This is a genomic window from Bradyrhizobium tropiciagri, from assembly GCF_018130545.1.
Classification (GTDB): Bacteria; Pseudomonadota; Alphaproteobacteria; order Rhizobiales; family Xanthobacteraceae; genus Bradyrhizobium; species Bradyrhizobium tropiciagri_A.
Window position 1 is genome coordinate 1 of record NZ_JAFCKF010000015.1, and the last position, 103,103, is coordinate 103,103.

General features: G+C 64.7%; 99 protein-coding genes and 1 pseudogene. 39 read left to right on the forward strand and 61 right to left on the reverse strand.

Annotated elements, in window-relative coordinates:
- Positions 1-563: 563 nt before the first annotated feature.
- The 24 genes from JQ616_RS38215 to JQ616_RS38330 form a co-directional block, all read right to left on the reverse strand.
- Positions 564-1,292 (reverse strand): thermonuclease family protein, encoded by a 729-nt coding sequence (locus JQ616_RS38215; protein WP_212023347.1) that lies wholly within the window; start codon positions 1,290-1,292, stop codon positions 564-566.
- 477 nt (positions 1,293-1,769) lie between these two features.
- The gene (locus tag JQ616_RS38220; protein WP_349630110.1) at positions 1,770-2,102 is read right to left on the reverse strand and encodes a hypothetical protein; all 333 of its coding nucleotides are present in this window, start codon (positions 2,100-2,102) and stop codon (positions 1,770-1,772) included.
- A 187-nt stretch (positions 2,103-2,289) separates the two neighbouring features.
- Positions 2,290-3,273, reverse strand: a complete 984-nt coding sequence (dhaK, locus tag JQ616_RS38225; protein ID WP_212023349.1) for a dihydroxyacetone kinase subunit DhaK — start codon at positions 3,271-3,273, stop codon at positions 2,290-2,292.
- Positions 3,274-3,305: 32 nt separating this feature from the next.
- Positions 3,306-3,728 (reverse strand): hypothetical protein, encoded by a 423-nt coding sequence (locus JQ616_RS38230; RefSeq protein WP_212023350.1) that lies wholly within the window; start codon positions 3,726-3,728, stop codon positions 3,306-3,308.
- Positions 3,721-5,340 carry a phosphoenolpyruvate--protein phosphotransferase gene (gene ptsP / locus JQ616_RS38235; protein WP_212023351.1) on the reverse strand — a complete coding sequence of 540 codons (1,620 nt, stop codon included), beginning with the start codon at positions 5,338-5,340 and terminating at the stop codon, positions 3,721-3,723. The genes JQ616_RS38230 and ptsP overlap by 8 nt, the downstream gene beginning before the upstream one ends.
- 1 nt (position 5,341) lies before the next feature.
- Positions 5,342-5,644, reverse strand: a complete 303-nt coding sequence (locus JQ616_RS38240) for an HPr family phosphocarrier protein (protein WP_371821719.1) — start codon at positions 5,642-5,644, stop codon at positions 5,342-5,344.
- Positions 5,645-5,675: 31 nt separating this feature from the next.
- Positions 5,676-6,068, reverse strand: coding sequence for a dihydroxyacetone kinase phosphoryl donor subunit DhaM (gene dhaM / locus JQ616_RS38245; RefSeq protein ID WP_146989240.1), 393 nt, complete (start codon positions 6,066-6,068; stop codon positions 5,676-5,678).
- Positions 6,065-6,688, reverse strand: a complete 624-nt coding sequence (gene dhaL / locus JQ616_RS38250) for a dihydroxyacetone kinase subunit DhaL (protein ID WP_212023352.1) — start codon at positions 6,686-6,688, stop codon at positions 6,065-6,067. The genes dhaM and dhaL overlap by 4 nt, the downstream gene beginning before the upstream one ends.
- Before the next feature lie 21 nt (positions 6,689-6,709).
- Positions 6,710-7,735, reverse strand: a complete 1,026-nt coding sequence (locus JQ616_RS38255) for an ABC transporter ATP-binding protein (protein WP_212023353.1) — start codon at positions 7,733-7,735, stop codon at positions 6,710-6,712.
- Complete coding sequence (locus JQ616_RS38260) at positions 7,728-8,825, reverse strand: ABC transporter ATP-binding protein (protein ID WP_212023354.1); 1,098 nt, start codon at positions 8,823-8,825, stop codon at positions 7,728-7,730. Before JQ616_RS38260 ends, JQ616_RS38255 begins: the two co-directional genes overlap by 8 nt.
- Positions 8,826-8,828: 3 nt before the next feature.
- Positions 8,829-8,957 carry a hypothetical protein gene (locus tag JQ616_RS40010; RefSeq protein WP_371817950.1) on the reverse strand — a complete coding sequence of 43 codons (129 nt, stop codon included), beginning with the start codon at positions 8,955-8,957 and terminating at the stop codon, positions 8,829-8,831.
- Between the two features lie 68 nt (positions 8,958-9,025).
- On the reverse strand, positions 9,026-9,988 hold the full coding sequence (locus JQ616_RS38270) for a carbohydrate ABC transporter permease (RefSeq protein ID WP_212023356.1): 963 nt from the start codon (positions 9,986-9,988) through the stop codon (positions 9,026-9,028).
- Positions 9,985-10,959 carry a carbohydrate ABC transporter permease gene (locus tag JQ616_RS38275; RefSeq protein ID WP_212023357.1) on the reverse strand — a complete coding sequence of 325 codons (975 nt, stop codon included), beginning with the start codon at positions 10,957-10,959 and terminating at the stop codon, positions 9,985-9,987. Before JQ616_RS38275 ends, JQ616_RS38270 begins: the two co-directional genes overlap by 4 nt.
- Before the next feature lie 68 nt (positions 10,960-11,027).
- Positions 11,028-12,386 carry an ABC transporter substrate-binding protein gene (locus JQ616_RS38280; protein WP_212023358.1) on the reverse strand — a complete coding sequence of 453 codons (1,359 nt, stop codon included), beginning with the start codon at positions 12,384-12,386 and terminating at the stop codon, positions 11,028-11,030.
- Between the two features lie 468 nt (positions 12,387-12,854).
- Positions 12,855-14,363, reverse strand: coding sequence for a glycerol-3-phosphate dehydrogenase (locus JQ616_RS38285; protein ID WP_212023359.1), 1,509 nt, complete (start codon positions 14,361-14,363; stop codon positions 12,855-12,857).
- Positions 14,360-15,088: a class II aldolase/adducin family protein gene (locus JQ616_RS38290; protein ID WP_212023360.1), complete on the reverse strand. Its 729-nt coding sequence runs from the start codon at positions 15,086-15,088 to the stop codon at positions 14,360-14,362. The genes JQ616_RS38285 and JQ616_RS38290 overlap by 4 nt, the downstream gene beginning before the upstream one ends.
- A gap of 17 nt (positions 15,089-15,105) precedes the next feature.
- Positions 15,106-16,146, reverse strand: coding sequence for a 2-hydroxyacid dehydrogenase (locus JQ616_RS38295; protein WP_212023361.1), 1,041 nt, complete (start codon positions 16,144-16,146; stop codon positions 15,106-15,108).
- Complete coding sequence (locus tag JQ616_RS38300; protein WP_212023362.1) at positions 16,139-17,716, reverse strand: FGGY-family carbohydrate kinase; 1,578 nt, start codon at positions 17,714-17,716, stop codon at positions 16,139-16,141. Before JQ616_RS38300 ends, JQ616_RS38295 begins: the two co-directional genes overlap by 8 nt.
- A 2-nt stretch (positions 17,717-17,718) precedes the next feature.
- Positions 17,719-18,828, reverse strand: a complete 1,110-nt coding sequence (locus JQ616_RS38305; protein WP_212023438.1) for an ABC transporter ATP-binding protein — start codon at positions 18,826-18,828, stop codon at positions 17,719-17,721.
- Positions 18,829-18,846: 18 nt separating this feature from the next.
- The gene (locus JQ616_RS38310; protein ID WP_212023363.1) at positions 18,847-19,944 is read right to left on the reverse strand and encodes an ABC transporter ATP-binding protein; all 1,098 of its coding nucleotides are present in this window, start codon (positions 19,942-19,944) and stop codon (positions 18,847-18,849) included.
- Between the two features lie 4 nt (positions 19,945-19,948).
- Positions 19,949-20,806, reverse strand: a complete 858-nt coding sequence (locus JQ616_RS38315; RefSeq protein WP_212023364.1) for a carbohydrate ABC transporter permease — start codon at positions 20,804-20,806, stop codon at positions 19,949-19,951.
- A gap of 14 nt (positions 20,807-20,820) precedes the next feature.
- On the reverse strand, positions 20,821-21,750 hold the full coding sequence (locus JQ616_RS38320; protein WP_212023365.1) for a carbohydrate ABC transporter permease: 930 nt from the start codon (positions 21,748-21,750) through the stop codon (positions 20,821-20,823).
- A 117-nt stretch (positions 21,751-21,867) separates the two neighbouring features.
- Complete coding sequence (locus JQ616_RS38325; protein WP_212023366.1) at positions 21,868-23,307, reverse strand: extracellular solute-binding protein; 1,440 nt, start codon at positions 23,305-23,307, stop codon at positions 21,868-21,870.
- Positions 23,308-23,335: 28 nt separating this feature from the next.
- Complete coding sequence (locus tag JQ616_RS38330) at positions 23,336-24,352, reverse strand: sugar-binding transcriptional regulator (protein WP_212023367.1); 1,017 nt, start codon at positions 24,350-24,352, stop codon at positions 23,336-23,338.
- A 134-nt stretch (positions 24,353-24,486) separates the two neighbouring features.
- On the opposite strand from JQ616_RS38330, the gene JQ616_RS38335 reads away from it, so the two are divergent.
- The 6 genes from JQ616_RS38335 to JQ616_RS38360 all read left to right on the forward strand — a co-directional run bounded on the left by JQ616_RS38335 (position 24,487) and on the right by JQ616_RS38360 (position 31,516).
- Positions 24,487-25,767, forward strand: a complete 1,281-nt coding sequence (locus JQ616_RS38335) for an FGGY-family carbohydrate kinase (protein ID WP_212023368.1) — start codon at positions 24,487-24,489, stop codon at positions 25,765-25,767.
- Positions 25,764-26,633 carry a TIGR01459 family HAD-type hydrolase gene (locus JQ616_RS38340; protein WP_212023369.1) on the forward strand — a complete coding sequence of 290 codons (870 nt, stop codon included), beginning with the start codon at positions 25,764-25,766 and terminating at the stop codon, positions 26,631-26,633. Before JQ616_RS38335 ends, JQ616_RS38340 begins: the two co-directional genes overlap by 4 nt.
- Positions 26,634-26,642: 9 nt before the next feature.
- Positions 26,643-27,671, forward strand: coding sequence for a class II aldolase/adducin family protein (locus JQ616_RS38345; RefSeq protein ID WP_212023370.1), 1,029 nt, complete (start codon positions 26,643-26,645; stop codon positions 27,669-27,671).
- Positions 27,672-27,893: 222 nt separating this feature from the next.
- Positions 27,894-29,351, forward strand: a complete 1,458-nt coding sequence (locus tag JQ616_RS38350; RefSeq protein WP_212023371.1) for an SLC13 family permease — start codon at positions 27,894-27,896, stop codon at positions 29,349-29,351.
- A gap of 31 nt (positions 29,352-29,382) precedes the next feature.
- Positions 29,383-30,660 (forward strand): CaiB/BaiF CoA transferase family protein, encoded by a 1,278-nt coding sequence (locus JQ616_RS38355; protein ID WP_212023372.1) that lies wholly within the window; start codon positions 29,383-29,385, stop codon positions 30,658-30,660.
- A 22-nt stretch (positions 30,661-30,682) separates the two neighbouring features.
- Positions 30,683-31,516 carry a citryl-CoA lyase gene (locus tag JQ616_RS38360; protein WP_212023373.1) on the forward strand — a complete coding sequence of 278 codons (834 nt, stop codon included), beginning with the start codon at positions 30,683-30,685 and terminating at the stop codon, positions 31,514-31,516.
- Between the two features lie 16 nt (positions 31,517-31,532).
- On the opposite strand, the gene JQ616_RS38365 is transcribed toward JQ616_RS38360, so the two are convergent.
- The gene (locus tag JQ616_RS38365) at positions 31,533-32,528 is read right to left on the reverse strand and encodes a LysR family transcriptional regulator (RefSeq protein WP_212023374.1); all 996 of its coding nucleotides are present in this window, start codon (positions 32,526-32,528) and stop codon (positions 31,533-31,535) included.
- 129 nt (positions 32,529-32,657) lie between these two features.
- Here JQ616_RS38365 and JQ616_RS38370 point away from each other — a divergent pair, with 129 nt between their 5' ends.
- On the forward strand, positions 32,658-33,965 hold the full coding sequence (locus JQ616_RS38370; protein WP_212023375.1) for an MFS transporter: 1,308 nt from the start codon (positions 32,658-32,660) through the stop codon (positions 33,963-33,965).
- A 45-nt stretch (positions 33,966-34,010) separates the two neighbouring features.
- Here the strand turns inward: JQ616_RS38370 and ilvA are convergent, their stop codons facing one another.
- The 5 genes from ilvA to JQ616_RS38395 all read right to left on the reverse strand — a co-directional run bounded on the left by ilvA (position 34,011) and on the right by JQ616_RS38395 (position 40,987).
- A complete protein-coding gene (ilvA, locus tag JQ616_RS38375) occupies positions 34,011-35,558 on the reverse strand; it encodes a threonine ammonia-lyase, biosynthetic (protein ID WP_212023376.1) in 1,548 nt (515 codons plus the stop codon).
- A 365-nt stretch (positions 35,559-35,923) separates the two neighbouring features.
- Complete coding sequence (locus tag JQ616_RS38380; protein WP_212023377.1) at positions 35,924-37,114, reverse strand: M24 family metallopeptidase; 1,191 nt, start codon at positions 37,112-37,114, stop codon at positions 35,924-35,926.
- 19 nt (positions 37,115-37,133) lie between these two features.
- A complete protein-coding gene (locus JQ616_RS38385) occupies positions 37,134-38,546 on the reverse strand; it encodes an MFS transporter (RefSeq protein ID WP_212023378.1) in 1,413 nt (470 codons plus the stop codon).
- Between the two features lie 18 nt (positions 38,547-38,564).
- On the reverse strand, positions 38,565-39,356 hold the full coding sequence (locus tag JQ616_RS38390; protein WP_212023379.1) for an alpha/beta fold hydrolase: 792 nt from the start codon (positions 39,354-39,356) through the stop codon (positions 38,565-38,567).
- An 11-nt stretch (positions 39,357-39,367) separates the two neighbouring features.
- Positions 39,368-40,987 (reverse strand): FAD-dependent monooxygenase, encoded by a 1,620-nt coding sequence (locus tag JQ616_RS38395; RefSeq protein ID WP_212023380.1) that lies wholly within the window; start codon positions 40,985-40,987, stop codon positions 39,368-39,370.
- Between the two features lie 106 nt (positions 40,988-41,093).
- On the opposite strand from JQ616_RS38395, the gene JQ616_RS38400 reads away from it, so the two are divergent.
- The 8 genes from JQ616_RS38400 to JQ616_RS38435 all read left to right on the forward strand — a co-directional run bounded on the left by JQ616_RS38400 (position 41,094) and on the right by JQ616_RS38435 (position 47,955).
- Positions 41,094-41,990, forward strand: a complete 897-nt coding sequence (locus JQ616_RS38400) for a LysR family transcriptional regulator (RefSeq protein ID WP_212023381.1) — start codon at positions 41,094-41,096, stop codon at positions 41,988-41,990.
- 199 nt (positions 41,991-42,189) lie between these two features.
- Positions 42,190-43,563 carry an aromatic ring-hydroxylating oxygenase subunit alpha gene (locus JQ616_RS38405; RefSeq protein ID WP_212023382.1) on the forward strand — a complete coding sequence of 458 codons (1,374 nt, stop codon included), beginning with the start codon at positions 42,190-42,192 and terminating at the stop codon, positions 43,561-43,563.
- Positions 43,563-44,075 (forward strand): aromatic-ring-hydroxylating dioxygenase subunit beta, encoded by a 513-nt coding sequence (locus JQ616_RS38410; protein WP_212023383.1) that lies wholly within the window; start codon positions 43,563-43,565, stop codon positions 44,073-44,075. The genes JQ616_RS38405 and JQ616_RS38410 overlap by 1 nt, the downstream gene beginning before the upstream one ends.
- Positions 44,076-44,082: 7 nt before the next feature.
- Positions 44,083-44,406: a non-heme iron oxygenase ferredoxin subunit gene (locus JQ616_RS38415; protein ID WP_212023384.1), complete on the forward strand. Its 324-nt coding sequence runs from the start codon at positions 44,083-44,085 to the stop codon at positions 44,404-44,406.
- Between the two features lie 37 nt (positions 44,407-44,443).
- On the forward strand, positions 44,444-45,757 hold the full coding sequence (locus JQ616_RS38420) for an MFS transporter (RefSeq protein WP_212023385.1): 1,314 nt from the start codon (positions 44,444-44,446) through the stop codon (positions 45,755-45,757).
- Positions 45,754-46,347, forward strand: a complete 594-nt coding sequence (locus JQ616_RS38425; RefSeq protein ID WP_212023386.1) for a MarR family winged helix-turn-helix transcriptional regulator — start codon at positions 45,754-45,756, stop codon at positions 46,345-46,347. Before JQ616_RS38420 ends, JQ616_RS38425 begins: the two co-directional genes overlap by 4 nt.
- 147 nt (positions 46,348-46,494) lie before the next feature.
- The gene (locus JQ616_RS38430) at positions 46,495-46,776 is read left to right on the forward strand and encodes a hypothetical protein (RefSeq protein WP_212023387.1); all 282 of its coding nucleotides are present in this window, start codon (positions 46,495-46,497) and stop codon (positions 46,774-46,776) included.
- Positions 46,777-47,001: 225 nt separating this feature from the next.
- Positions 47,002-47,955 (forward strand): helix-turn-helix domain-containing protein, encoded by a 954-nt coding sequence (locus tag JQ616_RS38435; RefSeq protein WP_212023439.1) that lies wholly within the window; start codon positions 47,002-47,004, stop codon positions 47,953-47,955.
- A gap of 23 nt (positions 47,956-47,978) precedes the next feature.
- Here the strand turns inward: JQ616_RS38435 and JQ616_RS38440 are convergent, their stop codons facing one another.
- The gene (locus JQ616_RS38440; RefSeq protein ID WP_212023388.1) at positions 47,979-48,845 is read right to left on the reverse strand and encodes a DUF2066 domain-containing protein; all 867 of its coding nucleotides are present in this window, start codon (positions 48,843-48,845) and stop codon (positions 47,979-47,981) included.
- 217 nt (positions 48,846-49,062) lie between these two features.
- Between JQ616_RS38440 and JQ616_RS38445 the strand changes: the two genes are divergently transcribed.
- Positions 49,063-50,076, forward strand: a complete 1,014-nt coding sequence (locus JQ616_RS38445; RefSeq protein WP_212023389.1) for a zinc-dependent alcohol dehydrogenase family protein — start codon at positions 49,063-49,065, stop codon at positions 50,074-50,076.
- Between the two features lie 18 nt (positions 50,077-50,094).
- On the opposite strand, the gene JQ616_RS38450 is transcribed toward JQ616_RS38445, so the two are convergent.
- On the reverse strand, positions 50,095-50,868 hold the full coding sequence (locus JQ616_RS38450) for an enoyl-CoA hydratase-related protein (protein ID WP_212023390.1): 774 nt from the start codon (positions 50,866-50,868) through the stop codon (positions 50,095-50,097).
- A 123-nt stretch (positions 50,869-50,991) separates the two neighbouring features.
- Between JQ616_RS38450 and JQ616_RS38455 the strand changes: the two genes are divergently transcribed.
- From JQ616_RS38455 to JQ616_RS38475, 5 genes are all read left to right on the forward strand, one after another.
- Positions 50,992-52,581: a gamma-glutamyltransferase gene (locus JQ616_RS38455; RefSeq protein WP_212023391.1), complete on the forward strand. Its 1,590-nt coding sequence runs from the start codon at positions 50,992-50,994 to the stop codon at positions 52,579-52,581.
- Between the two features lie 45 nt (positions 52,582-52,626).
- Positions 52,627-53,481 carry an enoyl-CoA hydratase-related protein gene (locus tag JQ616_RS38460; RefSeq protein ID WP_212023392.1) on the forward strand — a complete coding sequence of 285 codons (855 nt, stop codon included), beginning with the start codon at positions 52,627-52,629 and terminating at the stop codon, positions 53,479-53,481.
- A gap of 262 nt (positions 53,482-53,743) precedes the next feature.
- Positions 53,744-54,073: an NIPSNAP family protein gene (locus JQ616_RS38465; protein ID WP_212023393.1), complete on the forward strand. Its 330-nt coding sequence runs from the start codon at positions 53,744-53,746 to the stop codon at positions 54,071-54,073.
- The gene (locus tag JQ616_RS38470; protein ID WP_212023394.1) at positions 54,070-54,471 is read left to right on the forward strand and encodes a PaaI family thioesterase; all 402 of its coding nucleotides are present in this window, start codon (positions 54,070-54,072) and stop codon (positions 54,469-54,471) included. The genes JQ616_RS38465 and JQ616_RS38470 overlap by 4 nt, the downstream gene beginning before the upstream one ends.
- A 4-nt stretch (positions 54,472-54,475) precedes the next feature.
- Entirely contained in the window at positions 54,476-55,465 is a 990-nt protein-coding gene (locus tag JQ616_RS38475; protein WP_212023395.1) for an alpha/beta hydrolase family protein, read from the forward strand.
- A gap of 109 nt (positions 55,466-55,574) precedes the next feature.
- Here the strand turns inward: JQ616_RS38475 and JQ616_RS38480 are convergent, their stop codons facing one another.
- The 3 genes from JQ616_RS38480 to JQ616_RS38490 all read right to left on the reverse strand — a co-directional run bounded on the left by JQ616_RS38480 (position 55,575) and on the right by JQ616_RS38490 (position 57,516).
- Positions 55,575-56,600 (reverse strand): glutathione S-transferase family protein, encoded by a 1,026-nt coding sequence (locus JQ616_RS38480; protein WP_212023396.1) that lies wholly within the window; start codon positions 56,598-56,600, stop codon positions 55,575-55,577.
- On the reverse strand, positions 56,545-57,039 hold the full coding sequence (locus JQ616_RS38485; protein WP_212023397.1) for a cupin domain-containing protein: 495 nt from the start codon (positions 57,037-57,039) through the stop codon (positions 56,545-56,547). The genes JQ616_RS38480 and JQ616_RS38485 overlap by 56 nt, the downstream gene beginning before the upstream one ends.
- Positions 57,040-57,120: 81 nt before the next feature.
- The gene (locus tag JQ616_RS38490) at positions 57,121-57,516 is read right to left on the reverse strand and encodes a putative quinol monooxygenase (RefSeq protein WP_212023398.1); all 396 of its coding nucleotides are present in this window, start codon (positions 57,514-57,516) and stop codon (positions 57,121-57,123) included.
- A 364-nt stretch (positions 57,517-57,880) separates the two neighbouring features.
- Here JQ616_RS38490 and JQ616_RS38495 point away from each other — a divergent pair, with 364 nt between their 5' ends.
- The gene (locus tag JQ616_RS38495; RefSeq protein WP_249137857.1) at positions 57,881-58,291 is read left to right on the forward strand and encodes a MarR family winged helix-turn-helix transcriptional regulator; all 411 of its coding nucleotides are present in this window, start codon (positions 57,881-57,883) and stop codon (positions 58,289-58,291) included.
- A gap of 21 nt (positions 58,292-58,312) precedes the next feature.
- Here the strand turns inward: JQ616_RS38495 and JQ616_RS38500 are convergent, their stop codons facing one another.
- The 4 genes from JQ616_RS38500 to JQ616_RS38515 all read right to left on the reverse strand — a co-directional run bounded on the left by JQ616_RS38500 (position 58,313) and on the right by JQ616_RS38515 (position 61,919).
- Positions 58,313-59,605 carry an NAD(P)/FAD-dependent oxidoreductase gene (locus JQ616_RS38500; RefSeq protein ID WP_212023400.1) on the reverse strand — a complete coding sequence of 431 codons (1,293 nt, stop codon included), beginning with the start codon at positions 59,603-59,605 and terminating at the stop codon, positions 58,313-58,315.
- A gap of 14 nt (positions 59,606-59,619) precedes the next feature.
- Positions 59,620-60,351: an amino acid ABC transporter ATP-binding protein gene (locus tag JQ616_RS38505; protein WP_212023401.1), complete on the reverse strand. Its 732-nt coding sequence runs from the start codon at positions 60,349-60,351 to the stop codon at positions 59,620-59,622.
- On the reverse strand, positions 60,348-61,001 hold the full coding sequence (locus JQ616_RS38510) for an amino acid ABC transporter permease (RefSeq protein WP_050401103.1): 654 nt from the start codon (positions 60,999-61,001) through the stop codon (positions 60,348-60,350). The genes JQ616_RS38505 and JQ616_RS38510 overlap by 4 nt, the downstream gene beginning before the upstream one ends.
- Positions 61,002-61,151: 150 nt before the next feature.
- The gene (locus JQ616_RS38515) at positions 61,152-61,919 is read right to left on the reverse strand and encodes an ABC transporter substrate-binding protein (protein WP_212023402.1); all 768 of its coding nucleotides are present in this window, start codon (positions 61,917-61,919) and stop codon (positions 61,152-61,154) included.
- A gap of 176 nt (positions 61,920-62,095) precedes the next feature.
- On the opposite strand from JQ616_RS38515, the gene JQ616_RS38520 reads away from it, so the two are divergent.
- Positions 62,096-62,821, forward strand: a complete 726-nt coding sequence (locus JQ616_RS38520) for a cupin domain-containing protein (RefSeq protein ID WP_212023403.1) — start codon at positions 62,096-62,098, stop codon at positions 62,819-62,821.
- A gap of 199 nt (positions 62,822-63,020) precedes the next feature.
- Here the strand turns inward: JQ616_RS38520 and JQ616_RS38525 are convergent, their stop codons facing one another.
- From JQ616_RS38525 to JQ616_RS38535, 3 genes are read right to left on the reverse strand one after another with little or no spacing between them, the layout of a single operon-like run.
- Positions 63,021-65,288, reverse strand: a complete 2,268-nt coding sequence (locus JQ616_RS38525) for a xanthine dehydrogenase family protein molybdopterin-binding subunit (protein ID WP_212023404.1) — start codon at positions 65,286-65,288, stop codon at positions 63,021-63,023.
- A gap of 3 nt (positions 65,289-65,291) precedes the next feature.
- Complete coding sequence (locus tag JQ616_RS38530; RefSeq protein ID WP_212023405.1) at positions 65,292-66,338, reverse strand: FAD binding domain-containing protein; 1,047 nt, start codon at positions 66,336-66,338, stop codon at positions 65,292-65,294.
- Positions 66,335-66,832 (reverse strand): (2Fe-2S)-binding protein, encoded by a 498-nt coding sequence (locus JQ616_RS38535; protein ID WP_212023406.1) that lies wholly within the window; start codon positions 66,830-66,832, stop codon positions 66,335-66,337. The genes JQ616_RS38530 and JQ616_RS38535 overlap by 4 nt, the downstream gene beginning before the upstream one ends.
- Positions 66,833-66,984: 152 nt before the next feature.
- On the opposite strand from JQ616_RS38535, the gene JQ616_RS38540 reads away from it, so the two are divergent.
- Positions 66,985-67,632, forward strand: coding sequence for a TetR/AcrR family transcriptional regulator (locus JQ616_RS38540; protein WP_212023407.1), 648 nt, complete (start codon positions 66,985-66,987; stop codon positions 67,630-67,632).
- Positions 67,633-68,853: 1,221 nt separating this feature from the next.
- On the forward strand, positions 68,854-71,988 hold the full coding sequence (locus tag JQ616_RS38545) for a multidrug efflux RND transporter permease subunit (RefSeq protein ID WP_212023408.1): 3,135 nt from the start codon (positions 68,854-68,856) through the stop codon (positions 71,986-71,988).
- Positions 71,989-72,002: 14 nt separating this feature from the next.
- On the opposite strand, the gene JQ616_RS38550 is transcribed toward JQ616_RS38545, so the two are convergent.
- The 3 genes from JQ616_RS38550 to JQ616_RS38560 all read right to left on the reverse strand — a co-directional run bounded on the left by JQ616_RS38550 (position 72,003) and on the right by JQ616_RS38560 (position 75,173).
- Positions 72,003-72,449 (reverse strand): GNAT family N-acetyltransferase, encoded by a 447-nt coding sequence (locus JQ616_RS38550; protein WP_212023409.1) that lies wholly within the window; start codon positions 72,447-72,449, stop codon positions 72,003-72,005.
- Between the two features lie 23 nt (positions 72,450-72,472).
- Entirely contained in the window at positions 72,473-73,738 is a 1,266-nt protein-coding gene (locus JQ616_RS38555) for a D-amino acid dehydrogenase (protein WP_212023410.1), read from the reverse strand.
- Positions 73,739-73,844: 106 nt separating this feature from the next.
- Positions 73,845-75,173, reverse strand: coding sequence for an aspartate aminotransferase family protein (locus JQ616_RS38560; protein ID WP_212023411.1), 1,329 nt, complete (start codon positions 75,171-75,173; stop codon positions 73,845-73,847).
- 160 nt (positions 75,174-75,333) lie between these two features.
- On the opposite strand from JQ616_RS38560, the gene JQ616_RS38565 reads away from it, so the two are divergent.
- The 4 genes from JQ616_RS38565 to JQ616_RS38580 all read left to right on the forward strand — a co-directional run bounded on the left by JQ616_RS38565 (position 75,334) and on the right by JQ616_RS38580 (position 78,890).
- Complete coding sequence (locus JQ616_RS38565) at positions 75,334-75,882, forward strand: cupin domain-containing protein (protein WP_018273259.1); 549 nt, start codon at positions 75,334-75,336, stop codon at positions 75,880-75,882.
- Between the two features lie 67 nt (positions 75,883-75,949).
- Complete coding sequence (locus tag JQ616_RS38570) at positions 75,950-77,476, forward strand: lysozyme inhibitor LprI family protein (RefSeq protein WP_212023412.1); 1,527 nt, start codon at positions 75,950-75,952, stop codon at positions 77,474-77,476.
- Positions 77,477-77,559: 83 nt separating this feature from the next.
- On the forward strand, positions 77,560-78,402 hold the full coding sequence (locus tag JQ616_RS38575; protein ID WP_212023413.1) for a caspase family protein: 843 nt from the start codon (positions 77,560-77,562) through the stop codon (positions 78,400-78,402).
- A gap of 83 nt (positions 78,403-78,485) precedes the next feature.
- On the forward strand, positions 78,486-78,890 hold the full coding sequence (locus tag JQ616_RS38580) for a DUF4864 domain-containing protein (RefSeq protein ID WP_212023414.1): 405 nt from the start codon (positions 78,486-78,488) through the stop codon (positions 78,888-78,890).
- A 16-nt stretch (positions 78,891-78,906) separates the two neighbouring features.
- Here the strand turns inward: JQ616_RS38580 and JQ616_RS38585 are convergent, their stop codons facing one another.
- From JQ616_RS38585 to JQ616_RS38595, 3 genes are all read right to left on the reverse strand, one after another.
- Positions 78,907-80,049, reverse strand: coding sequence for a dienelactone hydrolase (locus JQ616_RS38585; protein WP_212023415.1), 1,143 nt, complete (start codon positions 80,047-80,049; stop codon positions 78,907-78,909).
- A 459-nt stretch (positions 80,050-80,508) separates the two neighbouring features.
- Positions 80,509-80,982, reverse strand: coding sequence for a MarR family winged helix-turn-helix transcriptional regulator (locus JQ616_RS38590; RefSeq protein WP_212023416.1), 474 nt, complete (start codon positions 80,980-80,982; stop codon positions 80,509-80,511).
- A 540-nt stretch (positions 80,983-81,522) separates the two neighbouring features.
- The gene (locus JQ616_RS38595) at positions 81,523-83,082 is read right to left on the reverse strand and encodes a porin (protein ID WP_212023417.1); all 1,560 of its coding nucleotides are present in this window, start codon (positions 83,080-83,082) and stop codon (positions 81,523-81,525) included.
- Positions 83,083-83,395: 313 nt separating this feature from the next.
- Between JQ616_RS38595 and JQ616_RS38600 the strand changes: the two genes are divergently transcribed.
- A complete protein-coding gene (locus JQ616_RS38600) occupies positions 83,396-83,887 on the forward strand; it encodes a MarR family winged helix-turn-helix transcriptional regulator (protein ID WP_212023418.1) in 492 nt (163 codons plus the stop codon).
- 78 nt (positions 83,888-83,965) lie between these two features.
- Here the strand turns inward: JQ616_RS38600 and JQ616_RS38605 are convergent, their stop codons facing one another.
- Both JQ616_RS38605 and JQ616_RS38610 read right to left on the reverse strand, forming a co-directional pair.
- A complete protein-coding gene (locus tag JQ616_RS38605; RefSeq protein ID WP_433996042.1) occupies positions 83,966-85,123 on the reverse strand; it encodes an MFS transporter in 1,158 nt (385 codons plus the stop codon).
- Between the two features lie 185 nt (positions 85,124-85,308).
- Complete coding sequence (locus tag JQ616_RS38610; RefSeq protein ID WP_212023420.1) at positions 85,309-85,752, reverse strand: hypothetical protein; 444 nt, start codon at positions 85,750-85,752, stop codon at positions 85,309-85,311.
- Positions 85,753-86,023: 271 nt separating this feature from the next.
- Here JQ616_RS38610 and JQ616_RS38615 point away from each other — a divergent pair, with 271 nt between their 5' ends.
- The 4 genes from JQ616_RS38615 (at position 86,024) to JQ616_RS38630 (ending at position 89,590) form a co-directional block, all read left to right on the forward strand.
- Positions 86,024-86,233: a hypothetical protein gene (locus JQ616_RS38615; protein ID WP_212023421.1), complete on the forward strand. Its 210-nt coding sequence runs from the start codon at positions 86,024-86,026 to the stop codon at positions 86,231-86,233.
- Positions 86,234-86,338: 105 nt separating this feature from the next.
- Positions 86,339-86,635 (forward strand): hypothetical protein, encoded by a 297-nt coding sequence (locus JQ616_RS38620; RefSeq protein WP_212023422.1) that lies wholly within the window; start codon positions 86,339-86,341, stop codon positions 86,633-86,635.
- A gap of 302 nt (positions 86,636-86,937) precedes the next feature.
- On the forward strand, positions 86,938-89,070 hold the full coding sequence (gene flhA / locus JQ616_RS38625) for a flagellar biosynthesis protein FlhA (RefSeq protein WP_212023423.1): 2,133 nt from the start codon (positions 86,938-86,940) through the stop codon (positions 89,068-89,070).
- A 319-nt stretch (positions 89,071-89,389) separates the two neighbouring features.
- Positions 89,390-89,590 (forward strand): hypothetical protein, encoded by a 201-nt coding sequence (locus tag JQ616_RS38630; RefSeq protein WP_212023424.1) that lies wholly within the window; start codon positions 89,390-89,392, stop codon positions 89,588-89,590.
- Between the two features lie 343 nt (positions 89,591-89,933).
- On the opposite strand, the gene JQ616_RS38635 is transcribed toward JQ616_RS38630, so the two are convergent.
- The 4 genes from JQ616_RS38635 to fliI form a co-directional block, all read right to left on the reverse strand.
- Complete coding sequence (locus JQ616_RS38635; protein WP_212023425.1) at positions 89,934-90,905, reverse strand: anti-sigma factor; 972 nt, start codon at positions 90,903-90,905, stop codon at positions 89,934-89,936.
- Between the two features lie 3 nt (positions 90,906-90,908).
- Positions 90,909-91,454, reverse strand: a complete 546-nt coding sequence (locus JQ616_RS38640; protein WP_212023426.1) for a sigma-70 family RNA polymerase sigma factor — start codon at positions 91,452-91,454, stop codon at positions 90,909-90,911.
- Between the two features lie 200 nt (positions 91,455-91,654).
- Positions 91,655-92,074 (reverse strand): flagellar export protein FliJ, encoded by a 420-nt coding sequence (gene fliJ / locus JQ616_RS38645; RefSeq protein WP_212023427.1) that lies wholly within the window; start codon positions 92,072-92,074, stop codon positions 91,655-91,657.
- Positions 92,075-92,179: 105 nt separating this feature from the next.
- The gene (gene fliI / locus JQ616_RS38650) at positions 92,180-93,505 is read right to left on the reverse strand and encodes a flagellar protein export ATPase FliI (protein WP_212023428.1); all 1,326 of its coding nucleotides are present in this window, start codon (positions 93,503-93,505) and stop codon (positions 92,180-92,182) included.
- Between the two features lie 367 nt (positions 93,506-93,872).
- Between fliI and ctrA the strand changes: the two genes are divergently transcribed.
- The gene (ctrA, locus tag JQ616_RS38655; protein ID WP_016848562.1) at positions 93,873-94,574 is read left to right on the forward strand and encodes a response regulator transcription factor CtrA; all 702 of its coding nucleotides are present in this window, start codon (positions 93,873-93,875) and stop codon (positions 94,572-94,574) included.
- A gap of 63 nt (positions 94,575-94,637) precedes the next feature.
- Here the strand turns inward: ctrA and JQ616_RS38660 are convergent, their stop codons facing one another.
- The 3 genes from JQ616_RS38660 to JQ616_RS38670 are packed head-to-tail and all read right to left on the reverse strand — an operon-like array spanning position 94,638 to position 97,687.
- Positions 94,638-96,212 carry a S53 family peptidase gene (locus JQ616_RS38660; protein WP_212023429.1) on the reverse strand — a complete coding sequence of 525 codons (1,575 nt, stop codon included), beginning with the start codon at positions 96,210-96,212 and terminating at the stop codon, positions 94,638-94,640.
- 10 nt (positions 96,213-96,222) lie between these two features.
- Entirely contained in the window at positions 96,223-97,410 is a 1,188-nt protein-coding gene (locus JQ616_RS38665; RefSeq protein ID WP_212023430.1) for a hypothetical protein, read from the reverse strand.
- 19 nt (positions 97,411-97,429) lie between these two features.
- On the reverse strand, positions 97,430-97,687 hold the full coding sequence (locus JQ616_RS38670; protein WP_212023431.1) for a hypothetical protein: 258 nt from the start codon (positions 97,685-97,687) through the stop codon (positions 97,430-97,432).
- Positions 97,688-97,898: 211 nt separating this feature from the next.
- Here JQ616_RS38670 and JQ616_RS38675 point away from each other — a divergent pair, with 211 nt between their 5' ends.
- From JQ616_RS38675 to JQ616_RS38690, 4 genes are all read left to right on the forward strand, one after another.
- On the forward strand, positions 97,899-98,303 hold the full coding sequence (locus JQ616_RS38675) for a DUF350 domain-containing protein (RefSeq protein ID WP_074132099.1): 405 nt from the start codon (positions 97,899-97,901) through the stop codon (positions 98,301-98,303).
- Between the two features lie 16 nt (positions 98,304-98,319).
- Positions 98,320-98,763: a hypothetical protein gene (locus tag JQ616_RS38680; protein WP_212023433.1), complete on the forward strand. Its 444-nt coding sequence runs from the start codon at positions 98,320-98,322 to the stop codon at positions 98,761-98,763.
- Positions 98,764-98,895: 132 nt separating this feature from the next.
- The gene (locus tag JQ616_RS38685; RefSeq protein ID WP_212023434.1) at positions 98,896-99,114 is read left to right on the forward strand and encodes a hypothetical protein; all 219 of its coding nucleotides are present in this window, start codon (positions 98,896-98,898) and stop codon (positions 99,112-99,114) included.
- 38 nt (positions 99,115-99,152) lie between these two features.
- Positions 99,153-100,310 carry a glutathionylspermidine synthase family protein gene (locus JQ616_RS38690; RefSeq protein ID WP_212023435.1) on the forward strand — a complete coding sequence of 386 codons (1,158 nt, stop codon included), beginning with the start codon at positions 99,153-99,155 and terminating at the stop codon, positions 100,308-100,310.
- A gap of 158 nt (positions 100,311-100,468) precedes the next feature.
- Here the strand turns inward: JQ616_RS38690 and JQ616_RS38695 are convergent, their stop codons facing one another.
- From JQ616_RS38695 to JQ616_RS39590, 4 genes and pseudogenes are all read right to left on the reverse strand, one after another.
- Entirely contained in the window at positions 100,469-101,341 is an 873-nt protein-coding gene (locus JQ616_RS38695) for a CheR family methyltransferase (protein WP_212023436.1), read from the reverse strand.
- Positions 101,338-102,504: a protein-glutamate methylesterase/protein-glutamine glutaminase gene (locus tag JQ616_RS38700; protein WP_212023437.1), complete on the reverse strand. Its 1,167-nt coding sequence runs from the start codon at positions 102,502-102,504 to the stop codon at positions 101,338-101,340. The genes JQ616_RS38695 and JQ616_RS38700 overlap by 4 nt, the downstream gene beginning before the upstream one ends.
- Positions 102,505-102,579: 75 nt before the next feature.
- A complete protein-coding gene (locus JQ616_RS38705) occupies positions 102,580-102,945 on the reverse strand; it encodes a response regulator (protein ID WP_018273268.1) in 366 nt (121 codons plus the stop codon).
- Positions 102,946-103,008: 63 nt separating this feature from the next.
- Positions 103,009-103,103: pseudogene (locus JQ616_RS39590) on the reverse strand (chemotaxis protein CheW); the annotation flags it as partial.

Here is a 103,103-nt window from a genome sequence, read left to right on the forward strand (position 1 = left end):
CCGTTGGCGGCGCGACTGGTGATGTAGTTGTGCCAGTAGCTGTCCAGCGTCGTGCCGGAGAAGCTTTCCTGATAGACGAGATTGCTTGACGTGAATCCTGCTGGCGCGGCAAGTGCCATTCCATGTTCCTTCCAAAGATTGAACGAAGAATTTCACCGTCGCGAACTGCGCGACCCATTCCAACATCGCGAACTGCGCGATCATTCCCCTGCCGCGAAACGCGCGGCATACTGGACGCCCGGCGCACGTGATGGCGCGGACTCATTTCAACGCAGTGGAGATTTGGAGGTACGCCTCCCCGACTGCTAGCTAGCTTTGCTAGTGAGGGAGTATGGCGAAAAAAATAAGGTAGCATGGCGACAATTAGACGAGGTGCGGAAGCAGCCGTGCCGCCCTACTCAGCGCAGGTCAGCAACGGGCCACAAGCTGACATTTCGAGTAGAACTCGACCGCCGCGGTCCCGTTTGTTCTGCCAAGCGGTAGCTGAATTTATGGTAGCGGATGAAGCCGAGCCAAAAAGACCGTCAACCGAATATGTCGGGTGCTCCCCAAAGCCACATCATCTATCGGCAAGTCAGCGCCTTACGAAATCCCTCCGCCAATGCATCCTGCTCAGAGCAAAACCAGCGTTGAGCCCGCTTCAAGCGCTGATAGCTTCCGCAACGTGGCAGGTGATAGATGCCTTCATAGCCCACCGCCCGCAGCGCCAGCTTGGCCTTGATCGGGCATCCCGGCGGCATGGGAGTGTCGACGCGGAATAGCTTGTCACGTATTCGGTTTTCATGGCCAGCGTGACAACCGCCGCCGACGAGCCGCGCTCCATTGCGATTCCATCCCCGCAGCTCGCGCGGTTCTGCGAAACATCCTTTCCACAGTCCGCGCGAGTTCTCGCGTGCGTCAGCTTCATCTGCAGAGTATCGGCCCTTTGCCGAAGGCTCGAACTTGATCGCCCACCCTTCACGAACCAGCCACTCATTGAGCGTTGTGGCTTCGTTTTCGATCGAACAAACTGCGATCCGCCTGTGCTTGTAGATCGGATCAGGCCCCTTGTCCTCGCAGCGAACGGCGCGACTTCCGATATGCGCGCTCAATCGATCGCGCACCGCAACCCCGCACGACCAGACGTCACCGGTTTGGTCGAGGCACATCTGGTCGATTTCGGGCGCATCGATACCTTCCAACCGATAGATCGTACCATCCAGTTGGAGCGTATCGCCATTAGTCACAACAATTTCGGCCGCCAGGCTTGGCCCGGCGATCGCCCACAACAACGTCGCAATGAGAGCACGCATGTCAATTCCTCATCAGCGTAAAATTCGAAGATCACTATATTCGCGTCCGATCTTTGGGATCGGGCGCCGCGACCAGCTGGCCTGGGATCGAACTGCTAAGAAAGTATGGGTAGGAGTGTCCGCCACGGTAAACCGGACGGATATATAGCTCGGATCGTCAGCTTTGGGGCGATCGCCGGAAGAGAAAGAGGAACCCAAAGCACTGACGCACAATGTCGACGGCCCGCCCGCTCCATCATTACCCTCGCAGGCGTGGCCCCCGAGGCTACGGCCACGTCCCATGACGCCGGGTGAGGCGCGCCTGCCGCGTTTCGGAATAATAGAATAATGCCGCTGAGTTGCCCGACATGTCAAGTCGCCGTGTCGAATGCCGGCACGCCGCCGGCCACTTTGCATGGGGTTGTTTTCGATATTTTGGCGGTGCGCCCCTGCGGAGGCAGGCCATATGCGATAGCCCTGGCCCGCCGCGGGCCGGGCTCACCCCTGCAGCCGCAACGAGATCTCGGTGCTGGCGAAGGTCCTGTCCGGCGTCAGCACCACCATGTCGACGACGGTCATCGAGCCGGGCTGGCTGTAGACATATTTGACGTGCCAAAGCGGCCCGATATCGGGTGTGATGACAAAATCGCCGGATTCGAGCGCCCTGGCGATCGTCCTGACCGCCTCGCTATTCTTGATCGGGAGCGAAAACACCGCGTCCATCAGCGCAGCAAGGCTGACGCCCTCGGCGAGGAAGGCGCGCGCAACATTGTCCCCGTGCGCCTGTCGAAGGGCCGACACGATCTCGGCGACAGCTTCCGGGTTCCTCACACGACGCGCCTTTGAGCAGAGTTCGCCGTCCCCTCGACTCACCGGGGCCGGCTCCAGGCATCTTATAATGCAGGAGACTGCCCGTTGGTAAGGCTTCTGAAGCGCGATTGGTTGCAACCATGACGCTTCGTTGACACGCCTTCAACAGACCGCCGTCACGGTCAGGATGCAGTTTCGAGAGGCGCGATCACCATTTCAACGCTGCCGTGCGGACCGGGTCGTCCCACAACGCGGCCGTCTCGGCATCGAGCAGGCTCACGGTGAGCGAGCAGCCGGCCATGTCCAGCGAGGTGACGTAGCTGCCGACCAGCGAGCGGGCGATGCGCAGGCCGCGCTGCTCGAGCATGCGGCGCGCCGCGTTGTACATCAGATAGAGCTCGATCGTCGGCGTGCCGCCAAAGCCGTTGACCAGCAGCAGGGCCTCGGAGCCGGTGGGAGCCGCGAGATCATCGGCGATGGCGGTGGTCATTTCCGATGCGATGGCGTCGGCGGCTTCGAGCTTGACGCGGCGGCGACCCGGCTCGCCGTGGATGCCGACGCCCATCTCCATCTCGTCCTCGCCGAGCGCAAACGTCGGTGTGCCCGCGGCAGGCACCGTGCAGCTGGTCAGCGCCACGCCCATCGAACGGGTCCGCGCATTGACGCGCTCGCCGAGCGCCACGCAGGTCTTGAGATCGGCGCCTTTCTCGGCGGCCGCGCCGACGATCTTCTCGACGACCAGCGTGCCGGCGACGCCGCGGCGGCCGATACTGTAGGTCGACTTCTCGACCGCGACATCGTCGTCGGTGACGATGGTGGCGGTACGGCCCTCGGCGATCTCGGCCGCCATCTCGAAATTCATGCGGTCGCCGGCATAGTTCTTGACGATGAACAGGACGCCGGCATCACCGGCAACCGCTTGCGCGGCCTCGACGATCTGGTCCGGCGTCGGCGAGGTGAACACCTGTCCGGGACAGGCGGCATCCAGCATGCCGTGGCCGACGAAGCCGGCATGCAGCGGCTCATGCCCGCTGCCACCACCGGAGACCAGCGCGACCTTCCTGCGGTTCAGCTCGCGGCGGCGAACGAATTTGCGCTCGGCGCCCAGCGCGACCAGATCGGCATGCGCGGCCGCAAAGCCGTCGAGGCTCTCTGCGAGAACGTTGTCGACCGCATTGATGAACTTCTTCATGGTGTCCTCCCCGCTTCGTTCGGCGTTTTCGCCTATTTTTCCCGCATGATGCCAATCAGGCGCCGCGTGAATTCCTGCAGCAGCGTGTCAAGCTCGGCATTGCGCTTGGCACTGCCGAGATCCGGCAGATGCAGCGTCAGCGTCCGCTCGTGCGATCCCTCGCTCAACCGGCCGACGCGGCGCGGATGCGCGCGGGCATAGGCGCGCAAGAACGCGGTCTTGGCCTGCGGCGGAAAGTGGCAGACATCGAAGATCGTGTTGAGATGCTGCACCGGGATCGGCACCGGATAGGCCGGATTGCTGATCTGGCTGACGAAGCTGCGGTTCTTGCCCATGGCGTGGGCCAGCCGCAGCCGCATGCCGGAGGGGCGGCTCTCCAGCACTTCCTTGAAGATGCGCTTGTAGACCGCAACCGCGCCGGCTTCGGGCGCTTCATCGGCCGCCGTGTCAGCCAACACTGCCTCCACTGCTCAGCCGGTCGATGGTCTGCTTGATCTGCGCCAGGGCCGACGCATTCACCGACAATTCGCGCAGTCCGCTGTTCAGAAGCGCGGGAAGACAGCGCGGATCACCGGCCATGTCGCCGCACAGGCTGACGCTGATGCCGGCGCGGCGGCCGTGCTCCGCGGTCCGCGCGATCAGTTCGAGCACTGCGGGATGCAGAGGATCCATCAGGGGGGCGAGAGCTCCGTTGGAACGATCGCAGGCCAGTACATATTGCGCGAGATCGTTCGAGCCGATCGAGAAGAAGGCGGCCTTGAAGCTCGAGACCGCCAGGGCCGCCGCCGGGACTTCGACCATGATTCCCAGCTCGGGAAGCATTGCGGCAATGCCGTCCGCCTGCAAGCGCTGCACGATGTCGGCGAACAGCTTCCGCCCCGCCTCGAGCTCATCCGCCGACGTCACCATCGGGAACATGACCTTGAGATTGCCGCGCACCGCGGCGCGGGCCAGCGCGCGGAGCTGGACGGCGAAGATCTCCGGCCGCGCCAGGCACAGCCGCAAGCCGCGCACGCCGAGGAACGGATTGGCCTCACCATCCTGGGTGAAGCCTGGCACCGGCTTGTCGCCGCCGGCATCGAAAGTGCGGATCGTCACCGGTCGCTGTCCGGCCCAGCGCAACACCGAATCATAGGCCTGGAATTGGGTTTCCTCATCCGGCAGCTCGCTCCGCCCGGCGAGCAGGAACTCCGTCCGCATTAGGCCGATGCCGTCGGCATATTGGGCATCCGCATGATCGAGATCGTCGACACGCTGGATATTGATCAGAAGCTTGATGTGCTCGCCGCGCCACGAGGCGGTCGGCCGCCGCAGGATCGCGCGCGCGGATGCCCGGCTCTTGCGATGGCTCTCGCGCCGCTTCTCGAAGATCCGCACCTGCTCGGCGCTGGGATCGAGCTCCAGCGTCGCGCCTTCGCCGTCGAGCAGCGCCGTGGTGCCGGCATCGGGAATCGTGCCGAGTTGCACCACCATCGGAATTCCGCGCGCGCGCGCCAGCATCGCGACGTGGCTGGTCGGACTGCCGTGCAGCAGCGCCAGGCCTCCGCCGCCGGACCAGTCGATCTCCAGGAAGCGCGACGGCGGCAGGTCGTCGGCACAGACCACGCCGCCGCTCGGGATCTTGAGCGGCTCGCCCGCGTCGCCGCGCAGGATGTGGACCACGCGGTCGCGCAAATCCGCAAGGTCCGACGAGCGGGCCTGCAGATACTCATCCTCCGCCGCATTGTACTCCGCGATCTGCCCGTCGAGCGTCGAACGCCAGGCGACGTCGGCCGGACGCCCATCGCCGATCGACGCGAAGATCGCCTCGATCAGATCCTCATCCTCCAGCAACGCGACCTGGAATTCGAGGATCTGCGTGGCTTCGCCGCCGGCGCTGGCGGCAAGATCGGCAATCTGCCCGCTCGCGAGATCGATCGCCTTGCGCAAAGCGAGCGCCTCCTCGACCAGCGTGCCGGCGACCCGCTCGCCGCCCGCGCCCGCATCGACGCGGACCAGCGGACCATGAGCAAAGCCGATCGAGGCGGTCCTGCCGCGGTAAGCCAGTCCTGCAGCGCCGCCTTGCATGCTAGCCCGCTCCATCCGGAAAATCGCTGGCGACCAGATCGACCAGGGCTGCGACAGCCGCCTCGGCGTCGCTGCCCGACGCCTTGATCTCGATCGTGCTGCCGTGCGCGGCGCGCATCGCCATGATCTTGGCCACGCTCTTGGCATTGATCCATTCGGGCGCACCCGCGACCCGCACCGAGATCTGGGCCTGGAACTTCTTGGCGAGCTTGGTCAGCTTGACCGCCGGGCGCGCATGCATGCCCACCGCGTGCACCAGCCGCACATTGCCGGTGAAGATCTGTCCGTCCGCTTTATCAAGCATGCTCATCATCCATCGTCACTTCGCCAACATCTCAGTCGGCAGAGAGTTCTTCGGCCACGGCCTTGACCTGGGCCAGCGTACTGCCGCCCGCCGCCTCGGTCGCCGCCATCACGGCGCCCTCGACGATCGGTGCATTGCAGACGACAACGAGATCCCGCCGCGCTGGCTCCAGCATCTCCACCGCCATTTCGCTGTTGGTCTCGGCACCGCCGAGATCGACCAGCACCGCAACACCCTTGGGAGACCAGGCGGCATTGATGGCGTCGATGATCAGCGGCACGCTGGTGCCCAGTCCGCCGTCGGGATTGCCGCCGCAGAAAGCCACCTTGACCTCGCTGCCGACCATCTGCCGCACCATGTCGGCGGTTCCCTTGGCGATGTCGCTGGAATGCGAAACGATCACGATTCCCACGGTGTCGGTCATGCCCGTGCCTCCAGGCCCGCGCACACCGCCTGTACCAGCACGCAGCTCGACCGCGCGCCGGGATCGACATGCCCGACACTGCGCGCGCCGAGGAACGACGCGCGTCCCTTGGTGGCCTGCATCGGCGCCGTCCGTTCCACCGCCTCGATAGCGGTGCTGCGCACCCGCGCGATCAGATCCGGCTGGCCGGCCGCCGTCTTCAACGTCTCGAGCACGGGAACCAGTACATCCAGCATGGTCTTCTCGCCGACTTGCGAGCGGCCGCGCGCGCTTACCGCGTTCACGGCGCTGCCGAACACATCAGCGAGATCCTCGGGCAGATGCTTGTCGTGCGAGAGCGCTTCGCCCGCGGCCAGAAAAAAGCTGCCATAGAGCGGCCCGGAGGCGCCGCCGACCGTCATCACCAGGGTCTTGCCGATCATCTTGAACGCTTCGTCGAGCGGCTGCGCCGAAATGGCATCGAGCATGCCGAGCACGGCTTCGCAACCGCGCTTCATGTTGGTTCCGTGGTCGCCGTCGCCGATCGCCTGATCGAGGCTCGTCAGCTCCGGCGCGCTGGCGATGACCTGCTCCGCGGCCGCCTTGACCAACGATTTGAATGTCTCTGATGGCACCGACATCTCTTCGATCCTCTCGCCCCTCTAATGAACCGCCGCGGCAAGTCGTTGCCCCGCACGGTCGAAACACAGCGGATGCACCAGATGCAAGTCGACCTCCTGGCCGGCCTGCAGCGGCTGATGCGGGTCCGCCAGCGTCACCAGCGTCTCGCCCTTATAGTCCAGATGAATATGATTCTGCTCGCCGAGGTGCTCGACCCGGTGCACCCGGCCGACCATCTGCCCGCCATTGCGCGCGGCGAGCTGAAGATGCTCGGTGCGGATGCCGACCGTCTCGGTTCCCGGCGGCATCGCGACATCGGCCAGCAGCCGCGCCGGCAGGAAGTTGATCTGCGGCGTGCCGAGCCGCGAAGCGACGTAGCTGCTGGACGGGCTTTCGTAGATCTCCCGCGGCGTGCCGAGCTGAAGCAGCTGGCCGTCCTTGATCACGCCGATGCGCGAAGCCATCGTCATCGCCTCGACCTGGTCGTGGGTGACATAGAGGATGGTCGCGCCGAGCTCGATCTGGATCCGCTTGAGCTCGAGCCGAAGCTCGCTGCGGAGTTTTGCGTCCAGCGAGGACAGCGGCTCGTCCATCAGATAGATCGAGGGATCGCGGACCAAGGCCCGGCCGATCGCCACGCGCTGCATCTCGCCGCCGGACAGCCGGGTGGCGCGGTTGTTCAGCTTGCTTGCGATATGCAGCAGCTCCGCGGTCTGTTCGACCCGCTTGCGGATGATCGGCTCCGCCACCCGCCGCGCCGGCGAGCGCAACGGAAACGCCAGATTGTCGTAGACCGTGAGATGCGGATACAGTGAGTATTGCTGGAACACGAAGGCGATGTCGCGCGAGCCCGGCGGATCCTGCGTCACGTCGCGGCCGTCGATCATGACGGAGCCCGCATCGGGCGTCTCCAAGCCGGTGATCAGCCGCAGCGTCGTGGTCTTGCCGGCGCCGCTCGGTCCGAGCAGGACCATGAACTCGCCGTCGTTTACCGTCAGCGAGAGGTCGCGAACAGCTTCCACCGCGCCGAAGCGCTTGGTGACGTTGCGCAGGGTGACGTCAGCCATGGCGCGGGCCCTCCTCGCTGGCAGTCCGGATCGCAAGGCCGCTGCCGATGTCGAACAGCGCCAGCCGCGCTGCGTTGAATTCGAGGCCGATGGTCTCGCCGATCCGCACCGACGCACTGGACGGCAGCCGCGCCGCGACCCGCCCATAGGCCGTATCGACCGTGACGATCTGGGTGGTGCCGAGGTATTCCGCGCCGAACACCTCGCCGCGCACGGCGCCGGCGTCGGCGAAGCGGATATGCTCCGGACGAACGCCGAGCGCCAGCGGCGCGTTGGCTCGGTCTTCGCGAATCTCCGGCACCGCGAGGCTGGTGTCGTGGAAGGAGACCGCGCGATCGCCGGAGCGCAGGCCGCCCTCGAAGCGCAGGAAGTTCATGGGCGGCGAGCCGATGAAGTCGGCAACGAACATGCTCGCAGGCCGGTCGTAGACCTCCTGCGGCGTGCCGATCTGCTCGACCCGCCCCTTGTTCATGACGGCGATCTGGTCGGCCATCGACATCGCCTCGAGCTGGTCGTGCGTGACATAGACCGTGGTCGCCTTGATGCGATCGTGCAGGTCGCGCAACTCGCCGCACATCAGATGGCGGAATTCGGCATCGAGCGCGCCCAGCGGCTCGTCCATCAGGAACGCCTTCGGCCGCCGCACCATCGCGCGCCCGAGCGCGACACGCTGCCGGTCGCCGCCCGAGAGCTTCGAGGTCTTGCTCGACAGCAGATGTTCGATCCGCAGCATCCGCGCGGTCTCCTGCACCCGCTCGCGAATCTCGCGCCTCGCCATGCCCTGGCACTTCAGCGGAAAGCCGATGTTCTCCCCCACATTCATGTGCGGATAGAGCGCGAACAGCTGGAACACGAAGGCGATGTCGCGGGCGGCGGCGCGGTGGAACGTGACGTCCTCGCCGTCGAGCAGGATCTTGCCTTCGGTCGGCAGTTCGAGGCCGGCGATCATGCGCAGGGTCGTGGTCTTGCCGCAGCCGGAGGGCCCGAGCATCGCGAAGAACGTGCCGTCGTCGATCGTGAAGGTCGAGCCTTCCACCGCGGTGAACTGATCGAACGACTTGCGCAGGTTTTCGATGCGGATCTGTGCCATGGCCTATTCCGGAAAATGGCTGACGATGACGAAGCCGACCGTGCCGGCAAGGATCGTCACGAAGGAGTAGCTGTAGAGATCGATCGACCAGGGCTGCACCAGCATGATGATGCCGCCTCCGATCAGGGTCATCGCAACGGCCTCCCACGGCCCGCGACGGAACCAGCGCGCTACGCTACCTTTGGCAACCACAGAGCCGCTCATTTGCGCACCGCTCCGAAGGTGATGCCGCGCAGCAGATGCTTGCGCAACAGCACGGTGAACATGACGATCGGGACGACGAACAGCGTGGTCGCGGCGGCAACCGCCGGCCAATCCTGTCCGCCCTCGCCGATGATGAAGGGGATGAACGGCGGCATGGTCTGTGCCTCGCCGCTCGTGAGCAGCACCGCGAAGGCGTATTCGTTCCACGAGAAGATCAGGCAGAAGATCGCGGTTGCAGCGATACCCGTGACGGCCTGCGGCAGCACCACCTTGCGCAGCGCCTGCAGCCGGGTATAGCCGTCGACCAGCGCCGCCTCCTCATACTCGCGCGGAATCTCGTCGATGAAGCCCTTGAGCAGCCAGACCGCGAGCGAGACGTTCACCGCGGTGTAGAGCAGGATCATGCCGAGCCGCGTGTCGGTCAGATTGAGCTGCCGGTACATCAGATAGATCGGGATCGCCACCGCGACCGGCGGCATCATGCGCGTCGAGAGGATGAAGAACAGCAGATCATCGGCCAGAGGTATGCGGAAGCGGGAGAACGCATAGGCCGCGAGCGTGCCGAGGAAGACCGCAAGGAAGGTCGAGCCGAAGCCGATGATCAGCGAGTTGACGAAGCGCGGCACGACCTTGGACGGCCCGGCGATCACCATGTCCCGCTTGCGCACCAGCTGGTCGTACCAGGTTTGCGGCGGCGGCAGCTTGGCGATGAAGTCCGGCGTCTGGCGCGTGCGCACGGTGAACAGGTTGACATAGCCTTCGAGGGTCGGCTCGAAGATCACCTTGGGCGGATAGGCGATGGCATCGCTCTGCGACTTGAAGGCGGTGGCGACGATCCACAGCAGCGGCAGGATCGTGATCACGGCATAGAGGATGACGAGGCCGCCGGCGAACGCCTTCGTGCGCGGCGAGGCTTCGACGATGGAATGCGCGGTGGATTTGGTGGCGGCAGCGGTCATCGTTGCTTCACCTTGTTGAGCGTCTTGACGTAGATGTTGGCGGCGCCGAATACGGTCACGAACAGGATGATGGCGAGCGCCGAGGAATAGCCGGTGCGCCACTTCTCGAATGCGGCGCGCTTCAGCGAGATCGAGACCAGCTCGGTGGTCGAGCCCGGCCCGCCCGAGGTGAGGAGGTTGACCATGTCGAACATCTTGAAATTCTCGATGGCACGGAACAGCACCGCGAGCATCAGGAACGGCACCGTCATCGGCAGCGTGATCGACCAGAACTGCCGCCACGCCGAGGCGCGATCGACTTCAGCCGCCTCATAGATGTAATCGGGGATCGAGCGCAGGCCGGCAAGGCAGATCAGCATGACGTAAGGCGCCCACATCCAGGTATCGACCAGCACGATGGTCCATGGCGCCAGCGACACCTGCCCGGTCATGCTGAACGAGCTCGGCGGCACGCCGGTGAACAGGCTGATCAGATAGTTGAACGGCCCGATCTGCGGCTGCAGCAGCAGGGTCCAGAAATTGCCGACCACCGCCGGCGACAGCATCATCGGCAGCAGGATGATCGTGGTCCAGAAGCTGTGACCGCGAAACTGGCGGTTGATCAATAGCGCGAGGCCGAAGCCGACGACCACCTGCAACGCCACCGACGAGATCACGAACTGCGCCGTGGTCTGCAGCCGGAACCAGACGTCCTCGTCGGTGAGGATGTCCCTGAAATTGTCGAGGCCAACGAACCGCAGCGGCAGATAGGACATGCTGAGGTTGAGGTTGGTGAAGGATAGCCGGATCATCCAGATCAGCGGAAAGATGTTGATCGCAAGCAGCAGCGCGATCGTCGGGGCGACGAACAGCCAGGCAATGGTCCGGTCCGACAGACCGTGGCCGCGCCGGGCGGTGCGGGATGTACCAGGCTTGCTCACGCCTGGGATCGTAGCATGATCGGGTTGCAGGATCGTCGTCATCGTGTCCATCGGCTGGCTGGGTCGGCTTCCCCGAGATCAACTCGGGGAAGCCAGTTCAGGTGGAGTGTAGGAGCCTGCTATTGCGAGGCGACTTCCTTGCCCTGTTCCTTGAAGACCTTGGTCCAGTCCTTGACCAGGAGATCGAGCGCCTGCTGCGACGTGCCCTTGTCGGCAACGACGTAGTCATGCACCCGCTTCTGCATGTCGAGCAGCAGTTGCGCGTAGGACGGCTCGGCCCAGAAGTCCTTGACGATCCCCATCGACTCCAGGAATTGCGGCGCGAATGCCGCGCTCTTCGGGAAGTCGGGCGCATCGACCACGGCCTTGAGGGCGGAGTAACCGCCGATCTGCCACCATTTCTGCTGCACGGCGGGCTGCGCAAACCACTTGATGTAGGCGAGCGCGTCGTCCTTGTGGTCGGAGGTTGCCACCACCGAGATGCCCTGGCCGCCGAGTTGCGTGAAATGCCCCTTCGGACCGGCCGGATTGACGAAGAAGCCGATCTTGTCGCCGCCGACATTCGGATCCTTGTAGAGGCCGGGGAAGAAGGCGAACCAGTTCATCTGCATCGCGACCTGGCCGGACTTGAAGGCATCAAGCCCTTCCTGCATGTAGGCATTGGTCATACCCGGCGCCGTGCAGCACTTGTAGAGCTCCTTGTAGAACTCGAGCCCCTTGGCCGCGTCGGCGGAGTTGACGATGCCCTGCATCTGGTACGGCTTCTTCGGATTGTCGTAAGCGAAGCCGTAATTGTAGAGCACGTTGGTCACGCCCATCGTGATGCCTTCCGAGCCGCGCTCGGTGAAGATGTAGGCGCCATAGACCTTCTTGCCGTCGATCTCGCGACCCTGGAAGAACTCGCCGATCTGCTTCAGCTCGTCATAGGTCTTCGGCGGCGCCAGGTCGCGGCCGTACTTGGCCTTGAATGCGGATTGGATCTCGGGCCGCGCAAACCAGTCCTTGCGGTAGGTCCAGCCCACCGCATCGGCCATCGCCGGCAGCGCCCAGTAGTTCGGTGTGTTCTTCGGCCACTGCGAGTAGCCGACGACGGTCGCCGGGACGAAATCGTCCATCGAGATGTGTTCTTTGTCGAAGAAGTCGTTGAGCTTCACGTACCACTTGTTCTCGGCGGCGCCGCCGATCCACTGGCTGTCGCCGATGATCAGGTCGCAGAGCTTGCCGTGCGAGTTGAGCTCGTTGAGGAAGCGATCGGCGTAGCTCGTCCAGGGGACGAACTCGTACTTCATCTCGATGCCGGATTGCTTGGTGAAGTCCTTGCCCAATTCGACCAGCGCATTGGCCGGATCCCATGCCGCCCAGCACAGCGTGAGCTGCTTGCCCTGCGCAGCGGCTTGCCCGCCGCCGAGCCCCCCGAGTGCCGCGGCCGCAGCAACCACGGACGCCGCCGTACTGCGTAACCATCCCAGTCTTCGCATATCCATTTCCTCCCTATCGTTGAAGCACCTAACCCGCTCGGCGCATCCCTGCGGGATCGACGCCGAGGACTTTGCAAACGAGTTGATGAGCGATGATGGAGGGCGAGACGAAGCGCACCCAGACGTTCGGTCCGGATGGCTGGGCTCCTCCCACACATCTGCTCGATGCGCGATGTTTATCGTTTTTGTAATACTAAACGTATTACTAAATTCGCGAGGCCGTCAAGCCGGTTTTGCGAGCTCGACGAAAAGTCGATCGGCACCCGCACCGAAAGCGAACCGATTGCAGTGCAACAAAGGAGTTTTAGACTACCTGGATTCGCGCTCGCGATGCGCGACGCCTTCGGACAGCGACGGGCGAACAACGAGGCGCTGTGCGAAGTTCTGTTTAATAAACTATTTTACTGAACGTTCAGTGCGCGAGAGCTCGGTGGCCGACGCGTCACGGCGTACCAGGTTTGCGCTCGCCTAGAGGTAGCTTGCGAACGCGAGCCGCTGCGCCGGCGTCAGATGCAAGCCATGCTTGGTGCGCCGATCCAGGAAATCGGCAGGGCTTTTCGCCCACTCCTGCTCGCGCAGATACACCGCTTCGCGTTCATAGAAGTCACCGCCGAAATGGCGGCCGAGATCGGCGGAGCTGCGAGCTGAACCCAACAGCTCTCTCGCGCGCGTACCGTAGAGACGGGCATAGTGCTGAATGAGCGTTCGCGGCAGATCGGGATAGGCGCGCGCCAACCCCTTCGCGAAATCATCGAAGCTGCCGCCGATGTCGCCGCCCGGCAGCGGCCGAATCGCGGTCCAGGCCGGTGACAGTTTCGGAAACCACGGCGCGAGGCGCTGCATCGCCTGCTCCGCCAGCCGGCGGTAGGTCGTGATCTTGCCGCCGAAGATCGAGAGCAGCGGCGGCGCTCCTTCGGTGCCGTTAACCTCGAACACATAGTCGCGCGTCACGGCCGACGGATTGTCGGCATTGTCGTCGTAGAGCGGCCGGACACCGGAGAAGGCATGCACGATATCGCTCGCCTGCGGCGGCGTCCGGAAATAGCGACGTAGCACCTGCAGCAGATAATCCGTCTCGTCCGCGCCGATCGCGACGTCCTCGGCGCGGCCTTGATAGGGAATGTCCGTCGTGCCGATCAGCGCGAGATCATCCTCATAGGGGTTGACGAAGATCACCCGGCGATCGCTGTTCTGCAGCAGGTAGGCCTGCGGCCCGTCCCAGAATTTCGGCACCACGATGTGGCTGCCCTTGACCAGCCGCACACTCTGTGCGGAGTTCAGCCCGGCCACGCCCTGGATGACATCCTGAACCCATGGACCAGCAGCGTTGACCAGCGCGCGCGACCGCACGACCTGAGTCGTGCCGTCATCGCCCTGCATCTCGAGCAGCCAGGTCTCGCCATCCCGTCTCGCGCGCACGGCGCGGGTGCGTGGCAGAATGCGAGCACCGTTCCGCGCGGCGTCGATCAGATTGAGGATCACCAGCCTGCTATCATCGACCCAGCAATCCGAATATTCGAAGCCTCGCCGGAACTCCTGATGCAGCGGCGCGCCCTCCGGCGCCCGCGATAGATCCAGGCTGCGGCTTGCCGGCAGCTGCTTGCGGCCGCCGAGATGGTCGTAGAGCAACAGCCCGGTGCGGATCAGCCAGGCCGGCCGCTGCTCCGGCGAATGCGGCAGCACGAAACGCATCGGCCAGATGATGTGGGGCGCGGAGGCGAGCAGCACCTCGCGCTCGATCAGCGCCTCGCGCACCAGGCGGAATTCGTAATATTCGAGATAGCGCAAGCCGCCATGGATCAGCTTGCCCGAACGCGACGAGGTGCCTTCGGCGAAATCACCCTTCTCGCAGAGCAGCACCTGCAAACCGCGGCCGGCGGCGTCGCGGGCGATGCCGGCACCGTTGATGCCGCCACCAATGACCGCGATATCGACCAGCCCGTGATCTGTGCCCGCGACCGGCGCAGTGCCCGTCATCGCTTGCTGCTACGCCGTTTCTCGGCGCGGCGCGGCGCCGCCTTTGCCGTCGCGCGCGCCTTGCCCGGCTTCGGCGCCTGCAGGCCATAGGTGGAGAAGCCCTTCGCGGTGTCGGCGATCTCCTCGTCGGTCAGGATGACGCGCGAGTCCAGCGCGAGCGAGAGGTAATATTGCTTCGCGATGGTCTCCAACTCGACCGCAAGCCACATCGCCTTGTCGAGATTGGCGCCGAGCGCGATCATGCCGTGATTGGCGAGCAGACAGCCATTGCGGCCTTCGAGCGCGGCGATCGCGTGATCCGAGAGTTCCTTGGTGCCGTAGCGCGCGTAGCCGGCGCAGCGGATCTCGGTGCCGCCGAACGCCGCCATCATGTAGTGGCAGGCGGGGATCGGCTTGCGCGCGATCGCGAGCACGGTCGCATAGGTCGAGTGGGTATGGACGATGGCGCCGACATCGGGCCGGGCGCGCGTGATGTCGAGATGGAAGCGCCATTCGGTGGACGGCTGCAGCGGCCCTTCCCAGGCGCCGTAGTCGCCATCGAGCGGCATCGAGGCGATCATCTCCGGCTTCATCGAATCGTAGGGGGTCGCCGACGGCGTGATCAGCATCCGGTCCTTGTAGCGGGCGGAGATGTTGCCTGATGTCCCCTGGTTCAGACCCGACGCATTCATCCATCGGCACTTGGCGATGATCGCCTCGCGCAATTGTCGTTCCTCACGGGTCATACGGACTGCCTTTCTCTTCAGCACGGATTGCGCGGGGGCTCGCCGGCCAGGAAGCGGCGAACCTCTTCAGCCGCCTGCTCGGCGGCCACGGTGACGGTGCGCACGGAGGCGCCGGCGATGTGCGGCGTCAGCGTGACGTTGGGAAGCTGCAGGAGCGGCCAGTCGGCCGGCACTGGCTCGACCGCGAAGGTGTCGAGCATGGCGCCGCCGAGATGCCCCGATGCCAGCGCATCATGCAGCGCCCCGTAATCGACCAGCGGCCCCCGCGCACTGTTGATCAGAAACGCGCCCGGCTTGATCCGCGCCAGCGCGTCGCGCCCGATAAAATGGGTGGTCTCGGGCGTCACCCGCGCATGCAGCGTGATGACGTCGGCACGGCCGAGCAATTCGCCGAGCGCGACATGCTCCACGCCGTCGTTGCGATCCTGGGCGCTGAGCTGGACATAGGGGTCAGCGACCAGGATCTTGCAGCCGAACGCCTTCAGCAGCTTGACCACACGGCTACCGATCGCGCCGTATCCGACAATGCCGACCGTCATCTCGCCGAGCTCGCGCCCGGTGCGGTCGGCGCGATAGAGATCGCCGCGCCATTCGCCGCTGCGAAGCGCCTCGTGACCACTGCGGATCAGGCGGGTCTCGGCGAGAATGGCGCCGATGGTGAACTCCGCCACCGCGCTCGCATTGCGGCCGGGTGTATTGACGACCAGCACGTTGTGGTCGCGCGCCGCCTGCATGTCGATGTTGACAGGGCCGCCGCGCGACACCGCGATGAACTTCAGCGTCGGCAGCCGCTCCAGCATCGATCGCGAGATCGGCGCGAGGTGCGTGACGAGCAGCTCGGCATCGCCGATGAAGTCGATGATCTCGTCCGGCTGCCCCATGAATTCCTTCAGGCCATCGAGCTTCGAGCCGGCATAGCCGTGCTCCATCGGCTCGTCCGGCCAGGGCTGCTCCACGGAGCGGATATCAACGCCATTGCCGCAGGCTTTCCGGATGTGCTCGGCGAACACCGAGGGCAGCATGAAGCGGTCGCCGACGATGGCGATGGACTTAGACATGGTCGCCTCCGGCGCGCAGCGCGGCGAGTTGTTTCCAGACCGGCCGCGATGCCAGCCTGGCATCGAGATAGGTCGGGAAGATGCTGGCGTAGCGCTTCGCCAGCGCGGCGTCAGGCGATTGTGGAGCACTCAGATGCGGCGCAACCCACTGCTCGGCACAGGCGCGCATATCGGGATAGGCGTCGGTCGCGACCGCGGCGATCATCGCAGCACCTGCGGCGCCGGCCTCGGCACGGCTGCAGATGCGGACGTCGCAATCCAGCGTAGCCCCGAGAATGGCACCCAACGCACGGCTCTTCGCCGCGCCGCCGGTGATCCTGAGATCGCGCGGCAGCGCCCCCATCGCGGCATAGCAATCCCGCGCCGCGAAGGCCAGGCCCTCCATCACGCCGCGCATCAGATCGCCATAGCGGTGGCGCGTGCGTAGGCCGAAAAACTGCGCGCTGGCCTCGTGCGCGACGAACGGGCCGCGCTCGCCGGCATCGGAGATGAACGGATGGAACAGCACCTCGCCGGGCTTGGCCCGCAGCACCTGATCGTCGAGCCGGCGGATCAATTCGGCACGCGTGCGCGTCACGCCTTCCGCCGCCAGCATGTCGCAGGCGAGGTCGAGCATCCAGTCGATGTTCAGCGTCGCCGCCATGTTGGACTGCATCTGGGCATAGTGACCCGGCACCGGGAACGGCATGGTGTAACCGGTGGCCTCGCGGTTCAGCGTCACCGCGTCTGCGCCCGACACCAGCCGCATATGCATGCCGGTCGAGCCGATGATGGTGCAGCCGACATCGGGTGACGGATCGTAGAGTCCAGCACCAAGCGCATTGCAGATCACGTCCACATAGCCGAGGCAGACCGGCACGCCTTCCGGCAGGCCGATCTCCATGGCCGCTGCGGCCGAGAGCGGATGCGTCGTCACCGCTCCATCAACGACCGGCGGGAGCAGGTGCGTCAGCTCGGCAATACCGATCAATCGCGCGGTCTCGGCATCGAAGCCGCGCTTGCGGAAATCGCCGCACGAAAAGGTCGCCTCCGACGGATCGGTGGCCCGCTCCCCGGTGAGCAGGAAGTAGAGCCAGTCCTTGCAATGGAACGCCGTTGTCGCCTTTGTGATCGTCTCCGGCACGTGCGCCTGCAACCAGGCCAGCTGCGGTCCCTGTTGGCAGGCATTGAGCCCGGAGCCGGTGCGACGGTAGAGCGGCGCGTTGCGCTCGCTGGCGCGGATCTCCTCGACCAGCCGCCCGGCGCGCGAGTCGAGCCACAGCAGCGCCGGCGCAACCGGCCGGCCGTCGTCATCGATCAGCCAGGTGCCATCGCCCTGCCCGGTCACCGCGATCGCCGCGATCCGTGCGGATAGATCAGGAACGTCGTTTGCAAGCGCGCGAATGACCGCGACCGTATCGCTCCAGGTCCGCGCCATGTCCTGTTCGACATGCCCGCCGGCCGCGCTGCAATACGCATTCGGCCGCGAGACGTCGGCAAGCTGCTCGCCGGCCAGCGTGAACGCCACCGCCTTGATCAGCGAGGTGCCGGCATCGATGCCGATGATGACGTCGCGGCGCGCGGCGGCCATGGTCAGGACACCTCCGCATGACGGATGCAGGTCTCATTGCTGCCAAAGATGTGCAAATGACGCGGCTCCAGCGCGAACGGCACAATGTCGCCCGGCCGCGCGGCGACGCGGCCCGGCGTGACTGCGATCAGCATGCGGCCGTTGCAATCGCCGGCGACATGCGACTGATCGCCGAGCCATTGATTGGAGACGACCTTGACCCTGACGGCACCGGTCCCGACCGCGATCTTTTGCGGACGGATGCCGATCCGCACCTGCGGCGTGCCGGCGAGCGCCTTCGTGGCCTCGCTGTCCAGCCCCGCACCGCTGATATCGAAGTGCATGTCAGTCCCGACCGACAGGCGGAAGCCGCCATCCGACCGCGCCACACTGGCATCGAGCAAGTTCATCGGCGGCTCGCCGATGAAGCTCGCGACGAACAGATTGGCGGGTTTGCTTTTCAGCTCCTTCTCGCTGGCGAACTGCTGCAGCACGCCGCCTTCCATCACCGCGATCCGATCGGCCAGTGCGCTCGCTTCGGTCTGGTCATGGGTGACGAAGATCGCGGTCATGCCGCGCTCGGCGAGCAGGCTCTTGATCCGGCCGCGCAGCACCGCGCGCAGCTGCGGTTCGAGCTGTCCCATCGGCTCGTCGAGCAGATAGAGATCGGCGTCGCGCACCAGCGCCCGCGCCAACGACACGCGCTGCTGCTGGCCGCCGGAGATCGCACGCGGATAGCTGTCGAGGATGTCCTCGATCTCGACCAGCCGGGCGATCTCGTCGACGCGGCGCGTCACCTCACTGCGCGACAGCTGGGCCGATTTCAACGCGAATGCGATGTTCTCGCGGACCGTGAGCGGTGGATAGAGCGAATAGCCCTCGAAGGCCATCGCGACCTTGCGCCGCGCCGGCGGCAGCTCGTGGATCCGCCGCCCGCCGAGCGCGATCGATCCGGCCGAGACATCCTCGAACCCCGCGATCATGCGCAAGGTCGAGGTCTTGCCGCAGCCCGACGATCCCAACAGCGCGACGATCTCACCCTTCTCGACCGCCATGTCGAGCGCACGCACCGCATGCACCGGCGGCTTGCCGCGGCTCTGGTAGACCTTGTCGATGCCTCGAAGCTCGAGCATGTCCATGACCATCCGCTCCTATGCCGCCTTGAGCCGGTGGGTTTGCCCGATCCGCAACCCGGTCGCGCGATCGAACAGCATCGCTGCATCCGGCGCGAAACGGACGAACACGCTATCGTCCGCCACGCCTTGCGGTGCATCCGGCGGCAGCGCCGCCAGCCATTCCGTTCCGTCAGCGAGACGAAGCAGCAGCACCGCCTTCTCATGCATCGGCGTGATCGCGAGGATACGCGCCGGGATGGCGTCGTCAGCGGACGCAGACGACACCACGAGATCCTCCGGCCGAACGCCTAGCCAACATGCGCCGGGAAACGCCAAACCATCGGCGGCCCCGAGCCGCATCCTGGCGCCGGCGACGTCCGTCGTCAGCATGCCGTGCTCTGCGACCGGAGAAACCTCGGCGAGGTTGATGGTCGGATCGCCGAACAGCCGCGCGATCGCGACCGAGGCCGGCTGGGCATAGATATCGGCGGGTGTCGCGACCTGGACGAGCCGGCCGTCGATCAGCACCGCGATACGGTCGGCGATCGCCATCGCCTCGCGATAGTCCTGGGTCACGTAGAGCACGGCGGCCGTGCCGCGCCGCAACAGGTTCGGCAGCTCGAGCCGCATCTCGTAGCGCAGCTTGGCGTCGACGTTGCGCAGGGGATCATCGAGCAGCAGCACGTCCGGATTGCCGATCAGCGCGCGGGCCAGCGCGGTGCGCTGCTTCTGCCCGTTCGACAATTCGCGCGGCGCGTGGCCGAGCACATGCTCGATCTTGAGCAGCTTGCTGATCGCGGCAACGCGGTTCGCAACATCGCTGCCGCTGGCGCGCAGGCCGCTTGCGATATTGTCACGGGCGGTCATGTGCGGAAACAGCGCAAAATTCTGGAACGCCATGCCGATACCACGCCGCTCCGGCGGCGCGCCGACGATCGAGCGGCCGCCGACGGTGATATCACCGCTGTCAGGCTCGAACATGCCCGCAATCATGCGCAGCAGCACGGTCTTGCCGCTGCCGGAGGGGCCGAACACCGCGACGATCTCGCCGGGTTCGACCGCCAGCGACAATCCATCCGCGGGCCGTGTCGCACCGAATGCCTTGCTCACCGAACTGATTTCGAGACGCGCCATCGGATCAACCCTTCACCGCGCCGAGCGAGAGACCCTCGACCAGGTAGCGCTGCGCATAAAGCGCCAGCAACAGGGTCGGCGTCACCGACAGCACGATCGCCGCCGCGATCTGGCCGTACTGGATTCCGGACGCGGTCACGAAAGCAAGCGCGCCGACCGTTACTGGTTGCTTGTCCGCGGAGGCAAGGATCAATGCGAAGACGAAATTGTTCCAGCAAAAGATGAACGACAGCAAGCCCGCCGCGGCGATGCCGGGTCCCGCCAGCGGCACCGCGATCCGGGTGAAGGCCTCGCGCCAGGAATGCCCGGCGAGCCGATAGGCATGCTCAATGTCAGGGCTGATGTCCTCGAAATAGCCGCGCACAATCCACAGGATCAGCGGCAGCGCGATCAGCTGATAGACCCAGACGATGCCGAAGTAGGTGTCGCTGAGGCCGAGCTCCTGATAGTACAGCGACAGCGGCAGCAGCACGAGCAGCGGCGGCGCGAAGCGGAATGACAGCAGCGTGAAAGCGATGGTTTCGCCAAGGCGAAATTTGAAGCGCGCAAAGGCGTAGGCCGCCGGCACGCCGAGCAGCAGCGCCAGCAGCACCGCGGCGCTCGACAGCACGACGCTGTTGAACAGATTGCGCATGAAGGGCATCTGCAGACTGCCCGCTGCGGTGCGCAGCTGGCCGGAGATCAGCGCCTCGTAATTCGCAAGCGTCGGCTCGAACAGGATCCGCGGCGGGATCCTCAAGATCTGATCGTTGTTCTGGAACGACATCATGAAGATCCAGACGATCGGGAACATGAAGAAGATCAGGATCAGCGTCAGCGCTATCCCACGGAAGATGCGACCGGCAAGGCTGGAATGTTCCATCGTGCCCCTCCCCGTCACGCGTGGCCGTGCGCACGCTCGCGCAACCGCAGCCAGTTCTTGATGAAGATGTTCGACAGGATGTTGGTGATCAGCCAGAGGATCATCAACAGCGCCGCGGACCTGCCGACATTGGTGTACTGGAAGAACTCCAGATAGGCCTGCACCTGGAACACCATCAGCCGGTCGCCCGGCCCGCCCTGCGTCATCGCGTAGATGATGTCGAACTGCTGGATCGAATCGAGCAGCCGGAACAGCGACGCCGTGATGATATAGGGCGCCAACATCGGCAGCGTGATGCGGAAGAACACGAAGCTCGCCGGCACGCCGTCAAGCGCTGCGGCCTCGAAGGGCTGCCGCGGCAGCGAGCGCAAGCCCGCCAGCAGCAGGATCATGATGAAGGGCGTATAGACCCAGACGTCGACCAGCACGACCGTGAACAGCGCGCTCGACGGATCGGACGCCCATTTGAAATCGGTGACGCCGAACAGGCTGACCATGTAGGACAGGATGCCGAAGCTCGGATTGGTCATCAGCTTCCACATCAGCGCGGCGATTGCGGGCGCGGTCATCAGCGGCAGCAGCAGCATGATCGACACCGCGTTGTGGAAACGGGTCGGCCGGCGCAGCAGCAGCGCGATGCCAAGGCCGAGCAGCAGCTCGACCACCACCGTCAGCACGGTATAGGTGATCGACACCTGGAACGTATTCCAGAACGCCGGATCGGACAGGAAGTCGATGTAGTTTCCGGCGCCGATGAAGCCGCGCAGATAAGGCAGGTTCAGCCGGTAACGCTGCAGCGAGTAGACCGCCGCGGTCACGAACGGAACCAGGATCGCCACGCAGATCAGCAGCGCCGGCAGGCTCAGCAGATAGGGCAACAGGCGCACGCGCGGCCTTGGTTTGGCCGGCGCTGCCTGCGCGTTCGTCGGGAGGGATTGGACCATGCTCATGATGATAAGAGATCGCGTTCCGCTGGCAAACGCCGCCGGCTCGGATGGGACAAGGGTCCGAGCCGGCGGATGAACGCGGTGCGGGGGATCATGCACCGCGGGCTTGATCGGTCAGCCGAGACCGGCCTGCTTGAGCTGGCGGTTGATGCTGTCGGCGAGCTTGTCGAGCCCCTCGTCGACGCTGATCTCCTTCGCCACCATCTTCTGCAGCGAGGCCGCCCATTCGGTGGTCAGGTCGAAGAACAGCGGCTGTGCGGTGAAGTAGATCTTGGCGCCGGGCGCGGAGACGTCGTGCTGCTCCAGATAGCCCGGATAGGATTTGGCGATACGGTCGCGGAACTCGCTGTCCTTCCACACCGACGCGCGCACCGGGTTGACGAAATCCATCTTCCGCGCGCCGAACAGATCGTGCTCGACGGACGCCGCCCATTGCATGAACAGCCACGCCGCGTCCTTCTGCTTGGAGAAGGTCGACATCGCGAGCGACCAGATCCAGACGTTCGGGGTCGGCGCCTTGGCGGCCGGATTGGCGGCAAACGGCGCGTAACCGAGATGCCCCTTCTCCTTGTTGTCGCCGCCGTTCATGAAGTAGCCGAGGATGTCGGCGTCGAAGATCATGCCGGAGGCGCCGGCGCCGACGTCAGTGCCGACCTGGTACCAGGTGTAGGTCGACCAGTTCTTCGGCCCCGAGGTCTGGATCATCTTGACCCATTTGTCGTGGAATTCCTTCGAGGCCTTGGTGTTCATCGCGGCTTTCAGCTTGCCGCCCTCCATCACGAAGTCCTTCTGGCCGAAGTTGGAATAGGCCGACAGGAAGCCGGGATGGATGCTCGCCCAAGAGCGCGAGCCGCGCACACCGATGCCGTAGGGCCCACCTGCGTCCTTGGTGACCTTGGCCGCGACCTCCAGCATCTCGTCGAGATTCTTCGGCGGCTTGACGCCGACCTTGTCGAAGATGTTGCGGTTGTAGGTGATGTTGTTGAGCTCATAGCCCCACGGGATGCACCACTGCTTGGCCTTGCCCGAGCCGAGCTCGGAGCCGGCGACGCCGTCCCACGCCGTGGACGCGCGCAAGCCCGGCAGCACGTCGTCCCAGGCGAAGGCCGGGTTGGTCTTGGCCGGATCCTTGATGTAGGTGTTGAGGTCCTCGATCCAGCCCGCCGGACCGTAGGTCCAGGTCATGTAGGCGCCGGTCATGAAGGCGTCGTACTGATCCGACTTCGACGACAGCGCCGCCGTCACCTTGTCAAAATAGACGTCTTCCGGGAAGATGTCGTAGGTGACGTTCATGCCGGTGAGCGCCTTGAACGCCTCGATGTCTCCGATCATCGCATCGACATAAGGATGCTTGTTGAGCAGCAGCTTGACGGTCTTGCCGCTCTGCGCCTTCCAGTTGAAATCCGCGGCCATCGCCTTCGACACCGATGAGGCGAAGGTGGCGTTTGCGGCGATGCCCGCGATGCCGAGCTTGGCGGCGCCGTCGAGGAGATCGCGGCGGCTGATGCGTTTGGCAGCGTAGGAGTCGAACAGATTCTTCTCGCGATCGAACATGTATTTCCTCTCCTTGTTGACGCTTGTTTTATGTGTCCTTCCGGGTCTTGCTTCTTGTCTTGCCGGATGTAGTCTCCGGCTTGTCTGTTGCGAGCGCCTTTGCGGTCGCTTCGTCGATGATGAGGCCGTGCAGCATGCCGCTGCGCAGCACCCCGCGCAGCGCGGTTACCTTGGCCGGGCCGCCGGCGATGGCGACGATGCGGTGCTTCCTGAGATCGGCCATGCTCATCGAGGTGGCGCGCGCGGACAGATCGGTGTCGAGCACCGCGCCGTCGGCACTGAAGAAATGTCCGAGCAGATCGGCACAGGCGCCGACCCGCTTCAGCTCGGCGACTTCGTCCGGCTTGATCATGCCGCTCGACACCAGGAAGCCATCGCGGCTGACCTGGCCGATGCCGACGAACAGCAGCGAGGCCTGCCGCGCCAGCGCGAACACGTCGGCGATGCCGAATTGCTGCATCAGCACGGCGCGATCGGCGACCGAGTTGGCGAACACCGGCACCGGCAGCAGATAGGCTTCCGCGCCGGTGCGCTCGGCGAGGCGATGAATCACGTCGAACGGATTGGCGGCGAATTTCCGCGTCAGTCCGCCGAGCAGCGACACGAATTGCGCGTCGCGCGCCGGCGTCTGCGGCATCTGCTCGACTACGGCGGCAAGCGTGCGACCATGGCCGACGCCGATTACCTTGTCGTCGCCGCGCTCGAGGATCTGGCGCAGGAAGCTTGCGCCTTCCAGCGCCAGTGCCTTCAGCGGCAGATCGACCTCGCCGAGATCTGGCGCGACGCGGCAGAACGCAAGGCCGAAGCGCTGCGTGAGATCGTTCTCCAGCGCGACGCATTCGGCGACCGGTCCCTCGACGAAGACGCGGATCATGCCCTCGCGGCTGGCGCGCGCGATCAGGCGATGCGCCTTGGTGCTCTGGATGTTGAGGCGGTCGGCGACCTCCGACTGGGTCAATCCTGCCGCGAAATACAGCCAGGCCGCCCGCGTCGCGAGCGACGCCTCGCCGTCGATTACCGGCAGCCTGTCGGGCGGAGTAGCCATGTCCGGAAAAGTCCGCTTGCAAATTTCTTCACGTCCTGCAAAAAATTGCAGAGGCCGAACGGGGCGTCAATCCCCCAAACGTGCTGCAGCGCAACCAACGTCGGCGCGCGGGCACCAGAGAGCGGTGAAGTCGGATGGGAGGTTTGTATCTCGGCATCGATGTCGGAACCGGCGGCGTGCGCGCCTGCGCGATTGATCCGCAGGCCGGCATCCGCGGCTTCGCATCAGTCGCGCTGCCCGCACCGCGGGTCGACGGCGACGCCATCGACCAGAACCCGGAGCTGTGGTGGCAGGCGGCGGAGGCCGCGATCCGCAAGCTCGGCGAGACCGTCGGTCTCGATGACGTCACGCGCATCGTCGTCGACGGAACATCAGGCACGCTGCTGCTGGTCGATGCGGCCGGCCGCCCCTGCTCGCCGGGGCTGATGTACAACGACGCGCGCGCCACGCATGAGGCCGCACGCGTGGCGGCGATCGCGCCGCGCGAGAGCGGCGCGCATGGTGCGAGCAGCGCGCTCGCCAAGCTGCTCTATCTCCAGAATGACGGTTATGTCGGCGATGCGCGCCACGCGGTGCATCAGGCGGACTGGATTGCCGGCCGGCTCGCGAACCATCACGGCATCAGCGACGAGAACAACGCACTGAAGCTCGGCTACGATCCGGTCGCGCGCGCCTGGCCGGCCTGGCTCGACCAGCTCGGCGTGCGCGACGACCTGCTTCCCGAGGTGCTGGTGCCGGGAACGGCATTTTCCGAGCTGGATCCGCAGATCGCGCGCTCGCTCGGACTGCCCGCTACCGCTCACGTCGCGGCCGGCACCACCGACGGCGTAGCGGCCTTCATCGCGACGCGGGCCGACCAGCCGGGCGATGCCGTCACCTCGCTCGGCACCACGCTGGTGGTGAAGCAGCTTGCGAACCAGCCGATCTTCGCGGCCGATCAGGGCGTCTACTCGCACCGGCTCGGCGATCGCTGGCTGGCCGGCGGCGCCTCGAACTCCGGCGGCGCCGCGCTGCTGCTGCATTTCAGCGCAGACGAGATGGATCGGCTGACGCCGCAGGTGATGCCGGACCAGCCGACCGGGCTCGACTACTATCCGCTACCCAAACCCGGCGAGCGCTTCCCGATCGCCGATCCGGCGCTGGCCGCGCGGATCACGCCGCGGCCGGCGGAAGATTGCCGCTTCTTCCAGGGCCTGCTCGAAGGCATCGCCTCGGTCGAAGCCCTCGCCTACCACCAGCTGGCGCGACTCGGCGCGCCGGATCTGCGCCGCGTCATCGGGATCGGCGGCGGTGCGAAGAACGATGCATGGACCCGAATCCGGCACCGCGTTCTCGGCGTCCCGGTCTCGGTCGCCGAGCAGACCGAAGCAAGCTACGGCGCCGCGCTGCTCGCGCTGCACGGAGGTCCGCCATGAAGGCCGATGCGACCGCGATCGCCGGCCTTCATGCCATCGCCGACCGCTTCGATCATGTGCTGCTCGACCAATGGGGCACGCTGCACGAGGGACTGGCGGTGTTCCCCGCGGCGCTGGATTGCGTGGCGAGGCTGCGCGAGGCCGGCAAGCATATCCTGATCCTCTCCAATTCCGGCAAGCGCGCCGGCAGCAACCAGCGGCGCCTCGCCGCGCTCGGCCTGCCGCCGGAAGCCTATGACGGCGTGTTGTCCTCGGGCGAGGTCACGTGGCGTGGCTTGCATGCGCGCGAGCAGGCGCCTTTCGCCGAGCTCGGACGCGCCTGCTTCCTGATCTCGCGCGACGGCGACCGCTCGATCGTCGAGGGCACCAACCTTGCGGTGGCCTCGAACATCCGCGAGGCCGATTTCATCCTGCTTGGCGGGCTCGACGATGATACGGCGGAGCCTGAGCGCTGGCGTGCGCAACTGACCGAAGCGGCCGCGCGGCACCTGCCGATGCTGTGCGCCAATCCCGATCTCGTGATGTTCGGTGTCGCGGGATTGATCCCGGCACCGGGCGCGCTCGCCGCATTTTATCAAACGCTCGGCGGCACCGTGCTGTTCGTCGGCAAGCCGCATCCACCGATGTTTGCCGCCGCGCGCGATCAGTTGGGACATCCCCCGCCGGAACGGATCCTCGTCATCGGCGACTCCCTCGATCACGATATCGCCGGTGGGCGCACCGCCGGCATGCTGACCCTGCTGATCGGCTCGGGCGCACATCGCGCGACGCTCTCACAAGCAAGCGATCTGCCGAACGCGATCAAGACCGTCGCCGGCACAGCGGCGCGGATGCCGCACTGGACGATGGACCATCTAACCTGGTGAGAACAGCCGATGCGACCGCCTGAAACGCTCAACGAACTCCGCCGCATGTCGGCCCGCGTCGGCAGGAATATCGAACTGGTGCAAGGCGCCGGCGGCAATTCGTCGGTCAAGGACGGCGACGTGCTGTGGGTGAAAGCGTCAGGCACCTGGCTCGCCGACGCCGAGGACAAGGACATCTTCGTGCCGGTCGCATTGTCGGCGGCACGCGCGGCGCTGACGCAAGGCGACGAACGCGTGCCGCTCGCGCCGAATGCCGGCACCACGCTGCGCGCCTCGATCGAGACCTCGCTGCATGCGCTGATGCCGCACCGGATCGTGCTGCATGTCCATTCCGTCAACACCATCGCATGGGCGGTGCGGACCGACGCTCGCGACGAATTCGAACGGCGATTGGACGGGCTCGCCTGGCGTTACCTCGACTATCACCACCCGGGACTGCCGCTTGCCCGTGCGGTCGGCGAGGCCATCGCGCAGGATGCGATCGACGTCTTGATCCTCGGCAATCACGGCCTGGTGGTCGGCGCAGAAACCTGCGATGCAGCGGAGGCATTGGTCGCCGAGATCGAGCAGCGCCTCGCGCTGGAGCAGCGTGGCGCGCCGGGAGCCAATCATGACGCGCTTCGAAGCATCTACACAGGCACGACCTATCGCCTGCCGCGCGATCCGCGCAGCCACGACATTGCCACCGACCGCTACAGCCGCGCGCTCGCAACCAGCGGCTCGCTCTATCCTGATCACGTCGTGTTCCTTGGCCCGGGCCTGCCGGTGCTGGAGCATCGCGAGAGCCTGGGCGCCATGGTCGCGCGGACCACCGCGAACGGATTGCCGCCGCCAGTTGCGCTTCTCGTCCCGGATATCGGCAGCCTGATCCGCGCGGATGCAAGCGACGGCGCGGAAGTCATGCTGAGCTGTCTTGCGCTGGTTACCTGCCGCCTGCCTCTGACCGCGCGGGTTCATTATCTGACGGCAGAGAATGAGCATGCGTTGTTGAACTGGGACGCCGAGCGCTATCGCCAACAGCTCACTGCCGACCGCTGATCCGCCGGCCTACGCCCTCCGCCATTCCGTAGACGCCGAAACCAGGCAGCTGGCCCCACGGCCGCGATCACGCCGGCCGAGCACATTCCCGCCGGTTATCGTCTCCTGAAAACTTGCAATTGGACGCTGGTTCGACCCGCGGGCTAATTCCACGACGAAGCACAAATCAAGAGCCGCGATGGCATCGATCCATCGCCGAAAGCTTCGTCAGGGAGAAAGCACTTGTCAGCTCACGCGCACGCGGAGACCAGCGACGACGCGCCCCGTTCGCTGGAGGCCACGCTGAAGGCAATCGGCGTGCCCCTTGCCCTCGTCGCTGCCGCCGCCATCTGGTTCAGCCCGACCCCGGAGACGCTGTCCTTGCAGGGGCACAAGGCCCTGGCGCTGTTCGGCGGCATCTTCGTGCTCTATCTGACCGAAGCGATCCCGTTAGCCATCGCCAGCCTGATGGTGGTGCCGCTTGCGGTGCTGACCGGAACAGCCTCGCTTCGAACCGCACTCGACGGCTTTTCCGCCTCGCCCGTCTATCTGATCGTCGGCGCCTTCATCCTCGCGACCGCGATGGTGAAAACCCGGCTTGCCGAGCGCATCACCTACATCATTCTGGCGAAGTTCGGCAGCGCGCCGACGCGAATCACGCTCGGCGTGACGCTGGTCAATATCGCCCTTGCCTTCCTCGTGCCGTCGTCGACGGCACGCACGGCAATCCTGCTGCCGGAATGCCTCAGCATCCTGACGATCTTCGGAGCCCAGGCGCGATCGCCATTCGCGATCAATCTGCTGCTCACGCTGACAATGACCAATGCGACGATCGGCGCCGGCGTGTTGACGGCGACGGTGCCGAACCCGGTCACGGTCGAGTTTGTCGCCAAGATGAGCGGCCACACCATCACCTATGCCGAATGGCTGCTCTACGGATTTCCGCCGGCGCTGGTGATGACCATGTTCACCTGGTGGGTAATCCAGCGGGTGTTTCCGCCAGAGTTCACGGCCGGCCATGAACAGGCCGATACGCGGATCTCACAGAATCTCGCCGCGATGGGACGGATGTCGTCCGCCGAATGGCGCGCAATGTCCGTGTTCGTGCTGGTGACATGCCTGTGGGCGACTCAAGGCCTGACCGGGCTCGACACCACGGTGGTCTGCCTGATGGGCGCCTGCCTGCTGTTCCTGCCGCGCTTCGGCGTGATCGACTGGAACGACGCCAACAAGGGCGTCTCCTGGCAGGTGCTGCTGATCGCCGGCGGCGGCGTGTCGCTCGGCGATATCCTGCTCAAGACCGGCGCCGCCAACTGGCTCGCCAATTCGATCTTCCACGCGCTTGGCCTCGCCGGTGCATCGGCGCTGGTCGTCATCGTGGTCGTGATGCTCATCGTGCAATTCATGCACATCATGTTCGTCGGCACGACCGCGATGGCGACGGCGCTGTTGCCGATCATCCTGGCGATGGCAGGCACCGCGGGCGTCAATCCGGTCGCACTGGCGCTGCCGGCCGGCATGATCATCGGCGGCTACCCGCTGCTGATGTTCTACAACACGCTGCCGAACATCCTCGTCTACGGCACCGGCCGATTGCGCGTCGAGGATTTCCCGCGCGTCGGCGTCATCGTCTGCATCGTTGCCTGTCTTCTTTATGCCCTGTGCGCCGCGACCTGGTGGCACTGGCTCGGGCTGATCTGACCCCTCAAACATCGTCATCCGGAGAACAGCTATGACATTGCCCCTCGCCGGCATTCGCGTCCTCGATCTTTCGAACGTGCTTGCCGGTCCCTTCTGCGGCTATCAGCTCGCTCGCCTCGGTGCCGAGGTGATCAAGGTCGAGAATCCCAAGGGTGGCGACCTGGCGCGTCGGCTCGGCGCCGATCCGGCGATGGCGAAGGAGCTGATGGGCCTGTCGTTCGTTGCTGTTAATGCCGACAAACAATCCGTCGCGATCGATTTCAAGGCCGACGAAGGCAAGGAGATATTCCTGCGCCTCGTCGAAACGGCCGATGTCGTGCTGGAGAATTTCCGGCCGAAGGTCATGGAACGGCTCGGGCTCGGCTATGAGATGCTGGCCAAGCGCAATCCGCGCATCATTTACTGTGCGATCTCCGGCTTCGGTCAGGACGGTCCGTGGGCGGGCCGCCCGGCGTACGATCAGATCGTTCAAGGATTGTCGGGCGTCATGAGCGTCACCGGCGATGCCGACAGCGCGCCCTTGCGCACCGGTTTTCCGATCGCCGACACCATCGCAGGTCTCACGGCGTCCTTTGCGATCACGGCCGCCCTCGTCGAACAGCGCCAGACCGGCCGTGGGCGCCAGATCGATGTCTCGCTGCTCGAATCGACCTTGGCGGCGATGGGCTGGGTGGTTTCCAACCACCTCAACGGCAATGTCGATCCGCAGCCGATCGGCAACGAGAATTTCACGGCAGCTCCCTCCGGCACGTTCGCGACGGGCTGCGGACCGCTCAACATCGCGGCCAACGAACAGAAGCAGTTCGAGGCGCTTTGCGACATCGTCGGAAAGCCGGAGCTGAAGACCGATCCGCTGTATCGCGAGCGGCAGTCGCGCAAGGACTACCGCGTTGCCTTGAAGCGCGAGCTCGAGGTCGCACTCGCCGCCAAATCTGCCGCCGAATGGGAAATACTGTTCAACGCCAAGGGCGTTCCGGCGGGATGCGTCCTAAGCGTGCCACAGGTGCTCAACGAAGCGCAGATCGTCGGCCGTAAATTCGTCGAGAGCCTCAACGCCGAGGTCTCGGGCGGCCAGACGATGCGGGTCACCCGCCCTGGCTTCCGGCTCGACACGGACTATCCGGAACCTTCACCGCCGCCGAGCCTCGGCCAACACACCGAGAAGTGGCTCGGACAGCTCGGTTTCACGCGCGACGAGATCCGGGCGCTCGGCGAGCGCGGGGTGGTCGCCTTCGACAACCGGCCGACAGTGAAGGAGACGGTCAAGATGCCGGACCTGAAGGCGCGCGCCGAGACTTCAAGCACCTGAGACGACATCGAGGACAGTTGCCATGACCGATCAAGCCACCGCAGACCTGCTGCAAAAGGCTACCCATTGGTGGTCGACCGACATCATCGACATGAAGCCGGGCGTGATCCGCTTCCGCGGCTTTCCGATCGAGCAATTGATCGGCCGGGTGTCGTTCCCACAAATGATCTGGCTGATGCTGAAAGGCGATCTTCCATCTGCCGAGCAAGGCGCACTGCTGGAAGCCGCGCTGGTCTCCGCCGTCGACCACGGTCCGCAGGCGCCGTCGATCGCGATCGGACGGATGGCCGTGACCTGTGGCCTTCCCCTGAACGGCGCGATGGCGTCGGCCATCAACGTGCTGGACGACATTCACGGCGGCGCCGGCGAACAATGCATGGAGCTGTACACCGACATCGCGCGTCGCCAGGACACGGGCGTCGAGTTGAAGACGGCTATTCAACAAGGTCTCGACGCTTTCGCCGCGGCGCATGGCAAGATCGTGCCGGGGTTCGGACATCGCTTTCATCCGGTCGATCCGCGTTCGCCCCGGCTGCTCGAGCTCGTCGACGCCGCACGCAGCAACGCAGTGGTGTCCGGACGCTTCGCCGAGATCGGCCGCGGCGTCGAGGCCGAGATGCAGCGGCGCAAGGGTCGCAAGATTCCGATGAACATCGACGGCGCCACCGCCGTGATTTATTCGGAGCTGGGCTTTTCGCCTGCGCTGGGGCGTGGCCTGTTCATCCTGTCGCGCTCCGTGGGCATCCTTGCGCATGCGTGGGAGCAAACCCAGCAGGGCGGCCGGATCAAGGGGCCAATGCCGCCCGGCATTCCCTATCGCTACACTGGCCCTGCTCCGCGGGATTTCGCGAAGTGATCCCTGCCGATCGCGTTCACCGGGAGTGCCGCACGCGTTTCTGCGCTCGCTCCGCGCGGCTGACCACGATGGCCGGCACGGCGGCGCCATCCGTCATGCCGGGCAACGTGACCTCGTCGAGGAAATCACGTCCCCTGGATTTGAGCAGGCTCACGACCCGCTGCGCGGCCGGCGACAGATAGCCATCCCTGCGGGTGACAAAACCCAGCGGCCTGCGCATCGTGGTGGCGTCAATCATCAGGCGGTCGAGCTGGCTGCCCAGCCGAAGCGGATGCAGGTTACGCGTCGACGTGAAGCTGAGCAGCGCCGTGTCGGCAATCAGCTTGGGCAGCGTCGTGATCGAATTGGTCTCGATCTGCACCGTCGGCGGCGCGAGGCCATGCGCTTCGAACACATTGTCGAGCCACTGACGCATCGCGACGGTGCGGGCCGGCAGCACCCATTTCGCGGCGACGAGATCTTCAATAGCAAGCCGCTTGCCGCAAAGCGGATGGTCCTTGGCCGCGACGACGACGACATCGTCCATGCCGAACGCCTCGTGGCTAAACTCCTGCTCGTCGGACGGCAGGATCGGGCCGATCGCAAGATCGAGGGTCCGCTCGCGCAGTGCTGCCCTGACCACGCCGCTCATTCCGATCTGCACCTCGATCGCCAGCCCCGGCGCGTCGGCGATGATGGCGCGGCAGATCTGCGGCAGCAGATACTCGCCCATTGTCGCCCCGCAGCCGATGCTGACGCGGCCAGCCGCACCGGCAGCGAAGTCGGTGACCTCGCGCAGCGACTCCTCCATGGCCTCGCGCATGCGCCGCGCCCGTGCCAGCAGCACTTCGCCGACCCGTGTCAACGTGATCCCGCGCCCGGTTCGCTCGAACAGATCGGCGCCGACGGCTTCCTCAAGCCGCTGAATGCATTTGGTCAGTGCGGGCTGGGTGCGGCCGAGCTTGTCGGCGGCCCGGCCCATATGGCCCAGATCGGCAATCACCTCGAAATAGGTGAGGTCGCGAAGGTCCACTTCTTCCTCCCGGTTATCGGTTCTTGAACATTAGCGATTGGACCGCGGTCCGCTCAATCTGGCAGTTTCGAACCTAACACAGCCGGGCCCCATCGGGTTAACCGGCCCGCATGCAGGGAGGATCGGCGGATGAGCGAGATCGCGGCTAACGGATCAATCGCGGAAGGCAATCCGGATGCAGGGTTGCTCGCCAGCGCCCTTTCCAAGAACACCTGGCGCCTGGTCCCGCTGCTCGGCCTCGCCTATCTCTTCAACTATCTCGACCGCACCAGCGTCGGCTTTGCTGCGCTGCAAATGAACAAGGACATCGGCCTCAGCGCCACGCAATTCGGCTGGGGCGCCGGCATCCTGTTCTTCAGCTACTGCCTGCTCGAAGTCCCCAGCAACATGATGATGTACCGTTTCGGCGCCCGGCGCTGGCTGGCCCGCATCATGATCACCTGGGGCTTGGCGGCCGCAGCGACCGCGATGGCGACGGGACCGCTCAGCTTCTACCTGATCCGCTTCCTGCTCGGTGTGTTCGAGGCCGGCTTCTTTCCGGGCGTGATCTGGTACCTCTCGATCTGGTTTCCTGAGAAGCACCGCACCGGCGTGCTGGCCTTGTTCATGGCCGCGACGCCACTTTCCTCGCTTCTCGGCAGTCCGATCTCGGCGGCCCTGCTCGGGATGGACGGATTCTGGGGACTCGCAGGCTGGCAGTGGATGTTTCTGCTCGAAGGTCTGCCGGCTTGCGTACTCGGGATTCTCTGCCTCGTGCTGCTTGCCGATACGCCCGAGCAGGCCGGGTGGCTTACGCCTCAGGAACGACACGCGCTGCTGTCGGCTCTCGCCGGTGACAAGCATGACAAGCCCAAAAAGGATCTGTGGGCGGCGATGCAGGATGTGCGGGTGCTGATGCTCACCGCGATCACCTTCGCCTTCACGATCGGCTCCTACGGCATCGGCATCTGGCTGCCGCTGATCCTGAAGAGCCTCGGCCTGAGCAACATGCAAGTCGGTTGGCTTTCGGCGATCCCCTATTTGTTCGCGACGATCGGCATGCTGTTCTGGGCGCGTCTCGTCGACCGCAAGGGCCAGAAGATCTACAATCTCATGGCCGCGTTGATCCTCGGCGCCGTTGGCCTTGCGCTCTCCGTGGTCTTCAACTCGCTGGTTCCGGCGCTCGCCTGCCTGACGCTGGCGCTGGTCGGCACGATTTCGGCACGCACGGTGTTCTACACCATCCCGCAGAGCTTCCTGACCGGCGCCGCGGCGGCCGGAGGGATCGCGTTCATCAACTCCGTCGGAGCGTTCGGCGGCTTCGTTGGCCCTTACATGGTCGGCTTCCTGAAGGACGCGACGGGCTCGTTCAACGCCGGCATGATCGGGATGGCCGTGATCCTTGTCGTCGCGACGGGAATTGCCGGCTCGCTCAAACTGGTCGCCGGCAAGATGTGAGCACGGCTGGCGCGTCTCGCATCGCCCGCCAGGATACCGGCCGGCTTATCCCTGCTCGGCGGAGAGGAACAGGCGATAGGCCGGGTTTTCGCTCTCGTTCCAGTAGGGGTAACCAAGCGCATCGAGCGCCTGAACGAACCGGGCGCGCTCCTGCGGCTTGACCTCGATGCCTGCCAGGATGCGCCCGTAGTCGGCGCCGTGATTGCGATAGTGGAACAGCGAAACGTTCCAGTCCGGCGCCAGGCTCTCGAGGAATTTCAGCAGCGCGCCGGGACGCTCCGGAAACTCGAAGCGATAGATCACTTCGTCCTTGAGCAGCGGGGCGCGGCCGCCCACCATGTAGCGCACATGGTCCTTGGCCATCTCGTTCTCGCTGAGATCGAGGATCGGATAGCCTTCGCGGCGAAGCAGCTCCATGACTTCGCGCTTCTCGGCCTCGCCGCGGCTCAAAGCGATGCCGACGAAGAGCTGCGCCGGCGCTGTGGTCTCGGCAAAGCGATAGTTGAACTCGGTGATGGCCCGCGAGCCGAGGATGCGGATGAAGTGGCGATAGCTGCCCGGCTTCTCCGGCACGGTGACCGCAAGCAGGGCCTCCCGATGCTCGCCGACCTCGGCGCGGTCGGCAATGGTGCGCAGCCGGTCGAAATTCAGATTGGCGCCGCTGTTGACGGCAATCAGGCTGCCGTCGCTCAGCGCGCCGCGCTCGGCATAGGCCTTCAGGCCGGCGAGCGCCAATGCGCCGGAGGGCTCCGCGACCGACCGCACGTCGTCGAAGATATCCTTGATTGCCGCGCACATCGCGTCGGTGTCGACGGTGACGACCTCGTCAAGCAGGTCGCGGCAGAGCCGGAACGTCTCGGCTCCCACCTTACGCACGGCGACACCGTCGGCGAACAGCCCGACCTGATCGAGCGCGACAACATTGCCCTTGGCCAGCGCCGCCGCCATCGACGCCGCGTCTGCCGGCTCCACGCCGACGACCTTGATCGAGGGATTGAGGAATTTGACGAACGCGGCCACGCCGGCCGCCAGCCCACCGCCGCCGATCGGCACGAAGATCGCCTCGATCGGATCGGGATGCTGGCGCAGGATTTCCATACCCACAGTTCCCTGGCCGGCAATCACGTCGGGATCGTCGAACGGATGCACGAAGGTCAGGCCGCGCGCGACCTCGATCTCCCTGGCCTTGGTTTGCGCGTCGTCGAACGTGTCGCCATGCAGGACCACGTCGCCGCCCAGACGCCGGACGGCCTCGACCTTGATGGCGGGCGTCGTCCGCGGCATCACGATCGTCGCGGGAATACCGAGCTTGCGCGCCGACAGCGCCACGCCTTGCGCATGATTGCCCGCCGACGCGCAGATGACGCCCAGTCTGCGCTGCGCGTCCGGCAGCCTGACGATCTTGTTGTAGGCGCCGCGCAGCTTGAACGAGAAGATCGGCTGAAAATCTTCCCGCTTCAGCAGCACGGTTCGCGACAGTCGTTCCGACAGCCGCGGCATCGGATCGAGCGGCGTCTCGACGGCCACGTCGTAGACACGGGCGGTCAGGATGCTTTGAGCGTAGTCACGAAGCGCGTTGTCGGCAGCGGTCATCGGGTCGCTTTTATCGATGGGGAGGCAATCCGTATCGGTTGCACCTGCCCATCGTCGGCGCCGACCTGGCGAGCAGACGGCACGGAGCCGACCGCTGCATCCAGGTCGAACCTTCGCATGACCGGAGGCTCGAGTGAAGCAAAGACCGCCGGATCAATCGCCTGGCCGAACGTATGTGAAGCCATCCGGGCCGTCGCAGGGGCGCGGCCAAAATATCGAAAAACAACCCCATGCAAAGTAGCCGGCGTCGACCGGACCACTTGACACGTCGGGCAACTCAGGGATACATTTCTACTATTCCGAAGACCGCCTACCGTAGCTGAATCGGCGACCTGGCCAAAAATACCGCCCTGACGTTGACCGCTTCACGCGGAGAGACGCGACGAATTCCATCCCCTGCGATGGTCTCCGGGCGCTTCCCAGCCGGATTCGGAGACGATCAGCGTATCCTCGAGCTTGATGTAGCCGCGCGCCGGATGCAGCAGCGCGGTTTCGATCGAGATCACCATTCCGCATTCGAGCGGCAGGTCGGCATCATACGGCGCGTAAGGCACCGGGCCGGTCGCGGTCAGGCGCGGCGCTTCGTGACTGACAAGCCCGATGCCGTGTGCGGTGAAGTCGAGCACGGCGCGATGCGGAGAAGCTTTGACCGCAGCCTCACCCGCCGCGACGATATCGCCGCCCAAAGCGCCCGGCTGGATCGCGCGCCGGGCCACCTGCTGGATGTCCTCGACCTCTCGCAACAACTCGCGCAGCTCGCTGTCGGGCTCTCCCAGAATTCCCATGCGACTGAGGTCGCCGATATAGCCCCGGTAGTTTCCGCCGGAATCGATCGAGATCACGTCGCCCTCTTCGAGGCGCTGGCTCGACGGCGCGCGGTTATGGCTCTTGCCTGCGGCAATCAGGCAATATTCGAAGACGAGATCGCGTTCCTGCTCCTCGCGGCGCAGACGGGCGACGACATCGTTCTTGGTCATGCCCGGGGCGCAGGCCTTGAACGTCGCCATCATCGCGTCGACGACTCGTTCGGAAGCTTCCCGGATGAGGTCCAGTTCGGCGGGAGATTTTACGGCGCGAAGGCGCTCGAGCGTGAAATGGGCCTCGCGGAACTCGACATTGTTAAACCCGGCAAACAGATGATCCCTGGCATCGGCCGGCAGGAAGCCTGCCTCGATACCGACGCGCTTGGCTGCGCCGCCCAGTTTTCTCACATGATCGATCGCAAGTCCGATCGCATCGATCGTTCCCCAGCTGGCTGTCTTGACGATCGGCGTCCATATCCGTCCGAGCTCGTGCTCGAATTTTTCCATGCGGTTGCCGATGTAGGCCGAATGTTCCGGATGCCCCTTCTGATAGACGAACACCGGCAGATAGCGGCTGGTGCCGATCGCTTCCATGACGTCGAAGAAGAAGAAGCGATATCCACCGAGCAAATACTGCACATTATAACGCGAGGTGACGATCAGGATGTCGAGCCCCGCTTCATCCATCAGCCGATCGAGTTTTGCGGTGTCGAACGGTGCCGCCGCCGCGATCGTGTCGAGTGCATTGTCCATGTCTTGACCTTCCGTCTTCTCAAGTTGCGGTTTTCGCCGCCAGCGACTTCGACGTGGCGCCCGAGCCGGCGCTCTCCCCGAACAGCGCTACCGGGCGTCCGTGCGGCTCGACGCCGAGGAACGTGAAGGCAAGGCCGATCAGGAGACCGGCGCCGGCAAGAAAGCAGAACGCCGGCATCACCGCCGCAGCGGTTGCGCTCGGATGCACGAGATTGTCCGCACCGGCGATCAACGCGAGACACAGCGGGCCTACGATCTTGCCGACCCCGTTCGAGAGCTGCGCAAGGCCGACCGCGCGTCCCGACAGCTGGACCGGAAAGATCTCCGCTGGATAGGGCCCGATGTTCGAGAATCCGCCGTCGAAGAACAACGCGCCGATGATCAGGAAGACCAGGAACAGCGGGACCGAGCCGGCAAAGTCGTTGTGAAAATAGGCTGCCAGCGCCAGCGAAACCGCGGTGCCATAGCCCATCAACTGCCCACACGGCTTGCGGCCGATCCGGTTCGCGAGGAAGGCAAATCCAGTCCGGCCAAGCACGCCCGCGAGGCTGACATAGATGAACATCTTCGCCGCCTCCTGCGGCGCGACGCGCAGCAGCAGCGCCACGATCGTCGGTCCCCACAAAAACACGCCGTAATTCGCCGTACTGGCGCCGAACCAGATCAGAACCGTCAGCCAGAAGCGGCGCTGCTCGGCAAAGAGATCGGCGAATGTCGCCGGGTTCGCCGGCGGCAGCGTGGGCAAGGCGAACTTATCGCCGCCGGCCCGATAGAGCTTTCGGATGCTGGCCTGGGCCTCGCGCACACGGCCCTTGCTGATCAGCCAGCGCGGCGATTCCGGCATGATGATCATGGTCAGAATGGCGAGGATGATCGGCAGGAAGCCGACCGCCGCCAATCCGCGCCAGCCAACCAGCGGCAGCAGGAAGCTCGCCGTGACCGACGCCGAAAGCACGCCAAAGGCGACGGGGACGACCACGAGGCTCGTGACCAGCGTCCGGTGGCGGGTAGGCGCAAATTCGACAATAGCCGGGACTGCCGCCGCTGCGCCCGCGGCAAGGCCGAGGCCGACGAAGAAACGCAGGATCGCAAACGCAATCCAGCCGTCTTCGGGAATGAACGCGATCGCGCCCGAGGTCAGGCCGCAGAGCAGAACGCCCGATATCGCCAGCGGCTTACGCCCGAAACGATCCGCGAGGAAGCCCGCGACGAATGCTCCCAGCATCGCCCCAACGCCCGCGCTCATCAGCATGATCGAGGTTTGCCCGAACGTCAGGTGCCATTTCGGCGCCAGCACCGAGACCAGAAATCCGACCACAAAGAAATCGAAGAAATCGACCACGCCGGTGACGGCGAAGATGATGATCGATAGCCAGTAGCGCGTCGTCACCGGCGCTTCGTCGAACGGCACTGCATTCGCCTGCTCAGGCATGGTTTCCCCCTGTTGTTGTCACGCCGCCTTCTTTTTTGAATTCAGAAATGCCGTCACCGCCTCCGCCAGCCGCTCGGGGGCCTGGATCGACGCGACATGGCCGACGCCCGCGATGGTCTTGGTCTCGGCGCGCGCGAGGTCACGAGCGAGCGAAAATGTCTCTGCATTCGGGATCAGCCGGTCGCCAGCACCTGCCAACAGCAGGGTCGGGCGATCGAAGCCGGTCAGCTCGGCGGCAACAGGCTGCGCGAGCAACGCGCCGCGTCGCGCCTTCTGGCCGTCGTCGCGGCTGGAGCCGCGGAAGATGTCGATCAGTTCGGGCCGCGTGCGCAGGTAATCCGGCGGGAAGAAGAACTCCGCGATCTTCGGCGCATTGGCGATGGTGTCGCCACGATACGAAGCGAGTGTGCGGAAGACATCGGCATTGACGTCCAGCGGGCTTCTGTTGACCTTCCAGGTGCTGCTCAGGATCAGGCGGTCGATGCTGCCGGGATGGCGGGCCGCCAGCACTTGCGCGATCTGGCCGCCCAGCGAGGTCCCGAAGACATGGGCGCGATCGTAGCCGAGCCCGGTGATCAAAGCCGCAGCATCATCTGCCAGATCGGCCAGCGAGTAGGATGACGACGGATTTCGAGTGGCGCCGGAATCGCGCTGGTCGTAGGCGATCACGGTGAAATCAGCCGCCAACACAGGCGCAAGAGCGTCGAACATCGAATGATCGGCCTCACCGCCATGGAGCAGCACGATCGGCTCGCCACGTCCCGTCTTCTCATATGCCGTGACGACGCCGTTGGATTCGAACGATTGCATCGGAGCCCCCGCTAGTGCAGCAGCGTTGAAAGGGCGCCTGCCAATTCCATTGCCGGGTCCGACGGCAGCCACGGCATCCGCCACGCCACGTGGCCGTCGGGACGCACCAGCACGGCGCCGCGCATGCCCAGTTGGAATCCGTCCGCGGGATCGGCCGACGGCAATTGTTTCAGCGAGAGCGGCAAGCGGGTCTTCTCCGACACTTGCTTCCCCGCCTCCAGCCACTCGCTGCCGAGCGGCCCCGTGACGACGGTGAACTGCTTGTCGAACCAGTCGAGCGTGGATTTCTTGCGCGACGGCTCGAGCCACATATGCGGAAAGCGCGCGCCGGGGCGGTCTGACGGCGTGTAGTAGCGGGAGTTCAATGCCTTCGCGACAGTGCCATCGGGGATCACCGCGCCCTCCTCGTAATTGTGTCCGAGGTTCTGGCCGATGCTATGCAGATGATTGTCCATATCGTTGATCCAGAACTTGATCCGGTCCGGATCGCGCGATCGCACGGCGTCGTCGGTCAGCCCAAAGCGCAGCCGGTTGCCGTAGCTGAAATTGGCGTTGGACTGCGCAATCGGGCGGCGTTCGCTGGAATAGCTGTCGAGCAGCTTTTCATCCGCGAGGCCCTTCAGCACGAAGGCGAGCTTCCAGGCGAGATTATGCGCGTCCTGAACGCCGGAGTTCAGGCCAAACCCGCCGGTGGGCGGAAAACGGTGCGCGCAGTCGCCGACCAGAAACACCCGGCCCTTTCGAAAGGTCTCGGCGACCTGCATGCTGACGCGCCAGATCGAACGGTTCAAAAGCGTGACGTCGAGGTCCGGAATGCCGGCATGGCCGCGCGCGATCTCGATGAACTCCTGGTCGGTCCACGGCCGCTCGCGATCGTCCTTGGTCAGGCCGATCTGCGTTACCGTCAGCCAGCGATCCCGGCCGTTGGTGTTCAGGATGCCGGCGCGCGGCAGATCGGGCTTGTCCGGGACGATGATGAAGCCGGCGGCCTCGCGCGCGATCGGCAGCCGCGACAGATCGGCGCGCCAATACTCGTTCGACATCACCGCCAGTGTCGACGGCCCGACCATCTCGATCCCGGCGCTGCGCCGCGTCTGGCTGCCCGCGCCGTCGGCGGCGATCAAATAGGTCGCCGTCCACTGCGTCACCTCGCCGGTCTTCTCGCAACGCGTCGTGACATTGACGCCGCTGTTGGTCTCCTCGAACGATTCACAGGACGTGTTGAACAGGACCGTGGCGTGCCGGGACTTCTCGACAACCCGCAGGATTTCTTCCTCGACCGCATCCTGCGCGACCAGGCTCTTCCAGGCAGGCGTATGACCGACATTCGGCTCGGGACGGGTGCGGCCGAACTCGTGACCCGCGATGCTGTCGAGGAACACGAACATGTCGGAGTTGTCCTGCAGGCCGCGGTTGCGGATCGCCTGCTCGATCCCCCACTGCCGGAAGATCTCCATGGTGCGAACCCAGCAGCCGCGCGACTTGGGATGATCCGTCGTGGTCGCGCTCTTCTCGACCACCACGCAGTCGATGCCGAAGCGATCGAGCAGCAGCGACATCGCGAGGCCAACCGGCCCGCCGCCGGCGATGAATACGGATGTCTGGCGTGCCTCGTCGGTGGCGGTGCCCATGCTCGCGTCTCCTCGGTTTGATCGTTGCGAGGAGACTGCTCTCTTTTTGGTATCTCACAAGAATATGTTTGATATGGTATCCATCTCGATTTGAGATGGAGCAATCATGGACCTGCGGCAGATCCGTTATTTCGTTGCCGTCGCCGAGCGTGGCGGCTTTGCTGCGGCGGCGAGCACCCTGAATGTCGCCCAGTCGGCGCTCAGCCGTCACGTCAAGGAACTCGAAGACGAACTGGGCGGTGCTTTGCTCGAACGCGGCGCGCGCGGTGTCTCCGTCACGGAATCCGGCAAGGTGCTGCTGGCGCGAGGACGTTGGCTGCTTGGGACCATCGACGACATCAAGGCCGAGGTGCGCACCGAAAATCGTGAACCCAGCGGCACGGTGCGGATCGGCGCGCCACCGAGCCTCGGCGATATCCTCTATCCGCCGCTTGCCCAGACCTTCGTGAAGCAGTTTCCGCGCGTGCGGCTCGAGTTGAGCGAGAGCCTGACGGAGAACGCATCCGAACGCCTATTGCGGGGTGAGCTAGATCTGGCGATCGTGACGACGCCGTCGCCCAACGATCACCTCGACTATGAGATGCTGGTTGTCGAGCAGGTGTTCCTGATCGGACCGTCGCGCGATCCGCTGCTGAAGCGCGGCAAGCTGACCCGCAAGGAGTTCGACGCCCTGCCATCCGCCGTGGCCCCGCTCAGCCGCAACCCATTCCCCTCGACAATGCTCTGCGCGGTGCGGGTCGACAACAGCACCCCGATGAAGCGCATGGTGGCCGCGGGCCTCGGCTATGCTTTGCTGCCATTCTCCGGCATTCATCAGGAAGTGGCGTCCGGAACGCTATCGGCGGCACTGTTGCCGTGGATGCGCGCCGAGCGCGTGCTGGCGCTGCCGCGCGGACGGCCGGTCAGCCGGGCAACGCGGGAAGCGATTGCCGTGCTGAAGACCATCTGCCGCGCGCTGATCGATGAGGGGATTATCCTGACCGCGCCGACGCGCAAGACCTGAACGCTCCTCCAGTTCGCGCCCTTCCCGCCAACCAACCATCTTGACCATGGTTGTCATGACAACTATAGAGTCATTCCAAGATTGGCGATCAAGCCGGCTGTTCCCGTCGCGCAAGGACGGGAGCCGTGAACTGCATTGGCTCTGCGGGCGACCTTGGGTTCGCGCTGCATAGGCGGCGGTCGGTCGAAGGGAGGACGCTATGAATGCTGCTTCGCAGAACCACGCGGCAAGGCTGCGGGAGATTTCCCGCCTGATTGACGATCGCCCCGCCGAGCGCATCTTCCAGGTCGATCGCCGGATCTTCAGCGATCCGGACGTGTTCGACGCCGAGCTGCGCCATATTTTCGAGGCGACATGGAATTTCATCGGCCTGGAATCCCAGGTCGCCCGACCCAACGATTTCGTCACCACCCATATCGGCCGGCATCCCATCCTGGTGATGCGGAGCGCAGAGGGTAAAGTCGGCGCATTCCTCAACACTTGCCGGCATCGCGGAACCATCGTCTGCCCGTTCAAGCAGGGGCGGCAGAAGTTTCACGTCTGCCGCTATCACGGCTGGGCCTACGATTCGAGCGGCCGCAACATCTCGGTAACGGAGGAAGCGAGCGGACAATATCCACCGTCCTTCTCGAACCAGAATCACGACCTTCTCCCCGTCGCGCGGCTCGGCTCCTATCGCGGCTTCCTGTTCGCGAGCCTTTCGGCCGACGTTCCGCCGTTGGAAGACTTTCTCGGCGACACCCGCGCCTTCCTCGACCTCATCGTCGATCAAAGCGACAGCGGCGAAGTCGAATTCGTGCCCGGCGCCAGCACCTATACGTTCGACGCCAACTGGAAGCTGCAGTTCGAGAACGGTCTCGACTACTATCATTTCGCGACCACCCACAGCTCCTACGTCGACATCCTCAAGAAGCGCAATGCCAGCGCCGGGCCGGACGCAGGTTTTACCGCGGAGCCGGAGGGCGAGCAGGAAGGCCAAGGCAGCTTCAGCTTCGACCATGGCCACGCCGTCAACTGGTCGATCAAGCGCACGCAGCTCTATGGCCGGCCGCTCGGCATGGACCCCGCGCGCCTCGATGCCGTGCGGCAGCGCGTCGGCAGCACCCGCGCCAAGTGGATGCTGCGCCAGCGTAACCTCACGATTTTTCCGAACCTCCAGGTCATCGACATCCTGTCGGCGCAGGTACGAACCTGGCGGCCGTTGGCGCCCGACAAGACCGAGATGGTGTCGCACTGCCTCGCCCCGGTCGGCGAGACTGCCGCCGCGCGAACGCTGCGCATTCGCAATTACGAAGACTTCTTCAACGCGTCCGGGCTCGCGAGCTCCGACGACAACGTCATGTATGAATTCTGCCAGACCGGCTACGACGCGACGACCGCCGCGCCCACGCAAGGCTATCTGCGTGGCGCCGCCGAGATCGGCCACGGCGACAGCGTCCATACGCGCGAGCTCGGCGTAACTCCATCCGAATGGTCGTTCGGCCCGACGAGCTTCGGCGGCGAGACCAATTTCCATCCAGGCTATCGCGAGTGGCGCAGGCTGTTGCAGCGCGCCGCGGGGGAGACGACGTGATGGCCGGCAGCGCAATCGAACAAGACGTCCACGCGATCGCAGCCGCGACCATCTATCGCGAGGCCCGCCTGCTCGACACCGGCGAATGGGCCGACTGGGTCGCGATGTACAGCGAGGATGCCGTCTATTGGGTGCCGGCATGGCTCGACGAATACACCACCACCAGCGATCCCGACACGCAGGTCTCGCTGCTCTACCACGATGCACGGCGCGGGCTGGAAGAGCGGATCGCACGCATCGAGTCGCGCAAATCGATCACGGCGCTCCCGCTGCCGCGCACGGTGCACCAGATCTCGAACCTCGAAGCATCCGAGACCGGACCTGACGAGATCATGTGCCACTCGGTGTTCTCGGTCCAGGTCTACGACCAGCGCGTCGCCAAGGACCATCTGCGCCACGGGCGCTATCAGCACACGCTGCGGCGTGACGGCGACACCTGGAAGATCGCACGCAAGGTCATCACGCTGGTCAATGACCGGATTCCGACCGTGCTCGATTTCTACAGCATCTGAGGGGCACATGACGGATCAAGGGACCTGGCACGAAGCGGCCGCACTCAGCGCGCTGAGCGAAGGCGAGCCATACGGCATCGAAATCGGCAGGCATCACGTCGCGCTCTATCGTGTCGGCAACGAGTATTACGCTACCAGCAACATCTGCACCCATGCGGAGGCGTTGCTGTCCGACGGCATGCTGGACGGTTGCGAGATCGAATGCCCGCTGCATATGGGCCGCTTCGACATCCGAACCGGCGAAGCGCTGACCAGCCCGGTCGAGATCGACATCCAGACCTATCCGGTCCGCGTGGCAGGCGACCGGCTGGAAGTCTGCCTGCCGGCATAGAACGACAATCAAGAAACAAGAATCGGGGGAAACGGCAATGACCGAAGTCGTGATGGACAAGGCGGCGATCGCGACCGCCGATCCGGAGATCGAACGCACCACCATCCGCAAGGTCGCGCTGCGCCTGATGTGGTTCGTGATGGCGATGTACTTCCTCGCCATTCTCGACCGCGGCAACATCTCCTTTGCCGCGCTGCAGATGAACAAGGAGCTCGGGCTCAATGCCGAAATGTTCGGCATCGCGGTCGGTATCATGTACTTCACCTATGCTATTTTCGAGATCCCGAGCAATCTGATCCTCGCCAAATACGGCGCACGGATCACGCTGACGCGGATCGCGATCCTGTGGGGTATCGCCACCGTGCTGATGGCGTTCACGCAGGGCCCGCTCAGCCTCTATGCATTCCGCGGCTTCCTCGGTTTTGCCGAGTCCGGCCTGTTTCCCGGCGTGATGCTGCTGCTAAGCATCTGGTTTCCGTTCAGCTACCGCGCCCGCTACAATGCGATGTTCAACTATGCGGTGCCGGTCTCCTACATCTTCGCTTCGCTGATCTCCGGCGCGATCCTCGAGCTGAACGGGGTGTTCGGGATCTCGGGCTGGAAATGGCTGTTCATCCTCGAAGGCTTGCCGCCGATCATCCTGGGGATCGTCGGCATCTTCTATCTGACCGATCGCCCGCAGCAGGCGACCTGGCTGTCGACGGCTCAGCGCAACTGGCTGACCAGCGCGCTGGAGCGCGACGCCAAGGCAACCGGTGTGGTCCATGCCGAGGGCGTGCTGCGGACCGTCACCAAGCCGATGGTCCTGCTGTTCGGCCTGTGCAATTTCGGCCTGTTCTGCGGGCTGGCCTCGCTCTTCCCCTGGCTGCCGCAGATCATCAAGTCGTTCGGCCTGCCGAATTCGCAGGTCGGCTTCGTGACCGCGATCCCGCCGATCGCCGGCCTGATCGGCATGATTGCGTTGTCGCGGCACTCCGATCATGTCGGTGAGCGCTTCTATTATGCTGCGATGACCTTCGTGATCGCGGCCGCGGGCTTCGCCATCGCCGCCTTCTCGACATCGCCGGTCTGGATCATCATCGGGTTCATGGTCGCCAATGTCGGCGTCTATGGCACGCAGGCCGTATTCTGGACCATTCCGCAGTCCTACATGTCGCGGCAGAGCGCGCCTGGCGCGATCGGCCTGGTCAGCACCATCGGCAGCATCGGAGGTGCGACGATCCCGATCGTGATCGGACGCGCGAAGGACGCCTCGGGCAGTTTCACCACCGGATTCCTCGTGGTAACAGGCGTCCTCCTCCTCGCGGCGGTCATGGTCTTGATCGCCCGCTCTCAGCTCGTGAAAGAATGAAAAGCCGGACTGCCACAAGCCGCACCAAGGCCCCTGCCCCGCGCCGCGCCCCGCAAGAGGACGCGCGCTCCGAACTGGTGATCGATTTCGAACGCTACGTGCCGACCGTGCTTTCGAGCCTGGTCGCGAAGCTGCGCGCCAATGCCAACGCGTTCTTCCCACAGGCCTATGGCGTGTCGCTCGCGGAGTGGCGGGTGCTCTCCTTCCTCAGGGAGCACGAGCCCGCCAGCGCTTACGACATCTGGACCAATGCGCAACTCGACAAGGCCGTCGTCAGCCGCGAGACGACGTCGTTGAAGAACAAGGGGTTGATCGAGCTGACCCCGGTTCGCGGCAGCGCCCGGAACCGGACCGAGATCCGGCTGACGGCTGACGGCGTGGCGCTGCTCGACCGCAGCCTCGACGAAATCCTGCGCCGGCACAGCAACCTCACGGCCGGCCTCGACGCCAAGGCGCTGGACGCCTTCTTTCGGGTCGTCGATCACATCGAGCAGCGCATTTCTCACATGGCCGACCAGTCCGGAGATAGCGTGCCGGCGCACGCACCGGTCAAGCGGATTGCAAAGCGGCGGCCGCCGAGCGGCGCCTGAAAGCGACAGGCCGGCAAGACGCCGATCGCGCGGATCGAGATACGATTCACGTGACGGTGAGTGCGCGACGGAACCCGGCGAAATTTATGTTTCAGTAAGCAAGTTGTAGCAAGAATCGATCAGTGAGTTGCGTATAGGAGACTTCCAGTGATCGACTTTGACGAACTTCGTAGTATCGCCGCGGATGTTCGTATCTTCATCGATGCCTCGGAAGACAAGGGTGGCGCGCTGAAGGCCATCGTCGATGCCTACGACGTCGTTCTCGGCATCTTCCCAGCCGGCCCTGGAATGGATCTTCACGTGGTCAAGGGCAACGAGGTGCTCAACCACATCGCGCAGACCCAGGCCTCGTCGGGCTTCACGCACACCGCCATCGCATTCCAGACCCGCGAACAGGCTGTTGCGCTTGAGCACTTGATGGCGGCCTAGCCACCGGCGCAGAGCCGTCAAAGGCTGCGCATTTCGCTTTAAGATCAAACGATTGCCCACCATGCGGCGGGCACGATATGCAGTTTGTGCCAGTCCCGCCCCCAAGGGGCGCGGTCTGTCAAAACCACATCCCGGCCCGGTCAATTCCGTGCCGTCGTCCGCGTTGCCTTCCCAAGAAAAACCGGCAAAAATCCCGTTCAGGATTCCGCCGTGGGAAGCGTGGATATGGGCCAGCACCTGACGGTTCACAACGGCGAGCTTGACGGCTTCGAGGGACTCCACGATGCCGTGAAAGGCTCGCATGTCGAGGTCATGCAGCTTGAGCGCGGCAAGCTGCGCGGCACCCTGTCCCATGTCGGGATCGACGATTTCTCGCTCAGCATCGGCGCATTCAATGTCGGGGTCCGCACCCAGCGCATCTCGACCGATCCCAAGCTGATCATCGGAATGCTGCTGAACGCGACCAATCGCGTCACGCATTGGGCATTCGACATGCAGCCGGCCGACGTGCTGGTGATTCCGCCGGGGGTCGAGCATGACGGCATCTTTCACAGCGCCTCGTCCTATGCGGCGATTCGCTTCGACATGGCCGATCTGCCCGACGTGTTCGGCGGCGAGCCGCGGCTTGCCGACGCCGAGACATGGAGCGCGAAGAACCACTTTCGCGCCGACCCCACGATCGGCATGGCCGGGGCCGACAGGCTGCCGCGAATCATCGCGCATCTCGCGCGCTATCCGGACGCATTGTCGGAGACGTCGGCCGAATTCTGGAAGCGCGCGATCATTGATTGCGTGACGGCAACGGTCGTCACCTCGCTGCCGCCGGACGGATCGAGCTACCTGCCGTCGGCGATGAAGCTGGTGCGCGACGTCGAGGACTATCTGCGCGCCGCCGGCACCCGCCCGGTCCATGTCTCGGAAATCTGCACCGAGCTCCGGCTGTCGCGACGCAGCCTGCACCGCGCCTTCCACGAGGTGTTCGGCGTCGGCCCGGTGACATTCCTGCGCTACAAGCGGCTGTGCACGATCCGCTCGATCCTGCGCGAAAGCAGGCCGGAGCAAACAACCGTCTCCAAGGTCGCGATCGAACAGGGCTTCATCGAGCTCGGCCGCTTCTCGCAGTACTACCGCGCGATGTTCGGGGAATATCCGTCGCAAACGCTCGGCTACGCCGGCTGAATCAGGCGGCCGCGCGCGCAAGCTCATTTCGACCGCGCGGGATCGCCGTTGCCGGACAGCACCTGCGCGGCGCCGCCGATGCCGCGGCGGAACGCTTCATCGAAGGTGACGCCGCGGAACCGCCATTTGTAGTCGCGGCCGTGCCAGGCCATCTGCCATTGCGTAGCCCAGCCGAGATCGTTGTCGTCCCAGACCAGCCGTCCGATCAGGATGGCCTCGCCGCCCTGCGGCGCGACGATCGTCGCCAGTTTCGCCGACGGCATCTTCAAGAGTTCGCCCGCGCCGAGGTTGGCACTCGTCAACGCCGAGGCGGCCGGCAGCACGAAGCGCATGCCGCGCTTGACGGCTGCGGCCGCCAGCGCGTCGCGCTGCAAGTCCGACTGCGTCCCGTCTGACGTCACAATGTAATCCTTCGGGCCGTGCTGCATCTCGACGAAGACGCCAAGCACCGGTCGCTGCGACCGCCACGGCTTGAGGCCGAGCTTGGCGAGAATGCCGTCGATCTTGCTTTCGTCGAAATCAACCGTCAGGTCGTAGGGCCGGTCGCGGGTGCCCTGCTCGTCATGATGCGGCTTGCCGGCATATTGATCGTGGTAGTCAAAACTGCTGACGAACGCCTTGGCCTTCGACTTGTACGCGGCAAGCCTGTGGTCGGCCGCGAGCGCCGGCTGACCGGAGACCTTGATCAGAACGTCCTCGAGACAAGCACCGAACCCGATGATCCGGTTCGGCTCGCCCTGGCCGGTGACGACGGTCTGCCCGCGGTACAGACTGTCGTCCGCGGCCATCGCAGCGCCGCAACAGATCAATGCGGCGGCAAGCAGCACGCGAACCACACCACGCAGGAGCGCGACGATCAGGTCGGACTTCGTCTCAAGCAAGGCAGCCATGGTCACCTCCGCCTGGTCGTTTCACCATCGGCACAGATTGGCGGTATTTTCCGCCGGCGCCAACGCGTTCGGGCATGGGCGCCATTCCATCGGCCACGCCGCGCGCTCTGGTCACGCAGCGGGGGCCTGACATATGCTGAGCGGATGCGCGGCGGCGCCGGTTGCGTTGCCCAAGACCAGAACATCCAGCACGAGAACATTCAGCAGGAGACGCCCCGTGAAATGCTACGAGTTGCAAGGCCCCGGCGGCGTCGACGCGCTGGCGCTGGTCGACAAGCCGGTTCCGCAGGCCGGTCCCGGCGAAGTGCTGGTGCGGCTGAAGGCGGCGACGCTCAACTATCGCGACCTGCTCACGGTCAAGGGCGGCTACGGCTCGCGCCAGAAATTTCCGCTGGTGCCGGTCTCCGACGGCGCCGGTGTGGTCGAGGCGGTCGGCGACGGCGTGAAGAATTTCGCACCCGGCGATCGCGTAATCGGCAGCTTCTTCGAAAGCTGGCTCGGCGGCGAGCCGAGCGAGACACGGATGCGCGCCGCACTCGGCGGCAGCGTCGACGGCGTGTTGACCGAGTACCGCGTGTTCCCGGCGCATGCGCTGGTGCGCACGCCGGACCATCTCAGCGACATCGAGGCCGCAGCGCTGCCATGCGCCGGGCTCACGGCATGGAGCGCGGTGGTCAAGCTCAGCGACATCAAGCCGGGACAGACGGTGCTGACCCAGGGCACCGGCGGCGTCTCGCTGTTCGCGCTGCAATTCGCCCGGATGTGCGGCGCCCGCGTCATTGCGACCTCGTCCAGCGACGCCAAGATCGCGCGGCTCAAGCAACTCGGCGCCGATGTCACGCTCAACTACAAGACCACGCCGGACTGGGGCAAGAAGGCGCGCGAGTTGACCGGACGCGGCGTCGATCTCGTGGTCGAGGTCGGCGGCGTCGGCACGCTGAACGAGTCGATCCGCGCCACCCGGATCGGCGGCACCATCGCCTTCATCGGCGTGCTCGCAGGTCCCGCCTCGTCCGACTCGCGGCTGCCGCTGATGGTGATGCAGCAGCAGCGGCTGCAGGGCGTCACCGTCGGCTCGATCGAGGATCTGCAGGCGCTGTGCGACGGCGTCAGCATGCACGGCGTCAAGCCCGTGATCGACAAGGTGTTCGCCTTCGACCAGGTCAAGGACGCGTTCGCCCACATGGCGAGCGGCGCGCATTTCGGCAAGGTCGCGATTGCGATTGGCTAGCGTACCTGCGATCAAGGATTACCTTCCCGTGAACTGCGCCTTGCGTTTCTCGACGAAGGCCTGGCGGCCTTCCTTCGCGTCGGCACTCTCGCGGATCACCTGTTGCAGCTCGATCTCGCGGCGGAACTGCTCGGCATAGCTCGCGTGTTCGCTCGCCTCGAGCAGCTGCCGTGTCGCGACCAGCGCACGCGTCGGGCCGTCAGCAAGCCTGCCGGCGAGCGCCTTCGCCTCGTCGAGCAGCTTGGCGTCGTCGACCACGTCGCGCACCAGGCCCCACTCCCTGGCCCGCTCGGCCGACAGCGGCTCGTTGAGCAGCATCAGCTCGAGCGCGCGCTGGCGGCCGACCAGCCGCGGCAACAGCCAGGTCGAACCGAGATCGGGCACCAGGCCGATCCGGCTGAACACCTGGATGAAGCTCGCCGAGCGCGCAGCCAGGATCATGTCGCCGGACATCGCAAGGCTGAAACCGCCACCGGCCGCAACACCGTTGACCGCGACCACCACCGGCATGCGGCATTCGCGCAAGGCCTGCATCGCCGGCCAATAATGCGTCATCACGCCGGTGTAGATGTTGTCGCCGAGCGAGTTGAACGCCTTGAGGTTCTGCCCCGAGCAGAAGCCGCGCCCCTCCCCGGTCAGCACCAGCGCGCGGATGCCGGGATCGATGCTCATCTCGCCGACGGCACGTGCGAGATCGCCGAGCAGTTCCGGCGTCATCGCGTTCAGGCTGGCGGGATCGTTCAGCGTCAAAATCCCGACCTTGCCGTCCCGTTCGCGCTTCACACTGCTCATTTTCCTCTCCCTGGAATTGCTTCTTATTGCGCTTATCGTGCCGCTCTATTGCGCTTACTGTGCCATGCTTGGCATGCTACGCCAACGTGCCCCGCCCGCAACAAGAACAGCGAAAGCAACGCCATGTCCGACCAGTTCTCCAACTCGCAAGTGATACGCAAACCGGCCGTCAGCGCCAAGGGCGGCATCGTCGCAGCGCAGTCGCGCAAGGCGGCCGAGGTCGGCGCGGAGGTATTGGCAGCGGGCGGCGATTGCGTCGACGCGGTCATCGCAACCACCTTCGCGCTCGGCGTGCTGGAGCCCTGGATGAGCGGTGCCGGCGGCGGCGGCGCGATGGTGCTGTACCGCGCCAAGGAGAACCGCGTCGAGGTGATCGACTACGGCATGCGCGCGCCCGACGGCCTGCGTCTGGAAGACTATCCCTTGACCGGCGGCGCGGCCTCCGACCTGTTCCCTTGGGCGCGGGTCAAGGACGACCGCAACCTGCACGGACCGGGCTCGATCGCGGTGCCCGGCGTGGTCGCCGGCATGGAAGAGGCGCATCGCCGCCACGCCAAAATGCCGTGGAAGGACTTGCTGGCGCCGAGCGTCAAGCTCGCCGGCGAGGGCCTGCTGGTGGATTGGTGGACCACCGAGATGATCGCAAGCTCCGCTGCCGATCTGCGGCGCTATCCCGCCAGCGCCGTGGCGTATCTGCTGGATGGCCTGCCGCCGAATGCGCAGTGGGGCATCAAGTCTGAGGTCCGCATGCCGCAGGACGCGCTGAAGGCGACGATGGCGCAGCTCGCTGCGGCGGGTCCGCGCGATTTCTACGAGGGCGATCTGGCGCGCAGCATCGCTGACGACATCCAGGCCGCCGGCGGCACGCTGTCGGTACGCGATCTCGCCGCCTTCCGTTCCCATCTGCGCGAGCCGCTAAAAATTCCCTATCGCGGCGGCACCGTCTATGCGACGCCGGAATTGACCGCGGGTCCGACCATGGCGCGCACCCTCGGACTGTTGCAAGAGGCGCTCGCGCCCGCGCAGGGCGGTCCGGATGCCGTGGCCTACGCGGCCTATGCCGAGGCGCTGCAAGCCGCCTATCGCGAGCGGCTGAAGGACATGGGCGATGTCGACGGCCGCCGCGCGCTCGGCGCCGAGGCGATCGCACCAAGCTGCACGACGCATTTCTCCGCCGTCGACCGCGACGGCAACATGGCCGCGGTGACGCAGACCCTGCTGTCGACCTTCGGCTCCAAATTCGTGACGCCGAACACCGGGCTCACCATGAACAACGGCATCATGTGGTTCGATCCGACGCAAGGCAATCCGAACTCGCTTGCGCCGGGCAAGCGCTGCCTGACCAACTACACACCGGTCGTGGCGCAGGCAGCCGACGGCCGCACGCTGGCCGTGGGTGCATCGGGCGGCCGCCGCATCCTGCCCGCGGTCTCGCAGCTGTTGTCGTTCGTGATGGATTTCGGCATGGATCTCGACGCCGCGATCCATCAGCCGCGGATCGATGCCAGCGAAGGCGCCATCGTGATCGGCGATGTCCGCCTGCCTCAAGCCGTACGTGACGCGCTACGCGGCCGCTTCGACTATGAGGAGGCGCGCATCCAGACCCAGCCAAAGAAGTTCGCCTGCCCCAGCATCGTGCTGCGCGATGGCACAACGAACAGCGGCGCCACCGAGCCGTTTCATCCGTGGAGCGATGCAATCGCGGAGGGGTGAGAAGGTCACGGCGCGCGCGACAACAAATATCTCGGGGAGGCCGTCATGAACTACGAGCAAATCACCTGCGACATCGACGGCTCCCTGATGATCATCACGCTCAATCGCCCCGACAGGCTCAACGCCTACACCGGCACGATGGGCGCGGAGATTGCCGACGCATTCCAGCGCGCCGATGAGGACGACGATATCCGCGCCATCATCGTCACCGGCGCGGGCCGTGCGTTCTGCGCCGGCGCCGACGTCTCCGGCGGCGCCAAGAGTTTTGACACCTCCGGCAGCCACGGCGCTGGCGTGTTCGCAAGCGCCGGCCAGCGCAGCGGCCGCTTCGTCGAGGCGATCTTCAACTGCCGAAAGCCTTCGATCGCCGCCATCAACGGCGGTGCGGTCGGCGTCGGCATCACCATGACGCTGCCGATGGATATCCGCATCGCGGCACGCGGCGCCAAGATCGGCTTCATCTTCGCGCGCCGCGGGCTGGTGCCGGAGGCCGGCAGTGCGTGGTTCTTGCCCAAGCTCGTCGGCCTGCCGCAGTCACTGCGCTGGTGCCTGTCCGGCCGCACCTTCGATGCGGACGAGGCGCTCAAGGGCGGTCTCGTCAGCGAGGTGGTCGAGCCGGAGGCCCTGCTCGACCGGGCGCGGCAGATCGCCCACGAGATGACGGCGGAGACCTCGGCCGTGTCGGTCGCGCTGACCCGCCAGATGCTCTGGCGCTTCGCCGGCGCGCCCGACCCGTTCGAATTGCTCGCGATCGACAAGCCGATGTCGGTCGAGCGCGGCGGCCACGCCGACGTGCGCGAGGGCGTGCAGTCCTTCATCGAGAAGCGGAAGCCGGCGTTTCCGGGCAAGGTCTCGCAGGACATGCCGAGCCAGTATCCGTGGTGGCCGGCCTCGGAGTGACGGGTGATCGCAGCGCGAAGACCGTCGTGCTTCGAACCGATGTCGCGCCTCACCCACCGCCGTCGTCCCGGCGAAAGCCGGGACCATACGCCGCAGCAGACGTAGTGAATGGGACTCGTCGTTCCGGCAACGCGCAACAATGACCAGCTGTGGTTATGGGTCCCGGCCTTCGCCGGGACGACGATGAGGATGGTTCTCGATTCAGTCCGCCGCTGCGCTATAGTGAGAAGCCCTAGTCAACGATGGGTTGGAGCACCACAGAATGATTACCTGCTACCTGCGCTACGAGATCAGGTTGGGCAAGCTCGCCGATTTCGAAGCCTATGCCGCCATGTGGCTTGAGCTGTTGCCGCGGTTTGGCGGCATCCATCACGGCTACTTTCTGCCGTCCGAAGGCGCAAGCGACGTCGCATTGGCGATGTTCAGCTTTCCGAGCCTCGCGGCCTACGAGCAATATCGAAAGGATTCCGCCGCCGATCCGGACGTGCAGAAGGCGATCGCTTTCGCAAAGGAGACCGGCTGCTTCACGCGCTATGATCGGTCGTTCTTCCGGCCGTTGTTTCCGAAAGCGGCCGAGCAACAAGCGCGGTGACGGAATTGAGTGCAGCAAGTGCAGACGTACCGCCCGGCGCGCAACTCCTTGGGCGGGAGTGGCTGGGCTTCGACGGCGAGACCGCCTCGATCCGCTTCGAGGCGAAGCCCCTGTTCACCAACCGGCACGGCACGATCCAGGGCGGCTTCCTCGCCGCGATGCTGGATTCGGCCACAGGCCTCGGCGCGCTTGCAGCACTTCCCGCAACACAGACGGTGGTGACGAAAACCCTTGCCACGCGATTTCTCAAGCCGGCGCGCGTGGGTCCGATCACGGCCAGGGCAAAGGTCGTCTCGCGGACCGGGCGCGACATGATCGTCGAGGCCGACCTGATCGATGCGGAGAACGTGACGATCGCCACCGCCACGGCCGAGTTGCGAATTCTCGACAAGCGATAGCCATATGCGTTGGCCCCCCTTCCTGTTGTCCGCCCTGGTGTTGCTCAGCTTCTCTGCTGCACAGGCGGCCGGACTGCGGGCTTTCAACGTTCCCGCGAGCACTGACGGCCCCGCGATCCGCGGGGTGATCTGGCATCCCTGCGCGGAGGCCCCGCACGAGATCGATGCCCGCGGCGGCAGAACGTTCTTCGGGGTGAACGACTGCCCGATCACAGGGAACAAGCTGCCGCTGATCGTGATCTCGCATGGACGACGGGGATGGCTTGGCGGACATCACGACACCGCCGCCGCGCTGGCGGATGCCGGCTTCATGGTTCTGACGTTCAACCATCCAACCGATACCGAACGCGACACCAGCGGCACCGACAGCCTTGCCGTCACGGTCGAACGACCCGCCGACATCAAGCGCGCGATCGACTACGCGCTTCAAGGCTGGCCTGATGCTGCGCACATCGACGCCGGGCGCATCGGTCTCTACGGTTTCTCCTGGGGCGGCTACACCGCCCTCGCGGCAATTGGCGGTGAGCCCGATCTCCGCAAGGGCCTTCCGAACTGCCAGACATCGAGCTTGCGGGTCTGCAAGGAACTCGAAAGTGGAGAAAAGCCGAGCGGACCGGTCGTCCACGATCCGCGGATCAAGGCTGCGGTCATCGTCGATCCGTTTCCTGTGCTGTTCTTTGCGGCCGAGAATCTGAGGGCCGTGACGATCCCGATTCAGCTATGGAGCTCGGACCCCGCACAGAACGGCGACGGTCTCTCCGGGTGCTGTGCCGCCGCCATCAACGACCGGCTTCCGTCCAAACCGGACTTTCACCTGGTGAAGGATGCGAAGCACTTTTCTTTCCTCGCGACCTGCACGCCGGAGGAGACGGTGAAGATGGCCGGTATCTGTACCGACGCGCCGGGCTTCGACCGCGTCGCCTTTCATCAGCGCTTCCACGCCGCGGCGATCGCGTTTTTCAGGACGCATCTGGGCGACGCCGGGACGCGTTAACGAACGCAGTTGGTCCCCGAGCCGGCGGTGACGCCGTCCCGCCGGAATCCATGCAAATGGAGGAGGATCGAGTCTGCCCGACATCGAAGCCTCCTCGCATCGCATTGGCCTAGGCGGCTTTCTGCACCAGAGCGGCATCGAAGCCGACCCTCGGGAAGTGAAGATTCACTTTGCCGACCGATGGGTCTTCGTGCCGGATCACAATCTCATCTTGTGTCCACGCGAGAATGTTTCCATGGACGGGATTGCCGTAATCGTCGGGAGTGACGCTGACCCAGTCGCCGCGCCGAATTCCGACGTTCCGCGCTTCCGATGACCAGCTGTCGGGTTCGCAGGGTTGATGGCCGCGCGCAACTTCGATCGCCTCGTCGGGTGTCATGTCCGTGTGCTTGCCGTGCCCGAGAGCCGCAACGCGCGCATACCAGGGATCGACAACTCCTCCGAACGCGATCAGCTCCGCAATCTCCGGGCCGCCATTCTGACGCGCAAACCAGATCGGGTGGTAGGCCGACAAATCCGCCGCGGAAGGATCGCTTCCGAGGACAAACTTGCGGCCGTCGGCGAGAACTTCGGCAAGCCAGGCGAGATGGGCATTGAGCCGCTGCAAAAACACCGCCCGTTTCGGAAGCAGCACGTCCGGATCCAGATTGACGCGGAACAGCGGGCGCCGTTCGTCGACAAGCTCTTGCGGGATCTTGCCGCCCATGTTGCCGATGGTGAGACAGACGGCGTTCAGGAAGGAGCCCTTCTCGATCCACCAGCCGAAGGCCTTGGCGAGGCCTTCCTGTCCGGTGGGATAAAGCGCAGGCGAGCCGCCTAGCTTCTCGATGACCTGAAGAATGAGCAGCGTATCGCAATAGAACTCTGCGCCGATCTGGAGGATCGGCGTGCGCCGGTAGCCTCCCGTCATCGGCGTGAGCTTCGGGCGCGGCGTCCAGACCGGGATCTCGACCGAGCGCCAGCTCTGGCCCTTGAGGCCCAGCGCCAGGCGCGTCTTCTCCGAATAAGGCGAGAGCTGATAGTGGTGCAGAATGACCTCTGACATGGGTTTCCCTCCCTGGGATTTGTCTTGAGCCGAGCTACTTCTGCGGCGCGGGCAGTTCGACGCCGAGAAACTCGAACGCGGTGTCGCCATTGATCCAGCCATGCAGCGTATTCGGCTGAAAGACGATCACGTCGTCCGGCTTGTAGGTGACTTCACCGATCTGCCCGCCGGCCTTGTCGTTCAAGGACAACTTGCCGCTCCCGCTGATAACATAGAGGATATAGGGCAGCGCGCCGTCGTGAACGGCAATCGAGCCTTTGGCGTCGACGTGTCCGCGCATCACGTGAGTAGCCGCTCCGGGCAGGTCATAGAGCATTCCATAGTTGAAGCCCTGGTTCTGCTTGCCGTTGGGCATCACCGGCACGGCGGCAAGCGCGGATGCCTCCTTCTTCACGGCAATCGGGTTGTTTCCCTGACCGTTCTCGATGACATAGATTCCACCGGCGCATGCCGGAACCGTGGCGGCAATCACAACCAGTGACGCCGCAGCACAAACTAGACCACGCATCTCGTCCTCCCTGATGATCATTTGTCTTGAAGTCACGAACAGAATGCTGTTCCGAGCCGCTGCCAGGCAGCGGCCCGCCGATGCTGTGTATGGGGCTCCGGCTCAGCCGCCGGTGCGTGCATCCAGGAAGAGTTGCGTGAACGGCTTGGCCAGAACGGGCTCGAGCTTCGGCACGATGGCCTTGATGTCGGGCGTGACCATGTGGGCGTCGAGCGCCGCCTTATCCTTCCAGCGCTCGAAGGTCAGGAAGCGGCCCGGCTCGCCGATGACCTCCATCAGCGTGTAGACGATACATCCGGGCTCCTTGGCCGCGATTTCGGCGAAGGGCACAAGCAAGGCGCGGAGATCATCCGCCTTGTCCTTCTTGGATACGATTTCCGCGATCACGAAATAGCCGCTCTGGCCTGCGGCCTCGGCCGATGAAGCAGCGAGAACCGCGGCCGCCACAGAACCAATGGCGACAGTTCCCACGAACGCACGACGATCCATCTCGGACATGCAATTCCTCCCCTCCTGGTTTGTTTTCATTTGCGAATCCGGCCGTTGAACGCTCGCGGGCCGGACACCTCAATTTTCTGAGGTACAAATAGTTTGCACGCAAAATAATGAGAGTCAATACATTTCGATATGATATGCTGTAACGACAGAAAATTGCGCTCATCCGGCTTGGCTGGCGCGACGGCTAACGATAGGATTTGGCTCAACGATTTGGTGCGCCAGCGGACTGACAGGAATGAAGACCCGAACGACGAACGCGCGACGCGAAACCAGCAATCGCCCGCCACAGGGCTCCATCGCACCAGTCGAGATGCCGGGCCTCGACAGTCACCTTTGCTTTGCGCTCTACAGTGCAAGCAATCACATGACGCGGCTGTTCGTCCCGTTCCTGAAGAAGCTCGGCGTCACCTACCCGCAATATCTGGTTCTGGTCGTGCTGTGGGAGCGCGGGGCGCGAGGCGTCGGAGACCTGGCCTCGGCGCTGCAAATGGACCTCGGCTCGCTCTCGCCGATGCTCAAGCGTCTCGAGGCCAAGGGATTGGTGACCCGGCGGCGACAGCCCAACGATGAACGGCGCGTGCTTGTCGACCTGACGCCCAAGGGCGTGGCGCTTCGCCAACGGACCGAGCAGATGCTGGGCGAATTCTACTGCTTCCTGAATATGCCCCTGAATGAGCTTTTCGACCTGAAGGACCGGCTGCGTCACTTCGTACGATCGGCGGGGCCCAAGGAGACCGAACCGTCGCCCGTCAAGCTCACGGAGCCGGCGCTTTGAAAGCGCCGTAGAAGATCTTCCCTACACCCCGAGCTTGTCCCGCACCCGTCCGGTGAGCACCGCGGCGGTGACGCCGACACGCCAGAACGCGTGCATCGGCATCGGCTTGATGCCGGTCACCGGCATGTCGATCTCGGCCTTCGGGCCGCCGATCAGGCGGCGTGCGAGTTGCGCGCCCATTGCGGTCGAAAGCGCGACGCCGCGGCCGTTGCAGCCGAGCGAGATCAGGAGATTCTCCGCCGGCTCGTGGACATGCGGATAGTGATCGGGGGTGATGGCGAGGCGACTGTTCCAGCCGTGGGTCCAGCCGACGCCTTCGAGCTGCGGCCACAGCCGCTCGGCGTAACGGATCAGATAGGCGACGTCGGTTGGCTTGCTGATCCAGCGCATCGGGCCGCGGCCGCCCATCAAGAGGCGGTTGTGCTGGTCGATGCGGTAATAGACCGTGATGTGGCCGCTCTCGTAGAGCACCGGGCGGCCCGGCATGATCGAACGCGCGACCGCATCGGATAGCGGCGCGGTGGCTGCAATCGACGAGAACACCGGCACGATGCTGCGGCGAAGCGCCGGCCAGAGATCGTCGGTAAAGCCATTGGTCGCGAGCAGCACCTTGTCGGCGTGCACGATGGCGCGCGGAGTCTCGATCCGCCAGCGATTGCCGTCACGGCGCAGCGACAACGCCGGCGTCTCGCCATGCACGGCAACGCCGGCCCCGATCGCAGCGCGGGCCAGACCACGGGCGTAACTCAGCGGATGCAGATCGCCGCCGCGAGCATCGAGCATCGCGCAGAGATAGCGGTCGCTGCCGGTCATCGCGCGCATCTCGGCGGCGTCGAGCAGCTTCACCGGCATGCCGCGCTGGATGCACTGCTTCGCCGTGGTCGCGATCGCCGCGGCGCTCGCCTCGTTGTAGGCGGCGCGCAGCGTGCCGTTCTGCCGCGCCTCACACGGGATCTGGTAGCGGCGGATCAGGTCATGCGTGAAGTTGGTGGTGCCGTAGGAGAACTCGATCATGCGGCGGCCGAGATCGGCGCCGAAATCCTGTTCGATCTGGTCGGGGTCGTGCTTCAGCCCGGGATTGGTCTGCCCGCCATTGTTGCCGGAGGCGCCCCAGCCCGGCTCCTGCGCTTCGAGCACGGTGGCGAGCACGCCCTGCTCGGCGAGATGCAGCGCGGTCGACAGGCCGGTGAAGCCGCCGCCGATGATCGCGACCGGAACGCTCTTGTCCGACGTCAGCGGCGGTGTTGGCGTCGCCTCCACCGCGGTGTCGGCGTAAAGACTGGGCGGCAGCGGCAGGCGGGTGGAAGCGTTCATTGGGGAGGACCGGATCACAGCGGATGCAGCACGCGGCGCAGGAAATCCTGGGTGCGCGGGTGCTGCGGTTGGTTGAGAACGGATTTGGCGGCGCCTTGCTCGACGATGACGCCGCCGTCGATGAACAGCACGCGGTCGGCAACGTCGCGGGCAAAGCCCATCTCGTGGGTCACGACCACCATGGTCATGCCGTCATCAGCGAGCTTGCGCATCACCGAGAGCACGTCACCGACCAGCTCCGGATCGAGCGCGGAGGTCGGCTCGTCGAACAGGATCGCCTTCGGTTGCATCGCCAGCGCCCGCGCGATCGCGACGCGCTGCTGCTGGCCGCCGGAGAGTTTTGGCGGATGCACCTCGGCCTTGTCGGCGAGCCCGACCTGGGCCAGCAGCGCGCGGCCGCGGGCGACCGCCTGCTCGCGCGGCTCCTTCTTCACATAGAGCGGCCCTTCGATGACGTTCTCGAGCGCGGTGCGATGTGGAAACAGGTTGAAGCGCTGGAACACCATCGAGACCTGGGTGCGGATCGCGACGATCGAGCGGTCATTGCTGTCGACGCGCGCGCCCTCGACGCTGATCTCGCCGCGATCGTAGCTCTCGAGCCCGTTGATGCAGCGCAGAATGGTCGACTTGCCGGAGCCGGACGGGCCGATGATGCAGACCACCTCGCTCTTGGCGACAGATGCGGTGATGCCCTTCAGCACCTCGACCTTGCCAAAGCTCTTGTGAACGTCGCGGAGCTCGATCATTTGCGGTTCGCCTTGTTCTCGAAGTGCCGAACCAGCAGGATGAGCGGGATGCTCATGGTGAGATACATCAGCGCCACCAGCGTGAACACGCTGGTGTTCTTGAAGGTCGAGGAGGCGATCAGCTTGCCCTGCAAAGCGAGCTCGGCGACCGTGATGGTCGAGGCCTGCGAGGAATCCTTCAGCATCATGATCATGATGTTGCCGTAGGGCGGCAGAATGATCCTGACCGCCTGCGGCAGCACCACGCGGCGCATGGTGAGCCACCAGCCCATCCCGATGGTCTGCGCCGCCTCGATCTGCCCCTTGTCGATCGCCTCGATGCCGGCGCGGAAATTTTCCGCCTGATACGCCGAGTATGCGATGCCGAGTCCGATGATCGCGGCCTGCAACGCCGACAGCGCGATGCCGAAATCGGGCATCACGAAATAGATGTAGAACAGCAGCACGATGATCGGGATGCCGCGGATCACATTGATCAGCGCGGCGCTCAGGCCTGTGAGGATGCGGATGCCGGATACCCGCATCAGCGCCCACACCAGCCCCAGCACGGTCGACAGCAACAGCGAGCCGACCGTGACGACGATGGTCAGCCAGACGCCCTGCAACAGGATCGGCACGAACTCGACGGCATCGTGGAAGAATTTTTGCATCGGTTGAATTTATCTCGATACCAAACACCGTCATCCTGAGGTGCGAGCGGAGCGAGCCTCGAAGGATGCACGGCCCGGCTGGTGGCCGTCGACCCTTCGAGACGCGCTGCGCGCTCCTCAGGGTGACGGCTCGCTTACCGGATCACGCTGTCACGACGCACTCGCCTTCTGGCCCCATTTCTCCAGGATCTTCGCGATCGTGCCGTTGGCCTTCAGCTTCGCCAGCGAGGCGTTGATCTTGCCGAGCAACTCGGTGTCGCTCTTGCGGACACCGATCGCGACGGTGCCGACGGTGACCGGCTTGTAGCCGTCGACCAGCCGGACGTCGGCGAAATTACCCTGCTGCAGATTGTAGGCGAGGATCGGATAGTCGGCGAAGCCGGCCTTGAGGCGGCCGGCATTCACATCGCGCAGGATGTCGGGAATGGTGTCGTAGACCTTGACCTCGCTGAACAGGCCGGTCTTCTTCAGCGCATCGACAAACGCGGTGCCGACCTGGGCGCCGACCACGGCCCCCTTCAGATCTTCCTGCGAGGCATAGGCCTTGGTGTCGGATTTCGGCACCACCAGGCCTTCACCATAGGTGTAGACCGGCTCGGAGAAGTCGATCACCTCCTTGCGCGCGGCGGTGGCGAACATCGCGGCCGCGATGATGTCGATCTTGTTTGCGGTCAGCGAGGGGATCAGCGCCGAGAACTGCATCGGCTCGATCTGCACGGTGAAGCCGGCATCCTTGCCGATCTCGGTGGCCAGATCGACCATGATGCCCTGGATCGAATTGGTCTTGGTGTCGAGGAAGGTGAAGGGGATGCCGGTCGGCGTCGAGCCGACCTTGAGCACCTGCTGCGCCCCTGACGGCGCGCTCACGGCAAGGGCAAGCGCCGCGACCGCGGCCTGCACGAAACGTTGAAAGGACATCGCACCACCTCCCGAGACTGACGCCAAAACCGGCCCCGGTGCCGCTGCGCCCGCTAAGTCAGCGCTTTTGGTTGCGGGCGACGCCGTTCCGGCCTATTTTCACCAATATGAAATTGTGGTCACGAAACCGCGGCTAATGCAAGCGGTTTTCATGCACATGAAGGAAGCGGACTGACGTGAGTGGCAGCAAGAGATTGCGCAAAGGCGCGGCAGTGCGGCCTGCGACGGCACGCCGCGTCGCCGGAAAGCCGGCCAAAAGACCTGAGAAGAAACTTGAGAAGAAAACTGCGAAGAAACCAGAGAAGAAACTGGACAAGAAGCCGGCCGAGCCCGCGATGGATCTCGCGGTCGGACGCCGGATCCGCGACCTGCGCCGCGACAAGTCGATGTCGCTGGAGACGGTTGCCGAGCGTACCGAGCTGTCGATCGGCTTCATCAGCCAGATCGAGCGCGGCCTGTCGTCGCCCTCGCTGCGCGTGCTGGCGACGTTGGCCGACGTGCTCGGCGTCGGCATCGCCGCGCTGTTCGGCGCGACGCCGAAGGCCGACGGCGCCGGCGGCGTCGTCACCCGCGAAGTGCAGCGCGCCGAGCTGAAACTGTGGCGCACCGGAATCTCAAAGCAGCTGCTGAGCCCGGCCGGCAGCGAGAGCCGGCTCAATCTGTTCCTGGTGCATCTCGATCCCGGCGGCAGCACCGGCGACGAGTTCTACACCCATGACGGCGAAGAGGCCGGCCTGGTGCTTGAAGGCGAGATGATTCTGACTGTGGACACCGAGACCTGGACGCTGAAGCAGGGCGACAGTTTTAGATTTGCCAGCCGGCGGCCGCATCGGTTTTCCAATCCGGCGCGCGATGCCAAGGCGGTGGTGCTGTGGGTGAATTGCGTGACTGCGGCGGGGTAAGGCCCTGCTCCCTCCGCCGTCGTCCCGGCGAAGGCTATCCTGCGTCGCCCCGGCGAAGGCCGGGACCCATTACCACAGGGCTGTGTTGTTGAAGAAGGCTGCGGCTCCAGCGTCGCACAACAACTCACATTCGTGGTTATGGGTCCCGGCTTTCGCCGGGACGACGATGATGGTTAGATCGCCCTCGCGTCAGGCAGCTTCACCCCAACCCCATCACGATCTCCTCGATCTTGATCGGGAAATTGCGCACCCGGATGCCGGTGGCGTGGAACACGGCGTTAGCGACCGCGCCGGCGCTGCCGGTGATGCCGATCTCGCCGACGCCCTTGATGCCGAGCGGGTTCACGTGCGGATCGTGCTCGTCGACCGTGATGACATCCATCGGCGGCACGTCGGCATTGACGGGCACATGATACTCGGCGAGGTTGGCATTGAGGATGCGCCCCGAACGATGGTCCATCACCGCCTCCTCATGCAGCGCAAAGGAGAGGCCCCAGATCATACCGCCGCGGAGCTGACTCTGCACCATCAGCGGATTGATGATGCGGCCAGCGGCAAACGCGCCGACCAGCCGCGTGGCGCGGATCTGGCCAAGCTCCGGATCGACCTTGACCTCGGCAAACACGGCGCCATGCGCATGCATCGCGTATTGCGACTGCGCCGCAGGATCGGCCGCACCTGTGCCGGAGGCCTCGACCTCGGCAACGCCGGCGCGCGCCAGGATCTCGGCATAGCTCTCGCTGCGCGCATCGTCGTCGCGTCGGTGCAGCCGCCCGGCCCGCGCTACGACACCGGCATTGCCGGCGCCGAACAGCGGCGAGCGCTGGTCCGAGGTCGCAAGCTCGGCGAGTTTTGCTATCACGGCAGCGCCAGCATTGTGGATCGCGGCGCCGACGGTTGCGGTATGCGCGGAACCGCCGGCGATGCCGGCATCCGGCAGGTCGGAGGTGCCCGACAGGAACGAAATCTGCTCGAGATCAAGGGCGAGCGCATCGGCCGAGATCTGCGTCAGCGCGGTCCAGGCGCCCTGCCCCATGTCATGCGCGCCGCTCTCCATCACGCCGCGTCCATCGGCACGGATCACGGCGCGGGCATTGCCCTGGAACATCAGCGCCGGGAACGTCGCGGTGCCCATGCCCCAGCCGACCAGGAATCCGTTCTCGTCGCGCATCTGCTTCGGCTGCAGCGGACGGCCGGCCCAGCCGAAGCGTTCGGCCGCCTTGGCGTAGCATTGGCGCAGCGCCTTCGAGGAAAACGGCTTGCCGGTGGTCGGCTCGACCTCGGCGTAGTTCTTCAGCCGGAATTCCAAGGGATCGATGCCGCAGGCAAACGCGGCCTCGTCGATCGCGCTCTCCAGCACGATCGATCCGGTGGCCTCGCCCGGGGCGCGCATGAACAGCGGCGTGCCGGTGTCGACGCGGACGGCTTCATGCGCGGTGCGGATCGCGGGGCTGGCATAGAGCGTGTGCGAGGCGTCGGCGGCGGGCTCGTAGAAATCGTCGAAGCTCGACGTCGTGATGCGCGCCTCGTGATCGATCACGGTCAGCTGACCTGCATCGTCGCTGCCGATCCGGATACGCTGCCTTGTCGCCGAACGATGGCCGACCGGGCCATACATCTGGCTCCGCCGCAGCACCAGCTTGACCGGACGCCCCACGAGTTTCGCTGCCATGACGCCGAGCACCTGCGGCCCGGAGACCAGGCCCTTGGAGCCGAAGCCGCCGCCGAGGAACGGGCTGTTGATGTGGATGTTACCAGGCGGAATTCCAAACAGCCCGGCGATCCGCATCTGCGCCATCGCCATGCCCTGGCTCGGCGTATCGAGGAACAGGCGGTCGCCGTCCCACACCGCGACGATCGCGTGCGGCTCCATCGCATTGTGATACTGCGCCGGGGTCTGGTAGGTCGCGTCGATCCGTTTCGAAGCCGCGGCGAAGCCCGCATCGATATCGCCGTGGCGGACTTCGGCGGGATTGCCGATCCCGACCACCGGGGGCGCATAGGCCTCAGTGGCGTCGAGGCCGACGCGCGCGATCTCGACCTGGTAGCGCGGCGACAGCAGTGCGGCGCCTTCGGTGGCGGCCTCCAGCGTCTCGGCGATCACCACCGCAATCGCCTGATTGGCGTAGCGCACCTCGTCGCTCTGCAACAGCTCCATGCGGAACGCAAACGGATTGCCCTTGGCATCCGGGTCTTCCGCGAGCGGCGGCTTGTGCGCCGGCGTCATCACGTCGATCACGCCGGGGTGGCGCCTGGCGGCGGCAACATCGAGCGATTTGACGCGGCCGCGTGCGATGCAGCTGGTCGCGATCACGGCATAGACCATGCCGGGCGGATGATTGTCGGCGGCATAGCGCGCCTTGCCGGTCACCTTCAGCACGCCTTCGGTGCGGGTCAGCGGCTGGCCGATATTCGAGCCGTGCCTGAGATGGGCGGGGTCGCGGGTCAGATTGAGTTCAACCGTCATGCGTTACGCTCCTGCAACGGATGAGAAGGGAGAGCCCGGCAGCGCGGCGATGCGATCCGGCGTGCCTGCGGCAGCAAGGGTGAGCGCGCGCACGACGATGCGCTGCGCGAGCTCGATCTTGAAGGCGTTGTCGCCGGACGGTTTTGCCTCGGCGAGTGCAGCGCGCGCCGCCTCGCGATAGACCGTCGTATCCGGCGCAGCGCCTGCGAGCACCTGCTCGGCCTCGCGCGAACGCCACGGTTTTGCGGCGACGCCGCCGAGCGCAAGCCGCGCCTCGTGGATCCTGCCGTCCTCGATGCGCAAGGCCGCCGCAGCCGAGACCACGGCGAAGGCGTAGGACGTGCGCTCGCGGACCTTGATGTAGCGGGCGTGCCCGGCGAAGTTTTTCGCGTTGGCCGGCAGCCGCAGCGCGACGATCAAATCGCCGCGCTCCAGCGCGGTTTCGTGCTCCGGCGCATCGCCGGGCAGACGATGCAGCGCCTCCAGCGGCAGCTCGCGCCGGCCGCCCTTGCCCTCGATCTCGACGATCGCATCGAACGCAACCAGCGGCACACAGAAATCCGATGGATGGGTCGCGATGCAGCCCTCGCTCCAGCCCAGCACCGCGTGCAGGCGGTTCTCGCCCTTCAGCGCGTCGCAGCCGGCGCCCGGCCAGCGCCGGTTGCAGGCGCTGCCGGCGTCGTAGAAATAGGCGCAGCGCGTCCGCTGCATCAGATTGCCGCCGACGGTCGCGGCGTTGCGCAGCTGCGCCGATGCACCCGACAGCAGCGCCTCGGCGACCGCCGGATAGTTGCGCGCGAACTCCGCGTCGTGCGCGAGATCGGCATTGCGCACCAGCGCGCCGATGCGCAGGCTGCCGTCGGCGAGATGCTCGATGCGATCGAGCCCGGGCAGACGCGTGACATCGACAAGGCGGCTCGGCCGGCTGACGCCGCCCTTCATCAGGTCGAGCAGATTGGTGCCGGAGGCGAGATAGCTCGCGCCCTTCTCGGAAGCCGCCGTGATCGCGTCCGCGACATTGGCCGGCCTGACATAATCGAAGTTCATCATGCGGAGCGCCTCTGCTTGCCTGCATTAATGTCGGCCTGTGCCTCGAGCACGGCTTCGGTGATGCCTTGATAGGCGCCGCAGCGGCAGAGATTGCCGCTCATGCATTCGCGCACCCGCTCCGGATCGGGGCCCGCCTGACCCTCCTCGATCAGGCCGATGCCGCTCATGATCTGGCCCGGCGTGCAGAAGCCGCACTGGAAACCGTCATGGGCGATGAAGGCGGCCTGCACCGGATGCAGCTCTCCGCCGCGCCCGACGCCTTCGATGGTGGTGATCTCGGCGCCGTCATGGCTGACGGCGAGCGCAAGGCAGGAATTGATGCGACGGCCGTCGACCAGGATGGTGCAGGCGCCGCACTGGCCGCGGTCGCAGCCCTTCTTTGTTCCGGTGAGGTCGAGCCGCTCGCGCAGCAGGTCGAGCAGCGTGACGCGGGGGTCGTCGAGGGCAATTTCCCGGCGGACGCCATTGATGGTGAGGCTGAGTGGGAGATTCATGCGGGGCTCCGATCCGTGTATGGTCGGGTTGAATCGAGGCAACGCGAACCCGTGGCCGCCGATCCAGAGGTCGGCGCGCCTTGTCAGGCCCGGTGCTGGTCGCCATATACGGAGGCATCCTCCGTTTACAAGGGAGGGAGAAAAGAAAAAGGATGGCCGGGTCGTCACCAGAAATTGTCCGCAAGCCGCGCGCCGATGCCGTGCGCAATCGCGAGCGCGTGCTGGAAGCCGCCAAGGCCGTGTTCTCGGCCGGCGGCAGCGAGGCGAGCCTGGAGGCCGTGGCGCGCCATGCCGGCGTCGGCATCGGCACGCTGTATCGCCACTTCCCGACCCGCGAGGCGCTGTATGAGGCGGTCTATCGCCGCGAGGTCGAGCAGCTCGGCGATCTGGCCGAGCAGTTGCAGAATGCGCCCGAGCCGGTCGCGGCGCTGCGGCGCTGGCTGCGCGCCAATGTGGAATTCGTCGCCACCAAGAAAGGCATGGTCTCAGCACTTGCGCTGGTCGCGACCGGCTCGACCGAGCTGCACGCCTATTCATTCGATCGCCTGACCAAGGCCATCGGCACCCTGCTCGCGCGCGCGGTTGCGGCCGGCGCGATCCGCGATGACATCAGCGCCGAGGACGTGCTGCGCGCGCTGATCGGCATGTGCTACATGCACGACCAGCCGGGCTGGCAGACCACCGCGCTCAGGCTCCTCGATGTGTTCGTGGACGGACTGCGGGTGCAGCCGACGAGCACAACGCAGTCAGAGGCAAGGCCCGTGAGGAAAGTCAGCCCAAACAAGGCGCGGCGGCCCTAGCCAGCGGTGGCCTGCCGGGAAATAATTCGGCGAGTGTGAAAAAGTGCACAGACGGCCCGACCGGCGTCCGGCTAGATCGCAGCATTGACGCGTCCAAGCTCATATTTGCTCTAGGTCATATTCGCGATCCAGCCCGGCCAATGTGCCGGGCTTTTCGTTGATCAGGCTTGTGGCGAAAAGACCCGCACGCAGGCTTTTGGGGTCATCGCGGGACGGCCCGCGTTCCGCTGTTGTTGCCGGGCAAGTTCGATGTTCCGGTCCCCGTCGCTGAATTGTCGCTCGGGTCGGTCCAGTAATTCGGCGTTGAGGTGCCCGGATTGTTCATGTTGCCGGTGGTGCTTCCGGGCGGGTTGCTCAGCCCCGTGCCCGTTCCCATTCCGGTGGTGCCGGAGGACCCGGTACCGGTTCCTGTGCCTGAGCTGTCCGCCCCCGCGCCTGCACGCGCGCCGCGCGCCGAGCCACCGCCCGCTCCTTGAGCGAGAGCGAGTGGCGTAGACAGCATCATCGCCGCGGCCAAACCGATCGTTGCCAGTTTATTCATGTGAAGCCCTTTCCTTCCAGTCGAGGCAACGTGTTGCGCAGGGTCGGCGTTCCAAGGTTCGGACGCGCAGCATGCGACGCGAGGAACATGACGCTGGCTGCCCCTGTTGATCGGAATACCGCGCCCAGAGACGCCTGATAGAGACACTTCAGATGCGGCACGAGCTGACTGCCGAACCGGAAAAACGGGCCGGCCTGGCCGGATTGAAGCTGATCCAAAGAGCTACACGCCGAGCTGGAATCCCGGCGGCACACGCGAGACTGCGCTTGATGAAGCAAAAGAGAGAGAATCTCGCGACACCGTGACGGCGATGCAGGATGAGTTCGACATCGCTTAGAACTTCGAGAGCCCCCACGGGCTACACAATATCGCCCGCGAACGATCGCAACGCCGCCGTTCGCCGCGGAACGAAACGGTCGATATATCGCAATTCGATATATCTTGCGCGATTTGCGCGGATTCCGACAGTTGAACGAAGGTCGAATGCGCCATTCGATGTTTCCGTTCGCGCCCCGTCCGCGGGAATGATTATGCTGGTAAAAAACAGGTAGGCGCGCAGCTCGACTGCGCGATCTGCCGATTGGCCATGGCGAGGGAAACGCGCGTTCGCACTCGAGCTTTCGAGGGCGACTCCCACTGTTCGGGGGAAGATGCGCCTGCCGTTCATTTGGATCGTGGAAATGAACGAGAGCATCTCATCACCATTCATCCGCTACCCGATCGGCACCTCGCTGCTGATGGCCGGCATTCTGTTCGTCGGCATGGTCGCCTATCCGCTGCTGCCGGTCGCGCCACTGCCGCAGGTCGACTTTCCGACCATCCAGATCTCCGCGAGCTTGCCCGGCGCCAGCCCCGAGACCATGGCGTCTTCCGTCGCACAGCCGCTGGAGCGGCAGTTCGCGCAGATTCCCGGCATTGCGCAGATGACCTCGACGAGCTCGCTCGGATCGACCGCGGTGACCATTCAGTTCGACCTGAACCGCAACATCGACGGCGCCGCCAACGACATCCAGGCGGCGATCAATGCCGCAGGCGGCCAGCTGCCGAAGAACCTGCCGTCGCCGCCGACCTATCGCAAGGTCAACCCTGCGGACTCGCCCATCCTGCTGTTGTCGGCAACCTCGGACACCCTGCCGCTGATCAAGGTGAGCGACGCGGTCGACGCCCAGCTCGGGCAGCAGATCAGCCAGATTTCAGGCGTCGCCCAGGTGTTCATCGGCGGGCAGCAGAAGCCTGCCATCCGCGTGCAGATCGATCCCGCCAAGCTGGTCGCCAAGGGGCTGTCGCTGGAAGATATCCGCAGCCAGATCGCCATCACCACGGTCGACAGTCCGAAGGGCAACATCGACGGTGACCGGCGCGCCTACACGATCTACGCCAACGATCAGCTGGTCGAGGCCAAGGATTGGAATGACGTCATCGTCGCCTACCGCAACGGCGGCCCGTTGCGGATTCGCGACATCGGACGGGCCGTTGCCGGGCCGGAAGACATGAAGCAGGCCGCATGGGCGGACGGCAAACGCGGCGTGTTCCTGGTCATCTTCAAGCAACCCGGCGCCAATGTCATCGGCACGGTCGACAGGATCAAGGCGCAGCTTCCGAGGCTGATTGCCGCCATTCCGCCCGCCATCAAGATCAAGATCATCAGCGACCGCACCTTGACCATCCGCGCCGCCGTCGACGACGTGCAGATCACGCTGCTGATCACCATTGTCCTCGTCGTCATGGTGATCTTCCTGTTCCTGCGCAGCTTCTGGGCCACGGTGATTCCCGCCGTGACCGTGCCGCTCGCGCTGCTCGGCGCCTGCGCGCTGATGTGGGTGTTCGGCTATACGCTCGATAATCTTTCGCTGATGGCCCTGACGATCGCGGTCGGCTTCGTGGTCGACGATGCCATCGTCATGCTGGAGAACATCACGCGGTATGTCGAGCAGGGTATGCGGCCCCTCGCCGCGGCGTTCCAGGGGGCCGGCGAGATCGGGTTTACGATCCTGTCGATCAGCATCTCATTGGTCGCGGTGCTGATCCCGCTGCTGCTGATGGGCGGCGTGATCGGCCGGCTGTTCCGCGAGTTTGCGGTGACGCTCGCGATGGCGATCTTCGTTTCGCTCGTGGTGTCGCTGACGCTGACGCCGATGATGGCATCGCGCTTCCTGCGCGCGCATGGCGAAACCAGGCACGGCCGGATCTACCAATGGAGCGAAGCGGCGTTCGACAGGATGCTGCATGGCTATGAGCGGGGGCTCGATCTGGCGCTGCGCTGGAGCCGGACCACGCTCTGCATCTTCTTCGCGACGCTGGCGCTGTCGGTCTATTTGTTCGTGATCATCCCCAAGGGATTCTTCCCGCAACAGGACAACGGCTTCCTGAACGCCGTCTCGGAGATGGCCCAGGACATCTCGTTTGCCGACATGAAGCAGCATCAGGAGGAACTCAGCAGGATCGTCCGGGCCGATCCCGCGGTCGAGAGCATGGCCGAGTTCATCGGCGGCGGCGGCACCGCGCTGAACTCGGGCCGCATGTACATCACGCTGAAGCCGCACGAGGAGCGTGACGCCAACGCCCAGCAGATCATCGCGCGGCTGCGGCCGAAGCTCGAGGCGGTCGAGGGCGCCCGCCTCTACATGCAGGCGTCGCAGGACGTCCGGCTGGGCGGTCGCGCCACGCGGACGCAATTCGAATACACGCTGCAGGACGCCAACCTCGCCGAGCTGAACGAATGGGCGCCGAAGATCCTCGCCAAAATGAAGACCCTGCCGCAATTGCGCGATGTCGCCACCGACCAGCAGACCGAAGGAACGACGGTGACGATGACCATCGATCGCGATACCGCGGCGCGTTTCGGCATCCAGCCGCAATTGATCGACGACACGCTGTACGACGCGTTCGGCCAGCGCCAGGTGACGCAATACTTCACCCAGCTCAACAGCTACCATGTCATCCTGGAGATCCTCCCCGAATTGCAGGGCAAGCTCGACACGCTCAACAAGCTCTACATCAAGTCACCGACCACGGGCGACGAAGTGCCGCTCTCCGTATTCGCCAAGTGGACCACGGTCCCGGTGCGCCCGCTCGCGATCGCCCATCAGGGGCAGTTTCCTGCGACCACGATCAGCTTCAATCTCGGGGAGGGCGTCGCACTCGGCCAGGCCACCGATGCCATCCAGAACGCCGTCGCGGATATCGGCGCACCAGCCACGCTCAGTTCAAGCTTCCAGGGCACCGCGCAGGCCTTCCAGCAATCGCTGAGCTCGGTGCCGCTCTTGATCGTGGCCGCACTGGTCGTGGTCTATCTGATCCTCGGCATTCTCTATGAAAGCTACATCCATCCGCTCACGATCCTGTCCACGCTGCCATCGGCCGGAGTCGGTGCACTGGCGATCCTGATGGCGTTCGGATTCGATTTCAGCCTGATCGCCCTGATCGGCATCATCCTCCTGATCGGGATCGTGAAGAAGAACGGCATCATGATGGTCGACTTCGCGATCGCCGCCGAACGCGAGGAACATCTGTCGCCGCAGGAATCGATCCGCAAAGCAGCGCTGCTGCGATTCCGCCCGATCATGATGACGACGATGGCAGCCCTGCTCGGCGGTGTCCCGTTGATGCTGGGCACCGGAACGGGTTCGGAAATCCGCCAGCCGCTCGGCTATTCGATGGTCGGCGGCCTGATCGTGAGCCAGGCGCTCACGCTGTTCACCACGCCGGTGGTCTATCTCTATCTCGACCGGCTCTCGAACGCGCTGTCGGACTGGACGGCGAAACGAGCCGACCGCGACGAAGAACCGCCGACGATCAAGAACGCTGCCGAATGACGACGGACGAGCCGTCAACGCGCGCGATAGATATCCGGGCGGAGGATCTCCATGAAGCGCGATGGATTGCCGAGCGGCTCGAAGCCGAACTGGCTGTACAATCCATGGGCGTCCGAGGTCAGCAGCAGGAAGCGCCGCAGGCCCTGCAGGTCTTCATGCTCGACAACGCTGCGCATCAGCCGCTTCGACAGTCCCTTGCCGCGATGGGCCTCGAGGATGAACACGTCGGCGAGCAATGCGAAGGTTGATTTGTCGGTGACGATCCGCGCGAAGCCAACCTGCGCCGCATCCTGATAGACGCCGAAGCAGAGTGAATTTGCGATCGCGCGCGCCACGGTCGATCTCGGAATGCCCTGCGACCAATAGCTCTCTTCCGTCAGAAAGGCGTGAATGACGTCGAGGTCCAGGCGGTGCGGATCGGCTGATATCTCGTAGTCGGCAAGCTCGTGCTGCAGCGGCATTTGCGCCTCCTTCGATCAGGCGATCACCCGAAGCGATGGTCGTAGCGGGTGATCGACAGATCCTTGGTGTCGATCTCGGGCTGTTTCCCGGAGATCGTGTCGGCGAGCACCCGGCCCGAGCCGCAAGCCATGGTCCAGCCGAGCGTGCCGTGGCCGGTGTTGAGATGCAGGTTGGCGTAGCGCGTCGCGCCGATCACCGGCGGGCCGTCCGGCGTCATCGGGCGCAGGCCGCACCAGAACGTTGCCTTGGGAAGATCGCCGCCGCGCGGAAACAGATCGGTCAGCGAATGATCCAGCGTCGCGCGCCGCGCGTCATAGAGCTTGGTCGAATAGCCTGAAATCTCGGCGGTGCCGCCGACGCGGATGCGGTCGCCGAGCCGCGTGATCGCGACCTTGTAGCTCTCGTCCATCACGGTCGATTCCGGCGCGCCGGACGCGTCCTTGATCGGCACCGTGATCGAATAACCCTTCACCGGGTAGACCGGCAACGAGATGCCGAGCGGCCGCACCAGATGCGGCGAGTAGCTGCCGAGCGCCAGCACATAGGCGTCGGCGGTCATCACGCCGGCGCTGGTCGCAACGCCGGTAATCCGCGTCGCATTGGCGTTCAGCCCGTCGATGCCGACATTGAAGTTGAAGCGCACGCCGAGCTTCTCGGCTTCCAGCGCCAGGGCCTGCGTGAACATGTGGCAGTCGCCGGTCTCGTCATGCGGCAGCCGCAACCCGCCGGCGAATTTCTGCTTCACGCCGGCGAGCGCCGGCTCGGCTTTGATGCAGCCCTCGCGGTCGAGCAGCTCGAACGGCACGCCATATTGCTTCAGCACCGCGATGTCGTCGCCGGTGCCATCGAGCTGCGATTGATAGCGAAACAGCTGCAACGTGCCCTGCGCGCGTTCGTCGTAGCGGATGCCGATCTCGCTGCGCAGCGCCTGCAGGCAGTCGCGGCTGTATTCGGCGATCGGGATCATCCGGCTCTTGTTCACCGCGTAGCGCGGCGTAGTGCAGTTGCGCAGCATCTTCAGCAGCCACAGCCACATCACCGGATCGAGCTTGGGCCGTATCACCAGCGGGCCGTGCTTCATCAACAGCCACTTCACCGCCTTGACCGGAACGCCGGGGCCAGCCCAGGGCGATGAATAGCCCGGCGAGACCTCGCCGGCATTGGCAAAGGAGGTTTCGAGCGCAGGCTTCGGCTGACGGTCGATCACCGTCACCTCGTGGCCGGCGCGCGCGAGATAATAGGCGGAGGTGACGCCGATCACGCCACTGCCGAGAACAAGGACCTTCACTTTTCCTCACATCCTGCAGCGAAAACGCAATCGCCGCTGCGAAACCACTCTGCTTCGCAACGGCGACAGCAATTTGTAGAGCTAGCGACTATCTCGCTAGCAATTATCAGGCCACGCGCTTGATGGAGTCGCCGAGGATCGAGACGATGTCGTCGATGTGCGACTTCTCGACGATCAAAGGCGGCGACAGCGCCAGCGAGTCGCCGCTCATGCGGAAGTAGAGGCCGCTGTTGAAGCAATCGACCATCACGTCGTAGCCGCGCGCGCCGACAACGCCGTCACGCGCCGAGAGCTCGACCGCACCCATCAGGCCCTGGTTGCGGATGTCGACGACATGCGGCAGGCCCTTCAGCGAATGCAGCGCATCGCGCCAGTAGTCGGTGATCGAAGCGCCGCGGGTCAACAGACCCTCGTCCTTGTAGATGTCGAGCGTGGCAAGACCCGCCGCGCAGGCCACCGGATGCGCCGAATAGGTGTAGCCGTGGAACAGCTCCATGGCGTTATCCGGACCGACCATCAGGCCGTCATGGACCTGGCGGCTGGCGAACACCGCGCCGCACGGCACGGTGCCGTTGGTGATGCCCTTGGCGGTGGTCATCATGTCAGGCGTCACGCCGTAGAAATTGGCGGCGAACGGGGTGCCGAGGCGGCCGAAGCCGGTGATGACCTCGTCGAAGATCAAGAGGATGCCGTGCTTGGTGCAGAGCTCGCGCAGCCGCTGCAGATAGCCCTTCGGCGCCGGCAGCACCGCGGTCGAGCCCGGCACCGGCTCGACGATCACGGCCGCGATGGTGTCGGCACCATGCAGCGCGACCATCCGCTCGACATCGTCGGCGAGCTCGGCACCATGATCCGGCTGGTCCTTGGCGAAGGCGTTGCGGGCGAGATCATGGGTATGACGGATGTGGTCGACACCCGGCAGATGGGTCGCGAACTGGCGGCGGTTGGCGACCATGCCGCCGACCGACATGCCGCCGAAGCCGACGCCGTGATAGCCGCGCTCGCGGCCGATCAGGCGGGTGCGGGTCGGCTGGCCGGCGGCGCGGTGATAGGCCAGCGCGATCTTCAGCGCGGTATCGACCGATTCAGAGCCCGAATTGGTGAAGAAGATCCGATCCAGCCCCTTCGGGGCGATCTCGGCGAGCCGCTCGGCAAAATCGAACGCCAGCGGGTGGCCCATGTTGAACGAGGGCGCGAAGTCCAGCGTCGAGAGCTGCCGCTCGACCGCGGCCGCGATCTGCGGGCGGCCGTGGCCGGCATTGACGCACCACAGACCGGCGGAGCCGTCGATCACCTGACGGCCGTCGACCGAGGTGTAGTACATGCCCTTGGCGGAGGAGAACAGCCGCGGCGCTTTCTTGAACTGCCGGTTGGCCGTGAAGGGCATCCAGAACGAGTCGGTCTTGATCGTGTTCGGAATCTGATGAACGGTCACGGCGGCGCTCCATTATGGGTTTCCTATAGTCGGACCACTCTTCCCAGCACTCAACAAGTCCTTTTCTGTCGCACCGCAAGCCATTGATCTTGTTAAGGCGGTCTGCGAAGATTTGTTCGATCCGCAACACCTGCAACAGGGACTTGCCAAAGGAATTGCCATGAGCGTCGATATTGGCGGACGGCTGCGATTCATCCGCGCGCGGCACAAGCTGTCGCAGCGCGAGCTCGCCAAGCGCTCCGGCGTGACCAATTCGACGATTTCGCTGATCGAATCCAACCAGATGAACCCGTCGGTCGGCGCGCTGAAGCGGATCCTCGACGGCATCCCGATGGGGCTCGCCGAATTCTTCGCGATCGAGCCGGAGCGGCCGCGCAAAGCGTTCTACCGCGCCGACGAGCTGACCGAGATCGGCAAGAAGCCAATCTCCTACCTGCAGATCGGCGACAGCCTGTTCGGACGGGCGTTGCAGATCCTGAAAGAGCGCTACGAGCCCGGCAGCGACACCGGGCGGGTGCCGCTGGTGCATGAGGGCGAGGAAGGCGGCATCGTGGTCTCGGGCCGGCTCGAGGTCACCGTCGACGACGAGCGGCGGGTGCTCAACGCCGGCGACGCCTATTATTTCGAAAGCCGCCGCCCGCACCGCTTCCGCTGCATCGGCGCCAAGCCGTGCGAGGTGATCTCGGCCTGCACGCCGCCGACATTTTGAACCCGGCGCGCCGGGCCGGCGACCCAAGGCGCAAGGGCCGCATGGCGCGGCCTTGCGGGTGACGTCGATGACTTGCTCTTCACGGCTTGCGGCCGCCGTCGCGGCCATCGCGATCCTTGCCTCCGGGCCTTCGGTTGCGATGGACGATTATCTGCGCGCCTCGAGCAGCGCGCCCACCGCGATCAGCCTGTGCGGCGACAGCGGAGACAGCACGATCAAGACCGCCGACTGCAAGAAGGCCGGCTATGACAAGCTCGTGGCGCAGGTCGACAAGGCGTTCGACACGGCGCTCGGCAAGATGCCGGCGAACGTCAAGCCGCTGCTGAAGCGCGACCAGGCCTGGTTCAACGAGATGATCATCGATGCCGCCGAGGTGCTGGCCGATACCAACGAGAACGAACTGAAGGAGAGTTTCGCCGAGGCCTTGCGGCGCCGCGCGGCGGCACTCAGCGGACTGGCATCCGGCCGGCCCGGCCTATCGGGCACCTGGGTCAATGCTTTCGGTAGCATCACATTGACGCCGGCCGACAGCGGCGGCTTTCGCCTCGCCGCCGATCTGCGCGGCGATTATGGCGGCGACCGCAGGCGAAGCTGCAAGCTGACCGCCGAGCTGAAGCCTTCGGGCACTGCCTGGCTCTCTGGTCCCGTGGTGATCGAAGCGGACACGCCGCCCGACAAGCCGAAAACGGACGCCGCGGCCACTCCCGCCAAGCCGCCGTCATTAAAACTGCGCCGCCAGGGCGAGACCTTGCGGATCGTGGGGAGCATCAATGACGAGGACTGGGACGGGCTCAACGACTGCTCGTCGATGTGGCAAACCACCGGCAGCTATTTCGCCGCCGGCAAAGATGCGACATCCGACAAGGCCGACACCGCCTTCGTCGCGCCGACCTTCGACTGCACCAGACCCGAGAGCGCGACCGACGAGGAAATCTGCGCCGATCCTGATCTCGCCGACAACGACCAGCGGCTGAATCGCGCCTGGAAGGCGCTGCAGCCGCGGCTCGACGACGCAACGCGGCACGCGCTGATCGACGACCAGCGCAATTGGGTGAAGAGCCAGACCGAGCAATATCCGGAATTCCTGCACCCGGCCTGGAACAAGCAGAGCTCGCAAGTGCACTTCACCGTCGACGCGCGCGATCACGTCAACGGCTTGCAGCGTGAGCGGCTGGCGCTGCTCGAAGGTTTTGACGACAAGCGCAGCGGGCTCGCCGGCATCTGGCTTGCCTACAACGCCATCATCAAGGTCACCGCCGACAAGGACGGCACCGTGAAGGCCACGGGATGGAAGTGGGACCAGGGCGACTGGAAGGCGGGCTGCGACTACGAGATGACGGGCAAGGCTGTCGGCGGCGGCTTCCGCTCCGACGAGCAGCGCAAGAATCCCGACACGCTGGAGCGCGACCACGCCATGCTGATCGTCAACCGGCTGGACGACGCCTTTGCCAGGAAGCGCACCGGCAAGGACGGCACCGAGGACAGCACCGACGAGGCAAAATGCAGGCGCCGGCTCGACAACTCCTCGACCGCACGGCTGTTTCCCGCCCGCCCCTCGCCGGACATCGACAGTTTCAAGGGCTCGATCCGCTGATGCGGCGGCGCGTTCGAACCTGAGACGGTCCGGGAAGACCAATCCTTGAGCGCCTGACGTCCCGCCCCGCGGAGTGCATCCCCATGTTCGGCCGAAACGGCATCCTGTCGCGTCTGACCGTCGCGGCATTCGTGCTGTGCATCGGCGCCACCGCGCACGCGGAAAAGCGCGTCGCGCTGGTGGTCGGCAATTCCGCCTATCAGAGCGCGCCGCAACTTCCGAACCCGGCCGGCGACGCCCGGCTGATGTCGGAGACGCTCTCGTCGCTCGGCTTCGTCGTGGTCGGCGGCGGTGCGCGGGTCGACCTGACCAAGAGCGGTTTTGACGAGGCCTTGCAGGAATTCGGCCACGAACTCGAAGGCGCCGACGTGGCGCTGTTCTACTACGCCGGCCACGGGGTCGAGACCCATGGCCTCAACTACCTCGTTCCGGTCGACGCCCATCCTACCGACGAGGGCGACGTGTTCATGCAGGGCATCGGAATGGCCGCCGTGCTCGACCAGATGGAAAGATCAGGCACCAGGATCAACCTCGTGCTGCTCGATGCCTGCCGCAACAATCCGTTTCGCGGTCGCGGCGTGCGCTCGCGAACCGGCGGCCTGGCGCAGATGCAGGCGCGACCGGGCACGCTGATCTCGTTCGCGACCCAGCCGCGCAGCGTCGCGCTCGATGGCGAAGGCGGTCACAGCCCCTACACGCGCGCGCTGGCCGCCACCATGCAGCACCAGGGCTATGGCCTGTTCAGGACCTTCAACGAAGTCGGGCTTGCGGTGGAGCAGGCAACTCACGGCCAGCAATTGCCATGGGTGGCCGCCTCGCCGATCGCAACCAGGTTCTATTTTGCGGGTGCGCCGCCGGCCAGGGAAGCCGGGCCTGCGCGCGATGCGGGATCGACGTCCAGGCCGCCGCGCGGCGTCCCACACTGACGCAGGCGACGCCCGCCTCGCTTGCGGTGGAAACCGAACTGCGGTGTCATACGTAACAGCAGGTATCCGAGATGGAGCCCCGCATGCGCGCGATCGCCCTCATTGCCGCCATTCTGTTCGCCCTCGTTTCGCCCGCCGCGGCCGACGACGTCAGCACCGCCCAGGACGTGATCCGCGCCCAGGAGCAGGCGTTCGCCCGCGACGACGCCGCCGGCGCCTATTCCTACGCCGCGCCAGCGATCCGGCAGATCTTTCCGCAGGCCGACATCTTCATGTCGATGGTGCAGAACCAATACGCGCCGGTCTATCGACACCGCAGCTTCGAGTTCGGCGAGGCGCAGAGCGCGGGCGACCGGATCGCGCAGCGCGTCCACATCGTCGATGCCAATGGCGAGGCGTGGGAGGCGCTTTACACGCTGGAGCGGCAGGCGGACGGCAGCCTGAAGATCACCGGCTGCTCGCTGCTCAAGGCCGGCCAATCGGTGTAATCGCCGGATAGGATATTTACGCGAGGCGCTTTCTCGGCCCCAGCCTGTCTTCAAGCCAGTCGAAGATGACCTCATTGGCCAATGTCGGGTTGTCGATGTGCCCCTGCATGGCGGCGGTTTCGCCGCGCCGGAACAGGATCAAGCTGGCGTCGCGATGAATGCTGCTCAACTGGTCGCCGAACTTGGCCAAGGCACCCGGCAGCAGCCAGCCGGCTTCACCGGCAGTGACGAGCAATGGACATTCGATGCCGCGTGAAATCGCGTTGGCTTCTTCAATCCAGCAAATTTTCCTGTCGTCGCCGGCTTGCCGATGGAAGAAACTTCTCTCGTGCAAGTCCCACATTCCGGCGTCGCAAACTGCCGCGGCAAAGCGAGCATCGCTAGCCGCCGCACGGGCGACAAGGGAGGAATTGCAGGCATCCGCCACGATGGCGATCCGCGTGCGATCGACGCCTGGCATCTCCGAAAGAAAGTCCAGCACACGGCTCATGGCGGCTTCAAACTTGTGGCCCTCGAGCCGTTCCGGCGGCAGGGCCGTCTGGGTACCGAGGAGATCCACCGCGAGCAGCGCGAAGCCGCGCTCGTTGGCGTGACCCGCGTATTTGGTGATCAATTCTTCCTTGTAGGAGCCCGGCTCGCCGATGCAGACGATGACGGGTCCATCGTCGCGAACAGCCGACGGCAGATAGCAGGCCTGAAGCGACAGGTCGTCGGTCCAGTGAATCGAGAGCAGCTGGCCGGCGGGAACGCGGTTCTCCAGGAACTTGATCGCGCATCGCCGCATGCCGTCGACGGCACGCTTCAACAAATCATTGGAGTAGCCGGGAGGCCTCGCGGCAGCGTGAAAGTACGTCGTGGCCCGAAGCCAGTTGCGACGGGCAGTGATCATATTGCCGCTCAGCGACGACAGTTCGGCCCTCGCCTCGTTCAGCTCCGCGGTCTTGATCCACTCTGCCGACCACGAGCTCTCCGAAGCGAGGTCGATCTTGCTCAAGGTCAACCAGCATTCGGAAACCGTCGAGCCGCCCTCCTGTGCGGCGGCCAACAGCTTGATGAACTCCGCCGATAGATCCTCGCGATCCGGCCAGGCGGGCCAGCCCTTGTCATCGAACTCGACGCCGCTTGACGAGACGCCTTGCGCTTCATGATGGTCATGCATGGTTCGTCAACTCGTTCGCAGCCGGCTCCGTTGCCGGTACGCGTGATCGATACGAGTCCGCCAATTCGCGTCGACGATCCGCCGCTTCGGCTGCCGCGCGACGTTGGCGGCGAAATCGCAAACGCCAGTCACCCAGCTCTCCCAAGAAATTATTCCAATACGACTTCATATAATTGAAGTAATTCAGCGGCAGCAATCGACGATATGGCGGCGCAGGAATGCGTTGCGCTTATGCCTGCGGTATCAAATGTTGCTGCAGCAATCGTTTGCCGAGCGGATGCTCGGTAAACGTCCGATGCGTCGTCCGGCTCGCCTGCCGCGTGTGGCAAATCTGCTGTCGGCGTAGACGCGCTCACGGGATCGCGAGAATCGGCGCGCCGCTGGTCACTCGACTGTGACTCGCCATGCAAGCCGCTTGGCCACGCGACGGCATTGCGCCGTTCGATCGGCACCCGACAGCTAGAAAGCGACGATGACGCTGTCCTTGACAAGGTAGTGTTGCACCGCCAGCGCGCGATCGCTCGACTTGATGAATCGCTCGACGAGATCGAGAAAGATCGAGAACTCCTCGTCGTTCATGCAATCCAGCCACACGTCGTTGACGTTCGACTGCATCGGTGCGAGCGAATCAAGAAGGGCGCAGCCGGCCGGCGTGATGCTCAGCTTGGTACGGCGGCGATCATCCAGATCACCGGCCTTCTCGACCAGGCCAAGCTCGGTGAGGTGATGGATCGCCTTGGTGACGCCCGCGCTGGTCAGGCGAAGATGCGCAGCGATGGTGACCGGAAAAACGTCGCCCCTGGTATCGAGATAACGGATCGTGGTCAGGATCGTGTACTGAATGCCGGCGATGCCGGCACGCGCTGCGTAGCCCTGGGTCAGGTGATGGTGGCGCGACGACAGGGAATGCAGGCTTCCCGTGAGGCGCTGCAACTGCAGTTCGGTTGTCTTCGCGGGTCGATCGCTTCGAAGAGCCGAACGAGATGCCGCCGCGGAATTGGCCGTCGAAGGTCTGCAGTGGTGGTTTGATCTCGCAATTGCCTTCGGCATACCGTGCCACACTCCCGATCAATCGCAATTAGATGATATAGTCATACAATATTTTGCCCGTATCGCACATCACGATGCAGGCAGTCTTCGATACCGGACTTCACGAGTACGTGCGCCGCGGCGGCGCAACAGCCTTGCGCCGCGGGATCGGTGCGCTTTCCTGAAACGCGCAATCGGATCGTTCAAATGAAAAACCTCCGGCAGGGCATTGCCGGAGGTTTTGGAGGCTAGTTCATGAAGAAGTCTTTATCTCCTCGTCATGGTCGGCAGAGCAACCGACGCCTAGTTTGTACATGATAGACTAATGTTAGTAAATCATACAACAGACTCTTCTTTCAAAATCAAAACCTCTTCCAAAAATCAAAGCCTCGACAGTTTCCCGTCGAGGCTTTGCTTGGCGATCAAGTCCGGATCAACCGGGCCTTACCAGTTGCGCTGCGCGCGGAGCAGCAGCATGTAGGTATCCTGGTTGCTGAGCGAGTAGACAGCAGCCGGCTTGCCGATCGAGGCGCTACCCGGGTAGGTGATCGTGCCCGCGTAGTTCTGATCCAGGTGGGTGTAGGTGAAGTCGGCCGAGAAGGTCAGGTTCTTCACCGGGGTCCACTGGGTCTGCGTGCCGATCTGGGCAATGCTGTAATCGGGGTTGCACGAAGTCAGGTTCGAGGTGGCGCCGATCAGGATACCGAACGATCCGCCCACACCCGTTCCGCCCGGACCGCAGATGTAGCCCTTCGCGGTGCTGTTGTAGTTAACCTGGGCCCAGGCACCGTAGATGCTGGTGTTCCAGTTCGGGTTCCAGTTGTGCACGTACGCACCACGCACGCCGTAGGTCGTGATCAGCTGCTGCGAGCCGCCGGTGACAAACACGCTGTCCGGCGCGATGCCGAAGCCGATGCTCTGATAGGCACCGGGAACGCTGGTGTTGCCGAAGTAGGTGAACGCGCCGGCACCCGAGAGATCCTGGATGTTGTAGCGCGTCGCGCCGTTGGTATAGACGCCCTGGACGTTGATGGTGTCGCCGGGTCCGGTCGGGATGTTCTTGATCGACAAGGCCAACTGACCCGCCCAGCCCCACTTGTCGTCCGGATGACCGGTCAACTCGGTGCCGCCGTAGTAGGCCGCGTGGTTGTCATGCGCCGCGAACGACGCCTGGAACAGACCCCAGGCCTGGTCGACGCGGAGTGTCGCGATCAGATCCGGAGCAATCGTGCCGGCATAGTCGCTCGCGCCGTAGACACCGAGAGCGCCGGTACCGAGCGCGCCGAGATTCTGCACGCCGGCCTGGGTGTAGGCCGACTGATCCTGAGCCGACAATGCCAGCGACACGCCATTGCCGAACTGCGCGGTGTAGGTGAACTGGTTCACACCAGTGATCGTGCCGCCGCCGCCGACGAGACCGTCGAAGTTGTTGCCCGGATAGTTGGCCCACGGCGTCGAGAACTGCGAGACCGCCTTACCGATGGTGAAGCCGGCGAACTGGATGAAGGCGTAGTAGACACCAACCGTACCGTTGGCGACCGTACCGGAGCTGGCGTTGTTGGGGGCAGCCGACGTTCCGATCGGCGAGTAAACCGTCGAACCGGCAGCGGCGCCAGCGCCGTAGCTGTCCGAGGTCCAGCTGAAGGTCGCGTCGAAGAAGGTACGGACCACGCCGTACTCGGTCGCGGTGCGGGTGTCGACGTTCAGGTCTTCACGCGAGCGCCAGGTGTAGCCGTTGGTGAAGCGGTTCTGTGCACCGCCCGCACCACCGTAGTTGCCGGTGTGGTCCGAATTGGTGTTGGCCAGGACGTCGACGCGCAGGTAGCCGCCCAGCTTGATGCAGGTGTCGGTGCCGGGGATGAAGTAGAAGCCCGGACCATAGAGCGAGCAGACCTTCACGTACTCAACTGCCTTGGCCTTGACCGGAAGGTCGGCCGCCATGGCGCCGCTGCTTGCGACGAGAGTTGCCACCGAGCCCAACAAAAGGCCCTTAACGATCTTCATGCTATCCTCCAAGTGATGCCTTGCACTGCTGGCAAAGCGACAAAAGTTCCCGTTCCCGAAAACCGCTGCCGCGCAGCCATTTTCAAGATGCTCGTGGTCAACTCGGCCACTGCAGGCGTGAGATGGTGGATGCCCCCCATCTACGATGAGGAACAATGCAATTGGGCAGTCACATATTCAACTTATATTAGTTAGTCATTCTATGTTTGCGCCCCCATGTGTCATTAGGGCAACGCATCAACCAACATTTTTGTCTGGCCGCCTTCAAAAATCTCTCGATATCTGTGAAGATGAATTTTTGTTAAGGGTGGTCATGACCGAGCGCAGATCGACCGACAAACTGCAGGACGCGGCCGAGCGACTGGCTTGGGAGATCGTCTCGACCAGCATGCGCCTCGAGGAATTGCGCAGCATCTGGGCCAAGATGATCGGAATCACCGGCCCGCAATGGATGATCATGACCGTGCTGGCGAATGCCGAGGACCGCAATGTCGGCCTGCCCGTCGGCGCGGTGTCGCGGGCGCTGCGCGTCGATCAGTCGTTCGTGGTGACGCAGTCGAAACTGCTCGAAAAGAAGAATCTGCTGCGTCGCAAGAGCTCGACCGAGGATGCCCGGGTCGTGAACCTGTCGCTGACCGAGCACGCCAAGAAGCAGATGGCGAACCTGTCCTCGCAGCGCAAGGAGATGAACGAGTTCGTCTATGCCGATCTCGATCTACGTGAATTGCTGCAACTGACGGGCAAGATGGATTCGATCAAGAATCGCCTGGAAAAAGCGATCGCGAAAATCTCGGTCGATCTCTAACCGCTCTTCGCACTTTTCCGGATCACGTCCCTTGCTCGGGCATGATCTTCTCGGAAAACCGCTGTGCACTTTTCCGGATCATGCCAATGCCAGCCGCTGCCGCGCCCGCATCAGGAGCAGCAGGATGATGCTGACATTGAGCAGGTTCCAGGCGAGGCCATTGGCGAAGGCCGCGGCATAGGAGCCGGTGGCGTCGAAGATCACGCCCGAGATCCAGCCGCCAAAGGACATGCCGAACACCGAAGCGAAGATCACGATGCCGATCCGGGTTGCGGCCTCCGAGGCCGGCATCGCCTCGCGCACGATGATGGCATAGCTCGGCACGATGCCGCCCTGGAACAGGCCGAACATCGCCGAGATGACGTAGAGCGAGGTCAGGCTGTCGAAGAACAGGTAGAACAGCAGCGCCGCACCCTGCGCGATCGAGCCGATCAGGAGCGTGCGGATGCCGCCGATCCGATCGGCGAGGAAGCCGGAGCCGATCCGGCTGATGATGCCGAAGCCGAGCATCAGCGACAGCATCTCGGCGCCGCGTGCCACGCCGTAGCCGAGATCGCCGCAATAGGCGACGATATGCACCTGCGGCATCGACATCGCCACGCAGCAGGAGATCGACGCCAGCGACAGGATCGCGGTCAGCGCGTTGGTGGAAAGCCTGAGGTCGACCCGCGGCGGCGGCGCGTTGACATGGCTGCGCCGCGTCGCCGCCCCCATCAACACACGCAGCACCATGAGCGCGAGCGTCATCGCGACCGCGGTGAAGATACCGATCGCGATATGGGTGGTGCGCCAGCCGATGCTCTGGATCCCGAAATTGACCAGCGGCGGCCAGACCGTGCCGCCGACATAGTTGCCGCTCGCGGCGATCGCGACCGCGAGACCGCGGTAGCGCTCGAACCAGTGCGAGGCCTCCGCCATCAGCGGGCCGAAGGTCGCCGCCGACGACAGGCCGATCGCGAAATGCAGCAGGATGAAGGTCCAGATCGACGGGGCGTAACCGGCACCGATGTAACCGAGGCCAAGAATGCCGATCCCGGCGCCGATCGCTGTGACGATGCCATAGCGATCGCTGATCTTGCCAGTCACAACCTGGCCGATGCCGAAGCCGAGCATCACCATGGTGAAGGCGAGCGAGGCCGTGCCGCGGGTGGCGCCGAAGTCGCTCTGCACCGCCGGCAGCGCCACCACCACCGACCACATGCCGACGCTGCCGAGAGAGCCGATCACCACGGCCACGACAAGGCGTAGCCACGCCCGGCGCGAGTCGGGAATGAACGTTGCGGCTACAGGGGAATATTCAGAAGAAATTACCACGGCACGCGGAACTTCGTCGGCATTTGCCTCAAGGTCAAGCGCGTTGCCGAGAGATTAGGCATGCAGCAGCAAGGGGACGCACCGAGCTCACCAATGCGTGAAGCACCTCAATTGCCGTAGTTCGGATCCTGCGCCTGGAACGCGCCGCACTTCGCACCGATGCCGAACCGCTGATCGAAATCCACGGTGCCGCCGCCGACCGGGATGCGGGTCGACGGCAAGCCGCGCGTGTACTGGTCGACGGTGACGAACTTCTTGTCCGCGCTCATCGTCACATGCACCGGCTCGAGACCCTTGCCCTTGTTGAGCTCGGTCAGATCGAGCGTGTAGAAGCCGTCCGCTGTCTTGCCCGCAGCCATGCCGCCGTGCGGCGCGAACACGGTCGATTGCGGCAAATAGACCTCCATCAGAACGCCGTTACCCTTGCAGGAGATCATGCGGATCAGCCAGGTCCGGTCGTCCGGCAGCGTCGCTGCCGATGCCGGCGCCGAGAGCAGCGCAATTGCGACAGCAAGACCTGCCGTGACGGTTCGTCCTGACCGATTCGACATAGATGCCTCTGGTGGCTGAGTTGCGTCGTTGGCGTTTGGTCAGAAGCTGCGCCGCGAAAGTTCAATCCGCGTTGTGCACCGCAGGGATCACAGCCTGCCCGATCGACCGGGAATATCGGCCGTCGGACCGTGATCCATGCTGACGAGGAAATCTGCTACAATGCGAGCCGGTTCACATTGGCGGCTCGCCGTCCGGACCTATCATCCCCCCGGATGGCGCGCAGCTCGCAAGGTAGCAAAGGACCGAAGCGCTCATCGTCGGAGGATCGTCATGCATTCGTCGTCAGCAGAGTGGTTACCCGTTGCGTCGGCGCCATCGGACCGGGAGCTTGAGGTCTGTGTCCTCGACTATGATGGCATGGTGCATGCGCTGATATTCCCGTGCCACCGGGACGGCGCCGAGTGGGTCGACCATGCCGGCAGCAGGCATCTCGACATCCAGCCGACGCATTGGCGCAAATGGATGCAGGCCGCCAACTAGCACCGTCATGAACCGGCCCGAGACGGCCACCGCCGACCTCGCACCCGTCCCTGGATTGCGCTAGAATTGCCACGTGAGGTTCAAGGGTGGGCCAGGAGGCTCGTCATGGAATCACACGTGATCCCATTTGAAAATCGCTGGACCAACGGCAAGCATGCCTGGGAGTGGCATTGCGAGCTCGAACGGCTGGGCGTGCCGGTCGTTCGGACGATGTATTGCGAGCATGAGACGCACCGCCGCAACAAGTCGACAGTGGTGTTCGATATCCCTGTGGGCTTTGTCCATGACTGGCTGGCCTTCCACGACCGGCGCGCCGCCCGGCGCCAATTGCTGTGGCGCGCCAGCGTCATCACGCTCGGCATCATCGCCGCATCGGGCGTCGTGCTCGGCGCCTTGAGATAGAGGCCGCGACCCCGGCCCCCGGGGACCAGCTGGACGGCCCGCCCCGCCCTTTCCGGCCCAGAATTCATGTGTCCGGACGCCTGCGACCTCCCGTGCGCCCCTCGGACGGCACTTATTAACCCTTTGCTAACCATACACCCGGCAAGAATTGCCGAGTGAAGTCGAGTGTCGTCGAACGCGTCTAACGGGCGGAGATCCCCGTGAACGCCAGCGCGGTGCCTCACTTTCGGAACGGCGGCCCTGCGGCCGTCGCGCAGACGCTTGGCGGCCGCGGCCGCCAGTCGCGGGGGAGAGCGGCTACCATGGTCGACGTCACGGCGGGTCAGGGCACGGCTGGCAAGAGCGGATTGCCGAGCTTCGGCGAGATCACCGACATCCTCAAGCGCGGCGATCTCGCGCTGGCGCTCGGCGTTCTCACCATCCTGGTGGTGCTGATCCTGCCGCTGCCCTCGATCGTGCTCGACCTGTTCCTGGCGGTCTCGATCACGATCTCGATCCTGATCCTGATGACCTCGCTGTTCATCCAGGCGCCGCTAGAATTCTCGTCGTTTCCGACCATCCTGCTGATCTCGACCATGATGCGGCTGTCGCTGAACATGGCCTCGACCCGGCTGATCCTGAGCCATGGTCACGAGGGCACGGCCGCTGCCGGCCACGTCATCGAGGCGTTCGGCAATTTCGTGATGGGCGGCAACTTCGTGATCGGCATCATCGTGTTCGCGATCCTGGTAATCGTGAACTTCGTGGTCATCACCAAGGGTTCGGGCCGTATCGCCGAAGTCGCGGCGCGCTTCCAATTGGACTCGATGCCCGGCAAGCAGATGGCGATCGACGCCGACCTGTCCGCCGGACTGATCGACGAGAAGGCCGCCAAGGAACGCCGCAAGGCGCTGGAGGACGAAAGCGGCTTCTTCGGCGCGATGGACGGTGCCTCGAAATTCGTCCGCGGCGACGCCATCGCCGGCCTCTTGATCGTCGGCATCAATATCGTCGGCGGCATCATCATCGGCGTCGCCCAGCAGGGCCTTTCCTTCAGCGAAGCCGCCCGCACCTACACCGTGCTGACGGTCGGCGACGGCCTCGTCACCCAGGTGCCGGCGCTGATCGTCTCGACCGCGGCCGGCCTCTTGGTCTCCAAGGCCGGCATCACCGGCGCCGCCGACAAGGCGCTGATGCGCCAGCTCTCCGGCTATCCGCAGGCGCTCGGCATGTCGGCCGGCGTGATGCTGGTGCTGGCGCTGCTGCCGGGCATTCCGACGCTGCCGTTCATGGCGCTGGGCTCCGGCGCCGCGGTGCTGGCCTGGAACGCGCGCAACCAGAAGCGGGCGGCGAAGGCTGCCGAAACGGCCGCAGCAGCAGCCCCGGCTGCGGCCGCAGCCGCCGCCGCTGCCGCCGCGGAAGAGCCGATCGCCGCCGCGCTGAAGATCGACGACCTCAAGATCGAGCTCGGCTATGCGCTGCTGCCGCTGGTCAACGGTCCCGACGGCACCGATCGCCTCACCGAGCAGATCAAGGCGCTGCGCCGCTCGCTTGCGATCGAGATGGGTTTTGTGATGCCGGCAGTGCGTATCCTCGACAACGTCCAGCTCGAGGCCAACAGCTACGTCATCAAGATCAAGGAAGTCGACGCCGGCACCGGCAAGATCTGGCCGAGCCAGTTCATGGTCATGGACCCGGCCGGCAACCAGGTGCAGCTGCCCGGCATCCACACCATGGAGCCGACTTTCGGCCTGCCCGCGACCTGGGTCGATGCCGGCCTGAAGGAAGAAGCCGCGCTGAAGGGCTACACCGTGGTCGACGCCGCGACCGTGCTGTCGACCCATCTGACCGAGCTGCTCAAGACCAACATGGCAGACCTGTTGTCCTACGGCGAAGTGCAGAAGCTCCTGAAGGACCTGCCGAAGGAGCAAGGCGAGCTGATCAAGGACATCGTGCCTAGCCAGGTCACGGTGTCGGGCATCCAGCGCGTGCTGCAATTGCTGCTCGCCGAACGGATCTCGATCCGCGACCTTTCGACCATCCTCGAGGGCATCGCCGACGCGCTGGCGTTCTCGCGCAACCCGGCCACCATGGTCGAGCATGTCCGGGCCCGGCTGGCGCGGCAGATCTGCGCCCAGAACACCTCGCCGAACGGCTATCTGCCGCTGATCGCGCTGTCGGCGCGCTGGGAGCAGGCGTTCGCAGAGTCGATCGTGGGCCAGGGCGACGACCGCAGCCTGGCGATGCAGCCGTCGAAACTGTCGGAGTTCATGACCGCCGTGCGCAATGCCTTCGAACAGGCGGCACGCGAAGGCGAGGCGCCGGTGCTGGTGACGTCGGCCGCGATCCGGCCGTTCGTTCGCTCACTGGTGGAACGGTTCCGCTCGCAGACCACTGTCCTGTCGCAGGCCGAGATCCATCCGCGAGCCCGGCTGAAGACGGTCGGCAGCGTCTAGCGACCGCAAATCATTTGCGTTTTCGCCTGTGTTTTCTCGCCACAGGCAACTGATTTATGTGGAACCGGCCGGAACGGCCCTATCTGGAATGCAACATTCCAGCGCAAGCCCAAGACACTGATATTAAAAAGCTTTAATGCAATCCGGATTACCAAAAGGTCATTTTTGATCGCGACCGATCACGTCTCATCACGCCCTTGTGATGCCCTCTAGGGAACGGAATCGGCAAATCCTACGTTAGCTGGGCACGAGACGTTGAACCGGACAACAGCACGACCCGACAGATTTACTGAGAGCAGGAAGGCGGCAGGAGACTTCCATGAACCACTCGATCTACAGCGCTGATCGTACGACGCACCTGAAGATTGTGGTCGTGGCCTTGGTCGCCGGTATCATGGTCGCTGGTTTCGGCATCTCGGCGCACAATTCGTCGGACGAGGGTTACACCCAGACCGCACGTGTCATGAAGGCCGGCAAGCCGGTCGCAATCACGAGCTCGGGCACCTCGCTGGTCCGCTAACAGGAGAGTTTCACGAATTCACGTGGTGTTCTTTACAGCCCCCCAAAGTCGCTACGTGGATATTTAAGACCCCCAACTACCCCCAAGTTGACTATCGAAAACGCCCGCTCCCCACGGGCGTTTTCTTTTTTGTGCGGGTGGTGGATTCAACACTGGAGCGGATTGACGCGGGCACAGCTCTCTCCACGTCATTGCGAGCCACCCGGTCGGCGCGAAGTGCCGCCGGATGACAGGCTTCGCGAAGCAATCCATTTCGCGCATGTGCGGTAGGATGGATTGCTTCGTCGCTCCGCTCCTCGCAATGACGAGGTTTCCGACACTCTTCGACGATAAGGCGAGCCGGCTATCGCGGCGTGTTCGACGCAGGCGGCACGGTCTCGATCAGCTTGCCGGTGAAGATCGGCGCCGAGGTCGGCTGGCCGTTCGGCGAACCGCCGGCCTGCTCCACCGTCACCGCGTAAGTGGCGCCGTTGATCACATCGGGATCGTAGCCCGACAGCACCGGACGCGCGGTGAAATCATCAGCGCCGATCACGCCGAGCGAGCGCGGCTGCGGCAGCTTGTCGGAGATCAGCCAGAGCTCAAAGCTCTTGCCGGGCTCCGACGCGGCGCCGACCTTGCGGACGGTGAAATTCTTGGTCGCGCCGTCGATGGTCATGATGAAAGCGGGCCCGCCATTCGGTCCCTGCAACAGCGCGACATATTGCGCCGACGGCGTGAGTGCCGGCGCCGGCGTCTTCACTTCCACGGTCTGGATCCGCGGCTTCGGCCGGATCGCATTCGGCAGAGCGTCGGGCTTGTAGATCTGCAGACCAAGCGTCACCAGCAGCGCAGCCGCCATCGCGGTCGCAGCCGACGCGATGCCGCGCCAGCGCTTCACGCGGCTCGCAAGCGCGATCATGTTGGTGCTGTCGTTGACGCCAAAACGTGGCTGGATTGGTGGCCGCCGGATCTCGGCCGGCTGCGGGATTTCTGACGGCCGAGCAGGCTCCGGATCGAACGCCGAGCCGAATTCGGAATCATCGGCGAGCGGCGGCGGCGCTGTCGTCGCCGCCGGCGTCTCGGGCAGCACCAGCGGCGCCTGCGGCGCGCCGTGACCGAGCGCCGCCTTGATGTTCTCCCAGACCACCGGACGCGGCTCGACCAGGCCGACCATCTGGTTCAGCGGCCCGAGCCTGAATTCCCAGGCCTGCACGAGCGCGGCGAATTCGCTGTCGACGGCCATCATGGTCTCGACCTGCGTGCGCTCATCGGCATCGAGGGTACCGAGCGCATATTCCGCGGCGAGCGCGATATGGTCTTCGCTAGTGGCCATCAATCAGAGTCCAAGACACTCCCGGATATCCATCAGGCTGCGGCGCAGCCAGGTCTTCACCGTGTTCACCGGTGTCTCGAACTTTGCGGCGAGCTGCTCGCGGCTCCAACCGTTGTAATAGGCGAGCAGCACGAGCTTCTGACGATCAGCCTCCAAACGACCGACGCACTCCAGCAATCGCTTCAACTCTTCCGTCATTTCCCGCCGCGCCAGCGGATCGGGCGAGTCGGCGGCAACCTCCATCGCAGCCGGCTCTTCCTCCAACGAGGACTCGCTACGCTTGCGCACCACGTCGATGGCGCGGTTGCGCGCGATCGACGTCATCCACGTGATCGGGGAAGACAGGGCCGGGTTGAACTGCCCGGCGCTGTTCCAGATCTTGACGTAAGCCTCCTGAATGACCTCCTCGGCGAGGTCCTGACGCCGCAAGATACGGAGCACGACACCGAAGAGTTTCGCGCGGGTCGCGGCGTACAGCCGCTCGAAGGCGGCCTCATCCCCCTTGGCGACGGCGGCGATCAGCCAGACCAGCTCAGCCGGCGTCAGCATTTAGCGCCCCCCAAGCCTGCATCCCCCATCGCTTCCTTGCCACCCGTGCTGCCGATCATGGTCTGGACCGGTGGTAGCATATTTTGGGACAGCACGATCCGCCAAGTGGCTGACAAGTGGCCGGCTTGTGGACAGCGCCCAGCAAAAAGCCCGGGCGATCGGCCCGGGCTCGCAATCTGGTCAGCGGAGGGAGCGACGTTTCAGGCGATGACGCCGAGACGGGCCCGCATCAGGCCGATCGAATCCATGTCGGCTTGCTCGCGGGCGCTCTCCTCCGCGCGTTCGCGCGCCTGGTCGCGCTCGTCGAGCAGTTCGACCTTCTTCAATTCCTCGAACGCCTCCGACAACAGCGCCTTGGCGTCGTCGAGCTGGGCGCGCAGTTCGTCGGCTGAGCGGGTCAGGTTTTCCCGGCGCTGGATCGCAGCCTTGGCATAGGTGGGATAGGCGAAGTGCGTGGGATCGTTGATCCCGGCACGGTCCTGCTCGGTCTGGATCTCGCGCTCGAGTTCGACGGACATGCGCTGGAAGTCGGCGATCATGCCTTCGATCTGGGTAACCCGGCGGCGCTTTTCATCGACCTGAAATTTCTTCAGGCGGATCAGCGTTTCACGTGACTTCATCGACTCATACTCCCCAGAAGTCCCAAATCTGAACGCGGGACAGAGCCGGCTCCCCGCTGGGCCCCGCCGGCATAGCTATGGTCCGGAGATGATGGCCTGACAAAGTTAGCGTTCCGTTTCCAAACCCGACAGGATTTGAGCGAGTTGCCGGTAGCCGTCGCCAAGGCTGGTCGCCTCCTCCTTGGCCTGGCGCAGGAACGCCTCGAGCGGCTCATGCAGCCGGATCGCCTCGTCGACCTCGGGGCTGGAACCCGGCCGGTAGGCGCCGAGCCGGATCAGTTCCTCCATGTCGGCGTAGGTCGCCATCACCTGCCGCGCCTTGTTGATGAAGGGCAGGAAGTTGGGATCGGCCGACTTCGGCATGGTACGCGAGACCGACTTCAGGATGTTGACGGCTGGATAGCGGCCGCGCTCGGCGATCGCCCGCTGCATCACGATATGGCCGTCGAGGATGCCGCGCACCGCGTCCGCGATCGGCTCATTGTGATCGTCGCCGTCAACCAGCACCGTGAAGATCGCGGTGATGGTGCCATTGCCGGTGCCCGGCCCTGCCCGCTCCAGGAGCTTCGGCAGCTCGGTGAACACGGTCGGCGTGTAGCCCTTGGCGGTCGGCGGCTCGCCCGCCGAGAGCCCGATCTCGCGCTGTGCCATCGCAAAACGCGTCACCGAGTCCATCAGGCACAGCACGTCCTGATCCTCGTCGCGGAAATACTCCGCGATGGCGAGCGTCAGATACGCCGCCTGGCGCCGCATCAGCGCCGGTTCGTCCGAGGTCGCGACCACCACGACCGAGCGCGCCAGCCCCTCCTCGCCGAGATCCTCCTGGAGGAATTCCTGCACTTCGCGGCCGCGTTCGCCGATCAGCCCGATCACCGAGATCGCGGCATCGACATTGCGTGCCAGCATCGAGAGCAGCACCGACTTGCCGACGCCGGAGCCGGCGAAGATGCCGAGCCGCTGGCCGCGGCAGCAGGTAAGAAAGGTGTTGAGGCCGCGCACGCCGAGATCGAGCGGCGGCCCGACCCGCTTGCGCGAATGCGCCGGCGGCGGCGAGTTGCGGTAGGACATCGGCGAGGCGCCCTGCACCAGCGGGCCCTTGCCGTCGATCGGCTCGCCCATCGCGTTGACGACGCGGCCGAGCCAGGCCGGCGACGGCCGCACCTGGCTCGCCGCATTGGCGATGACGGCGCGGCAACCGCGCCTGACGCCCTCGAGACCGCCGAACGGCATCACCACCGCGTTCTCGCCGGAGAAGCCGATCACCTCGGCCGGGATGAAGCGGCCCGCGCCGACATCGATCACAATGCGGGCGCCGACCGACATCGCATGGATGGGGCCTGCGATCTCGACCATGAGGCCGCGGACGCCGACCACACGGCCATAAATATTGACGCCGTCGATGTCGCCAATCTGCTCCGCGAGCGCCTTCATTGCGAAAACCTTAAGTTTCCACGATTTTGCTCCGGCCGCTTAACTTCGTGTTTACCCGCATCATTAATCATTGCGTCACTGTCTTTGGTGACTGAGGTCGCTTGCCCATCAGAAGAAGGGCGAGTCGCGAGAGTCGGTTAGGCCCGGCTCTTAATGTGGAAACTGAACGAGCGCGGTTAGGAAAAGCTTCTTCTACGCAATATCTTAGGGCGATTCGACAAAAATTGCACGGTTAGAGCTTGCGTCGAGGAATCAGTTTTTGTTAACCATATCTCGTCAGGATCCGAATCAGTTGTTCAAAGGCGTTTTGTGAGTGCCGCAAGTGCGGCCGACCTGACGCCCGGAGCGGCGACTATAGGGGACTGGCATGCGCGTTTTGCTAATTGAAGATGATAGCGCCGTCGCGCAGTCGATCGAATTGATGCTCAAATCCGAGAGTTTCAACGTCTATACGACGGACCTCGGTGAAGAAGGTGTCGATCTCGGCAAGCTTTACGACTACGACATCATCCTGCTCGACCTCAATCTGCCCGACATGTCCGGCTACGACGTGCTCAAGCAGCTCCGGGTCTCGAAAATCAAGACTCCCATTCTGATCCTCTCCGGCCTCGCCGGCATCGAGGACAAGGTCAAGGGTCTCGGCGTCGGCGCCGACGACTACATGACCAAGCCCTTCCACAAGGACGAGCTGGTTGCCCGCATCCACGCGATCGTGCGCCGCTCCAAGGGTCACGCCCAGTCGGTCATCCAGACCGGCGACCTGGTGGTCAATCTCGACACCAAGACGGTCGAGGTCGGCGGCCAGCGCGTGCACCTCACGGGCAAGGAATACCAGATGCTGGAGCTGCTCTCGCTCCGCAAGGGCACCACGCTCACCAAGGAAATGTTCCTCAATCACCTCTACGGCGGTATGGATGAGCCGGAGCTGAAGATCATCGACGTCTTCATCTGCAAGCTCCGCAAGAAGCTCGCCAACGCCTCCGAGGGCCGCAACTTCATCGAGACCGTGTGGGGCCGCGGCTACGTGCTGCGCGAGCCGCACGAGGCCGACGAGCGCATTCCCGCCTGACGCTTTCTGCAGCAAACCTCCTCAACCCCGCCGCAAATGGCGGGGTTTTTGTTTTTGGGGATGTCACGCCACCGGGATCGCGCTCAGGATGGCGAGAAGATCCGCCCCCTTCGGGACGCCGAGCCCGGTGCAGGCGCTCCAGCCGGGGCCGGCATCGTAGCCCTTGCCGCCGACGCGGTTGTTGCCCTGCTGGACCGTACGGAAGGCGCCGGGGTTGGCATAAAGCGCTGCGTTGAGCATACCGATCTGCTCGCCGCGCGCGGCGACCGCGATCGCCACCAGCGCGGCCCATAGCGGTGTCGCGGCGCTGGTTCCACTCATCGCCATCGCTTGTCCGTTGACGATAATGCGATAGCCCGGGTTCGCCGCTGCGGCGCAGGCGACGTCAGGGACGCCGCGGCGGATCGCGCCGTCGTTCTGCGATGTCGGCAGCGTCACATGCGATTGATAGTCGGGAACGGGATAGGCGTCGCTGATGCCGCCACCGGTGCCGATCGCACCCGCATTCCAGACCGCCTCCGTCGCGCCTGCGGCAGGCCCGGGCTGCGTGCCGCCGCAGCTTGTCGCATAGGGGCTCGAAGCGGGAAACCAGACATGGAGCTTGCCGTCGGTCAGGCCGCTGGTCGCAAGCTGATCGCCGCTGGCGAACAGCACGCTGACGCGCAATCGCGCCGCATCGGCCAGCACGGCCTGCATCGCGTCGCGCCCCGGCTCGGTCCAGAATTTCTCGGCGCTGCCCCAGCTCACCGAGATCACCTGCGGCGCATGCACGTCGTCGAATACCGCTTGATGGATCGCGTCGGTGAGACCGGCGGCTGAGTTCTCGGCGAAGTAGACCACGATCTTGGCCTTCGGCAGCAGCCCGGCAAGCACCTGCAGATCGAGCGCAAGCTCCTGATCGGCGACATCGTTGCTGCCGAGACCGCCGTCATTGCCGGTCTGCGGCATGTTGACGACGTCAGGGGGCTGCCGGTTCATGCCGGCCAGCGCCGTCGCGAGATCGCTCTCGAGATAGCCGCCGCCGAGCGCGACGATGCCGACGCAGGTCGACGACACGTCGCGATCCAGCGGAATGCCGTAGCGAGCCGCGATGTCGGTCGGCCACAGCCCGCTGCCGCTCCCGGTGTCGGCCTGGGCCCGCATCAGCGGCGGCTTGGTCCGCAGCGGCCGCTGATCGAAGCCGAGGATGGCGCGGGTCCATGGCGCGATCTCGGCAGGCGTGGTCAGGCCGCCGACGCGCGCACGAAACTCGCGCACGCCATCGCGATAAATGCGAAGCGTCGCGCCGAAGATCTCGGCCATCTGCCGGGCGGTGCCTTGCAGTTCGACCGTGCGCGCGAGCGGATCGCTGCGGCCGACGGTCAGCCCCCGCTGTTTCGCCAACCGCACGATGCGGGCGATGGCGGGGGCATGGCTGCGATGGCGCTGCGTCGCAAGCTGCTGCCGGGTGACCGGCTTGGCGAGCCGGGCCAGATCACCGGCGCTGCCCGGCTGAAACGCGTCCGGGGAGCGCCGCTTCACATAGACCACGATCGAGATCCGCTCATCGGGATCGACATCGCCGACCAGCGTCGCACCGTCAGGCGCGGCGCGGTTGCTGCCGGCAAGCGGAATCCTGCGCTCGCGCGAGCCCGCCATCAGTGCGATCTCACTTGCCGCCGCATGGCGTCGGCTGCACTGGATTTTGCGTATCGTCGTAGGCGCAGAACGGGATCGACCAGACGAAGTCTGCCGAGGTTGCAATGCGCGTGAGGCCCGGCTTGCCCTCGAAGATCGGCGGCTGGCCCGAGAACTTCCAGTACCATTCCGGCAGCAGCGACCCGAGCGGACCGATCGGGCCATTGGGGCCGAACGACAGGAATCCCGCCTGCGACGTGGGCGTCCCGTCGGCCTTGAAGACCGCGCGGCCGTGGCAGGTGATGCAGGACGACGTCGCGACGAAGCCTTCTTCGGTGACGGAATTGCCGACCCTGACGTCTAGCCCGACATTGTCGGTGAAATCGGTCTGGGATCCCTTCAGGCAGTAGTTGCTGTAGACGGGATCGATATCCGCGCTCGACAGCATCGCTGTCAGCGCTGATGTCTTCACGCAATCCGGATAACCCTGGCCGGCGACGCGGTTCGACGGCACGAACGCGGTCTGCGCGCCGAAATTATCGCGGCAGCCGATGATGTCACAGCGCGCTGGATTGAAGCGGTGCTCGAACGTCGCCCAGGTCCAGTTCGGCACCTGCTTGCTGATCACATGCATCGAGACCAGCGCGTATTGCACACCGTCCGCGCTGTTGACGTGATAGAGTTGCGGCACCTGCGCCAGCGTCACCTTGTTGTTGGTGAATTGCGGGATGGCGCTGACCGGCATCCAATTGCCCTTCACCTCGACCGAGTCGACCGGAAACTGCAACTCCTTACCGAATGCGGCCTTCAGACCTGATCGCTTGTAGAGATTGTTCTGGACGATGAAGTCAAACGTCGCCTTGTTGTGACGCGCTTCCTCCATCTGGCCCTGCCCGGCGCCGGGCGGCAGTGCTGGCAGCAATCCGCCGCTCTGCTGCACGCCTTCTCGCGCCACTTGCGGCAGGATCGGCGGGCGCAGCGCCGGAGGTGTCGCGGCCGCCGGAAACTGCGGATTGGGCTGGAACAGATCGGTGTCGCTCGCCCAGGTCTCGAACGTCGAATTGCTGCCGCCGGCGCGGGTGTTGGCCTGGATGAACAATTGCCATGCCACTTGGTCCGGCGCGGTCATCGCAGGGTTCGGCGGCGATTGCGCCGCGGCCGGCAAGGCGGGAAGCAGCAACAGACCACAGACGAGCAGCGTGTCGATCGACCTTCGCATCTTTGCTCTCCAAGCGGGTTCAAGGTTGGAATCCGTCCCCTATCCAGCTCGCATAGATATCGAGCGAGTCCTGCGACCAGCGGTGCCCGGGCGGCATGAAGCCGGACGACAGCGCGGCGAAGACGCGGCGTGCATTGGCGTGATCGGCAAAGTCGTCATTGCCGGCCGGATCGCCCATCCAGTCGGCGTCGCCGAGCCGAACGCCCTTCGCCGCCATGCAGGCGATGTCGCCCGGTCGAAACATCGGCAGAATGTCGTTGCCAAAGCTGGTCGTCATGGCGATCACCGTGCCCATTCGCGACATGCACTTCTGGTTGCATATCGTATAGACGACCATCGCGGGGACCGCTGTGAAGCGGCTCACACCGCCGCGCAGCAATTTTTCCGCCGATGTCCACCGCAGCCCACAGGTCACATCGAACCGAAGCTTCGCGAACTGCGACCAATCAGCTATAGGATGGCGATCTAGGGCAATTCGGGCGCATCACATGATCCTGCAATCGCTCGCCGGCCTGCCGGCGTTCCTGGTCTATTTCTGCACGGCGCTGATTGCCGTGGTCGCCTATTTGTTCGTCTACACGCGCGTCACGCCGCACGACGAATTCCAGCTGATCCGCGACAATGATTCCGCGGCGGCGATTGCGCTGGGCTTGAGCCTGCTCGGCTTCGTGCTGCCGGTGGTCAGCGCCATCGCCCACTCGGCCAACGTGATCGACTGCCTGATCTGGAGCATCATCGCGCTGATCGTGCAGATCATCGTCTATTACATCGTGAAGATCCCGGTGCCGAACCTGTCGGCGCGGATCGCCTCCGGCGAAATGGCGGCGGCGATCTGGCTCGGGCTGTCCTCGCTGGCGGCAGGCGCGCTGAACGCGGCCTGCATGATCTACTGAGCCATTGAGTCAAACCATGGCGCGCAAACCCAACCCGGAATTCGGCAAGCGGCGGCCGGTCGTGCCGGCGGTGTCGCCGCGGCCGGATCCGCCGTCCAAGCGCTCCAACCATGTCGCGCTGCTGCTGATGGGCACGCTCGCGGTCGGCGGCAGCGCCTATGCGCTGATGCCGCGGCAGAATTGCCAACCCGTGCAGCCGACGCCACCCGGCGTGACCGCACCGCGCGTCACCGCGCCGGCCGCCGTGCAACCCGGCGCCGATTGCACGTCGCGCAGTTCATCGTCCGGATCGGGCGGCGGCGGCGGCAGCTCGTCGCGCAGCAGCTTCTACAGTGGCGGCAACCCGTCGGGCGGCTCTTCGTCCTCGTCGAGTTCGTCTTCGAATTCGTCGTCAAGCTCGTCGGTGAGCCGCGGCGGCTTCGGCTCGTTCGCGCATGCGTTCGGCTTCGGCGGCGGCTGATGCGCACTTTGCCGTGTCGGCACGCGCTTTGGCTTGCCCGGCGATCGGAGCTGATGGACACTCGGCGCGGCTCCGCAATCGGCAGGGCAAAAGGCAACGCAACAAGCAAGACAAGAGACAAGGTTTGCGTCCATGAAACGCTCGCGCCGCGTCTGGCTGAAATTGATGGGAAGCGTCGCGATCGGCGCAGCGTCGATGGGCTTGGCTCCGGGCCAGGCCCGCAGTCACCGCCATGCAGCGCACGGGCGCAAGAAGAAGCCCGAGCAAGTGTTCCCCGCCGGCGGCTTCGGCGGCGCGCCGCGCAACATCGCTCACTTTGGCGAACACGGTCACCAGCATGGTGGCGGTTGACACCAGGCTGACGCCTATCCGAACATCACGGTCCCCTCATGCAACGCATCGCATGCCCCGAACGCGACGATTGGCAGACCACCGCCGAGAACGCCGGCTTCACCTTCCACACCATCGACGGCGAACGTTACTGGGACGAGCGCGCCTATTATGCCTTCACGCTCGACGAGATCGAGCGCGATATCGAGGCGCCGACCGGCGAGATCGATGCGATGTGCCTCGAGCTCGCCGGACGCGCGGTCAAGGATGAACAATACCTGCGCCGGTTGAAAATACCGCAAGCGTTCTGGGATTTGATCGCGGCGAGCTGGCGCCGAAAGGACCCGAGCCTGTACGGCCGGCTCGACCTCAAATTCAGCGGCAGCGGCCCGGCCAAGCTGCTCGAATACAATGCCGACACGCCGACCTCGATCTTCGAGGCTGCGGTGTTTCAATGGACCTGGCTCGAACAGGCGATCGCACGCAACATCATCCCGAAGCGCGCTGACCAATTCAACTCGATCCACGAGCGGCTGATCGAGACCTGGAAGACGATCGGCGCCAACCATCCGCTGCATCTCACCGGACTGACCGGCAATGCCGAGGATGCCGGCACGCTTGCCTATCTCGAGGACACCGCGGCGCAGGCCGGGCTGAAGACCACCCTGCTCGATATCGAAGAGATCGGGCTGCGCAGCGACAATCAGTTCGTCGACCTCGACGAAATCCCGATCAGGCTCGCCTTCAAGCTCTATCCGTGGGAATGGATGTTTCACGACGCGTTCGGCAAGAACCTCGGCTCCGCGCCGACGCAGTGGATCGAGCCGCCGTGGAAAGCGATCCTGTCCAACAAGGGCATCCTGCCGTTGTTGTGGGAGATGTTCCCAAACCATCCCAACCTGCTGCCGGCCTATTTCGAGGACGACCCGCAGGCCGCGCAGCTCGGCACCTCATTCGTGCGCAAGCCGATCTATTCGCGCGAGGGCGCCAATGTCGAACTCGTCAGCGCCGGCATCACGCTGGTGGCGGAGCAAGGTCCCTACGGCGCCGAAGGCTTCATCCGCCAGGCCCTGGCGCCGCTGCCGAATTTCTCGGGCCAGTACCCCGTGCTCGGCAGCTGGCTGGTCGATCACACACCGTGCGGGCTCTCGATCCGCGAAGACGAGAACCCGATCACCGGCAACACCTCGCGCTTCCTGCCGCACGCGATTTTGTAGTGACGAGCACTGTATCCTGCCCGTCATCCTGAGGTGCGAGCTCTTGCGAGCCTCGAAGGATGCACGGCCCGGCTCGTGGCCGTCGACCCTTCGAGACGCCGCTTCGCGGCTCCTCAGGGTGACGGTGTGAGAGCGGAACTATCCTCGAAAAAGTAGGATCACCGCGCCGCAGACGCGACCGCCTTCAACACATGAACCGCGGCGCCGGCGCGTGCGACCGGGACAATGCTCGGCTGGTAGAGCCCACGCCGGTCGGGATAGGGCTTGAACAGGGTCGTGATGCCGACGACGGATTCCGCCGCGCCGAGCGCCAGCACGCCGTCGGGCTCGAGCATCCTTGCGATCTTGCCGAAGATCGCGGCCTTGGTGCGCTGATCGAAATAGATCAGCACGTTGCGGCAGAAGATCACGTCGAAGGTGCCGAGATGCGAGATGTCCTCAAGCAGATTGAGCTTGCGGTGCTGCACCATGCCGCGGATGTCGGCGTTGAGCTGCCAGAGCTCGCCCTGCTGAACGAAATTCTTCACCAGCAGCTGGATCGGCAGGCCGCGCTGCACCTCGAACTGGCTGAACAGTCCGGCCTTGGACTTTTCCAGCACCGCCTGCGACAGGTCGGTGGCGACGATCTCGATGCGCCAGCCGGCGAACAGTGCGGTCATCTCCTTCAGCAGCATCGCGATCGAATAGGGCTCCTGCCCGGTCGACGACGCCGCACACCAAATGCGTAGGCTGCGGCGCGCGGCGCGGGCCTGCGCAAGTGCCGGCAGCACGGCGTCCTTCAGATGGTCGAACGGAATCTTGTCGCGAAAGAAGAAGGTCTCGTTGGTGGTCATCGCTTCGACCACCTCCGACGTCAGCGCCGCGGCGCCGCCCTTCAGCCGCTGCACAAGCTCGGGAATGCCGGCGAGGTTCGACCGGCGCGCCAGGGGCAGCAGGCGGCTCTCGACGAGATATTGCTTGTCGGCGGACAGATCGAGGCCGGAACGCTCTTTCAGCAGCTTACGCAGATACTCATAGTCCAGCGGCGTCACGAACGGTCTCCCGCAAACACGCGAACAAGCTTCGGTGCGATCTGATTGAGCGGCAGTACCGCGGCGCAGATGCCGGCGTTGACCGCAGCACCAGGCATGCCCCAGACCACGCTGGTCGCCTCGTCCTGGGCGATCACGCTGCCGCCGGCGGCGACGATATCCTTGCCGCCGCGCATGCCGTCGGAACCCATGCCGGTCAGGATCACCGACATAATGCTGCCAGCCCAGACATCGATCGCGGAGGTGAACATCGGATCGACCGCGGGCTTGCAGAAATTGACCGGCGGCCCGTCGTCGAGCGCGATCACCGCATCGATGCCGTGGCGGGCGATGCGCATGTGGCGTCCGCCCGGCGCCAGATAGATCTGGCCCGGCTTGATGCTCTCGCCGTCAACAGCCTCATGCGCCGGCCGCTTGCTGGCGCGCGCCAGATGCTCGGCAAGAATGGTGGTGAAGGTCGGCGGCATGTGCTGGGTGATCAGCACCGGGACACGGTCGATCACCGAACCGATCTCCGCGACCAGCGACATCAGCGCCTGCGGGCCGCCGGTGGAAGAGCCGATCAGCAGCACCTTCGGCGCCAGCAGGCCAAACGAACGGCGCGCGATTGGGGCCGGCGCGGCATGCGCGGCGGCGGGCGCCATCGCCCGCGCTTTGTCGTGAGCGGGCGCGAGCGGCGGGCTTGCCGTGGTGTGCACGGTGCTGTGCCGCGCCTTGGCGCCGAGATGACGGATCTTCTGGATCAGGTCGTGGCGGAAGGTTTCCGCCGCGGTGGCCTCGCGCGTGCTCTCCGGCTTCGGAATGTAATCGGAGGCGCCGAGCGACAGCGCCTTCAGGCTGATCTCCGCGTTGCGGCGGGTCAGCGTGGACGCCATGATGACGACGAGATCGCGCTTCTTCGCCAACAGCTGCGGCAGCGCCGAGATGCCGTCGAGGTCGGGCATCTCGATATCGAGCACCGCGACATCGGGATTGATGCGCTCGAGCTGGTTGACGGCGTCGAGGCCGGTGCGCAGCGAAGCCACGACCTCCATGTCGGGCTCGGCACCGATCCAGCGCGAGATCATCCCGCGGATCACCACGGAATCGTCGACCACCATCACCCGCACCTTGTCGGTACGGGTCGATGTCGGGACCGCAGAACTTGTCAACGCAACACTCATGACTTCACCAGCGACGCAACACGACGCACAACAACCGTTGAGCCGAAGGCTTCTGCCGCCGGATCGAACGTAGACTTAAATGAGCCCGACTTCCTGGAACTTCGCGGTGACGATGTCCCGGTCGAACGGCTTCATGATGTATTCGTTGGCACCGGCATGCAACGCGCGGGCGATATGCGCGACGTCATTCTCGGTGGTGCAGAACACGACCTTGGGCTGATCGCCGCCGGGCATGCGGCGGAGATTGCCGAGAAACTCGTAGCCGTCCATGACCGGCATGTTCCAGTCGAGCAGCACGGCTTCCGGCATCGCGCGCTTGCAGGCTTCGAGTGCCTTGGCACCGTCCTCGGCTTCGACGATCTGGAAATCGAGCCCCTCCAGGATACGGCGGGCGACCTTGCGAATGACGCTTGAGTCATCGACTACAAGACATGTTCTCATCTGCGACCTCTACTTCCTCATCCCCGGTGGGATGTTTCAGTTCTTCAGTTCTATCGGCCCGTCTCACGCCGCTTTGGCGTCGGGCACCAGTTCGAGCACGCGATCGATATCGAGGACGACCATGAGCTGGCCGTCGAGGCGGTGGACGCCGCCGGCGA

Bases quoted from the DNA above. Each gene is read 5' to 3' on its own strand.
- ptsP (WP_212023351.1), bottom strand. From the start codon at position 5,340: ATGCAAGGCGGCGCTGCAGGACTGGCTTACCGCGGCAGGACCGCCTCG.
- dhaL (WP_212023352.1), bottom strand. From the start codon at position 6,688: ATGTCGGTGCCATCAGAGACATTCAAATCGTTGGTCAAGGCGGCCGCG.
- JQ616_RS38325 (WP_212023366.1), bottom strand. From the start codon at position 23,307: ATGTTCGATCGCGAGAAGAATCTGTTCGACTCCTACGCTGCCAAACGC.
- JQ616_RS38545 (WP_212023408.1), top strand. From the start codon at position 68,854: ATGAACGAGAGCATCTCATCACCATTCATCCGCTACCCGATCGGCACC.
- JQ616_RS38330 (WP_212023367.1), bottom strand. From the start codon at position 24,352: ATGGCTACTCCGCCCGACAGGCTGCCGGTAATCGACGGCGAGGCGTCG.
- JQ616_RS38280 (WP_212023358.1), bottom strand. From the start codon at position 12,386: ATGCGAAGACTGGGATGGTTACGCAGTACGGCGGCGTCCGTGGTTGCT.
- JQ616_RS38355 (WP_212023372.1), top strand. From the start codon at position 29,383: ATGACATTGCCCCTCGCCGGCATTCGCGTCCTCGATCTTTCGAACGTG.
- JQ616_RS38405 (WP_212023382.1), top strand. From the start codon at position 42,190: ATGAATGCTGCTTCGCAGAACCACGCGGCAAGGCTGCGGGAGATTTCC.
- JQ616_RS38410 (WP_212023383.1), top strand. From the start codon at position 43,563: ATGGCCGGCAGCGCAATCGAACAAGACGTCCACGCGATCGCAGCCGCG.
- JQ616_RS38680 (WP_212023433.1), top strand. From the start codon at position 98,320: ATGGCGCGCAAACCCAACCCGGAATTCGGCAAGCGGCGGCCGGTCGTG.
- JQ616_RS38660 (WP_212023429.1), bottom strand. From the start codon at position 96,212: ATGGCGGGCTCGCGCGAGCGCAGGATTCCGCTTGCCGGCAGCAACCGC.
- JQ616_RS38260 (WP_212023354.1), bottom strand. From the start codon at position 8,825: ATGGCACAGATCCGCATCGAAAACCTGCGCAAGTCGTTCGATCAGTTC.
- JQ616_RS38475 (WP_212023395.1), top strand. From the start codon at position 54,476: ATGCGTTGGCCCCCCTTCCTGTTGTCCGCCCTGGTGTTGCTCAGCTTC.
- JQ616_RS38420 (WP_212023385.1), top strand. From the start codon at position 44,444: ATGACCGAAGTCGTGATGGACAAGGCGGCGATCGCGACCGCCGATCCG.
- fliI (WP_212023428.1), bottom strand. From the start codon at position 93,505: ATGAAGGCGCTCGCGGAGCAGATTGGCGACATCGACGGCGTCAATATT.
- JQ616_RS38485 (WP_212023397.1), bottom strand. From the start codon at position 57,039: ATGATCATCAGGGAGGACGAGATGCGTGGTCTAGTTTGTGCTGCGGCG.
- JQ616_RS38290 (WP_212023360.1), bottom strand. From the start codon at position 15,088: ATGACCCGTGAGGAACGACAATTGCGCGAGGCGATCATCGCCAAGTGC.
- JQ616_RS38620 (WP_212023422.1), top strand. From the start codon at position 86,339: ATGGAATCACACGTGATCCCATTTGAAAATCGCTGGACCAACGGCAAG.
- JQ616_RS38665 (WP_212023430.1), bottom strand. From the start codon at position 97,410: ATGCGAAGGTCGATCGACACGCTGCTCGTCTGTGGTCTGTTGCTGCTT.
- JQ616_RS38505 (WP_212023401.1), bottom strand. From the start codon at position 60,351: ATGATCGAGCTCCGCGACGTTCACAAGAGCTTTGGCAAGGTCGAGGTG.
- JQ616_RS38600 (WP_212023418.1), top strand. From the start codon at position 83,396: ATGACCGAGCGCAGATCGACCGACAAACTGCAGGACGCGGCCGAGCGA.
- JQ616_RS38335 (WP_212023368.1), top strand. From the start codon at position 24,487: ATGGGAGGTTTGTATCTCGGCATCGATGTCGGAACCGGCGGCGTGCGC.
- JQ616_RS38490 (WP_212023398.1), bottom strand. From the start codon at position 57,516: ATGTCCGAGATGGATCGTCGTGCGTTCGTGGGAACTGTCGCCATTGGT.
- JQ616_RS38575 (WP_212023413.1), top strand. From the start codon at position 77,560: ATGTTCGGCCGAAACGGCATCCTGTCGCGTCTGACCGTCGCGGCATTC.
- JQ616_RS38670 (WP_212023431.1), bottom strand. From the start codon at position 97,687: ATGACGACCAGCTTTGGCAACGACATTCTGCCGATGTTTCGACCGGGC.
- JQ616_RS38500 (WP_212023400.1), bottom strand. From the start codon at position 59,605: ATGAACGCTTCCACCCGCCTGCCGCTGCCGCCCAGTCTTTACGCCGAC.
- JQ616_RS38390 (WP_212023379.1), bottom strand. From the start codon at position 39,356: ATGCAATCGTTCGAATCCAACGGCGTCGTCACGGCATATGAGAAGACG.
- JQ616_RS38595 (WP_212023417.1), bottom strand. From the start codon at position 83,082: ATGAAGATCGTTAAGGGCCTTTTGTTGGGCTCGGTGGCAACTCTCGTC.
- JQ616_RS38480 (WP_212023396.1), bottom strand. From the start codon at position 56,600: ATGGCGACACCGCGTTCGAGTTTCTCGGCGTCGAACTGCCCGCGCCGC.
- JQ616_RS38495 (WP_249137857.1), top strand. From the start codon at position 57,881: ATGACGCGGCTGTTCGTCCCGTTCCTGAAGAAGCTCGGCGTCACCTAC.
- fliJ (WP_212023427.1), bottom strand. From the start codon at position 92,074: ATGAAGTCACGTGAAACGCTGATCCGCCTGAAGAAATTTCAGGTCGAT.
- ilvA (WP_212023376.1), bottom strand. From the start codon at position 35,558: ATGACCGCTGCCGACAACGCGCTTCGTGACTACGCTCAAAGCATCCTG.
- JQ616_RS38580 (WP_212023414.1), top strand. From the start codon at position 78,486: ATGCGCGCGATCGCCCTCATTGCCGCCATTCTGTTCGCCCTCGTTTCG.
- JQ616_RS38615 (WP_212023421.1), top strand. From the start codon at position 86,024: ATGCATTCGTCGTCAGCAGAGTGGTTACCCGTTGCGTCGGCGCCATCG.
- JQ616_RS38270 (WP_212023356.1), bottom strand. From the start codon at position 9,988: ATGACCGCTGCCGCCACCAAATCCACCGCGCATTCCATCGTCGAAGCC.
- JQ616_RS38255 (WP_212023353.1), bottom strand. From the start codon at position 7,735: ATGGCTGACGTCACCCTGCGCAACGTCACCAAGCGCTTCGGCGCGGTG.
- JQ616_RS38295 (WP_212023361.1), bottom strand. From the start codon at position 16,146: ATGTCTAAGTCCATCGCCATCGTCGGCGACCGCTTCATGCTGCCCTCG.
- JQ616_RS38630 (WP_212023424.1), top strand. From the start codon at position 89,390: ATGAACCACTCGATCTACAGCGCTGATCGTACGACGCACCTGAAGATT.
- JQ616_RS38565 (WP_018273259.1), top strand. From the start codon at position 75,334: ATGAGCGTCGATATTGGCGGACGGCTGCGATTCATCCGCGCGCGGCAC.
- JQ616_RS38240 (WP_371821719.1), bottom strand. From the start codon at position 5,644: ATGCTTGATAAAGCGGACGGACAGATCTTCACCGGCAATGTGCGGCTG.
- JQ616_RS38460 (WP_212023392.1), top strand. From the start codon at position 52,627: ATGAACTACGAGCAAATCACCTGCGACATCGACGGCTCCCTGATGATC.
- JQ616_RS38530 (WP_212023405.1), bottom strand. From the start codon at position 66,338: ATGATGAACTTCGATTATGTCAGGCCGGCCAATGTCGCGGACGCGATC.
- JQ616_RS38380 (WP_212023377.1), bottom strand. From the start codon at position 37,114: ATGGACAATGCACTCGACACGATCGCGGCGGCGGCACCGTTCGACACC.
- JQ616_RS38415 (WP_212023384.1), top strand. From the start codon at position 44,083: ATGACGGATCAAGGGACCTGGCACGAAGCGGCCGCACTCAGCGCGCTG.
- JQ616_RS38440 (WP_212023388.1), bottom strand. From the start codon at position 48,845: ATGGCTGCCTTGCTTGAGACGAAGTCCGACCTGATCGTCGCGCTCCTG.
- JQ616_RS38535 (WP_212023406.1), bottom strand. From the start codon at position 66,832: ATGAATCTCCCACTCAGCCTCACCATCAATGGCGTCCGCCGGGAAATT.
- JQ616_RS38515 (WP_212023402.1), bottom strand. From the start codon at position 61,919: ATGTCCTTTCAACGTTTCGTGCAGGCCGCGGTCGCGGCGCTTGCCCTT.
- JQ616_RS38385 (WP_212023378.1), bottom strand. From the start codon at position 38,546: ATGCCTGAGCAGGCGAATGCAGTGCCGTTCGACGAAGCGCCGGTGACG.
- JQ616_RS38400 (WP_212023381.1), top strand. From the start codon at position 41,094: ATGGACCTGCGGCAGATCCGTTATTTCGTTGCCGTCGCCGAGCGTGGC.
- JQ616_RS38685 (WP_212023434.1), top strand. From the start codon at position 98,896: ATGAAACGCTCGCGCCGCGTCTGGCTGAAATTGATGGGAAGCGTCGCG.
- JQ616_RS38310 (WP_212023363.1), bottom strand. From the start codon at position 19,944: ATGGCGCGTCTCGAAATCAGTTCGGTGAGCAAGGCATTCGGTGCGACA.
- JQ616_RS38705 (WP_018273268.1), bottom strand. From the start codon at position 102,945: ATGAGAACATGTCTTGTAGTCGATGACTCAAGCGTCATTCGCAAGGTC.
- JQ616_RS38675 (WP_074132099.1), top strand. From the start codon at position 97,899: ATGATCCTGCAATCGCTCGCCGGCCTGCCGGCGTTCCTGGTCTATTTC.
- JQ616_RS38635 (WP_212023425.1), bottom strand. From the start codon at position 90,905: ATGGCCACTAGCGAAGACCATATCGCGCTCGCCGCGGAATATGCGCTC.
- JQ616_RS38640 (WP_212023426.1), bottom strand. From the start codon at position 91,454: ATGCTGACGCCGGCTGAGCTGGTCTGGCTGATCGCCGCCGTCGCCAAG.
- JQ616_RS38450 (WP_212023390.1), bottom strand. From the start codon at position 50,868: ATGAGCAGTGTGAAGCGCGAACGGGACGGCAAGGTCGGGATTTTGACG.
- ctrA (WP_016848562.1), top strand. From the start codon at position 93,873: ATGCGCGTTTTGCTAATTGAAGATGATAGCGCCGTCGCGCAGTCGATC.
- JQ616_RS38610 (WP_212023420.1), bottom strand. From the start codon at position 85,752: ATGTCGAATCGGTCAGGACGAACCGTCACGGCAGGTCTTGCTGTCGCA.
- JQ616_RS38340 (WP_212023369.1), top strand. From the start codon at position 25,764: ATGAAGGCCGATGCGACCGCGATCGCCGGCCTTCATGCCATCGCCGAC.
- JQ616_RS38315 (WP_212023364.1), bottom strand. From the start codon at position 20,806: ATGGAACATTCCAGCCTTGCCGGTCGCATCTTCCGTGGGATAGCGCTG.
- JQ616_RS38275 (WP_212023357.1), bottom strand. From the start codon at position 10,959: ATGGACACGATGACGACGATCCTGCAACCCGATCATGCTACGATCCCA.
- JQ616_RS40010 (WP_371817950.1), bottom strand. From the start codon at position 8,957: ATGACCCTGATCGGAGGCGGCATCATCATGCTGGTGCAGCCCTGGTCG.
- JQ616_RS38540 (WP_212023407.1), top strand. From the start codon at position 66,985: ATGGCCGGGTCGTCACCAGAAATTGTCCGCAAGCCGCGCGCCGATGCC.
- JQ616_RS38570 (WP_212023412.1), top strand. From the start codon at position 75,950: ATGACTTGCTCTTCACGGCTTGCGGCCGCCGTCGCGGCCATCGCGATC.
- JQ616_RS38360 (WP_212023373.1), top strand. From the start codon at position 30,683: ATGACCGATCAAGCCACCGCAGACCTGCTGCAAAAGGCTACCCATTGG.
- JQ616_RS38510 (WP_050401103.1), bottom strand. From the start codon at position 61,001: ATGCAAAAATTCTTCCACGATGCCGTCGAGTTCGTGCCGATCCTGTTG.
- JQ616_RS38465 (WP_212023393.1), top strand. From the start codon at position 53,744: ATGATTACCTGCTACCTGCGCTACGAGATCAGGTTGGGCAAGCTCGCC.
- dhaK (WP_212023349.1), bottom strand. From the start codon at position 3,273: ATGAAGAAGTTCATCAATGCGGTCGACAACGTTCTCGCAGAGAGCCTC.
- JQ616_RS38525 (WP_212023404.1), bottom strand. From the start codon at position 65,288: ATGACGGTTGAACTCAATCTGACCCGCGACCCCGCCCATCTCAGGCAC.
- JQ616_RS38700 (WP_212023437.1), bottom strand. From the start codon at position 102,504: ATGAGTGTTGCGTTGACAAGTTCTGCGGTCCCGACATCGACCCGTACC.
- JQ616_RS38370 (WP_212023375.1), top strand. From the start codon at position 32,658: ATGAGCGAGATCGCGGCTAACGGATCAATCGCGGAAGGCAATCCGGAT.
- JQ616_RS38300 (WP_212023362.1), bottom strand. From the start codon at position 17,716: ATGGCCGCCGCGCGCCGCGACGTCATCATCGGCATCGATGCCGGCACC.
- JQ616_RS38215 (WP_212023347.1), bottom strand. From the start codon at position 1,292: ATGCGTGCTCTCATTGCGACGTTGTTGTGGGCGATCGCCGGGCCAAGC.
- JQ616_RS38285 (WP_212023359.1), bottom strand. From the start codon at position 14,363: ATGACGGGCACTGCGCCGGTCGCGGGCACAGATCACGGGCTGGTCGAT.
- JQ616_RS38585 (WP_212023415.1), bottom strand. From the start codon at position 80,049: ATGCATGACCATCATGAAGCGCAAGGCGTCTCGTCAAGCGGCGTCGAG.
- dhaM (WP_146989240.1), bottom strand. From the start codon at position 6,068: ATGACCGACACCGTGGGAATCGTGATCGTTTCGCATTCCAGCGACATC.
- JQ616_RS38320 (WP_212023365.1), bottom strand. From the start codon at position 21,750: ATGGTCCAATCCCTCCCGACGAACGCGCAGGCAGCGCCGGCCAAACCA.
- flhA (WP_212023423.1), top strand. From the start codon at position 86,938: ATGGTCGACGTCACGGCGGGTCAGGGCACGGCTGGCAAGAGCGGATTG.
- JQ616_RS38345 (WP_212023370.1), top strand. From the start codon at position 26,643: ATGCGACCGCCTGAAACGCTCAACGAACTCCGCCGCATGTCGGCCCGC.
- JQ616_RS38425 (WP_212023386.1), top strand. From the start codon at position 45,754: ATGAAAAGCCGGACTGCCACAAGCCGCACCAAGGCCCCTGCCCCGCGC.
- JQ616_RS38550 (WP_212023409.1), bottom strand. From the start codon at position 72,449: ATGCCGCTGCAGCACGAGCTTGCCGACTACGAGATATCAGCCGATCCG.
- JQ616_RS38305 (WP_212023438.1), bottom strand. From the start codon at position 18,828: ATGCTCGAGCTTCGAGGCATCGACAAGGTCTACCAGAGCCGCGGCAAG.
- JQ616_RS38690 (WP_212023435.1), top strand. From the start codon at position 99,153: ATGCAACGCATCGCATGCCCCGAACGCGACGATTGGCAGACCACCGCC.
- JQ616_RS38435 (WP_212023439.1), top strand. From the start codon at position 47,002: ATGGGCCAGCACCTGACGGTTCACAACGGCGAGCTTGACGGCTTCGAG.
- JQ616_RS38395 (WP_212023380.1), bottom strand. From the start codon at position 40,987: ATGGGCACCGCCACCGACGAGGCACGCCAGACATCCGTATTCATCGCC.
- JQ616_RS38455 (WP_212023391.1), top strand. From the start codon at position 50,992: ATGTCCGACCAGTTCTCCAACTCGCAAGTGATACGCAAACCGGCCGTC.